We start from the raw sequence: 115,343 nt of genomic DNA on the forward strand, positions 1-115,343 counted from the left end.
ATATAATATTATCAAATCTATCCCTGGTATCGGAGAAAAAATCGCTGCAACGATCATTTCAGAAATTGGAGAGATAGATCGATTTACTGATCCTAAAAAGCTGGTAGCTTTCGCTGGAGTTGATCCTAGTGTATTCGAATCTGGAAAGTTTTCTGCCACTAAGAATCGAATTACAAAAAGAGGGTCCAGTAGGCTTCGTCACGCCTTATATATGGCTGTTCGTTGTGCCATTCGTGATTGCCGTAAAAAGAAAACAACGGATGAAATCATCCCTCGCAATAAGAAAATGCGAGAGTTTTACGACAAGAAACGTGGCGAAGGAAAACCCTTTAAAGTAGCTGTAATTGCATGTGTAAATAAACTCTTACATTGGATATTTGCCCTTTTAAAGAACAGAACCACTTTCCAAGATATAGCTTAGAACCAAAAATAAACTAAATAACACAAAACCTTCCAAAACCAGAATAACGGAAGGTTATTTGGCATGCACATTTTTAGTATAGCATGAGTTATTTTAAGTTTTTATTGAAAAATATTGACAAACTATTAGCTGGTTTAGTGGAACAAGCAGAAAAAAGATGCCGAATCAGATACCACTCCTTAACTCTTGCTCCTCTTTAGTTTAATAAGAATTTCTTTAATTGTTCATAATAAGAGCAACATTAAATGGAGGATTCTTATGAAAAAAAGCCTTTTAATATTGATTGCCTGCTTAACTCTTTTCTCTTATTCACCCGTTCAAGCCGAAACCGTAACTAAAAATGATGTACAGTTGCGTGATGATGTGATCCTCAATTTGCTTTTTTCATCCATCGACAAAGCACTCGAAAAACATTTCGGCAAATCGAAGCAGTGGTATTGCCAGCGGATTATCCAAATCAAAAAGGTGGAACCATACGAAACCTACAGCTACTTTAATGTCACCGTGCAGGTAACAACATTTGAAGGTGCTCACGATGTCCCATATGATTTAGTGACTATCACTTTAAGTAATAAAAATTCTATGGAGTGGCGGGCTATTGATGTCAAAAGCAGAGGGTTAAAGCCAAACGAAATAACTAAATGCAGGTATCCTTTGTAAGAAGGGTGCTTTTTCTTCGGGAATATTATTCAACTAAACCTGCCCGTTAGTTTAAGTACACCATTTTCACAATCTTTCTTTGCAAAAAAGAAAAAAGGCGACCTCCATCTTGAAGTATCGCACCCGTTAGCTCAATAACATTTACTTTTTTCTGCTAATCAAATAAAGAGTAAATCCAATGAGTATTGATGCAATTGCACCAATTAATACTTTTATATCTGAAACTCTGGCAACGAAGGTATCCTCACTTGTTTGCTCAATATAAAGGACTGTCAACCACTCTTCTCCAGTAGAAACATAAATTCCCCAAAGAAGCCAAGCTAAAAAGAGAAACAAAGAAAATAAAGAGATAGCAATTTTTCTATTCAATATTGATCACCCCTTAAAATTATATATTCGATTTTAGTAAGGGTAATCCCTGTATCTTATTAAGTTAACCTGCCCGTTAGCACAAAAAGAATAGCCGCCTTTATGGCAGCTAAATCTTCAATATAAGCACCCGTTACTTTAAGTACAATCCTTCACAAAATAATATACTAACTAACCTGTTTTCGGAATTCCTACACTCCACTGATTAAAACAAAATGACCTATTCATATGTTAAATAGGTCATCATTTTATAGCAGAATACTTTTTGCGGAATCCGCGTACAAACGGTCTTTTGGATTCAAATGTTTAGAAAAGTGGATGGGTAAATTAATGGTATATTGGATGGTCCATTCTAATTAATTTCTTTTATGATATATAGAGTAGTAAGAGTATTCATGATGAGCTCCTACTATAAAAATACTGGGAGAGAAAATTATGAAACAACAAAAGATAAAGTTAAATTTAATAACCGCCTTTACCCTCTTAATGCTTTTAATGTTATCAGCGTGTAGCTCGGAACAAACAAAAAATGCGGAAAAAAGGCAGCAAATAGAATCCTCCAACAATAAAGGAATGGGCTGGACACATGAAAATCCTGTAACACCAAAAGCAGGTGAGTGGAAGGGGCTTGAATTTAAGGATGGAAGTTCCTACAAGGTGGCAGCGCCTCCTGCAAACGATTCTGCGGAAACCAAAAAAGAACTGGAAGACTTGAAAAAGTTGACTGAAAATCGTACTGAAGAACAAATCGAATTTATTAAGCACTGGCAAAATACACCTAGCCCTGATACACTATGGCTCAATAAAACAGAGGAATTAATTAATAAATATGGATTAATGGGTCCCGAATCTGCTAGGGTCCATGCAGTTCTTTCAGGAGCAATTTATACCTCCTTGACAGCAACATTTCAAGCAAAATATGAATATTTACGACCAAGACCAACTGATCTAGACCCATCTATTAAATTACCAGAGGGAATGACGGTTCCGCCGCATCCTTCTTATCCTTCAGGACACACAGCAACAGCCTGGACGGCTGCTTATATACTGTCTTATTTCTTCCCGAATGAAAAAGACCAGTTAGAAGAAACAGCAGAAAAAGTAGCTCTTTCGAGAGAACAGATGGGGATTCATTATAAGAGCGATAATGTTGCTGCTAAAAAGTTAGCAAAGGCTGTTACAAATGATATAATTGAATCTCTAAAAGATGATAATGCTCCAACTGAGTATACAGAAGTTAAAAACACAGGTACAGGACATGGAGCTGGACATTGAAAATAAACATTAAGAAGCCGACCATTGATGGTTGGCTTTATCTATTTTTCATTATTTTTCTTTGATCGTTTTTGTTTATAGTAATGATTGGCTCACTTTTATTTAGAAATCATAAATGATCCTTATTGGAGTAACCTACTTCGTTAGTGCAATAAAAAAAGGGATAGCCGCTGCCATCCCATTCTTCAACTCGTGCACCCGTTTGTTTAAGTACAGCTCTTCACAATCTGTCAGATAGTTGAACAGGGAAAAGGAGATGCCTTATTTAAGCATAGAACCCTGTTAGTTGAAAAGCAGTATATAAAAAAATCGAAAACTAAATTAAAGAAGCCGACATTTTTGTTGGCTTCTTTAAAAACTTAATATGGTTTAGTTTGATAAAAATAGTTGGGCTTTTTAATTTCATTATTATATGGTTTATGAAAAATATGTGTTGTAGCTGGTGATAAAGGTGGAATGAGCCAAGTCCAATCACCTGTTACTGACCTTTCACTCTCCGATTCTTTTTCTTCAAACTTTTGAAATTGTTGAGCAGCCGTATGATGGTCTACTATACTAACCCCATCTTCCTTAAAAGAGTGTAATACTGCTGTATTCAACTCTAAAAGTGCACGATCCTTCCATAAAGATATATTACTTTTAATATCCAACCCCATTAAATTTCCTATTTGAGGAAGCATATTATAACGCGATTCATCTGCTAAGTTTCGTGCTCCTATCTCCGTGCCCATATACCAGCCATTAAATGGAGCCGCAGTATAAGTAATACCACCAATTTCCAGAATCATATCCGCAATCATCGGTACTGCATACCATTTCAGGTTTAAATCTTTAAACCAATTGTAATGATGATGGCGAATTGGAACTTCGAGAAGAAGTCTTTCTGGAATCTCGACTAATTTTGGATGATTCTCATTAATTTGAATAACTAAGGGTAAAACATCAAATTTTCCAAACTTCGGTTCCCACCCCAGATTTATACAAGTCTCAGTAAAGGATAAAGAGTGCGGGTCCCCTAGAACACCTTGTTCAGTTTTATAACCTGCATAGCGAATTAATTGGTGATTCCATATACGTACCGTTTTATTAGGAGTTTTCTGTGAAAAAATTGTTATTGTAGGGCGTATACGACCCTTATTAGTAGCATATTCTATGTGCTCAAATAAAGCTTCAATAATTTCCTCTTCGGTGTTTAAGTTCCTTTTATCGATAACGTTTAAATGATCCCAAAATAATCTTCCTATACAACGATTACTATTACGCCAGCCCACTTTTGCCCCATATTCTAGTTCCTCGGCTGTGTGTTTATAATACCCTTGGTTTAATATCTGTTTACTAATTTCATTTAACCTATTATCCAGTTCCTGTTCAGTCTTATTTAATTCTCTATAACAAGAATGAATATATTCCTTTGCTTCCTTAAATAAATCGTTAATCAAAAAAAATCCTCCTATGATATACTATGTTCAAATAATATCATAGTGGATTTAAATAAAAAAAAACAATTGTTACAAAATCAGCACATAATCCCAAATAAGCACACTGAGTTTTATTCAATTAAACTGCTTCGTTACTTTAAGTACATTCTTTCACAAACTTACTTATGGAGTAAACATTTTGGAGATTTTGTTCACTCCATAAAAAAAGACCGTCTTTGTGACGATCGACTCTTCAACTAAAGCACCCGTTAGCTTAACAAGTACCTTCTGGAAACATTCGTCAAAGTTGCACACTAATTTTCTATAACAAAGTGAACTAAACAAACTACAAATACATATAAATGCCTATAGAGTTTTTAATGACTATGTACTTGTTCGATGCGGCTGTCGTGTCAATGCTGAATTTTTTTAAAAAACAACTTCTCTATCTTTCCTGAACAGGTAACAAACATTTCCGCAAGCTTATGCTGCGAGGGAGGTAAGTAATTTGCCGTTTAAACCACATCCCAATAATACTGCTATTGTAATCACAGACCCACAAAATGACTTTATGAGTCCTGGGGGAAGAGGCTATCATCTGACTAAAGGAACTATTGAACGAAACAATACCATACAAAAACTTGAACTATTAATGAGAACTGCCATCAATAAGGGATACCAACTTTTCATATCGCCCCATTATTTATACCCTCATGATTATGGCTGGCAATTTACAGGAAATGAACAAAAGATGCTATTAGGTCTTAGAATGTATCAAGTGGCAAATGCGTACACACCACCGTCATTTGGAGCTGATTTTGTTCATTCTTTCAAACCTTATATTTTTGATAGAAGAACCGTCATTGCAACTCCTCACAAGGTTGCCAGCCCACAAACAAATGACTTGGAATATCAGTTACGACAACATAGAAAAGAGAAGATAATTATTGCAGGGGTGCTTTCCAACGTTTGTGTAGAGTCCCATATGAGGCATCTAATCGAAACTGGTTTTGAAACAGCTGTTGTATACGATGCCACCGCAACAATTAGTGAAGAGGATTTTCAAGCTGCCGTTACCAATTATAAAGCATTTGCCAGTGCTACTTGGACGACACAGGAGGCTATTTCAAACTTATAAATCATTCCCCAATGGTAATTTCCTATACAACTTGTCTGAACTGTCCCCAAGTGGTTACTTGGTCAGAATAAGAGCTTGGAATAACGGATGAATTTAGATAGCACAACCCCCTCCAATCTGTTCGGAGGGGGCTATTCTTGCTTGGCACAAACATAAAAGAGCCATTTCCATTCTTCAACTAAACTGCCGTTTAGTTCAATAAGAAATCTGCCTCGATGACAGCTCGGTTCTTCAACTCTTGGACCCGTTACTTTAGGAAGATTGAAGCAATAATAACTCCAATTATGAGTACCAGAATAAGTATCCCCGTACCTTTCCAGCCTAAGCTGCCTACTAAATCCACAAGACCTCCACTTTGTGCTCTATTAAAAGCATCATTCAGACTACCTGTCGGATTTCTTTTTAATTCTTCTTGTCGTAACCTCTCTCTTTTTCGTTCAGGAGTTTCTTTGTTTTTTTGCACTCAAACACCCCCTATAAATTAAACCATTCTTTATATATTTTACCACAAATAACCATTATCCTTGTTAAACTATCCTGCCAGTTAGTTGAACAAGAAAAATAAGGTTAGAGTTGCGAACTAATGTACGCTATGTTACAACTAAGGTACGTCCCCTGTGGATTGTAAAGTCTTTAAAGGAGTGATTATAAAATGAATAAAACAGATTTCATTAATCAAGTAGCAAAAACCGCAGAACTTTCACAGAAAGAAGCATCTAAAGCAGTAGATGCAGTTTTTGATACTATTTTGGAAGCATTAAAAAATGGTGATAAAGTTCAATTGATTGGCTTCGGTAATTTTGAGGTTCGTGAACGTGCTGCACGTACAGGTCGAAATCCACAAACTGGGGAAGAAATTCAGATAGCAGCTGGAAAAGTTCCCGCTTTTAAGGCTGGTAAAGCTCTTAAAGATGCAGTAGCTGAAAAGTAATAAATAATGATCTTTAGTGTTGCATACAAAAAATGAATGACCATTTCAGTCACTCTTAACTAAATCAGTTCAGAAATCTATATGACCTATGATAATTCGTGTTTATGTGATACACTTTATTTACCATTTGAATTACTGTTTACATGTTCCCCACTCATTCGTGAGTGGGGTTCCTTGTTTTTAAGGTAAATAAAAAACAGACTCTAAGATAGAGCCTGTCTATATCCAACATTATTATTTATTATTAAGCTTTACGAACGTTAGTAGCTTGGGGTCCACGTTGACCTTGCTCTACGTCAAAAGTAACTGCTTGACCTTCGTCTAAAGATTTGAAACCTTCGCTTTGGATTGCTGAGAAGTGAACGAATACATCGTCTCCTACTTCGCGTTCGATAAATCCAAAACCTTTTTCTGCGTTAAACCATTTTACTTTACCTTGTTCCAAGTGTGTTTCCTCCTGCTGTGTGCTTTTGCACACATATATTACTATCCTTGCTCCCAGTGATCATTTAGATGAAAAGTTCAACTAATACTATCCTTTACACCGAACAAAAATAATTCTTCCTTAGAATACCATTTTTTGAAAGTGTTTGCAAGATTACAATCCATTATGTGAATTTATGTCACTTTCTAGCAAAAAAGGCGAAAGTAAACAAGTAATAAATAAAAACTCACATATTCTCGGCTTATTAAATAACTCGTTATTGAGTTAAATCACCCTTTACTTTAGGTACATTTCTTCACAATCTCAGTTTGCTTTATTTAGTGGATAAGTAGTGGATAGTTTTATTGCTTTTCATAAAATTACCTATTGGGGGGAAATTATTCTTGATGGATAGGAGGTTGCATATGAAAAGGTTAAAAGTTGCGAGGGCATTATTGCCAACGTTGATGATTTTATCCTGGCTGACGATTCCTTTGCTTGGGAAAAAAGCACTGAAACGATTCTTGCCTGCAAGTATGTTGATGGCAATTATTGTTTGGTTGGAGGGTATATTGGCTAAGAAAAGAAAATGGTGGTGGTATTATGTTAAAATCCACCCTAAAATACCTGGTAGATTTCCTTTAACTTGGGGACCATTTTTGATCGGTTCTATTTGGATTTTACGATTAACTTATGGGAAATTCAAGTGGTATCTGCTGCTGAACCTTGTCATTGATACCATTTTTACTTATAAATTTGTGGATACGCTGAAAGACCTTGGGATAGCCTCGTTAGTTCGTTTGAAGAAATATCAATTATCTATACTCTTTTTTGTAAAATCGCTTCTTTTATACGGAATTCAGATGATCCGTGAAATAATTGGGAATGTTGAACGATGAACAGTTTTGCCTGAAGTTAAATGAGGAGCTAGAACAATGCAAAACACGAGCGTTCATATGTTATTTGAGACCCTAAAAAGTATAGAAACTAAAAACTGTCCAACATTAATATTAATATTTATTGGACGTTTTTACCATTACATTCGCTACTTAGAAGGAATATACTTATTAGTGGTTGGGGGATTGATGCTCTCGACTTTTCCCTTTAAATAAAAGTTTTTTTCATCACCTTTTGGTTCAATACGTAATATGGGATCCATATCATCCATTACATAAACTTTGTATTATTTTGTAAATAACGTACAAAATAACACCATGCCAAGTTCCTCTTGTCGCTTGGTAAATATTTGATGTGCTGTCCATCCTTACATGTAGGGTGGACGTTTTTATTTTTCTTCATCTGGTCAGAAGATCTACAAATCTTATCGTTAGGTGAAGAAGAGGTTATAATACTCCTCTTTATTTCACTTTTTGATTCAAATAAGACGTAAAAGACAGGTGGATTTTTGTCCCTCTTGTTTCACTAACCTGCACCTTTAGTTTAATAAAAAATAGCTGCCATATTGGCAACTTGATCTTAAACCCTTGCACCCGGTAGTTGAACAAGAAAAAATAAAAAGCGACCTGCAAAAGCAGAATCGCTGTATTAGTCACTGATTGTTTAAAGACTTCTGTTCCTTAATGCTTCCCTATCTACATTTTGCGGAGGTTGTTCCAACCACCTGTTTTCAATCATCAATTGAGTTCCATCATGAGCATATTGAAGTATTTCAGCCACTAACCTTGTATAATGCCCACCTATATCCTTTCTAAGGCTTGCACCAATTGCAGCCCCGTAGCCAGCAACACTAATTTCATTCAGGCTAAGAGTATGTAACATCATTAGCTTATCTGAAAATGGTGAATCAACGGATTGAGATATGTTTGAATCCCAGGTACTTGGTAACGGCACTTCATCTTCAACCAATATTTGTCTAAAAACAGTTTCATGCTTTGCGGCTATTTCTGCACCTCTTTCCATATATTTTCTAACTTCAGGTGATTTAGCCGTTTGGGAAAAACCAGATATAAATGTTCTACCAATTGAGTTTGTTTCTGTATTTTTACAAATATGTGCTAGTTCAATGGCAGTTAAAGGTCGATGTTTACCTATTAATCCTGATAGAAATGATTCGCTTTGAATGTATTCAGCTTTTTCCATTGGAGCAATGGTAGGCGAACGGACGAAAGCACCTTTCTTAAGAAGTAAGTCACAAGTATCATTGTAAAGTTTCATAAACATTTCAGAAGTTTTCGTAAAAAATCCCCTTACATCTTTTCGTGCCTGCACTTCAAGCAAAGCAGCTGCGGCTACTGTACCAGTCGCAGCCATGTATTTAATATATCGCAAGGTAAAAAGGTCTGAATATAATCGACCCGCATTTAAGTTTACATCTTCTTGTGTGAATCCAATAGGTATCGCATGGTTTTCTTTTTCAAAGATTTGTTTAACTTCATTTACAACAAAATTACAATTTTTCATAGCAGATTGAATAATGTCTGTACTATCTTCATCTTCATTTACCTTGGCAAAATGCTGGACAATACAATAAGCCATTGAATTCTGCATAAAGGCACTCCATAATGCTGCAACTTCTGAAGAAATAAGTTCTGGGTTATGCTCCATTATTTGTTAACACTCCAATGTTTTTTTTCTTATTGTTTACAAAATGTTTTCAAAGTATTAATTCATTATGGAGAAGTAAACATGTTTTATTTTCGAAATTAAATCAAAACTTTCCTCAACTAACCTGCCTCAATAGTTTAAGTACATTCCTTCACAATCTTATATATATAACAAATAAAAAGAAGGAACCATTGTGATCCCAAACTAAACAATGCTTTAAGGATTTTTCTTCCATTCCACAAATGAAGGTATCCGGAGGAACCCAGCTTTAGTTATGTTCCTATATTTGACCCGGCATTTAACCGGCTCAAAAAAGATAAATTTATCATCTTCTGAAACGACTTGATGCTGCCGGTAAAGGTTCTTTTTTTCTCCGGGTGGCATAAATCACATTACTCTAGCTGGTTTTCCAAAGCTCAGCAGCGTCCAGGATTCAACCCTGGTATATTTAACGCAAATACTTACCTTCCCACCTTGGAATACCCTCAACGTCATCTTCTAGCGAGTCAAACGTATTGAGCGTTAATGATATTATGAAAATGAACAGCGTTCCCATTCTACTATACGCCAACGCTAAGGAAAAAGTTTAAGTTAATACCTGAGAAGCCTAGGAATTTCAAAAAAACAGAGCTTGTACGTATCCAAGCTCTTTGTAACATTCTATCATAACTGATTAATGCTTTCTCCGTATTAATTCATCCCTATCTGCTGCCAGTGGAGGTTGTTCTAACCATCCATTATTAATCATGATATTAGCTCCATCCTCAGTGTATAATTGAATTTCTAATGAAAGCCTGTTATACATTGAACTAATATCACCTCTTAGACCTTGTGCAACCCCCTGACCATAATAACCGATACTCAAAGCATTCAACCCAGATGTAAAGAACATCATGAGTTTATCAGAAAATGTATTAGTTGTACTACTCGTTATTTCTGAATCCCAACCCATTGGTGACGGGAGTTTACTTTCCTCTAATTTTCCTCTAAATAATGTTACATGTTTATTCGCAATTTCTATACCTTTTATAAAGAACTGTTTTACATCCTTTTTCTTTGCAACCTGACTAAATCCGGTAAGGGTAGCTGCACCCAGAGCATTTCTTTGAAGATTATTATATAAATTATCTACTTCCATTGCTGCTAATGGTCTTTTCTCTCCAACTACATCTAAGATAAACCATTGCTTTTTTACATATTCAACCTCCTCTAAATTGGGCAAGTTGGGAGACCTTATGTACAACCCTTTTATCAATAATAAGTCCTTTGCTTTTTCATATAATTCCATTGTTTCAGAAAGGCAGTTCTTATAATATGCTGTAATGTCTTGTCTCACTGATGTTGCTACGCTGCCTGCATATACTGTTAATCCAACCTTAGCCATTTGGTGTATAAAATTTAATACAAAGCTGTCTGAAAAAAGTCGAGGAGCAGCTAGATCAACATCCTCCGTAATACTAAAACCTTGTGGAACTACATTCTTTTCTTCTGTTAATATAGCTGTAATTTTTTGGACATGTGAATTAGATAGCTGCAATGCAAATTCAATTAAAGGCTTAATCTCATCATCCTCAGCTTTTTCTAAAAAATATGTAAGCACACATATGCTTGAGCTATCATTTAAATATTGCGACCAAAGTTGAGCAATCTCTCCTGCCGTTAGCCTAATCTGCTTTCCCTTTTCCTCCATACAGCGACCTCCAAATAGAAATACTACATGTTACTCTCTCCACAAATTACCTTTAATATGTATCAGTATATGGACTGTATAATACAAAAAATGAGCCTCGTTAAAACGCACGGCTCATAAACAATTTATATGATTTAACTTTTTAATACCATTCTACAAATGACGGTATCCGGAGGAACCCAGCTTTAGTTATGTTCCTAAACTTGACCCGGCATTTAACCGGCTCAAAAAAGATAAATTTATCATCCTCTGAAACAACTTTCTGCTGCCGGTATAGTTTCTTTTTTCTCCGGGTGGCATAAACTCCATAATCCCAGTGGTTTACCATTTAGAAAGCTCAGTAGTAGCCCAAATTCGCCTCTTCTAAGCTCTATTAACCATGAATCATCAGCATGTTGGGTAATTAATCAGGTTGAGCCAATCTTGGCTACATTTATTGAGGTAACTTCGCTAAGTCATTTGCTTGTTGCGTTAAATTAAAAAGAGATTTACGATCTATTAGTCTAACTTGGAGTTTTCTTGCATCATCTATAGCTTGTTCCGTAAAAAATGAATTTGTTATAACACATGCTTCATCACATTTATATATATGCTGTCCCGAGAAAACCTGTTGAATTGCAGTATTAGTCAATTTTGCGTCATATCGTTTACATTGAATAGCGATCTTTTTACTATTTTTGTAAGCGATAATATCGACACCTTTATCTCCCGTTACCTGCGTTAATTCTACACCTGTATATCCCATATTTTTTAGGAGTTGCTGGACGAAGACTTCAAATTGAATTCCTCATGTTATCAACTTCGGATAAGGTGTAATCAACCTTTTCCCTCTTTAATTTTGCTTGTTCTATCCTCCATTTTTTCACCTTTTCTTTTTGAGAGGAAACTTCAGTCCTTGGATCAAAAATAATTGGTAAATTGGGATAAGGGTATGCAGCAGCTTCCTTTTTATCTAACTTCTCACTTAATCTAAATATGTAAAAACTCATAACGCCAAGAATAAATGCAACAGTTTATGAAGTAAATGTTCCCCTTACGAATAAAAAATACATCCCTAAAAATAAAGCAAAAAAGAACATAGTCCCACTAACAATAGATAAAATTTTGGCATTTCTCCCATATTTCCTGTATCTTTCTTTCTCTACTTCTTTATTTCTTCATCATTCTTACTTTTTTGTCTATTATATTCCTCCTTTAGGCACAGAAAACACTTTAATTCTACTTTCTTATGTTCATAGTTAAATGATTCATAAATAACTATGTTTATCTCGTCAGAAAAACCAATTAAATCCCCATGTACCGAACATTTCATGCTTAACTTTCTGCTTAAATGTCTATTGTTTTTTGTTGTTTTGTTGTAACTAGCCCCCATATACTCCTCATCCACTTTCCTTTTACTTCCATAATACAAAATTCTGAGTTAATATCACATACTTTTTTAAAGCCGTTTCTAGCAGTAAAAGATTTTACTTACAACCTGTTAGTGAAAATAGGAAAATAATAACCGAATATTACCACAATATTCGTAGTATAGACGTCATCCCATACAGTAAGCTTTACCGAATGGTTACATTCTCCGGCATAAAGTATGCCCCTTGCCACTTTATTTTCCCTCGAACTCTTAGTACCAATTTCATCACCCCCTAACCATCATACACGAACATTAGTTCTTGTTTGCAAAAAAGGAAAAGAACACCATAAAAAGTGGTCTTTGATTAAATTATTCAACTTTTCAAACCACCTACTTACATCGGAAAGAAGGTCTTAAATTTACCTTAAAAGTAATATAATCAATTAAGTTTTTATTGAAATTTAATAAGGGGTGAAATTTATGTCAAAAGTTAAAAAGCCGTTTTACAGAGGAGAAATTTATAAATCTCTGAACGAAGTTGGAAGGACATTATCCTTTGTCGTTAATATTTATCAAAATAAGAAGGATAAAGAGAAAATATGGATTGTATCCAATGATATCTTAGCACCTACGGAAGCTAATAATCATCCAAACTGAGTTAATTATCATCCTAAATTATTCCGACGTTTAAAAGAGGTTTTGATTAAGGAAGGAAGATGGACGGATTAGCATATATATATGAATGGCTCCAATACCGAAATTCGCCCTACCTCATTAAGAGACGGGGCTTTTCATTCATCATTTAGTGTGTTCGTCTTGTTGAAGGTAAATAATCAATCCTTTTCCTCACTTCGGATTTTCACTTGGATATAATAGTCATTTAAGAATTTTGCTGCGTCATCAAGACCGATTGTTCCCTAAGACTTCTCATCTTAAAGTTTATTGGATTTTTAGTAGGTCTATTAAGTATCGCAAAACGAGCTTCTCTCTGGTATTCAAAGAAGCGATCTGTGGAGTCCCTGTATCCATTACTTGAACTTGAATTTGTGACTGCCCTTTTAAATCAGAAATTTTTCTTGTCAGCATTATATGATAAGACATGAAATCACCTCACATATATTATATACAAACATTCGTTCCTATTGTTTGATTCAAAATAAAAAACCTTCCAAAAAGGAAGGCTGAAGCACACGGAACATCTCAATTATATTTTTGTGGGTCTTTTAATATTAGTAGTGAACAACACTCCACATGTGTGGTATTAGGGACAAAATGATGTGACCAAAAGGTGACCAGAAATGACTGTTACAGTTTTTTTAAATAGTAAATACCTGTTCAATTAAAGTTAAACCCTTATACGTCAAGGATTTTCGCGCTCTATTGGAATCAAATCTACCTTAAGGATATGAGTATCAAGCAGTTTTGAAATTAGAGGAATAGAGGATTTTTATGTACTTTTACTAAATTCTGATAGTGAAGTTATCCTGTTAAAGTTATATATAATTGAACGAAAGAATTTAGGAGAAATTTGGAAATCAAATAAATTTATTAAAACGACCAAAAGAAGGTGAATAAATTCGTGGCCAAGAAAAAAACACATGAGGAGTTTGTTCAACAAGTATTTACTGAAATTGGTGAAGAATATATTGTACTAGGAAAATATCAAGGCTCTATGAAAAAGGTTAAAATGAAACATGTTAAGTGTGGCAACGTGTATGAAACTACAACTGGAAGCTTTTTAAATAAAAAGAGTAGATGCAAACGATGTACTTATGAAAGAGTAACAAAAAGCAGGACAAAAACTCAGAGGCAATTTGAGCACGAGGTATTCGAGTTAGTGAAGGATGAGTATGAAGTTTTAGGGCAATATATTACCACTCATACAGACATTAAGATTAAGCATAATGTCTGTGGTAATGAATATATGGTGCGACCTCATAATTTTTTACAAGGAGCAAGATGTTCGGAATGTAGACGAAAAGAACTCTCCAACAGAACTAGAAAGTCCCATCGATCATTTCTGCAGGAAGTATTCAAACGTGTAGGTGAAGAATATGTTATTTTAGGGACTTATAAAGGTGCCAACTCAAGTTCCTCTTATAACTTCACAAATGTTCCTCAAAACCCTTATATATCAAGGTTGGCGGGACTGCGTGGGAATCGAACCCACCAGACCTGGCACGCAGGTCTCAAGCAGTTTTGAAGACTGTGGAGGACACCAGTACCCCATTCAGCCCCAGAATTATTATTGTAGAAAAGATAACTACTATTTGTAATCATAATACAATGGAATATAGTAATAATCAATAGTATTGGGGATTTTGTCATTTTTTCGACAACTTTTGCAACCCTCTTAAAAGCCCTCTTTCTCCTTTAAAATAAAGGTGATAACTTGTCTTTTCACCATATTACAGACTATAATAGATAGATGAAAATAGTAATCTGTAGGTGAATACAATGGGGCAATTAACAGGTTGGTTTCTTTGGTTTATATTAATATGGATCTTTGCCTTTGCCGGGGCCATGGCGATTGGCGGATTTTTTATGTTTCGAAAGTTCCTTAAGAAAATGCCTAAAGAAGATGGCAAATCGGTGATGGACTGGGAAGAATATTATGTGAATGAATCCCGGCATCTTTGGGGCGAAGAAGAGAAAGCCCTTCTCGAAGACTTGGTGAGCCCGGTTCCTGAATTATTCCGTGATGTCGCTCGGCACAAGATAGCTGGTAAAATTGGCGAACTGGCTCTAAATGAAAAAGTCCCAAAAATTACAGAAGAGATCGTGATCCGCGGCTACATTCAAGCCACACCAAAAAGAGATCATAAATTTTTACGTAAAAAGCTATTTGAAAATAGAATTGATGTAGCTCCATATGAGCATTTATTCTAAACCGTCCAATTTTTGGCGGTTTTTTTTCATGAATTTGGATATTTTATTAAAGAGTCAAATAGTAGGTTGAGGTGAAACAATGGCGAAACGTAAGGCGACTAAGAGGCATAAGATATTTAATCTATTGTTAATAGTGATACCGTGGCTGTCATTATTATTTATAGGAAAGCGCGATTTTAAACGCTATTCTTTTTCAGGTATATTTATTGTGATTTTTGAAATCATGAATCATTTGTATGGACACAAGCGGAATTGGTGGAAGTTTTACGATAAGAAGAAATCTTTTATTAGAGATGAACTTCCTTTTAGTGTGGGTCCATATGCGCCTTTTTCGATGTGGCTCCTTAAAATCTCGGAAGGAAACTTTAAGAAATTTGTGCTACTAAATTTAATAGCTGATGGTGCCTTTGCTTTCTTTATCATTGATGTTCTTAAAAAACTTAAAATTATCAGTCTGGGTCGATTAAATCATATTCAGTTTTTTGTCTACTTACACTATAAGGCCTATCTTTTATATGGGGTACAGTATTTGTTTGATAAAATTAGAAGATATCGTTATTAAAGAAACGCTCAGAGCTATTGTGCCCTGAGCGTTTTTTATAGCAATGTCATTGTTGACCATGAAGCTGTCGATATAGCTGTTTGTAATCCAAGTACATCGCAATCCGCCATGGAACAATCATACTAAATGCAAGCAGGAAGAACATACCGCTTAGTTCTCCATAATCAATTGTGGCACTTAAGATCGTTTTCAAGCCAATCCTTACTACTAGTAATCCTACTAAAATGTAAATAAATGCCTTCGATCTTTTCAGGAATATTTCATTCTCCCGAATTTCAAATTTAGAAGTTTTAATCAACAGGATCGAAAAAAGCATGCCCAGAATAACTACCTCTAAAATTTCCATACCTGTTAATCGAAATTCTGGTACAACATACATTAATGCCCCGCTCGACATAAACACAGGAGGCATGATAATTTTCAAAGCATTTGTAGGCTTCTTTGCGGCTTTCATACGGACAAATAAAGCAAATATCCCCATAAATACCGCTCCTATTGAAGAAACAACAACGAAGTTCATAGGTTCCATCCCCTATTTTCTTATAATAAAACCATATCATATTTTACTATATGATTTATGTTTTAGAAACCTGTAAAGCCACCAAACATCCCTGAAAAAATAATAATAATTTTTGTCATCCAGTCAAAGAAGAGCACAATCCCCATGACAATCATAATATAACCGCCGATTTTCACAATCTTACCGCTATTCTTACGAATCCACTTCATTCTGCCGACAAAGAAGGATAGAATTAAAAATGGAATAGCAAATCCGAGTGAGTACGCGACCATGTATAAAACACCAGAACCAGGATTTGAAGCCGCTAGCAGGATAACTGAAGTCAGAATCGGTCCAGTACAAGGAGTCCAGCCGGCAGCGAAAGCCATACCGATTAACACGGAACCAATAAATCCTGAAGGTCTGTTTTTAAATTCTAACCGTCGATCCTTCATTAAGAATTCTGGTTTAAAGATACCGACTATGATTAATCCAAATAGTACAATAAAGATACCGCCAAGCTGACGAATTAAATCCTTATATTCAAGGAAAAAGCGGCCAACAAAGGAAGTTCCAAATCCAATAGCGATGAAAATTGCCGAAAACCCAATAAGGAAAAAGATTGTATGTAGAAGACTCCGCTTTTGAAGCATCGCATTTTCAGTTTTTAACTCCCCTACAGACATTCCTGTGATATACGATAGAAATGCAGGGTATAGCGGTAAACAGCATGGTGAAATAAAACTCAAAAAACCTGCACCTAAGGCCAAAAATATATTTACGTCAGTCATATTAACACTCCCACTATAGTCGATACTCCTTCATTTTAACAAAACTTCTCCTTAAATGATAATGGTTAACATGAATATTTTGTGTCGCTGGCAATATATTAGAATCCCCTTCAAAAAGATGACAATAAATCTATTAAATACCTATATTAGTTGGATAATTTTTTACAAATATCTTTGTATTTATTCCCATCTTAGGTTATACTAGTAAAACATTGGTAGAGAATTCCCTGCCAATGTTTTGTTATCTATTATTGGAGTTTCTCCGGAAAGGACCACGGCTATGATTAAACAAGAACTTATTGAACTAATAGAAAATAAGCGTGCTGAATTAATACAAGTCGCGGTTACAAACGGCTTGACTTCCTCCATTGCTATTCGTTACAGCCAGGAATTAGACCACCTTTTAAATGAATATAATCGAAAATATATAAAGAAAACCCGCCGAGTGGCGAGTCTCTCATGAAAAATCCTGGCACATAGCCAGGATTTTTTCTCATTTAATGTATAACATCCTCTAAACGTTCGACAGCTCCATTTTGTAAGAGGAACATTTTATGGTATAGTCCGCCAAGCGCTAACAACTCTTGATGTGTTCCTCTTTCCACAATTTCTCCTTGGTGCAAGACGAGAATTAAGTTAGCGTCCTGAATCGTCGATAACCGGTGGGCAATGGCAATCGTCGTCCGCCCTTCCCTCATTTTTGCAAGAGCAGTTTGAATCGCTTCTTCTGTTTCAGTGTCAATATTAGCGGTTGCTTCGTCAAGGACAAGTATCTTTGGATTCGCCGCAATCGTCCTCGCAAAGGCAATTAATTGCCGTTGTCCACTCGATAAGGTAGATCCTCTTTCTACTACTTTATGATTATAGGTATCTTCCAGCTTTTCTATAAACGTATGTGCCTGAACAAATTTAGCCGCTTCCTCTACTTGCCGATCTGTTAAATGATGATTATGAAGCGTAATATTATCTCTGACGGTTCCGTAAAATAAAAATGGATCCTGGAGTACAAGCCCCATTTTATCTCGTAACTCTTCCTTAGAAAAATCTCGTATTGATTTACCATCAATTAAGATGTCACCATTCTCATATTCATAAAATCTCATTAATAGATTAATAATAGAACTTTTTCCACTTCCTGTATGCCCGACAAGTGCAACGGTTTCTCCTGGGTTAGCCGTAAAGGATATATTTTTCAACACATTACGCTGCCCATCGTAAGAAAAGGTTAAATTCTTAAATTCAATTCTTCCTTCTTCAATCGATAGAGCACTTTTTTCACTTTGTGCCGGTGCCAATTCCTGTTTATCTAAGATTCTAAAAACACGTGCCCCAGCCACAATCGCTTGCTGATACAACGATAATCTCATCATCATGTTATTGACTGGTTCAAAGAAACGCTCAAGGTAATTGACAAACGCGTATAGCACGCCGATTTCGACTGGACTTTCTAATGACGTGATACCAAAATAATTTAAGACAATGATGAGTCCTAAAATAAAAATTAAATCGACTGCCGGTCGCAGCAATAATCCGTCAATTTTAATATTTTTCATACCCGAGTTATAGTGCTTTTCGTTGATGTCTTCGAACTCTTTACGAAGTCTTTTTTCCTGACGGAATACCTGAATTATACTCATTCCCTGCAAGGATTCACTTAGCTTCGCATTTAATTGGCTGAGTCTCTCACGCATATCTAAATAAAAACGGGAACTAAATTTACGGTATAAACTCATGACCAGTAGAATTAATGGTATAAAAATCAGACAGAACAGCGCCAATTTCACATCCAAAATAAACATGGTAATGAAAATCCCCGTCAATAAAAATCCGCTTTGGATAAAGGTTGAAAGTACGGTAACAAACATATCTTTAATCGCTTCGGTATCGTTCGTTATCCTAGAAACGATACTTCCTGCCGGTGTTTGGTCAAAATATTTTAGTCCAAGTGACTGTACTTTTGAAAAAATATCAACCCGCAGCTGTTGAATAATCTTTAATGCAATCTCCTGAAACTTCACTAATTGAAAAAATAACAGGACTGATTTTACAATTTGAATTCCAAGATAGCTTACCCCAAGAATCAACAAAGGCTGAAAAATTAAATTTCCTGGTGTTAAGTAATCATCAATAAAGATCTTTACCAGAATCGGAGAGGCTAACTCTCCTAATGTCGTTAACACGAGAAGACTGAATGCTAGAATTAATTCCTTCTTATGTGGTTTCGTATAGGATAGTAAGCGATATAAAACACGTTTTTGTTCTTGTTCAGTCAGCTGTGCTGTTTCATCTATTTTAATGTCCTCCATGCTCTACCAACTCCTCTAGCTGCTGACGTAAATACATTTCCTTATACCAGCCACCGCTTGCCATAAGCTCTTCATGCGTTCCTCTTTCAATGACTTTCCCATTATCTAGAACGATGATCAGATTAGCGTGTTGGATGGCACTTAAACGATGGGAAGTAATGATCGTTGTTTTTCCCTCACGATTTTTCCTTAGTGCGGAAAGAATCGCCTCTTCCGTTTTTGCATCGACCGCTGATAGTGAATCATCCAGCACTAATACTTCTGGGTTCATTAGCAGTGCACGTGCGATCGAGATTCTTTGTTTTTGACCGCCTGATAGTGAAACTCCCCTTTCCCCCACAACAGTTTGATAGCCTTCCGTAAATTGAAGAATATCATCATGAATATTGGCCAGCTTTGCAGCGCTGAATATTTCTTCTTTTGGAACACGAGGGTTCGTAAAAGCAATATTCTCAGCTACACTTGCAGAGAATAAAAAATGGTCCTGAGGAACATAACCAATCGCTTCACGCAGTTTTTCCAGCTTATATTCTTGAAGGGTATGACCTCCGAAGATAATTTCCCCTTCATAGTCTTCAAATTCACGAATGACAAGCTTTAACAAAGTGGTTTTACCCGCACCTGTTTTTCCGACAATCCCGAGTGTTTCTCCTCGATTAAGAGTAAAGGATATATTCTTCAACATTGGTTCCTTTTCACCAGGGAAGGTGAACTTCTCAATGTTATATTGAATACCGCCGCTAGGCACTACCTCTAAAGCGTCTTTTTTATCTGTAATGTCGGATTTTTCACGAAGCAATGCGGCTACACGATCATAAGAAGCACGACCGCGTTCAACGATGTTAAACAACCAGCCGAATGCAAGCATCGGCCAGATTAATAGTCCTAAATAGGTCGTAAAGGCTATTAACTCACCAATGGATAATTCTCCTGCCAACACATATTTAGAACCAAAGGTAATCGCTAAGAAAAACGATATCCCCACAATGATGGAAATCGTAGGATCATATAGAGAATCTATTTTTGCGACTACGATGTTTTTTTGCACTACGTCTTCTGACTGCTTTCGGAAATCCTCAATATCTGCTTTTTCCTGGCCAAATGTTTTAATAACCTTAATCCCTGAGATACTTTCCTGCGTTTTATCATTTAAGTCAGAGAAGGCTTCTTGTGCCTTGTGAAAAGTGCGGTGTAGCATAGTGCCAAACCAACTTGTAAGCACTGCCATAAATGGCATCGGGATTAGACAAATCAACGTTAATTTCCAGCTAATCGTAAATGCCATGGCCAGGATAACAAATCCACCTGTTGATAGAGAATCCACTAACGTTAGAACTCCCGCACCGGCAGTTTGTTGAATAGCCTGTAAGTCGTTCGTCGCATGTGCCATTAAATCGCCAATCCTTCGTTTCTGATAAAACGATGGTGACATACTGGTGAAGTGCTGATATAAACGATTTCGTAACTGTTTACTCAATTTAACCGCTGAACCAAAAATCATGATTCTCCAAAAATACCTTAGGACATACATCCCCAATCCTGCAGCTACTAATATGAGCATCCACTCAAGAAGCAGGCCTTTGGTCAACGTACCATCATTAATATGGTCTGCAATTATACCTATAACCTTTGGCGGCACGAGTTGAAGAAGCGCGACAAACAGTAAAATAAATGTTCCTGATATATATGCTTTTTTCTCTTGCTTAAAAAACCAGCCTAGATCTAAAAATACTCTCATAATTGTCCCCCGAAAAATAATTGACCTTATCCTTTTATTATTTTAAAAAATCATTTCACCCCACCCGAAGCTATATTTTATCAAATATTAGTAAAATAATAAAGATTTAGACACTTATTTCCATGTATGAAAAAAGCACCCATTTTAATGAGTGCTTGTCCATGATTATTTTGTTAATTGTTTATCCGCTTCTGCTACTTTCTCTTCTGCAGATGTTTTTAATCCTTCGACTTCAGCTTTGATTTCATCAGGTACAAACTTCACTCTGTTTATATAATTAACAATTACCTGATAATCTGTTTTCATTGCAGTCAAATCCGCTGGATCATACGTTTTTGTTTGATTTTCATTATTCTTAATAAATGCTGATGCAATGTAATAGAAGTCCTTCTGTGATTCAGTCTTTAAAGAAACTGTCTGTTTGACTACTTCTTCATAGTTTTTTTCTACTATCAATTTGCTGAACTGCTCATCTTCAGCTGTTAACTCTCTTTTATTTGTCTTTTCTTCTTTAGCGGCATTTGTTCCCTCTTCAGTTTTCTTTTCTTGTGGAGTAGCGGTCTCTTCCTTTTCTTGCGTTCCGCACGCTGTTAACGCTAGAAGTAAAATCAAAATAAGTGATAAAACTTTATTCATATAAATGCTCCTTTATCTATGTAGTTGTTCTTAGCGTAACTATTATGTACCTATTTATCCCACATTTCAATATATTTTTTTAAAATAATAATATTCTAAATAAAAGAAAAAAACCATTTTATCTATTGATAAAATGGTTTGGTTTCGTGTATTATTTTCCTTGCTGTTTATTCATAGCAGACATCATTTGGTTAATCTTCTTCTGAGAAGGCTTCATACCCATTTGCATCATCATCATTTTTAGCATTTGCTCATTAATTGGCGGATTTTTCTTTAAATAGTCCATCATATATTTACGAGCAATGAAAAATCCTAGAGCTACACCAGCTACTAAGGCTAGAATAACAACTAGAATCCATAGACCTGTACCCATTAAACTTCCTCCTTCATGTTGTCTACCATACAGTGTACTAAATAAAACGGGAATATACAATATTCTCTTTCAAAAGATTAAACATATTTTCTCTCTTTAATAGGCCTTAACCATCCAAATCTTTGATGATCCAGGTCTAATGCCATAAAGGAAGATTCACATTTTCTCAGCACTTCAAAGAATATGGTCTCTGCTTCATAGCTTCCTGTAGCCTCAATCGTGATTAAATCCTGGTACACCCTTAATTTCGCTGCACTTAGTTTTCCACTTAATTCAATTGAGTATGTACCATGTTCAGCACGAAACCCTTTCTTTTTTCCAAGTTGTTTCTGAATTAAATTGTGGATTTTCAAAACTTCTATCGATTTTGTTATATACGTTATTTGTTTATTGGTTATAAACTTCAGTTCACCTTCTGCTTTGTGATGTTCCTGAAAAAGCTGATAAAACATACGCTCTCTTCCGAAGTAATGGGCGGCAAATTCATCTTCTATTAAATAAAGCTGATAATGTCTCACCACGATCTCTCCTTCGTTGATAACCTTTCTATCAATTATAAATAAGCGCTGTCAAAACATTTGTCTTTTACCGGCAAAAAATATCACTATTATTGTCGAATGCATAAGTTTCTTCCAAATAATATTATATCCTGCTAATAATTTGAATTTCACGCAGAAATCCAAAGTTCAAAATCTATTCCTAAACCAAAAAAAGAGAACAGCTAATAGCCGTTCCCTTTAGATCTAATCATTTTATTTTTGCAGAAGTGCTTTCACGCGTGCAACTACGTTACTTACGCTAAAACCGTATTCTTCCATAATTTTTTCTCCTGGTGCGGAAGCCCCGAATGTATCGATTGCTAGAACGTCACCTTCATCACCTGTGTATTTGTGCCAGCCGAATGATGAACCAACCTCAATTCCAAGACGCTTCTTCACGTTTTTAGGAAGAACTGAGTTTTTATATTCTTGTGATTGCTGTTCAAAGCGATCCCATGATGGCATGCTTACAACAGATACATGAATTCCTTCACCAGCTAAAGCTGCTTGTGCTTCAACTGCTAAACTTACTTCAGAACCAGTTGCTAGTAGTAATGCGTCTGGCGTCTCTCTTTCAGAAGGAGAAACAACATAAGCACCTTTAGATACGCCTTCGTAAGCGTTTTGATCTGTTCCTTTAAGAGTTGGCAGATCTTGACGTGTTAATACTAAAGCAGTAGGTTTGTTTGTAGATTCAACTGCTAGCTTCCATGCTGCTGCTGTCTCGTTACCATCTGCTGGACGGATAATAGAAAGACCCGGCATTGCGCGTAGTGCTGCAAGTTGTTCAACAGGCTCATGTGTAGGTCCATCTTCACCAACAGCAATACTATCATGAGTGAATACATACGTTACTGGTAAGCCCATTATCGCAGCCAAACGGATTGCTGGACGCAGGTAATCAGAGAATACAAAGAATGTTCCTCCAAAAATTTTCACTCCGCCATGTAAAGCGATACCGTTCATTGCTGCACCCATTGCAAATTCACGAACACCAAACCAGATATTTCTGCCTTCGTAGTTGCCTGGTGCAAAATCTCCTGTACCTTTGATCATCGTTTTATTAGAACCAGCAAGGTCAGCAGATCCGCCGATAAAGATTGGTAAGTTTTTCGCGATACCGTTTAGAGCTTCACCAGATGATGCACGGCTAGCTAGAGCTTTACCTTCTGAGTAAACTGGAATATCTTTATCCCAGCCTTCAGGTAATTCGTTTTTCAATACTGTTTCTAATTGATTGGCTAGTTCAGGATATTCCTTTTTGTATTGTGCAAAAAGGTCATTCCATTCTTTTTCTTTCTTAGTACCGTTTTCAACGATAAGGTTTTTGAAGTTATCATATACTTCCTGCGGAACATGGAAATCTTCCTCAAAAGTCCATTTATAAGCTTCTTTTGTAAGCTTTAATTCGTTTGCTCCAAGCGGAGATCCATGGACACCAGAAGTTCCTGCGCGGTTTGGTGATCCGTATCCGATTACCGTTCTAACTTCAATCATTGTAGGACGGTCAAGGTCGTTTCGAGCTTCTTCAAGCGCTTTAGCGATTTCTTCTAGATTATTTCCATCTTCTACTCGAAGATATTGCCAGCCATATGATAAGAAACGTTCTTTTACACTTTCTGAGAACGACTTATTCAAATCGCCATCAAGTGAGATATCGTTTGAATCGTATAAAACTACCAAACGGCCTAATTTTAAGTGTCCCGCTAGTGACGCAGCTTCAGCAGATACACCTTCCATTAAATCTCCATCACCACAAATACTATATGTATAATGGTTCACAATTTCATAATTGTCTTTATTGTAGACACTAGCTGTATGGCGCTCTGCCATTGCCATACCAACAGCCATCGCGATACCTTGTCCAAGTGGACCAGTAGTTGCTTCTACTCCTTCAGTATGACGGTACTCTGGATGTCCAGGAGTTTTACTTCCCCACTGACGGAATTGCTTTAAGTCATCCATTGATAGATTATAACCAGATAAATGAAGCATGCTGTACAATAAAGCAGATCCATGTCCTGCTGATAATACAAAACGATCACGGTTAAACCACTCTGGGTTTTTTGGGTTGTGGTTCATGAAACGAGTCCATAAAGTGTAGGTCATTGGTGCAGCACCCATCGGCATACCAGGATGGCCTGAATTTGCCTTTTCAATCATATCGATTGAAAGCGTACGAATAGAGGTTACGGATAAAGCATCAATTGTATCAAACATTATTTACATCACTCCTGTTTTCTCTAGGATAAAAAAATAATAACAACTTTAATATTATAGCTCTAATCACATTAATTCAACAATTAATTTGACTACTAAACAAATTATTTCACTTCATTATATTTTGACACAGGTTGTTGTGCAATATGTAAAAAAGGAAAACTAAAAGTTTTCCTTATGGATTAATGAAGATTATACTTTTTTCTTTGTTTTATTTTTTCTGGCGTTACATCATTTCCATCAGGATCAATGATTTTTGTATTTGTTAATGTATCCAGCATAGAACTGCGGAAAGTGGTCAAATACTCGCTTCTTAATTTTGTTTGTTCCTTCGCTTCTGCTTCTGTTAATCCCGTTGATTTAGCTTTTCTCGCAAGTTCATTAATTCTTGCCATTTTTTCTTTTGAGAGCATTTTGGACCCTCCTTTCAAATACTTAGGCTGCGGTAAACAAGGCCGTTGATTTCCGCTCCAGGCACTTCGCTTTCCGCAGGCGTTGCGGTGAGCCTCCTCGTCGCTTGCGCCTGTCGGGTCTCACCTGCTCCGTACTCCTGCAGGAGTCTTCGTGCCTTCCGCTCCAATCAACTGGGTTCTAATCACCAATTAGCACACCACAGCTGCACTTAAAGACTGATTTTACTAAAAAATAGACCATCTGACAAGGCAAATGGTCTACTCTTCTTCTGGTTCAATAGATTCTTGAAATTCCTGATAGCGTCTGTGGACGGTTGCTTTCGAAATATTATATCCAAATCCTCTTAAAGTAGCAGCAATTTCTGAAAAGGTTAATTTATTTTGTCTAAGTCTCACTATTTCTTCTACTGGTACTTCTATTTTCTCCCGCCCCGAACTGGATTCGAGATTTTTTAGATTTTTCTCAGGCTTATATCCGTGAGCTACGGCTCGTTTCATTCCACGTTTGATTTTTATATTATGTAATTTACGCTGATATTCTTCGACCATACCAACGATTTTCAATACCATTGAATCACTTTCAGATAATTGCAGTTCGCCATTGTGAGAAATGCTATAAAGCTTCACATCTTCTTTTAATATACAATGCAGAAGCGCGATCTTTGCATTTCCTCTTCCGAGTCTTGTTTCATCTTGTATTAACACAGCTTGTATATCTTTATCTTTCAATAAATCTAACAACTCCAGAATCCCGTCTCTTTCCAGTTCATAACCACTTGCCTGTTCCCTAATAATGGAAACCACATGAAAATCATATTGATTAGCAAGCTGTGTAAGTTCTTCCTCCTGACGCTTTAACGAAGTTTCCTGGGCTTCTTTGTTTGTACTTACCCGGCAATAAATGATTGCATTCACCATTTTTCTTTACTCCTCAACGGCGCTTGCATACTCAGTTAAAGACCCCACTTCATAGTTTATAGGAATAATGATTTCTTCCCCAGGATAAATTCGATCTCCATCAATTTCATTATGCTTCTGAACCCAGCTAACAAATTCATCATTAGAATATGAATGCTGATTTGAATATTGGTTAGAGATTTCCCAAAGTGAATCCCCTTCCGAAACTGTAATCGTTAAAAACTTTTCTTCAACATCTGCATTAAAACGTAATGATAAAATAAAAGCTACTGCGCAACTCAAGATAATTAATAAAATTGCATAAGAGTATCTGTCCCAAATTTTTTTCATACTAAGACCCCTATTCAGAATGTATGTTCGTTTTTATATTTTTTATTATAATCCGAACATTTGTTTGTTGTCAATAATAATTCGAACTTATGTTTGTATAAAATATACGAACATGCTATAATAAAGGTAAATATTACATAGGGCGAGGTGTATCTATAATGACAAAAATATCTAAGCGCCAGCAGGATATCCTTGAATTTATTAAAGGGGAAGTAAAGAAAAAGGGGTATCCGCCATCCGTTCGGGAAATTGGTGAAGCTGTAGGACTTGCATCAAGTTCTACCGTTCATGGTCATTTAGCACGATTGGAAAGCAAAGGACTCATTAGACGAGATCCTACTAAACCGAGAGCGATTGAAATACTAGAAGTGGATGAAACCGTTAATATCCCAAGAAACAATGTTGTCAATGTACCGATTGTGGGTAAAGTAACTGCCGGTCTTCCTATTACCGCCATCGAAAACGTTGAAGAGTTTTTTCCACTCCCCGAGAGTCTAGCACCTGCAGACGAGCAAGTATTTATGCTAGAAATCATGGGTGAGAGTATGATAGAAGCAGGTATTCTCGATGGAGATTACGTAATCGTTAGACAGCAGCCAACTGCAAACAACGGAGATATTGTCGTTGCGATGACAGAGGAAGATGAAGCGACCTGTAAAAGATTTTTTAAAGAAAAAGATTACATTCGCCTGCAGCCTGAAAACTCAACCATGGATCCTATTATCTTAAGAAACGTTTCTATCCTTGGAAAAGTTATTGGGGTTTATCGACATATACATTAGACCAAAAGAGCAGATTTAGTAGATCTGCTCTTTTTTATCTTAAGATTATACGAAAATGTGTATATTTACTCATTCTAACTAGTTTCCACTATTTGTATAATAGTATTACACCATGATTTAACCTTAGGTCAAAAAACCAGGCTTAAGGAGAGTGGAATAAGTGTTAAATGACATTATTTTCTCGATGGTTATTGGTGGGGTAGTTGGTATTGTAGGGCACGTTAGAAAGCACGGAAAGATTATTATGCCCCGGAAAACAAAAAGGTTTATCTATTTAGGTTTTTTAGAAGAAATGCTTTTTGGTGCTGTAGCAGCTCTCCTCTTCCTGATTTACACCGCTCCAAATTCAATGGTAGAAACCATTTTTTTATCGGCCCTTGCCGGGATTAGTGGTGATATCATGCTTACTAGATTTAAGGCACTTAATGAAAATAAAGAAAAAGAATCCTGAACGCAAATAACCCAGTATGGACCATATCCATACTGGGTCTTTCAATTTTGCAGCAAACTTCTCTTTTTTAATTATCCCTTTTTCTTTCTAAACCCCGAGTACGGTCATCATGAAACGTACCCTAACTACTCTTGAGATAATAAGGCACCACATCCTATTAAAAAGAAAATAACCCAGTAAAGACTTCAGTCAATACTGGGTTACTTAATTTTAGTACATGCTCATATATTGTTCGCGTTCCCAAGGGTGAACGACGGTACGGAACATATCCCATTCGATTTCTTTTGCTTCGATAAAGTGTTCGAAGATATGCTCTCCTAAACCAGCTACGATTACTTCATCAGACTTTAATTGATCTAATGCTTGAGCTAGAGTTGCTGGAAGATCGATGATTCCTTCTTCGATTCTTTCTTCTTTGCTCATAACGTAAATGTTACGGTCAACTGGAGCTGGAGGAGTTAATTTGTTCTTGATTCCATCTAAACCAGCTTTTAATAGAACAGCCATCGCTAGGTATGGGTTTGCAGCTGGGTCAACGCTTCTTACTTCTACACGAGTACTTAAGCCGCGAGAAGCTGGAATACGAATTAATGGTGAACGGTTTCTAGCAGACCAAGCAACATAGCAAGGTGCTTCGTAACCTGGTACTAGACGCTTATAAGAGTTTACAGTTGGGTTTGTTACCGCTGTAAAGCTTGGTGCGTGCTTTAAGATACCAGCGATGAATTGACGAGCAGTATCACTCATTTCTAAATCACCAGTTGGCTCGTAGAATGAATTGACACCATCTTTAAATAATGAAAGATTCATGTGCATTCCGGAACCGTTCACTCCGTATAAAGGTTTTGGCATGAACGTTGCATGTAAACCGTGTTTACGAGCAATTGTTTTTACTACTAATTTAAATGTTTGGATTTGGTCACAAGCAGTCAACGCATCCGCATATTTAAAGTCGATTTCATGTTGTCCTGGTGCTACTTCGTGGTGAGAAGCTTCAATTTCAAAGCCCATTTCTTCTAGTTCTAGTACGATATCACGACGGCAGTTTTCTCCTAAATCTGTTGGTGCGAAATCGAAGTAGCCTCCTTGGTCGTTCAATTCTAGTGTTGGCTCACCTTTTTCGTCTAATTTAAATAAGAAGAATTCTGGTTCAGGTCCTAAGTTAAAGTTAGTGAAACCTAACTCTTCCATTTCCTTTAATACTCTTCTTAAGTTGTTACGAGGATCTCCATCAAATGGGTTTCCTTCTGCAGTATAGATATCACAGATTAATCGAGCTACTTTTCCTTTTTCAGCTGTCCATGGGAACACTACCCATGTATTTAAATCTGGATAAAGATACATATCAGATTCTTCGATTCGTACGAAACCTTCGATAGAAGAACCGTCAAACATCATTTTATTATCAAGAGCTTTTTCTAATTGACTTACAGGAATCTCAACGTTTTTAATCGTTCCTAGAATGTCAGTAAATTGTAAACGAATAAATTTAACATTTTCCTCTGCTGCCAACCGCTTAATATCTTCTCTAGTAAACTTTGCCATCTTTATTACCTCCAAAATTTAATTAATGGAAAAATCGTGACATATCCCCTTGCCTTAAAGACGAACGATTAAATCTTCCAGCTTGCTGTAATTCTTGACGTAGTAGGTTTCTTAACTGATCGTCGGTTAATTCCTGTTTGGCTTTTTCAGCCTGCTGCTGAATAACATTTGCCTGTTGCTCTTTGACCAATAACAGCTGTTTGATCCCAGCCATATTAATTCCTTGATCAATGAGATCCTTAATTTCTAATAGTCTATCAATATCAACTAAACTAAAGAGTCTTCTATTCCCATCTGTTCTAGCTGGAGAAATCAATTCGTGCTCTTCATAGTAACGGATTTGCCTAGCTGTTAATTCTGTTAGCTGCATAACCGTTCCAATTGGGAATAGTGGCATTGAGCGGCGTATTTCTTTTCCACTCACGTAAATTTCTCCTCTCCTTATGCTGATTTATAATGCTATTATATTTCGTGTTAGAAAAGATGTCAATCATGTGTTAGATTTTCTAACATGGTTTTTCATAAAATACAAAGGACAACTTCTTTCGTTATCCTTTGTATTTCTTCTTAGTTTAATTCAATCAGATTTTTTTCAATTAGCGAATCAACAGCAATACAAACAGCCATTTTAACATGAGAATAAGTTAAGCCACCTTGAACATAGGCCACATATGGCGGTCTGATTGGTCCATCGGCAGTTAATTCAATACTCGCCCCTTGAATAAACGTTCCAGCTGCCATAATCACATCATCCTCGTAACCCGGCATATATGCGGGGTAAGCCGTAACATGAGAATTGATTGGGGAAGCAAATTGTATCGCCTGGCAGAAGGCAATCATTTTCTCTTTATCATCAAATTGGACTGATTGAATTAAATCCGTTCGATTGGCGTCCCATTTAGGTGATGAATTCATACCTAATTTCTCTAATAGTGCTGCTGTAAATACAGCTCCTTTTAATGCTTGGCCGACTACATGCGGTGCTAAAAAGAAACCTTGATACATTTCTTGCAGGCTATAGAGCGAAGCTCCAGCTTCAGCACCGATACCAGGAGAAGTCATTCGATACGAACAGGCTTCAACATATTGTTTTTTGCCGACAATGTAACCGCCTGTTTTGGCAATTCCTCCACCCGGATTTTTAATCAGTGACCCCGCCATTAAATCAGCGCCAACATGACAGGGCTCTAGTTCTTCAACGAATTCTCCATAACAATTATCTACAAAAACAACTACATCTTTTTTAATTTCTTTTACAAACGAAATCATTTCTTTGATTTCGTCGACTGTAAAAGATGGGCGCGTTGCATATCCCTTTGAACGTTGAATTCCAATCATTTTCGTATTACCTTTGATTTTTGTTGCAACCAAATCCCAGTCGATGGTTCCCTCTTCTGTTAGGGAAACACTATCATAAGAAATCCCAAACTCCTTTAAGGAACCGACACCATTTCCTCGAATCCCGACAATTTCTTCAAGGGTATCGTACGGTTTACCGGTAATATAAAGAAGTTCATCTCCAGGACGCAAGATCCCAAATAGTGAAATTGAAATGGCATGCGTTCCTGAGATAATCTGCGGACGCACAAGACCCGCCTCAGCACCAAATACATCTGCATAAATGAGTTCCAATGTATCTCTTCCGATATCATCATAACCGTACCCTGTAGAAGGGATAAAATGAGAATCACTTACTCTGTGCTTTTGGTAACTCTTCAAGACTCGAAATTGGTTCGATTCAATTCTTTCGTCGATTGCTTTATGTACGGAAGCAATTTGTTGTTCTACACTACTTACGATTTTTTGAAGCTTTTCCCCATTGTTTAACTGTTGAAACATGCTGTTACTCCATTCTACTTTTATATTTCTCTAATTGACCGGAAATTTGATGATCTGGGAGTGCAAATCCTCGGCATTGATAAAGCTCTTTTTCTTCATCAAAGACAAGCTCTCTTACAATCGTCTCATTCTTTAATTGCGCCAGCAGTTTCCCTTCGTTTGAAGGTATGCTGACTTGATATTGATCCATCATTTCAATAATGACTTTTTCAATTTTTCTTTTCAGTTCATTTCTGTCCTCTTTATCATAGGCGCTAATGAAAATTAGAGGTGTATTAGTTGTTGGTACAAAGTCTGGATGTTTAATATCCCTTTTATTATAGACAGTAATTTGTGGAATGTCTTTCACTTCTAAGTCTGCAAGCAGCTTATTGACTGTTTTTTCATGCTGGAAATAATCCGCATTGGACATATCGACAACATGCAAAAGAAGGTCCGCTTCCTTCACTTCTTCTAACGTCGAACGAAAAGCAGCAATCAGCGCTGTGGGTAGGTCTTGAATAAAACCAACGGTATCAGTAATTAAGGTCTGATATCCACTTGGTAAAACCAGCTTCCGTGTCATTGGATCCAAGGTCGCAAATAATTGATTTTCTTCATAGGAATCGGCTTCAGAAAGTCTGTTAAAAAGTGTAGACTTGCCTGCATTCGTATAGCCGACAATTGCGATTTGGAACGTTTTGTTTTTCTTTCTTCTTTCGCGGTAACGATCCCGGTGCTGAACAATAACGGAGAGCTGACTCTTAATATCATCAATTCTTCTGCGAATATGACGGCGGTCTGATTCTAGCTTTGTTTCCCCTGGTCCTCTTGTTCCAATACCAGCACCTAGTCTAGATAATGCTGTCCCCTGCCCAGCAAGACGCGGCAATAGATATTGAAGCTGCGCCAACTCCACCTGCAGCTTACCTTCTTTTGAGCGTGCTCTTTGTGCAAATATATCTAATATGAGCTGAGTCCGGTCAATAATTCGGGCATTTAATTCAGAAGCAAGATTTCGCTTTTGACTTGGTGATAATTCATCATTAAAAATGACCAAGTCAGCCTCCACTTCATCGACAAGCGCTTTTAGTTCTTCTACCTTCCCTTTACCTATATATAAAGCAGGGTGAATACGCTCTCGTTTTTGAGTAACAGTCATCAGAACTTCGCCTTTAGCGGTTTCCGTTAAGGAAGCAAGCTCCTCCATGGAATACTCGAAACGACTATCGTCCAAGCTTTGCGTTTGGCAGCCAACTAAGATTGCTTTTTCCAAGCTACCTTCTTGTTCCATACCAACACCTCATTTTCGTAATTTTCTTTTCCTATCATACCAAAATTAAGGGCAATCCCCTAATTTCCCAGCGAATTTTTTAATAATTTATGTTGATTATTTTTACCTTCGTGGTAAAATCATATTGTTTATTGAAAATTTCAAAGAATATAAGAATTATACATCGAGGGGAAACAGAACAAAATGACATGGGATGTGTTAAGTATCATTGGAACCATTGCTTTTGCTGTAAGTGGAGCAATTATAGCGATGGAAGAAGAGTATGATATTTTAGGGGTATATATTTTAGGAATTGTGACTGCTTTCGGTGGCGGAGCCATTCGAAATCTATTAATTGGTGTCCCCGTTTCTGCATTATGGGAACAAGGGTTATTTTTTCAAATTGCTTTATTATCGATTACGGCTGTATTTCTGTTTCCAAATAATCTTTTGCGTCATTGGCAAAAATGGGGTAACTTTTTCGATGCCATTGGATTATCAGCTTTCGCCATTCAAGGTGCTATATACGCCGCCAATATGGATCATCCGATAAGTGCGGTTATCGTTGCCGCAGTCTTAACTGGAATTGGCGGAGGGATTATTCGCGACTTACTTGCTGGAAGGAAGCCAATTGTATTAAGAGCGGAAATATATGCAGTATGGGCAATTCTTGCAGGTCTCATTATAGGACTAAAAATCGCCTCAAGTCCATGGGAGTTATATACCTTATTTGTATTAATAACAGCTCTACGGGTCCTTTCCTATACATTTGATTGGAAACTGCCATCTAAAAGACTTGGTGCACATTAAAAAATCGACGGACCGTTTCCGCCGATTTTTTTGTGCCTATGAATCTTCCTCAAAGATTAAATCATTACTTCTAAGTGTCATCAATTCATGCTTATCAAAGCTGTTTTGCAGTAAAAGCCGCATTGCTTGAGCGCGAATGGACTTTTCAATAATGTTTCGAACATAACGTCCGTTTGAAAAACTATTTGGACTGAGTACCGCCTTGACCCAAATTAAATGGTCTTTTAGCTTCTTTTCCGCCTCATGACTTAACGAATATTCTCGCTCATCGAGCATGCGGCTGGCAATTTCCATCAATTGCTCAATTGTGTAATTCGGAAAGTCAATGACCAGCGGGAAACGGGAATGGAGCCCAGGGTTTAGTGTTAAGAAATAATCCATCTCCCTAGAATATCCAGCTAAAATAAGAATAAATTCGTGCTGTTTATCTTCCATGTGCTTCACAAGTGTATCAATGGCCTCTTTACCGAAATCCTTCTCTCCGCCGCGCCCTAATGAATAGGCCTCATCAATGAACAGGATTCCGCCCTGCGCTTTTTTTACTAAATCTCTTGTTTTCTGTGCGGTATGTCCAATATATTCCCCCACGAGATCGGCACGTTCCGCCTCAATTAAATGCCCTTTAGACAGAACATTCATTTTTAAAAAGAGCTTGCCAATTAACCGTGCAACTGTTGTTTTGCCTGTTCCTGGATTTCCTTTAAACATCATATGAAGAGCCTGTTTTCTAGCCTTCAGTCCCAATTCTTCTCGTTTCTTATTTACAAAAATCCAGGCGTAAATTTCTTTTATCATTCGTTTCATTTCTTCCATACCCACTAATGCCCCGAGCTCTTCTTCAATTTCCTTTAATGCCGAGTGCTCCGGGGGAATAACCTTTGGAACAACTTGAGGAACAGGCAGCTCTTTCGTCAGGGACTTCCTCTTTTGCGAGTTAAGGGATACTGTTATTTGTCCGTTGCTTTTCATGCGAATCGGTTGATCCAAAGCCTTCACCTCTCATTCTGCAAACAGTATACGTTAGGCAGCTTTTATCGTTTACTTGAAAAAATATATGCTCATTTTGACAAATAACGAGAGGAAATTGCTAATAAAGTTCACTCTAATGTTTCTATGTGCTTCCCAAGCAATACTCCTTCATTTATGTGTATTCATCTTATTCACAATTCATTATTAAAAATAAGGCTCTCTTATTATTTATTGTTGATTTTCGTGGAGGGTTGAGAATTCATAGGCGGAGAATTTCCGGCTATTGTATTTTGAGGAACCTTAAGAAGCAGATATAAGCGGAGATATTCCGGATAACAGCTTTAAATAAGACAAAATCCAAGGATTTGGATACAATAAGCGGAAAAACTCCGCTTATATTTAAGGAAATATGGGTATTTCCCCATTTAAACGGAAATTCTCCGCTTATTATCCAGCACATAAAAATCAACATTCAGTTTTAACACAGTCAAAATAAAAAAAGCCCATGGATTCATGGACTCGGGATCATAAATAAAGATTATTGTGCATCCAGGTCAAGCTGAACATTTCTTTGCGGCGCAAAGGTTGAAATGGCATGCTTGTAAACCAGTTGCTGCTTTCCTTCCGATTCAAAAAGAACAGTAAAATTATCAAAGCCTTTAATTTGGCCTCGTAATTGGAATCCGTTTAATAAGAATACCGTTACGTGGGTATTATCCTTACGGCACTGGTTTAAAAATTGGTCCTGAATGTTAATGGTGGTTTTCATTTGTATATCCTCCTCTTTTATCTCTACTAATATGTATTCGATTTTACTTGTAGCTTTCCTTCAACGTATTGTGAAATTTCGGTTATTTTTTTTGACAAATTTGAGACATCTGTCATGTCGAACCATTGTACTTCCATTTTGTTCCGAAACCAGGTTAGCTGTCTTTTTGCATATCGTCTAGAATTTTGTTTTAGATTTTCAACGGCAAGATCTAGACCAACCTTCCCATCCAAATAATCATAAATTTCCTTATAACCAATAGCCTGAATGGATTGACAATCTCTAAGTCCCTGCCTGTGTAACCTGCTGACTTCATCAAGCAGACCTTCCGAAATCATCATGTCTACACGCATATTAATCCGTTCATATAGCTTATCCCGCTCCATCGTTAAACCGATCAGTGCAGTTTCATAAAGAAGGTCAGGCTGCTGATTATTTTGATAGTCACTCATAATCTTACCAGTACAATGAAAAATTTCAAGTGCCCTTATCACCCTTCTAACATTATTCGGGTGAATTTGGCTCGCACTCTCAGGATCTACCTTCGTTAACTCCTGATGAAGAGCTTCATTGCCAATTTCCTTCGCCCTCTCTTCAAGCTGTAAACGAAATTCTTCATCCGCTGGGGCCTCAGAAAACTGATAATCATATATGACCGCTTGAATGTAAAGACCTGTCCCGCCAACGATGATAGGAAGCTTACCTTTTGAGGTGATGTCTGATATTTTCGCCCGTACAAGCTGCTGGAATTCCGCAACCGAAAAACTCTCATCCGGCTCTTTAATATCAATCAAATGGTGAGCTATTCCTTCCATTTCCTCATGTTTTATTTTTGCAGTCCCAATATCCATACCACGATAAATCTGCATGGAATCGCCGCTGATAATTTCGCCATTATACCGTTTAGCCAGCTCAATGCTTAATTTTGTTTTTCCAACTGCCGTTGGACCAATAATGACTAATAATTTCTGTTTTGAATCCAAAATTTTCACACTGCCCTTTTCATAATTTCCATGATGTCACACACACATACTAACACAAACTTCAAAAGCAGTTGAACATCAAATAAGTATAATCAAAAATAATCCTTTCTATGCATGTTTTTTATAAAGGATTTTATTATTCCATTTTCGTCTCAATAAATATATTTCCTTTACATCTTTACATTCCTATAACGATTCATTTACAAACAGCGTTTTACCCCCAAGTTCATGGTAGGCTTAATCGTAGCATATTGTGTAGAAAAATGACTGGTCAAAACGGCTGGTTGTCGAAAAATAGGAAATTAGGTGAAATGAAATGTTATCAAACTTTGAAATTGGAATTGATTTAGGAACTGCTAATATATTGGTTTATAGTAAAAATAAAGGAATCGCTGTAAATGAACCTTCGGTCGTTGCGATTGATACAGAAACGAAAAAGGTTGTTGCTTTTGGTACAGAAGCAAAAGAAATGATTGGAAAAACACCAGAGAAAATTATTGCCATCCGCCCATTAAAAGAAGGCGTCATTGCCGATTATGACCTTACCACAGAGCTTCTGAAGCATATCATGCGCAAAGCTTCCAAATCAGTCGGCTTTGCCGTTCGTAAGCCAAATGTTGTGATTTGTACACCTTCTGGTTCAACAAGTGTTGAAAGACGAGCGATTCATGACGCAGTGAGAAATGCCGGCGCAAAAAAAATTCAGTTGATTGAAGAACCAGTAGCGGCTGCTATTGGTGCCGGAATGCCTGTGGATGAGCCGGTAGCCAATGTGGTTGTAGATATTGGCGGGGGTAATACAGAGGTAGCGATCATATCATTCGGCGGTGTGGTCTCCTGCCATTCTATTAAAATTGGCGGAGACCGTCTTGATGAAGAAATCATTCAACATGTCCGAAAAGAATATAACGTGTTGATTGGTGAGCGTACAGCAGAGAATGTCAAAATGGAAATCGGCTATGCATTGGTTGATCACGAAGAGCTTTCTATGGAAGTACGTGGTCGTGACCTTGTAACAGGTTTGCCAAAAACCGTGACACTATCATCATATGAAATCAGAGATGCTTTAAAAGAATCATTGTCTCATATATTAGAAGCGATTCGTGCAACACTCGAGGACTGCCCTGCCGAACTAAGCGGAGACATTGTGGACCGCGGTGTGATCCTAACGGGTGGCTGTGCCTTAATGAAGGGAATGGAAGAATGGCTAAGCAAGGAAATAGTAGTGCCTGTACAATTAGCAGAAAATCCTCTTGAATCCGTCGCAATCGGAACCGGACAAGCCCTTAAATACATGCATAAGATTCCAGCTTTAGTGAAGTAAGAAATAACTAGCAATTACAAGGTAACGAGTTACTATGTATAAATAAACTGGCTCAGTTCACTTCAGAGCCAGTTTTTTAATTAACTTATTAAATGATTTTTTTGTTTTAATATATCTAAAAAATCTTCAGGTATATTATAATAATTGGTTATTAACTGTTAACTTTACATCACCTATCGTTTCGATATGAACTTTTTCTTCCTTGAGAGTTTCAATAATCTGTTTTATTTCTTCATATTGGTTCTTATATATTTCTACATCCTCAAGGAGAGTTGGATGTAGAGTAACCTCAATACGATCTTCTCTTAAAGGAATACGAATCGTTTCAATATTTTTATCCGTTTCTCCCTCTGAATTTAATATTTTTTTCTCAATAATTAACTCCTCACGGCGAACGGGTACCAAAATTTGCTTCTCTTCAGTATAACTTTTCTTATACACGGTAACGTTAGCTGTCTCTATCCACTTTTTACTTACCTGCAACTCTTCTTTATGTAAATTAAGTGATACTTTATCATAGTGGTCATTTGCTGTTTTTGGCTGCTCAGACACTTTAATCCTCCTCCAAGGAAAAGAGTGAAAACACCTTTTCATTATGGAGAATGAAAAGGTGTTTTTGCTTTTAGCTGTTATTTATATCTTCAAAGCCTGATGTATCGGAAACAAAATCAACACTACCAGTAGTATTAACATTAGCTGTTTCACTTTTAAGAGTTTCCTGAACTTGCTGCGTTTCCTCAACTTGGCGTTTAGAAGCAGAGACTTCCTCAGTGGTTACAGTGTATTTGTTTACCTGAACTTGCTCCTGGCTTACAGGAATATGGATAGTCTCCTCTGCACTTATTGATGCATTACTACGTTCGTTCACTGGCGTTCTCTTTATTACAACTTCCTCGTGCATAACAGGAACTTCTACCGTTTTTTGTTCTTCTACAACCTCTTTTGAAAGGACAACTTCACCAGCATCGACTTTATTTTTCGTAATGTCTAGCTCTTCCTTATGAAGCTCTAGGGAGCCGTTAGTTTGAGTATCTTGGGTGCTTGAGCTAGCGTTGTTTCCTTGCATACTTGAGCTAGTGTTGTCTCCTTGGGTACTTGAGCTAGTGCTGTTTCCTTGGGTTCCTGCATTCTTTTGGCTGTCTTGATTATTTGTATTTTGTGAATTGTCATCACTAAACAAATCAAAAATGTTACCCATAAGAATTCCTCCTCACGAATTGATTAATGTAATGCCTTTATATAATCTACCCAAAGGATATTTTTATTCTCTATGAAAAAACTTACTTTGTGGGAATAATTTAAAAATAACATCAAAAAAAGGCTCACTGCTGTAGCTCTTTTTTATTATGAATGGATATTCCAGATCATTACAGGTAAAAATACTAATTAGATAATAAAACATTAGTATTGTATAGCAGATGGCCCATATCAGGGTGTTTTACAATGAAAGAAAAATGGAAAATGTATTTATTGCTAATAATTCCTTGGTTTTCTGTAATAAAACTTGGTAAATACTCTTTCCTTCAGTACCTGCCTATTATCATTTTTAGTGACTTGATCATTGCCTTAATAAGTGAGTTATCTCGAGCGTTCAAATGGTGGAAGGTAAAGAACCCCATTTTTCCAAAATTAGCAACAGATGTATCATTTGTTTTTGGTCCTTTTACTATCCTAAACTTTTGGATCTTTAAATTAACAACCAAAAAATTCTGGGTATATCTTTTGACTAATATTTTTGCTGACTACTAATTTGCTTACCTTAACAACCTTAGCAGAAAAACTAGGCGTATATAAAATGGGAAGAATGAGTCGAAAGCAGCTTTTTAATTCTAAGTGTTGCAGTAGCAATTTTTAATTACTTGTATCAATTTTTAATTGTTGAACCACAAAGAAGAGATAAATCATATTGATTTTATAATATCAATAAAAAATGACTATCAAACAAACCATGTGATAGTCATTTTTCCTATACTTTTTTTATTTGAGATTGATTATGAAACTTTTATACTTAAAAACTAGATGTCACTCTGCCGTTTTCTCATATAATTGAAATATAAGAAAATCGGCAGCGGAATGATGATAAAGCCTAAGCTTTTAATAAGTTGGTTTTTTGCATTTTCTCTAGCTCGGTTCTTTTCATCTTTTACCATTTGATCATATCTTTCTCTAATTTCATCATCCGATAACTTTTGACTTTCCCCTGTTGGAACTTTCCCGTGATGGTAAACCTGCTTGAAATCTTCAAAGTTTTGATAATAACCTGGCGGGCTTACTAAATCGGCTGCGGCCATAAAAATTGAAATTCCTCCGCCAATCACCATCATAAGCGTTGCAAACAAGACTAAATACGTATAAAGATGACGTATCACTACCTCTCCCCCCATTTCTTTGTTTTTCACAGCGTAAACGATTACAAAAATAATGATAACAATAGGTAAAAAAGTACTTAAGATACCAAAAACAAACATTCGGCGACCCCCTTTCATCTCCCTTATGGTGTAATTTTACACTATTTCACCAACAAATATAAGACCATTCTGATAATTTTATAAAAAGCTTTGTTAAATTACTTAGTTGCTTCATAGTACAACGGTATAAAAGGTCGATGAAAGACAAATATGGAGAACTCCCAATGAAATTAGTCCTTCATATGGCGTGATGAAAGACATATCAGGAGAGTTCCCAGTGAGTTTAGTCCTTCATAAGCATGATGAAAGACTAATCAGAAGAGGTCCTAGTGAGATTAGTCCTTCATAACATGATGAAAGACTAATCCGAGATACCTCATTGAGTTTAGTCTTTCATAAGGATTGCCGTGAGAAAAATCAATATTTTTCATTAACAAAGCCTTATAAAAAAGAGTGCTTTCTTATTAAAAAGAAAACACTCCTAGTATGTTTACATTACCCGTTTAAACATTTTCTCCATCTCGTACGATGAATAATGCACAATTATTGGTCTTCCATGCGGACAGGTGAACGGATCCGAAGCTTTCCTCAAGTCGTCAAGTAACGCCTGGATCTCATCATTGCGCAAATGACGATTCGCTTTAATGGAAGCCTTGCAGCTCATCATAATCGCAGCTTCCTCACGAAGCTTTTTGATATCGACCTTTTTCATCGAAAGAAGCTGTTCAATCATATCTTCAATGATTTGCTTTTCTTCTCCCTTTGGAAACCATTGTGGATGGGAGCGAACGATGTAGCTATTCAATCCGAATTCCTCAAGAAACACTCCGACATTTTCTAATTCCACCCGATTTTCATTTATTTTCAGGTATTCATCCGTGGAATAATCAAGTGTGATTGGAACAAGTAATTCCTGGAGCTCAGCATGGACCTGCCCCACCTTTTCACGGAAGTACTCATATTTGAGCCGTTCCTGGGCAGCATGCTGGTCGATAATATATAACCCATTTTCATTTTGAGCAAAGATATAGGTACCGTGCATTTGTCCAATTGGATATAACCGCGGTATTCTGCTTTCTATTTTTTCATCCTCGTGCGAAACCGCCGTATCCTGCTCTGTCTCAATTGGTTCTTGTTCTGGTTCTGGATCAAATCCTTCAAATTCCCAATTTTGATGATCGTCTTCCACTTCCACTTTTTGGGGGACCGGTTCATAATTGACCTTGATTGTTTCCGTTCTTTCTTGAATTGTCGGTCCAGAAAAGACTGGGCGTTCCCATGTCATCTCTCTTCTAACCGGTATGTCAATGGTTCGTTCATCAAGAACCAGGGTAGTCTGTTCTGACTTTGGTATCTCTTTTTTCTCTTGCGTATATGCAGACGGAATCAATATCTTCGATTTAAACGCATTTTTGATGATACCTGTGACCAATTCATTTAGCTCTGCTTCTTTACTGATACGAACCTCCATTTTAGAAGGATGCACATTGACATCGACTAACAATGGATCCATATCAATATTGAGGAGAACAATCGGAAATCTTCCGATAGGAAGTAGCGTATGATACCCTTCCTGAATCGCTTTGGCTAAGGCATAATTTTTTATAAAACGGCCATTTATCATGGTAGAAATATAGTTCCTTGATGCTCTCGTTACCTCAGGCATCGAGGCATAACCGCTAATCTTGTAATCCAGTGATTCCCCGGAGATCGGTACAAGCTGTTTGGCGATCGCCATTCCATAAATGGACGCGAGCACTTGGCGGACATCACCTTTACCGTTCGTTTGCAGTAACTTACGTTCGTTATGAATTAAGCGGAAGGCGACTTCTGGGTGGGAAAGTGCAAGTCGGTTCACCACATCGGTAATATTCCCAAGCTCCGTATGAATGGTCTTCATATACTTCAAGCGTGCTGGTGTGTTAAAAAATAAATCAGTAATCGTAATATCCGTTCCGCGTCTGCTCGAAGCTTTCTCGTAGACTTCCACCTTACCGCCTTCAATGAGCACGCGATTTCCTGCACCATCACCGGTTGAAGTTTTCATCTCAAGACGTGAAACGGAAGCGATACTTGGCAGAGCTTCCCCGCGAAACCCAAGGGTGCGAATACGGAATAGGTCATTTTCATTCTTGATTTTACTCGTCGCATGACGTTGAAAGGCGAGTAAAACATCTTCTTCTTCAATGCCATTCCCATTATCGGTTATGCGAATTTTTGCCAGCCCCGCCTCTTCTACCTCAATTTCAATGACCGTACTGCCAGCGTCAATTGCATTCTCAACTAATTCTTTTACAACAGAAGCCGGACGCTCAACAACTTCTCCTGCTGCAATCTTATTAGATAGTGCGTCGTCTAGCTGGATAATCTTACCCATACGTGTCACCCCCTAGCTTTTAAGCTTTTTCTGAAGCTCGTACAACAAATTAATCGCTTGAAGCGGTGTAATATCTAGTAAATCAATTTCTTTCATTTTATCTAAAACTTTCTTTTCTTTTGAAGAAAGCTCTTGTTTTTTCGGCTCTTTCGGTTCATCAAAGAATGACAGCTGTGCTGGCTGCTCCTCGATTTCCTTTACTTTGTTTTTTACAGTGATAGGTTGTACATCAGTTTTTTCGAGTGCTGATAAAAGTTCATTGGCACGATTGATTAATTCCTTCGGAAGCTCAGCTAGCTGTGCTACATGAATTCCATAACTCTTATCTGTGGGTCCTTCTTTTATTTTATGAAGGAAAACGAGCTTTCCATTATGTTCAATCGCACTAACATGAATGTTCTTTAATTTCTCTAACTCGCTATCCAGAACGGTTAGTTCATGGTAATGAGTTGAGAATAGCGTTTTCGCGCCAATATGTTTATGGATGTATTCAATGATAGCCTGTGCAAGTGCCATCCCATCGTAGGTAGACGTTCCACGGCCAATTTCATCAAATAAAATTAAGCTGTTTTGCGTAGCATTGGCCAAAGCATTTCTGGCCTCAAGCATTTCGACCATGAACGTACTTTGTCCAGAGATCAAATCATCTGCTGCTCCAATTCTCGTAAATACTTGGTCAAAAATTGGCAGGACCGCTTCATCAGCCGGTACATAACAGCCAATTTGCGCTAAAATGGCCGTCAATGCAACTTGACGCATATACGTACTTTTACCACTCATGTTAGGACCCGTGATGAGAAGGATCTCGCGATCAGTGTCCATATAACAGTCGTTAGCAACATACTCCTGTGCATTCAACACTTTTTCGACCACAGGATGTCTGCCTTCCTTTAGAACCACTTTACCCCCTGTTGAAAACTTCGGTTTTACATAGCGGCGCTCCTCACTAACTTGGGCAAAGCATTGGAGCACATCTAGTTCACTTACTGCTTTTGCAGCAGCCTGCAGACGTGGAATATGTTCTTTTACAATCTCTCGGATTTCCGTAAATAGTTCATATTCCAGCTCACCGCATTTTTCTTCCGCTTCTAATATTAATGCTTCCTTTTCTTTCAGGTCTGGGGTGATAAAGCGTTCTGCATTCGTTAAGGTTTGTTTGCGTTCATACTGTCCTTCTGTTAATAGATGAAGGTTTGCACGCGTAACCTCAATATAATAACCAAAAACCCTGTTAAAGCCTACTTTAAGAGATTTTATCCCCGTCTTTTCTCGCTCTTCACGTTCTAGCTGGGCGATCCAGGTTTTCCCGTTTCTACTGGCATAACGGTATTGATCCAATTGGTCATTGTATCCGTCGCGAATGATATTTCCTTCTTTAAGTGAAAGAGGAGGATTATCAACAATCGCCTGCTCTAATAAATCTGTCACTTCTTCACAAGGGTCAAGTGAATCGGCAATTTGTTTTACCACTTCATGGTCCATGCCGTGAAGAATCTGTTTTAGGTAAGGAATCTGCATTAATGAGCGCTTTAATTGAACGAGATCGCGGGCATTCACATTCCCAAAAGCGACACGTCCTGCAAGTCGCTCCAAATCGTAAACTTCCGTTAACTTTTCACGTAGCTCTTGACGTTCAAAGTACTTGTTCATTAATACTTCTACAATCGTTTGACGGTGCTCGATTTCCTCTTGAGACAGTAAGGGACGATCAATCCACGTTTTCAGCATTCTTCCGCCCATCGCTGTCATCGTTTCATCTAACAGCCACAGTAAGGAGCCTTTCTTTCCCTTGGAGCGAATCGTCTCGGTCAACTCAAGATTTCGTTTTGAATAATAATCAATTTTCATAAATTGATGGATTTGATAAGTAGTCACAGCCTGCAAGTGGTCAAGGCTCCGCTTTTGAGAGCGGTACAAATAGTGAAACAGTCTTGCTGCCGTTTGTTTTAGTTTATCTTGATTAAGATTATCCAACAGATTGGAAAACTGCATTTCTATTGAACTATTATCTTCAAAGGAAATGGCAAGGACATCGCGTTCCCTCATTTTCCTTTGCAATTCAGCGTCAAAGCTGCTTGCTACAACGACTTCTTTTGTGCTCAAAACAGCTAGCTCATTTAATACCTCATCAAAACTATCTGATAGCTGTGTTACTTTGCTTTCACCGGTAGAAAGATCGGTATAGGCAAATCCATAAGTTTGATCATCAAAGTAAGAAATAGACGCAATGTAGTTATTTTCTTTATCCGTTAAGGACTTGCCCTCCATTACGGTTCCTGGTGTGATGAGCTGGACAACTTCCCGTCTTACCATGCCTTTTGTTTGTTTGGCGTCTTCCATTTGCTCGCAAATCGCCACTTTATAGCCTTTTGAAATTAGCTGTTCAATATAATTAGGAGCAGAATGATACGGTACTCCGCACATTGGGATTCGGTCCTCACTGCCGCCTTCACGGCTCGTTAAGGTAATTTCTAATTCTTGTGATGCTTTAATCGCATCGTCAAAAAACATTTCGTAAAAATCGCCTAAGCGAAAAAATAAAAAGGCATCTTGATAATCTGCCTTCACGGTTAAGTATTGCTGTATCATCGGCGTATAACCAGCCATAATGACCTCCACTTGTTTAATCATTTCGAGTATCTTCGACAAACTATTATAACATATATCAGGTAAACTTAGATTAGGTAGAAATTTCTTTTAACCATTATTGGTCGGGGATATAAAATACCTGCATATATTCATTATACAAAACCGAAAAGGGTGATCCAGGATGGGATGGTTTGGAGGCAATTATAAGGAATTTGATTTTGAAATGTTTTCGGTCAGCCATTTTGTGATCATAGCCCTTCTTTTTCTTGGTTCAGTTTTGATTTATATTAATAGGAATACACTAAAGGCTGAAAAGTGGAGAAAAGCAGAGGTAGTTGTAGGAATATCTTTATTAGTCATCGAGCTTACTTATCATTTTTGGATGGCTGTGAATGACATGTGGGATGTCAGTCATGCTATTCCATTAGAATTGTGCAGTATCAGCCTGGTATTATCGGTACTGTTATTGTTAACGAGAAATAAGATCATTTATGAAATATTGTTATTTACAGCCTTATTGGGAGCATCTCAGGCTATCTTTACACCATTATTAAATTTCGACTTCCCGCATTTTCGCTTTTTTCATTTTTTCTATACCCATTTAATGGACATTTGGGTTGTCTTTTATTTCACATGGGTTGTTGGCTATCGTCCAACCATTTGGTCGGTTGTAAAATTGTTCGTCTTTTTGAATGTATTAATGCCAATCATTATGCTGATCAATAAAGCAGTTGAAGGAAATTATATGTTTTTAAGCCATAAACCAAAAAGTCCGAGCCTTTTGGATCTTTTAGGTCCATATCCTTGGTACATTTTATCAATGGAGTTTTTATTAATTACCCTTAGCCTGATCGTTTGGTTAATTTTCCGTAAAAAAAGAATTGGTTAGTTCTGGGTATTTACTTATTGACCTTTTTAGATTAACTATTTATAATAAGTAACGTTCCCAATAAAAGTGTCCCGATAGCTCAGCAGGATAGAGCAACAGTTTCCTAAACTGTAGGTCGGAGGTTCGAATCCTCTTCGGGACGTCAAAAAGCCTTGATTTTTTTGTACTGCACCCCAAAAGTTAGAGTGAAATCTAACTTTTGGGGTGTATTTTTATGGCCAAATATAGTGAAGAATTTAAGTTAAAGTTAGTCAAGGAATATCAAGATGGGAAATTAGGATATATTCTTTTAGCTAAAAAGTGTGACATGAAAGACAGTACTCCGATTAGGAGATGGGTAAAGGTATACGAGAAATTTGGTGTGGAAGGTTTAAAGAGGAAGAAACATAGAGAAACATATTCTGTTCAATTCAAGCTAGATGTATTAAGCTTTATGAAGAGAACAGGTTCTTCAGAAACTGATACAGCCCTTAGCCCTGGATAGACCGAAAGGACGGCCATCCATGTCTGATAAAACTAAAAAAAAACAAAAAGAATAAACACATTGAAGATAAGCAATTAACGTACGAACAAAAGTTAGAAAGAGAAAACGAATTCTTCGTTTAGAGGTAGAATATTTAAAAAAGTTGCGATCTTTTCAGATGGATCCGAAGGGCTATCTTTAACTCAAATAGCCAAATGGTTCCCTGTCCTACCAATAAACTTAGCCATGTTGAAATAGGACCAATGACAATGAATGTTGCAGGGACAATCAATAATAATGTAAAAGTTGGCATTAAAAAGGCTCTCGCAACGCTAGGTATTACATTTGCAAAGAACTTCTCTACTTTTGCCGCGAAAAATGCTGAAATGAAAATTGGAATAACAGATGTTGAATACGTCAATAAAATAACCGGAATACCTGCAAATGTAATAAAGACAGGTGATTCAAATATAGTTCCTGTAAATAATGAATATAGTGGCTCCCCTTGAGTAAAGGTACCCAATGTTGGATACACAAGTGCAGCGGCAATGGTCATACCAATAAATGGTGTTCCACCAAATTTTTTCATCGCTGTGTATCCTAAGAAAATTGGTAAAAAGTAAAATAAAGCATCTCCTGTCGCATTGATTATCTGGTATGTTCCTGATTGAGCACTAACCCAGCCTAATGCTGTAAAAAGGGCTAAAAAACCTTTAATTATACCTGCAGCAACTAACCACTTAGAATTGGTGTGAAAATTCCTGTAATTATATCAATTAAACGGCTAAGTGCATTTCCCTCTGATTCTTCTTCCTCCGTTTTTTTCTCTGCTGAAATACCACCGATTGCAACTACTTCTTTATACACTTCTGGTACGTGGTTACCAATAACTACTTGATATTGTCCACCGCTTTGCATAACTGTTACAATACCTTCTACATTTTTAAGAACTTCTGTTCTTCTAAGGTGCCTATATACAATATGTCAAAAATATAATGGGTCGTAATTACGTTAAATATTTTAATTAAATGAGGGATTTCTTCATTTTAATCAATTCGAAGGAAAATTCGCTAGTCAATATAATTGTCCAAGCATTCCCTTAATATTTCATCCACGCTTTGATTAATGAACTCCTGCGACCAAGATTCTATATGAAAAAAGTGCTGATTATAAACTAATTAAAACTATAATATAGTTATCGACTTCGAAGGACAACCCAAATGGCATCATAGGGATTATCATCTGCTTGCCAAAATGAATAGAAGCGTAACTACCAACCACTCTACAATATACAATTGCAACTTTATTTTATTGTTTCCTATCCTTATAATTCTTTCTACATTCACTACAAAGCTTATATATTATATGGAGTGCAATAATTATCCTTACTATTTCTTCAATTTTATATTATTCTAAAAGTAAATCTTCATTTAGGAGAGTGTTCGAATGAATACCATTTTTATTGCTGGGCATGCGAAATTACCTACAGGAATGGCAGCTAGAAGTATCTATGAAACACTGACAATTACGGCAGAAATTGATAAATATTATGGGGTAATTGTGGATGCCTCTTGTACACTGGCAACTGAACATGGGAGAGACTATATAGCAAGACTGCTAAAAGGCCATAGTTTGAAAAATGGGATTGACATGCCTCTTGAAGAGTTAAAAGAGGGTTATTTAGGAAAAGCCAATCACGCGCTAATTGCAGCGTTAAAGGATTTGTATAAACAATATGAATCTCTTAATCAATAATTCGGTGACTTTAATGGACCCGTTCGACCAAAGCCAGTAATAGACTTCCCCCGTTAACAATGGAAGTCTATTACATTCATTCTATGCTTTCATTGTGAATTCCTTTACCTGCTCTCTACCGTTTCTTTTTCATACGGCCACGCAGGCAGCATATTATTTAACGTCTTATCTACACGATAACCAAGGACGTATTCAGCCTGCATAATCGTATGAACTTCTCTCGTTCCTTCGTAAATAACAGGTGCTTTTGAGTTTCTTAAGAATCTTTCAACAGGGTATTCGCTTGAAAATCCATAAGCCCCATGAATTTGAACAGCGTCATCAGCTGCTTTGTTGGCAAAATCACATGCCTGCCATTTGGCGAGTGATGTTTCTCTTGTGTTACGAACTCCCTTATTTTTAAGCTCACCGGCACGGTATACGAGTAAGCTGCTCATTTGCAATCCAGCTTCCATATTTGCAATCATTTGCTGTACAAGCTGGTGACGGCCGATTTCTTTACCGAATGTTTTACGCTCATGACAATACTTTACGCTTTCCTCCAAGCTCGCCATAATCAGGCCTACAGCTCCTGCTGCAACGGTAAAGCGACCGTTATCAAGTGCGGCCATAGCGATTTTAAACCCTTCGCCCTCTAAACCTAATAGGTTTTCCTTTGGAACCCTTACATGATCAAAGAATAACTCTCCCGTATTTCCGGAACGGATCCCCATTTTGCCTTTAATTGCTTTTGATGAGAAACCAGGCATGGTGCGCTCCACAATAAATGCAGAAATACCGTGGTGTTTTTTCGATTTATCCGTATAGGCGAACACAATGAAATGATCCGCTACATCGCAAAGGGAAATCCACGTTTTCGAACCATTTAAAATATAGTCATCCCCGTCTTTTACTGCAGTTGTCTGAAGGGCTGCCACGTCTGAACCTGCCCCCGGTTCCGTTAACCCAAAGGCGCCGATTTTTTCACCTTTTGCCTGCGGAACGAGATATTTTTGTTTTTGTTCCTCATTCCCCCATTGCAGTAGTGTTAAGCTGTTTAAGCCGATGTGAACAGATACAGCAGTACGGAAAGTAGTATCGCCTCTTTCCATTTCTTCACAAACAATGGCGAGTGAATTGTAATCCATGCCGCTTCCGCCATATTCTTCTGGAATACAAACACCCATAAGATCCAGCTCGCTTAATCGTTTCCAAATAATCGGATCGAATTTCCCTTGCTCGTCCCATTCTTTCATATTTGGGATAATTTCTTTATCTACGAAACTTCTAACCATTTTTCTTAACATTACCTGTTCTTCCGAAAATTCAAAATTCATAGCGTATAGGCCTCCTGGTAAATTTGGATAATATTATTCTTTTTTAATTGTTCAATTTCCACGTGTGAATATCCCGCCTGCTGCAAGATTTCAACGGTATGTTCCCCCGCAATCGGGGGATGACGTTCTATTTTGGTCTCAGTTCTTGACAGTTTAATGGGCGAGCCGACTAGCTTGACTGAACCTGCTTCCGGGTGATCCACTTCAACGACCATCTCCCGGGCCAATACTTGTGGATGATTAAATACCTGATCCATCGTCGCAATAGGACCGCACGGAATATTATGCTGCGAAAACAGCTCCATCCACTCATTGGCTGGTTTGATCTGCAGCCGATTTTCTAAAATGCCCGTGAGTTCAAGTTTATGATTAACCCTTGCTTCATTGGTATGGAACCGTTCATCTGCTGCAATTTCACTTATTCCCATTACTTCACAAAGGGTGGCAAACTGCCGGTTGTTACCAACTGCAATGATCAATTCTCCATCCATTGCCCTGAATGTTGAGTAAGGTACAATATTTGGATGGTCGTTACCAAGTCTTCTTGGGATTGCTCCAGATATTAGATAATTACTTGCTACATTGGCGAGTGAGCTTACCGCCGTATCCATAAGCGACATATCTATTTTTTGCCCTTGTCCGGATCTCTCTCTTTCCAGTAATGCTGCTTCAATTGAAATGGCAGAATATAAACCTGTTAAAATATCAACCATTGCTACACCAATTTTCATTGGCCCACTTTCATCATTCCCGGTAATGCTCATCAGTCCACTCATTCCCTGAATAATGTAATCATAGCCCGGCAAATGCCGATATGGTCCCGTTTCGCCAAAGCCTGTGATGGAGCAATATACCAGCCTCGGGTTGATCGCTTTCAAAGAGTCATAGTCCAAGTCCCAATTTTCCATCGACCCGGTTTTGAAGTTATTAATCACAACGTCCGCATCTTTGGCTAAAGTGCGTATGATTTCCCTTCCCTCTTCGGTTTTCAGATTTACGGTGATGCTGCGCTTATTGCGGTTAGCACATAAATAATAGGCACTTACACCATTTTGGAACGGCGGCCCCCAGCCCCGCGTTTCATCACTGCCTCCCGGAGCCTCCACTTTCATGACATCTGCTCCAAGGTCCCCAAGAATCATCGTACAGTATGGACCTGCCAGTACCCTCGATAAATCCAATACTGTTATACCTTCCAAAGCTCCTTTCAAAAACTCCCACCTCCTACTTATCCCATACATTCAAGCCCTTATTTGAAAAAACTTTGAAAGATACACTTTTATTTCGTTAGAAGCCCTTTAATAGTTGAAATAAAAGGATTCCCATTGTCATGGACTCCTAATCGCAAACTTATAGACATCCCCTCAAAAGTTGCCTCTTCTATTGTTCTCGGCGCCAGGCAATCACCGATTTGCCATACTTCAGGTACTAATTTCTTCATTTGTTCGTATAGTTCATTATTTGGTACACGACCGTGCGAAAGAATAATAGAATCCCAATTTTCCATTGTCTCTTTTTCATATGAAAATAGATTTCTAATGACAACAGTATCGCCTTTAATTTCTCCTAAATCATAGTGAGGCATAATTTTTACGTTTAGTTGATAAAGCTTTTTTAAATATTCATTTCGTAAGTATTGAGGCACGCCTTCGCCCGCATGCAGCCTTGCAGTAATAAGAGAGACGATATGCCCCTTTTCTGCCAAATCGATCGCCGCTTCCAAGGCTGGCCAATCACCGGCAAAATCAAATACCAAAACATTTTTCCCAATAGGGTTATTCGGATAATGGAACACCTCTTCCACCGTCATTACACGGTGATCATGAATCCCTGGAATATCGGGGATATACGGTCTTGATCCTGTGGCACAGATAATGGCATCCGGCGAAATTTTGTTAATATCTTCTGGTTGTACAGCCACTCCAAGTGTAACCTTCACGTTACTAGTAGATATTTTTCGCATAAAATTATCAAGCATCGATTCTGCAAGCTCATGTCTCATTGGCATCTTTTTTAATGTATGCAATAATCCGCCGATTTTGTCCGCTTTATCTGCCAGAATAACGTTATGGCCAAGTTCATCTAATGTAGCCGCTGCTTGCATGCCTGCTGGTCCAGCACCGATCACAAGAACTTTCTTCTTGTCTCTAAAGCTTTCCTTAAGAGTTTGCACTTCATTTTCTCTGCCTGCTGAGGGATTTTGAACACAACCGATGGTTAAGCCATTGTGATAATGACCGATACAAGCCTGTAAGCAGCCTAAACAGGCATCAATTTGTTGAAGATTGCCTGTCTTTGCCTTGTTTGGCATGTAAGGATCTACAATTAATGCACGGGTCATGCCGACAACATCTGCTTTTCCTGTTGCCACAATCTTCTCCCCTTCTTGCGGATCTACAATACGTGAGCCGACGAAAACCGGTACAGCACCAGCCATTCTAATTTTAAAAGAATAGGGTGTGTTATATCCATGCTTCATGGGAGATGGCGGCACAATATGGGTGGATCCGGCAAATGTACTGGAATCTCCGGAGGTGACATCAATAAAATCCACTCTTACTCTTTCGACCAAATATTCGACAATTTGTACGGCATCTTTTACGGTTGTTCCATCCATGGTCATTTCATCTGCACTCATACGGAGTCCAACCGTAAAGTCCTCCCCAACTTCCTGCCAGACTCGCTCCATCACTTCGACAATAAACCGCATTCTGTTTTCAAACGATCCCCCATATTCATCGGTACGAAGATTGGTGTGCTCCGACCAAAACTGTGCAGGCAAGTATCCGTGCGAGCAACAGATTTCTACACCATCCAGCCCGCCTCCCTTCGCCCATTTAGCTGACAGGGCAAATCCTTCAATGACATCTTTAATCTCCTCAATACTGATCGGTTTGGGCATGGTACTGAACCTGAGGCTTGGAACCGCTGACGGTGCCCAGGCCGCATTCCGGTACTCACTTGAAACGACTTCCCTGCCGCCATGGAATAATTGTGAAAATACTTTCGTTCCATATTTATGAACTTCATTGGAAAGCTCCTGGTAAGCAGGGACAATCTTTTTGTCATATCCAGCAATTGTTTTGGTTGTCAGCATCCCCGATGGATGTGCAGCGGCGGCTTCTAGTATAAGTAATCCGGCACCGCCTTTGGCACGTTCTACATGATAGGCAGTCATATCCAATGTAGGGATTCCATTCTTAACATGATTGGTTTGATGGGCCGTACTTAGAATCCTATTTTTCAATTCTGTATGGCCAATTTCAACTGGACTAAATAAATGTTTAAACTGTGTCATTCATAATCACTCCCAGAAAAAGATAATTGGCCTTTTGACATAATTCCGGTGGTGCTTGTCACTTGGAACGATTACTGATGAAAACGTCCTCGCTGACGTAGTAATTCGCGGTTCAGGTTGGGATTTACCTCAAAGGCTGCACGCCCATGTAACCAGAATATATTGTTAACAACTACTAAATCTCCGACTGGAAGTTTGAGTTCTGTAACACTTTCATCGGTTTCCATTGAATGTGAAAGGTCACGAAGGTATTTAGCTTCTTCAATGGTTTCAGGATAGACAAATTGGTCGATGAAGCATGCACCAGGCTTATTATTGTAGTTGAAGAAGGTTAAGCGCTGAATTTCCTGATCTACATTTTTACTAGATGGTGCTTTGTACGTAAACTTATGGCTTGCCAATGGATGATTTGAAAACTTATCAAGGTCTTTCCAATCATCAAGGTGTAATAATCGAGATTCACCGCCGCATGCATTTTCTTCTACTATTTTCATCATTAACAGCCAATCTGTCGGCTCATCTACAAATGTCCCATCCGTATGAAGGGTAAATAAGCGATAGGCTTGACGGAGATAGGAGTCACTTGTATCAGTATGCTTGACAGAAAAGCGTGCATAATATTTTCCAGACATTGAATCAAAGTTTGATGAACCTAACAAATAAGAAATAGCAGTAGAGAAAATAACGTATTCATCTGTATCCTCGGTAACACCAACTAAACCAATCGTAAATCCGCCAGATTCACGGTCATGAACAATGTTTCGAAGTAACTCGCTGAATTCTTCTCCAACATGATCTAATAGAATAGAAGAGACAATAAGACGAGAATAGGGTGTATATTCTAAATGCTGGACAGAATAATTCTCTTCTTTTACGGTATCCAAAAACCCTTGAATGGCCTTTTTCGAAAGTTGAATGTGGTATAAACGGTCTGTTTGCGGGTGAACTTTCACTTCATACATGTCTGTTTTTGTTTCGAATTTCCCTCTTTGTTTTTCTGCGATTACCATTTTTTAGTCCTCCATTTTTGTGTAAGATAGTTAAAATATTGAAGTTAGGAAATATAAAAAGCCAGCTGGACAAAGTACCCAAAAATAGCGGGACTCAATGTACAACTGGCTTATATTCACTTCACAGCTCTATGGTTAATAGAGTCACAATGAATTAGCAGTTAATTGTTATTTTATATTTCCTGTTTCCAAATATTTATAATCTATCCACGGATCTGAAAGGGTGTTATTCAGCGAGTGGAAGTATTAATAATATTTTGACTACTGTTAGTATACTTTGAATATGATAGATTGTCAATTGATTATTTCAAATATTTTGAAAACGCTTATAATACCTTCTGCTTTTCTTCAGTTTTTATTTGATGGAAATGAAGGTCTAGATCCTTTAATGCCGCAACAAGAGCATTTGTCGCCTTGCCTCGGTAATAGGTTTCAATTTCTTCAATTAAACCTTCCACTCCATCTTTTAGACTAACGCCCTTTAATATACGGCCAATAAAGTCGCTCCCATGTTCGGTTGCTAGAGTACAAGACGCCTCTACTACTACACCATATTTACGATCGACTTCAGCTGTGATTGTTAACGTATCGAAGACACTTTTTGCTGCCATTCCTTGCGGCAGACGAGCGTGACCTGCAATAAAAATAGTCTTTCCATTCAGCATAATGGGCTACCTCTCAAAGGAATTATTTAAGCTAGTATTGCTTCTTTTAAGTTTGTTTGTTCTGGTATTCTATTCACAACTTCTTTTCCGATTTCTATTGAAGCCGTTGCAGCAGGAGATGGCGCATTACATACATGGATTGTTCGTTTCCCTTGAATGATATGGAAGTCATCCACCATATTCCCATCGCTCTTTAATGCTTGAGCACGGACTCCAGCAGGTGCAGGGATTAAATCATCTTCTTGGATTTCCGGAATCAGTTCCTGAAGGCTCTTTGTAAATTGTTTCTTACTGAAGGAGCGAATATATTCATCAAGCCCCTCCTTCGCAAATTTCCCTGCCATTTTCCATAATCCAGGAAAGCTTAATGATTCTATTAAATCCTTTGCATTAAAATCTGTCTTTCTGTATCCTTCACGTTTAAAGCTAAGCACAGCATTTGGTCCCGCATCGACTTCACCGCTGATCATTCGGGTAAAATGCACCCCCAGAAATGGGAACTTTGGATTTGGAACAGGATAAATTAAATTTTTTACTAGATAACGCTTTTCAGGTTTTAATTTGTAATACTCGCCTCTAAAAGGCAAAATCTTCATATCTGTTTTATATCCTGCTGCTAGTGCTACACGATCACTGTGAAGCCCAGCACAGTTAATGACCATTCCAGCTTTTAATGTGCCGCGATTCGTCTCAATGATTACTTGATCCGATTCTTCTTGCATTTTCTCCACTTTTGTATTTAGACGAATCTCTCCGCCACTCTCTTGGATAATTTCGGCGAACTTTTCACTAACTTGTCTATAATTTACGATGCCGGCCATCGGAACACGTATTGCTCCTAAACCATTAACATGTGGTTCTATTTCCTTTAATTCATCCGAACCGATTCTATGAATAGCTAATTCATTTTCCAGCCCTCGATTATATAAATTTTCAAGAAGTGGTAATTCCTCTTGTTTCGTTGCAACAATTACTTTTCCGCAAATATCATGGTCTATACCATGTGTTTGGCAGAACGCAGTCATCGATTTACTTCCTTGGCGGGCAAAACGAGCTTTGAAACTACCAGGCTTATAATAAATACCAGAATGAATCACACCGCTGTTATGCCCTGTTTGATGTTCCGCAACAACGGATTCTTTCTCAATGACAACTACCTTCGCGTTGGGAAAACGCTCATAAATGGCCATCCCTGTTGATAAGCCAACAATTCCTCCTCCAACTATTGCAAAATCATACATATTCATTAGGACCCCTCTCCATTTTGATTATCTTTGTTGAGTAGTAAGAACTACATTGGATCCATATAAACAGTCTTCACTTCTGTATAAAACTCAATAGCAGCTTTTCCTTGTTCACGACTGCCGGAACTAGAATTTTTACATCCGCCAAAAGGCATTTGTGGTTCTGCTCCCGAAGTTTCCGAGTTCACATGTACAAGCCCTACTTCCACATCTTCAATGAAGCGGCGGGCTAATGTTAAGTTGTTTGTACAAATGGCTGCGCTAAGACCAAACTCAGTATCATTTGCCATTTCCACTGCTTCCTCGTAATCTTTGGCTTTAAACAATGCAAGAACGGGACCGAAAATTTCCTCACGGGCAATCCGAGCATCTTTAGGCACGTTTTCAAAGATTGTTGGTTTTACATAAAAACCATTTTTCAATTCTTCATCTTCCGGGATCTCTCCACCGCAAAGCAGTGTTGCTTCTGATTTCCCCGTTTCGATCATTTCGAGCACCCCCTCAAGCTGTGCTTTTGATACGGCCGGCCCGATAACGGTTACCTCGTGAAGCGGGTTACCAATTGTTAATTCCTTCGTACGCTTTACAAGCCTATCACGGAATGACTCGTAAATCCCTTCTTCGACAATCACACGACTCGTTGCTGTACATTTTTGACCGATAGATTTAAATGCTCCGCCTACAGCTATTTCAACCGCTCTTTCAAGATTTGCATCCTTTAGAACAACTAGCGGATTCTTTCCTCCCATTTCCATCTGTACCTTTTTTCCGTGTTCTACAGCCTGTTTTTGAATCTGCCGTCCTACTTGGTTCGAACCGGTGAAAGAAATGGCTTTTATATCTGGGTGGTTCACCAATTCATTCCCAATAACAGATCCTCTGCCAAATACACAATTAAGGACACCTGCTGGCAGACCAGCTTCATCAAAAGCTTTCATAACGTGATAGACAGATTTCGGTGTTAAATCAGCAGGCTTAATCACCACTGTATTTCCGTATATAAGTGCTGGTGCCATCTTCCATACTGGAATGGCAATGGGAAAATTCCATGGTGTAATTAAGCCAATAGGACCTAGGGGTGTACGGGTCGTATACAAAAATGTTTTCTCACTCGCGGACGGAATGACATCTCCAAGTGGCTGCCGTGCTTCAGCTGCAAAATAATCGAGGATGCTTACCGCGCGATTAGCTTCCCCCATCCCTTCCGAGAACGCTTTTCCCTCTTCCTTAATTAGATCCCGTCCTATTTCCTCTATGTTTTCTTTCAAAATAGCCGCAGCCTTTTGTAAATAAGCTGCCCTTTGTTGAATGGAGAGTTTTTTCCAAGCTGGAAAAGCATTTTTTGCTGCAGCTACCGCTTCGTGAACATCAGCTGCTGCACTGGATGGGAATTCCCCCAAGTCTTCTCCATTATGTGGACTAAAGTTCTTTTTATATTCATTTGTAGTTGGTTCTTGCCATTGGCCGTTAATGTAATTCAAATGGCGCATCGATAAATCCTCCTATACTCTTCCTTCTATCAATCTTTTCTACTCTTTTTTTCATACTAGATTACTAATAGTAGTGTCATCATCCACCCTAGCCGCCGATTTCTTCGTTACAACACTTACTCCCAACGTTACAGCAATATTGATAATTAATACGGCTAATCCTAAATCTAAATCCTTAATGACATTTGGAAATGACGGGAATAGCGTTGCAAGTGACATTTCTGTAATGGTTGAATAAATGACGATGATACTGCCAACAATCATTCCAGCGAAAGCCCCTTGAACGGTAACCGGGTTCCTTTTCCAAAGGCTAAAAAACAAAGCAGGAAATAACTGAACCATAAAGCTATAGGACATAAGATATAGCGTAAGAATCGATTCCCCTCCATTAAATGTAAAGAAAAGTGTTACCAACGCTATAACCGGTACAAACCTTTTGGCTAGCTTTGCCAGCTCTTGATCTGTTGTGTTCGGTTTCCATGCTTTGTATATATTTTTAGAAAGAATCGTTGAAACCGCCGTTAATACCAAAGAACTTGGGATAAGGGCGGCCATGGCTCCAGCTGCCCCAATGACCCCGACAAACCACGGGTCGAAAGACAATTTCGCCATTTTAAATAAGGCTAAATCTGTATCTGGCCCATTTAAATCTGGCACTTGTAAAACACCAGAAAAACCGATAATCAAAGAAAAAACGATAATTACCTGATAGATGGGCATTATCCCTGCATTTATACGCAGTGATTTCCCACTTTTAGCTGAGAATATCCCCGCCATCATATGTGGAAACATGTAGAATGCCAGTGCTGTCATGATCGTAGCCGAAACAAACCACGAAATACTTAATCCTTGTTCTGGGAATAGTAAAAAACCAGTTTTGGCGGTATCAATTGCTTCAAACATCGGCCCTATGCCGCCGTAATAATGAAAAGGGAAATAAAACCCCATAAAGACCATAACAGCTAAGATCAAGATATCTTTAATAATGGCTGTCCATGCGGCTCCGTGCATCCCAGATACCGTTACATAAATGGTAACAGCAATGACGGCTACGACGATTGCCATGTGAGGAGAAATAGAACCATAGGACGCTTCAGATACAATAATTCCTAATCCTTTTAACTGCATCACTAAGTAAGGAATAACGGCAACAACGCTTATGATCGCTACGAGAATACCAAGTGCCTGACTGTTATACTTTTTCTCGTAAAAATCTGATTGGGATAGAACTTTATTTTCCTTAGCATACTTCCAAACAGGCGGAAGCAGCCAGTAAGCGATTACAAAGTAGAAGCAATTGAAAGCGTATAGGGCGGGAGGCATACCGGATCGATAAGCACCACCACTTGCTCCTAGGAATGTATAGGTAGTAAACATCTCACCCGCTAATAAAAAGAACATCAAAAGACTTCCAAAACCCCGTCCCCCGACAGACCACTGCTCCATATTCATTTCTTTTCCTTTTCGGGCTTGAAGCCCTAACCAAATACACAATCCCAGGAAAAAAAGGATGACTAAAAGGGCTGCGTTCATAATTCTTCTTCCTCCTTATTCGCAGGGTCCAGTTTATTGGCAATGATCAAGAACATGGATGTCAGGCCAACCCAGCATATAGCCCAAAAAAGGACAAATGGTAATCCAAGTACATAGGGTTCCACTCGATTAATGACAAAAAGTGAACCCAAGGCTGGTATTAAAGTTAATAGAAAAACAACCTTCTTCATATTTCACCATCCCAGTTTAGAATACATAAATGTAATACAGTAAACGATATGTTTTATTTGGATACCCAATATTTGAACCTTCTGATATTTAAAACTCCATGAAACCCTTTTCCCCTTTGAAAAGGAAAGGTATCTGATCTTTGGTTGCCTATTTTTTATCCATACACCACATAGACTTTTTTAAATCTATTGCACTATCTTATCAGGCTCCCCATTTGTTAAGACGGATGTAGCCACTTTCTTTCTTGTAAATTTAAAGTAGTAAAAAACATAACAGGCGACAACAAAGCCGAATCCTATATACAGTGATGTACGCTGTGCCGGATCGAAAGCAGTAAACACGACGATTCCTACGCACATGATCAGGCAGAGAATTGGAACCAGCGGGAAGAAAGGAACTTTAAATTTCAAATCCGCAAGCTTTCCGCCATCCGCAATATACTGTTTGCGGAATTTATACTGTGCAAACGCAATGGCCATCCAGGTAACAACCCCTCCAACACCACTGATTGCAAGCAGGACAACAAATAATGTTTCTTCTGCTATAACACTGGTAAGCAAGGAAAGCAATGCAAATGCGAGTGTCACAAGCAAGGCGTTCATAGGAACACCGCGTTTGTTTACCTTACCGAATGCTCGCGGAGCCTGACCACTTTGGGAAAGTGAAAAAAGGATTCTCGTACAAGCAAACAAACCTGTATTTCCTACTGAAAGGATCGCTGTTAATATAACAAAGTTCATAATATCAGCCGCATAAGGAATTCCTGTCATATCAAATACCGTTACAAATGGGCTTTCGAGTACACCCGCCTTTTTCCACGGAACAATGGCTGATAAGACAAAAGTGGCCAGTACATAGAAAAGTAAAATACGGACGATGATACTCCGGATAGCTTTTGGGATACTCTTTTCGGGATCCTCTGTCTCACCCGCTGCAACTCCCATAATTTCTGAACCCATAAAGGAATAAACGACTGTCATCACTGATATAAAGACACCGATAAAACCTGTTGGAAAGAATCCGTCACCGAAAAAGTTTGATAGGTGAGGGGCCGATTGTCCTTTGATAGGGACCAAACCGAAGATCGCTGCCCCGCCAACGACAATAAAAAAGAGAACAGCTAATACTTTAATGGCAGAGAACCAGTACTCCATCTCAGCAAAGCTTCTTGTAGTCAAGGCATTGATACCGAATAAAAGTAAGGAGAAAACGGTACACCATACCCATACCGGTACATCCGGGAACCACCTGGCCATCAGCAAACCGGCTGCAATAAATTCTAGTCCTACATAAATGGCCCAGCTTAGCCAGTAAGTCCAGCCAATCATAAACCCAGAGGCAGGGCCTATGAATCGCTCTGCATGAGCCTGAAATGAACCAGAAACCGGCATGACGACGGATAGCTCCCCTAGACAAACCATAACCAAGTACATAAGCAAGCCTCCGAATAAATAGGCGGTAATCGCTCCGAAAGGCCCCGCCTCGCCAATCGCATACCCCGATCCTAGGAAAAGACCCGTTCCAATGACTCCCCCTATGGAAAGCATAAATAAATGCCTGCTTTTCATCGAACGTTTTAATTCTTTTGGTTGACTACTTTGTTCTGGTTTCATCCAATTCCCCCTGTATTTTTTCTATCCCTATAAGGGATAGGCCCAATCATGCCCCCTTGTATTGCCTGCTTATCTGACGGCTTCCTTTTCAGACATGCTTGTACACTCTAATAAATCACTGACTTCAGGTTTAAAAATTTCATATGCAACATCCCGCTGATATCTGTTTTGTTTCTTCGCTTCTGAAAATAGTTGATTGGTATTTTTTCGGCATAGCTTTTCAATATCATCCATCACTGCCTGTGGGTCTGGTTTGACCAGTCCAAAAATAACAGCGTCATAAAATCTTATTGCCCCTAGGTTCGCAACAAAATCATTCACGATGTCAATTCCTCTTTGTTTGATGATTTCATCTCCTTCGGAAGATACTGGTATATTAGCCGCTTCAACAATCAAACTCGCTTTAACAGTTTCAGCATTAGACTTGTTGATCACGTCCTCTAATGCACATGGGATAAGAATATCGCAATCCACATCGAGCCACTCAGAGTTCGGCCTTACCGTATAATTTGGTTCAAAATAATCTTGGTCCATTTCTCCATATACATTCTTATGGTCAATAAGATTTTGAATATCCAATCCTTCTTCACATGTGACTAACAAGTTCGCATCTGAAATTCCGACGATGTTGTAACCTAATTGAGAAAGTTTTAATGCACAGCTTGCCCCTACACAACCAAAGCCTTGGATGACAACCTTCGCGCCGTCCTTGCCATTTTTAAACTTCCAAGCTTCATCAGCTGAAAACGCAACACCATATCCTGTGACAGCATCATTTAAAAGCAATCCATCAATTCTTGTTTTCATCAGCCCATCAAAATCCTTGATCCCTTGAAGAATCGCAGAATTTTGTTTCATTGAATTTGTTAGAGGGATGTCGATGCCGAATTCGTTAAAGATTTGTAGTACATCTTCGTACTTGGTACCTAGGTCACTTCCTAAAGATACCCCACTATCAATATAAGGCATCATAGCAATTAAAAATCTTCTTAATACGGCATTAGCATCTGGAGCTTTATAATCATATTTAATTCCTGCTTTACATCCTCCTGTCGTTCCGCTGTCACTAGCTACGTACTTATAAGCCATCGCTTCGGCCAATCTTTCAACCTCTTCTTTTGTTACTGTCGGATGCATTCTCGTGCCGCCGCCTGTATATCCTTTCACGAAATTATGAACAACAAGCCACCCCTGCGCGTCCGTTTCTGTATCATTCCACTCAACAATTAAATATGGTTTAGACATTTCAATACCTCCCTAGAATTTCTTCTTTCTACCATCATGCAGCCACTATTAAAAATACTATTAACACTATGAATTTGTTGTTATTACTCTAAAAAAATAAGTTACTATTCAAACCAGCGAATAGGCGCAGGATCCAGATTAATGTTAATCTGTTTTGTTTCCTGGTATTCATCCAATCCATACGTACTTAGGCTTCTGCCGATGCCGCTTTGTTTATATCCGCCCCATGGCGCTTGAATATTTGTTAGATGGTAAGCGTTTACCCAGGTGATGCCGGCACGAACCTTTTTGATGACACGTAAGGCTTTGTTTTGGTCTGTAGAGAAAACAGCACCAGCAAGTCCATATTCTGTGTCATTGGCAAACTTAATTGCCTCATCTTCATCTTTGAATTTCTGGATCGTAACAACTGGTCCAAAGATTTCTTCCCTGACAATCCGCATATCGGCCGTTACATCGGTAAAGACCGTAGGTTCAATGAAAAATCCATCCTCTAAACCGTTACCCTCGATTCTATTTCCGCCAAGAGCAAGATTCGCACCTTTTTCTTTACCAATCTGGATGTAATTTAAAATACTCTTAAAGTGCTTTTCACTAACAATAGCCCCCATTTGGGAGTGCTCATCATGTCCAGGACCTACTTTAATCTTTTTTGCTTTTTGTATATATTTCTGAACAAATTCATCGTAGAGTCCTTCTTGGACAAGAATCCGGCTCCCAGAAGAACAAACTTGACCAGATCCCATGAATATGCCAAATAAAGAGTAATCAAGTGCTGTTTCTAAATCGGCATCATCAAAGATGATATTCGGAGATTTTCCTCCCAGCTCAAGGGACACTTTTTTCATATTACCGACTGCTGCTTGCATGATATGACGGCCGACTCCTGTGCTTCCAGTAAAGGAAACAATATCTACATCATCACTTTCAGCAATCGTCTGGCCAACAACCGGTCCATCTCCCATAATGAGGTTAGCTGCTCCCTTTGGTAAATCGGACTGATCAATCAGTTCAAACAATTTTACTGCTGTCATCGGAGTAATTTCCGCAGGTTTTAAAAGGATACTATTACCAGCCGCAAGTGCCGGTGCAATCTTCCATACACTCATCAATAAGGGGAAATTCCAAGGGACAATTAATCCCGCAACTCCAATCGGTTCCTTAATGATTAATGTCTGCATATTTCCGGAGGTTTCATAAACCTGGCCGTTAGGCACATTAAGCAGACCTGCATAATAACGAAATGTATTTACGGCCTCCTCAACATCCGACTCTGCTTCTCTTTTCGTTTTTCCATTATTCTGTACTTCTAAATCTCTTAATTCATCCATGTTCTCCTGTAATAGATCTGCAATCTGAAGTAAAACAGCCGCCCTCTCCTGCTGGGATTGATCAGACCATATACCACTTTCAAACGTTCTTCTTGCAATTTTGATTGCCTCTTCTGTTTCTTCCTTAGTAGCGCTCGGTGCCCTGGCAATGACTTTCTGTGTAGCGGGATTAATAATATCAAGTTTGTTCGGGTTACTTGAGTCTACCCATTGCCCATTTATATAGTGTTTTAACTCTTTTGTCATAGCTTTGTACCTCCCAGTATGGCTTACAATCCCCCTCCACTTTAGAAGTGGGGGAGGAACGTTAAATACGGCGGAAATCTATCCCTGTTTTGGACGGAAAGAGGCAATGTATTCGTCCGAATCTTTGTATTCCAATACTCCAACTGCCTCTACATCTACTACAACCATATAAGGCCTTTTGCTTGCGATTGCATTTGCTAATCCTGCTTTGAACTCTTCAACCGAGCGAACTTTCTCTGATTCGAATCCCATTGATTTTGCCAGCATGACGAAATCAGGGTTTTTCAAGTCTACAGATATACGTCGGCCATATGCCGCTTCTTGATAGTATCTTAAGATTCCATATCCACCATCATCGAATAATAGAATGATAATCGGCGCATCTTCCTGAATCGCTGAGATCATCTCACTTGAATTCACCATGAATCCACCATCACCAGCAATAAGAACGACATTCTTTTCTGGCTGACCAATTTTGGCGCCAATCGCCATTGGCAAACCTTGTCCGATTCCGCCGCCTGTCATGTAGAGGTAGTCTCTTGGTTCATAAATATCGAACAATTTATTACCCCAAGTGTATCCAGGAATCGTTACGTCCGTCACCAAAACTGTATTCTCAGGCAGCTGTTCACGCATAATATCCGCCACTTCACCATAAGGCCCAATTTGGCTTCGAAGGTCATCACGTACAGCCTGACGGACTGACTTCACTTCATCAACATAATCTGCATCAGGATGGATCTCCTTATTGGCCAAAAGACTATTAATCTCTTGTAAAACTGCCTTGGCATCTCCGTTCAGTGTATACAATGTATCAAAGTTACGATTAAAGGCATTAGGGTTCAAATCAATATTGATGTGATTTTCTGGTACCGGAAGTGTCCATCCATTCGTTTCACTACCACGGAAACGGACCCCAACACTAATAAGTAAATCCGACTTTTTTAATAGTTCCTCTACTTGAGGGAAAAACGCAAAGTTACCTATGCAGAGCGGGTGGTTTTCAGGGATAGACCCTTTTCCGGATTCACTTGTAACGACTCCAGGCTTAATTTTATCCACCAGCTTACGCAGTTCCTCTGATGCACCTGACGCTATTACCCCATTGCCTGCCCAAATGATGGGTCTTTTTGCTAAGGCAATCCTTTCAACAACATCAGCAGGAATGTTGAGCTTTACCTCCTGATTTTGAAGCGCTTCCATTTCAATCAAATGATTGTTAGGAATAATCTGTGCCTGGAAATTCGTTGGAATGGAAACAGTTACCGGACCTGTTGGTACAGTCAGCGCTTCTTTGATCGCTTTACGCATAAACGGAATGATTTGCTTTGGACGCTTCAACAAATAGGCTGCTTTGTTCACTCCCTCCATCATTTTTAACTGGTCTTTAGCTTCATGAATATAACGTTGGTCTGTTCCAATATAATTGGAATCCACTTCTCCAGTAATGTGCAGAACAGGAGTCCCAGAGTTCCATGTTTCTGACAAAGAACCTGCACCATTACCTGCCCCACTACCAGTACTTGTGATGACCACACCCAATTTTCCTGTAGCACGGGCATAGGCATCAGCCATGTTGACCGCTCCGCTTTCACCACGGGCAGTAACGGTACGGATTTTTCCATCCCTTAGGATTGCATCATAAATTGGCATATTATGAATACTAACGATTCCAAATACTGCTTCCACTCCTGCTTGCAAGAGCTCATTTACAATGGCGTCCGCAACTGTGAATTCTGTGTGGTAACCTTTAACATTTGGTTCTGCAACGGCTGTGAATTCTGTTTGATTATTCATTTTAATCCTCCAAATATGTCTAGTAATATATTTCTATATAAATCTATTTTCATATAAACGAAGGGTTTCGTTAAAGCATTCCTTCTTTCACGTTCATAGCTTCTCCATAAAGGTTGTGAAAAAATTTGAGTGCATACTCAGTCGGTGAATACACTCCATGCTTGAAGGCATTTGTATGGAAACCTTTTTGCAATAACTCTACAAGGTCGAAATCCTCTAATCTTACCTGATCGACAAAACGAATCAGTTCCTCTTGCTCTTTGCTAATTTCATCCGAATTAAAGTAGTAGCTATAGATAGCAAGTGATTTATCCGGGGCCAGCGGCAAAATTTGACTTATCGTCATATTGCCTTCTTTTCCAGGATAAATGCTCACCATCAAGTTGGGCCATACCCAATAGAAATTGGCGTGATCTTCTTGTTGTTCATTCGATTTATTGGTTAACTCTGAATATTGGCATGAGAAATTGCCATGTAAATCGATGTGGTAATTTTTCATATCAAATGTTTTTGAAAACTCAGGATGGGCAATCTTACAATGATCGCACTCCAGGTAATTATCAATAACCGCTTTCCAGTTAGCATCAATGATCCTTTGGTTTACCCGAACCTTTTTCAAAGACTCCAAGAAAGTGTATCTTTCCAGATTGGCCATAAATTCTCCGTACGTTTCTTCCATTGGTCTTGCTTCTGGGTTCAAATTTATGAAGATCATGGACTGGAATACTTCAAGCTTTACTTGTGGCATACAGCTATGGTTTCCTAATTCATTTGTAGCGAAGTTTGGCGCCCTATTTAATTTCCCGTTCATGTGGAATGTCCAGCCGTGATAGGTGCAAGTGAAAACCTTTTTATTTCCACACTCGTTTTTTTCCACTTTGGTTCCTCTATGCGGGCAAATGTTGTAAAAGGCATTCAATTCATTGTTTTTATCCCTGCTAATGATTAATGGCTGATCTGCTATATCAAAAGTAAAAAAATCCCCCGGTTTTTCCACCTGGCTTGTGTGTCCAGCTAAAATCCAGCTGTCTTGAAAGATCTTTTTCTTTTCCTCTTCAAATATTTGCGGATTCACATAATTCTCGTACGGGAGAGTGTTCTCCAGGGTATTCCCTGTTAACGGTTTCATTTGTCGTTCCTCCTTTTGTCATTCAAATCCTTTAAAGTACTTTTCATAATTTATTAGTTGCAATTTTCGTGCCAACTATCTTTTTATCTAAAAAGCCTAGATTAATAGGTTTTAAAAAGGGGAAAGTGAGTTCATTTGTGTTCACCGACTGACTTTCCCACGGATATTTTCCTATTTCCGCCACTTTTCCTGCTATTTACAATTCAAAATATTTCGACTACTATTAGAGTGGATGTGATTATAATCACACTTTTGCCTATTGTAACACTTTTCTGAATACAACCAAACTCAATCTGAGTTCCATTGAACTCAGACTATGATTTTCGGGGAGGTCACTTCATGACATTATCCAATTTTCTAACCGATTTGGATTTAAATATGGAAGCGCTTTTAAAAATTTTAGATTATTCTTCTGACGAAATCTTTGTTTTAAATAAAGATAAGAAAATTATCTATGTAAATGATGCCTGTAAGAAGCATTATGGGTTAAATAAGGAAGACGTTATCGGAAAAGCGAGCATGGAATTAGCTGATAAAGGCTATTGGTATCCCTCTATTTTCCCTGATGTTTTGGAAAGAAAAGAGCCAATTACGATTAAACAAACCACAATCCTTGGTGCAGAACTGCTCACCTCTGTCGTCCCTATTTTAAATGATCAAAAAGAAGTAGAATTAATCGTAACGACAGCAAGGGAATTACAAAGCTACAAAATGCTGAAAGTAAATGAAAACGATTCAAAAAATAGTAAAGAAGCTGAAGATCCATTTGGCAGCAGCATTATTACAAATAATGAAAAGGTGAAAAATGTGTTGAAGTTTGCCAAGAAGGTGGCAGCTGCAAACTCTACTATATTAATTCTAGGTGAGTCCGGAACAGGTAAAAGCCTCTTAGCCCAATATATTCACGAAAACGGAAATAGAAGGACCGGCCCATTTTTAACCATCAATTGTGCTGCAATCCCTGCAGAATTAATGGAGTCCGAGCTTTTTGGCTATACACCTGGTTCTTTCACGAATGCAAACCGTTCCGGTAAAAAGGGAATACTGGAATGCGCGAATGGGGGTACGGTGTTTCTTGATGAAATAGGGGACATGCCTTTGCCTCTTCAGGCTAAAATACTACAAGTTATTCAGGAGAAAAAATTCATTCCCATTGGCGGCAATAAAGAAAAGTCAGTCGATATTCGAATTATTGCCGCGACCAATAAGGATTTAAACAAAATGGTAAAGAGTAAAATGTTTAGAGAAGATTTATATTATCGACTAAACGTAGTGGATATAAATATGCCTCCGCTTCGGGAAAGGCAAGAAGATATAGTCCCGCTCATCTATAATTTTTTATACAAATTTAATCGGAACCATGAGATGAACAAATTAATTTCTAAAGATTGCCTCGAATGTCTGACCCATTATTTATGGCCTGGGAACATAAGGCAACTTGAAAACCTAATTGAAAAGCTTGTCATTGTAAGCAATGATGTGATCAGTATCGATGACCTGCCCGAAGGAATTTATTACCAAGGACTTGCGCAAATTGAAAATACTACCCCCGCTACCCTTAATGAGGCGGTCGAATTGGCAAAAAAAGAGATGATACGTAAATCCTATAAAGTGAATAAAAGCTCTAGGCGCGTGGCCAAGGATCTGCAAATCAGCCAAACATATGCGGCCAGATTGATTAGAGAATATTGTCAGGACTGGTCGGAGGATTAAGCTTCCAATTAAACAATGCTGCAAAAAGCCTACAAAGGTACTCCGAATTTTAATCTTTTTCTCAAAAAAGGTTCTCATCATGTTATGAGAGCCTAACCTGCTATCTAAAAATGGGGTCTTAAAAATGGGGCTGCCACGAATACCCTAGCGTTATGCTAAATATTACCACTGCCTTTATGGCTCGGGACTTTCACCTAGCGAAATGGCGTAATAATAGGCATAGGATAGGTCTAAATATTGCTCTTACAAGTAAATTTCCAACGTAAAGGCACCCGAATGAGCTTTACCGGGTGCCTTTTGTCTACAATCTGAGTACTTCCACTTGTGGGAGTGCTCAGACTCGTTACTAATAATGGTAAATTTTCGGGCATATCTTACCTGTAACCGAACAACTTTCTAAAGGAATCAAGTCCCACTAATAAAGGTTCCATAGCAAATCCATGCATTCCGCGACGAAAATAATGCTACCAAAATGATCAAGGTTTTTTTGTTAACGTACGACTCATAGAGTTTATTAGTATAACCTTATATCGCCAGCAACAAGTACCTTCTAGATATTCCCATTCTTAGATTTGTGATACCTAAATTGCCGAAAATTTGCCGAAAAACTCAGTAAAACCAAATTATTTTTAATTGTACTGGGTTGATTTAAAATTAACTATAAAGCTTAATAAATAAGCATTTTGACCGAAATAATGTTATCAAATTATCCATTTTCATGCTTTTCCTAAACTGTAGGTCGGAGGTTCGAATCCTCTTCGGGAACGTCGAATGGCCTTGATTTTCAAGGCTTTTTTTTCGTTAAAAATATGTAAATGCAATTGCCGAAAATTTGCTAAATAAGAATTGAAGACTCTAATGGTAAGTCTTTTTTTGTTACAGTATATTTTATATTTATTAATTTTTTCAGTGTACGTCTCTCTGTATTTCTGCCATTAGTTTTTTATTCTCTTTGTGCCACGGGTCCATTCCAATGGGTGGTTTTGAAGGGATGACGATATCTTATGCAAGTTGTCCTCAAAATCTTACACAATAGAATAATAGTTATAATGCTGCTAGGTTCGTTAAAAAACGCATATATTTACGGACATAAGAAAAGAGACCTCGAATCAAACAGGTCCCTCCCCTTGAACTATTATTCCACAATCAACTTCGTAACCCTAATCTATATTACGATTTTTATTGCCACTTCTTAATCAAAGAATCAGTATTAGTTTTAAGGTTGTTATACGCAACCTCGGATATCAACCCATCTTTTTTATGATTTTCAAGCAACTGTTTAAAGCTTTGCATGTGCTTGACAACCCTTTCGGCTGCTTCCTTTTTTTCCAAACGGACCACTGTATCTAAATGGGCCTGTAAGGAGCGGGCAACACCATGATTGGCAAATTCCCCATCTTCTTCGAATTGCTCAACAAGTGTCTTTATATAGGTGGCATTTGTAAGCGTGAAATGACGGAAGACTTCCTGCCCCACAAACATAGTCAACAAGACCTTCGCTTCACCAATTGTCGTTATTGGAATCTCAAAGAGATTTTTGTCCAAAACGACCAAGTCCGCTTTTTTACCTACCTCTATAGAGCCTCTTTCATCTTCTTGGAAAATCAAATTAGCTCCGTTGAATGTATAGCTAGTGATCATCTCTTCGAGAGTAGCTTTTTCCTTAGGCCATACTACTTTATCTAGATCAGTTTCAGCGGTTGCATCCGGATCCAACCTTGTTATCCCTACTTCTATTCCTGTTAGTGGATACATGTCTCTTTTAAAAGTATCTGTTGATGGGAAATCACTTGATGAAGCAACCGGTATTCCTGCTTCAAAGTAGCTATTCAATCGATTGAGATTCTTCAACTGCTCGCCACTCACATCACTATACCAGTCTTTCCCAAACCAGGCAGGCTGTGGAGCAGGTATGACTCCCAAATCCTTAAACCGGGCAACATCTTCTTCCTTGACCCAGTCTATATGGGTAATCACATGCCGGGAATCTCTTTTACCATTTACTTCAGCCGCATATTCAAAAGCATCTAAAGCGTTATGAGATGGATAAAATCCCTGATCGCCAATCGCATGGATATAGACGCGGAAACCTTCTTTATCCAAAGCAGCCACTGTCTTCTCTAAAACATCTTGATCCCAAACCAGTTTATGTTCACCGACACCGTCAGCAAATATTTTAATCGTATCTACCTTGTACGACTTTCCTTGATAGTTGTCTCGTAATTCTTTTAATCTCCCAATCTGCTCTATACCCTTGTTTTCATCCGCCCATAAACCTAAATCGTATCTTGCAGTCAATTTACCTGTATTGTCCAGCTCTTCAAATGCTTTAAGCAGATTTTCGGTTGGGTAGTGAACGGGCACGAATGTCGAAGTAATTCCATCTTCAGCAGCTATTTCCTGCCAAGTTATAATCGTCTCTTTGTATTGCTCAACCGTAAAGTCTGGTTGTGGAAGAGCGTTAATCACAAGGTTTTGGGCTGAAAATTCGTGTAAAATCCCTGTCGGCTCCCCTGTTGCAGGATCGCGTTCAATAGTTCCTCCTTGTGGATCAGGGGTGTTTTTGTCTATCCCTGCAACCTCGAGTGCCTTTGAGTTGACCAATATACTATGATGACTGTTTGCGATAAAGACAGCAGGTATATCTGAGACTACCTGATCGAGTAATTCTCTAGGAGCAAGCCCTCTGTCTTTACCATCACGGATTACTTCATCCCAACCTACGCCGCGCAATTGCTTGATACCGGGATTCTCCTTCAAATAATCCTTGATGGCCTGTTGTCGTTCTTCCACAGTGGAATAAGGATTAAGGCTCAGCCAGAAAAGACTTTCCGCCATAAGGTACGCATGGTTATGGCTGTCGACAAATCCAGGCATAAGCATTTTTCCCTTCAGATCAACCACTCTGGTGGCGGTCCCTTTGAAAGCCGCAACTCCCTTGTCATTACCAACGTAGAGAATCTTGCCATCCTTAACCGCAACGGCTTCCGCCCAAGTTTGATCTTTATCAACTGTGTAAACGTCTCCATTTTTAAAGATAAAATCAGCCGCTTGATTTGAATTTTTCTTAGCCAATGTACTCCCCGTGAATACCGAATTAAAAAGGAAAACTATTAATAAAGGGAATAAATATTTTTTTATAGTCATCAAACCCTTTCAATTGAATTATTTTCAACTTGAACTATTTGGTGACTAGAGTTTTTGAAGACAAGGAAGTCTCTACAGGAAAATTCTCGTGAGTTTTGCCTAAGAATAAAACCGAAATAAACGATGCTATACAAAGAATACAGATAAAAATGGCAAGCGGAGTCCAGGAACCATTGTAGTTCTTTAACAAAACTGTTGCGATCATCGGAGCCGTTCCGCCAAATAATGCTGAACCTGTTTGGTAGCCAAGGGTAATTCCTGTGTAGCCAACATTGGTACTGAACATCTCAGTGAACATGGTTCCAATAATACTTGCGATGGAGGGCCAGAGAATTCCTAAAGCAATAATAGAAATCGCATAGACCCAGAAAGTAGACTTTAGTGAAAGTAAATAGAAGTATGGAAAAGCAAATAGTGCTAATCCAGCTGCACCAAGAAGGAAAACACGTTTCCGGCCAATTTTATCCGATAACATGCCCATTAATGGAATACAGAGTGTGGTAACAAGAGTCGAAATAGTAATAACATTTAATGCCGTTGTTCTAGAAAAGCCAATGGTACCTGTGGAATAAGCAATAAAGAAGGTTGTGAAGATATAGAACGGTCCGACTTCTACGCATTTCGCGCCTAGCGAGATTAAAACGGCTTTCCAATGATAGCGAAGTGTCTCAAGGAGTGGAACTTTGACCACATTTCCTTTTTCCTTTTCCTCTTGGAAGGCAGATGTTTCTTCAATACCCCGGCGAATCCAAATGCCGATTCCTACCAACAGAGCACTTAATAAAAACGGAACGCGCCAGCCCCAAGTCAGGAATTGTCCATTGGGAAGCAAACTCATCAACGATACGGAGGCGGTACCCAATAACATTCCAAGCGGAATTCCCATTGCTGGGAAGCTTCCATAGAAACCGCGTTTTTGTTTCGGTGCAGATTCGACTGCCAGCAAAACGGCTCCTCCCCATTCGCCGCCAAGGGCAATCCCTTGAAGGAGGCGCAGAAGAACAAGTAAAATCGGTGCCAAGACTCCAACTGAATTATAGGTCGGCAATAATCCAATCAGCACCGTTGAAATCCCCATAAGCAGAAGAGAAATTACAAGCGTATTTTTTCTTCCAAATTTGTCACCCATGTGGCTAAATACGAGGCCGCCAAGAGGACGAATGAAAAACGTCACACCGAAAGTTGCATAGGCAAGCAATAAGCTTACAAAGGGGTCATCATTTGGGAAAAACAACTTGTTAAACACGAGTGAAGCTACAGTCCCATATAGAAAGAAATCGTAAAACTCAATAGTGCTGCCAATTAAACTAGCAAATAGAATTTTTTTGGAGCTTGTCGTTTTATTATTTTGTTTCCCTTTCATATTGTTCCCCCTAATAAAAAATCATTTTTTATACTGTCGCTGTCCTTCTCAAACCTGATTGATCTAAGAATTTAACCGTAATTTCCCCTGACGAGACCCAACTACAGCCGCTTAGCTGGCAGCTCTCTACTCCACATCTGAGAAGTCCCATGGTCCTATTCGTCTCTGAAAGGATCTCCACTTGATAAAGGCCGGGTTTCGGCATGATATATTTACGATCCTGAAGCGCTTTCATTAAAGTTCCTTCTAAATGTCCACGAATTTCATAGGGCTTTCCTAAATAATTCGGGATTAGATGAACATCGCCGTCACGAATCAATTTTCGAATCAGTGTGGAACTGACCTTTTGATGATTTCTTGTTTTTTTAGAAATAACGGTTACTTCAAATAAACCACCATTACTATATTGACGTAAGTAATCGACATCCCCCTTGGCTTTATAGCCAAAGGAGAAGTCGAAGCCTACGACAACGTGTTTCGCATGAAGTCCAACAATATAGTTCTTGATAAAATCATCAGCTGGAAGAGAAGCAAATGGAAGATTGAAATTCATGACAAAAACTTTGTCTGCACCTAAGGCAGAGATTCTCTCAAGCTTCGATTCCAGTGGAGTAATATATCTCCGATCGGTCTCACGTTTAATGATCTCATCTGGATGCGGATCAAAGGTCATCACGGTAAACTTCAATCCCATCTCTTTTGCAATTAACCTCGCCTGCTGTAGTAAGGATTGATGACCGAGATGAACACCATCAAAAAAGCCTAATGCCATGACATGTGGTTCATTCATTTTAAACGCAGCATCCAGTGAGTGAGTCATGTATTCAATATCCAAGTTGCTTCACCTTCCCCATTTCGTTAAGTTTCCAGCTTTCAACTTCTTTGAATACTGTACTGTGTATTGTGTATACACAAAAAAGATAAAAAAAATCCCTTAAAAGCTATACCCTATTTCTAGCTTGATAAAGATATAGCTCCTTTTCACCCTTATTGGCCTTTGGCATAATAGCGCACTTCAAATATCTTACAACCATTTGGCGAGATCCATGGACCATGTTTCATCCCTGGAGGACGACAAGCGACAGCACCAGCTTTAAACTCTTCATCCAATTCCAGATCAATAATCGATCCTTCAATAATATACAACTCTTCCCAAAAATCATGAAGTTGCACACCATTTGGAGAAGTATCTGTACCAGGCTCAAACTGAAGAATACGAGTCGCTACCGGACTACCTGGAATTTGTGCAATCACCCTTTGCGATAGACCCTTTACCGGAAAATGTTCCACTTCAAAATTGGTATAATCTGTGAATTCTAACTCTCTTTTACCCATCTTAAACCACCTCAGAATCGATTAAAATTTTTGTTTGATACGATAATTCTAGTTTCCTATCATTGCGAGTGTCGTATAATTCTGCTCGAAATTCCTCTCCGAATAGAAATTCATTTGATAGAATCGGAAGAGTACCGCAAAATAAGGCTGTTTCAGAAGCGCTGTAACCGCGGGCTTCCACAATTTCTAGAAGCTCCTTCGGCGATAAAAAAGCTGACAGCTTTCCAGATTGATATAAATGTTCTTCCCCATTAACGGAATACCAGCTGTTCAATTCAACCTCATCCCAATGATTTTCAATACTGCTTAATGGCCATAACTCTTTTGAAATCGGCTTGGCACAGACTTGTTTTGATTTTTGTACCGATGTTGCTTCCAACACGCGATCCGTATGGTCACTTCCAATCCCCACATACCATTCCCCTTCGATATGAAGTAAAACCACCTCTGCTTCACCGCTGCCATCGTTCCGAACGGTAGAGACAACTTTTTCTGTACTGAGCAATTCCGGGGATAGTTGATAGATCATGGGTACAGCCTTAGGAGCAGCCACTCCTATTTTTTCTAACTCTTCAATATGCGCTTTTAGTGCAGCCTGATCTTTTGCCGTGTAACCCGCAATAAGAAAGTTCTGCGGTTCCCAGCTGATTTCTTTTCCATTCACATTAAAATTCATTGGTCCTAACACTCCTTATAACACCCGATGTTTTAATTGCGGGAAGTCTTCACGAATGACGCTGATCTCCTGCAAATCAATTTCGGCCGTCAAGATGGTCTCTTTTTCACCAGCCTGTGCAATCACAGTGCCCCATGGATCGACAACCTGGCTATGCCCTCCTAATAAAACGCCCTGAGTTTTTCCAACACAGTTACTGGATACGAGAAAACATTGATTTTCAAGTGCTCTAGCTACATTAAACAGCTTCCAGTGTTCAAGTCGCTGATGGGGCCAAGCGGAAGTGACTAATAAAATCTCGGCACCAAGGTCCACTTGCTTACGATAAAGCTCCGGGAATCGCAGGTCATAGCACGTCGATAATCCTACTTTTCCAAAAGGTGTCTCAACCACCGTAATCTCTGATCCACGGGTAAGCAATTTCCCTTCCTGGGAACCATATCGGAACAGATGAATCTTCCGATAACTTCCGATGACCTCTCCTTCTGGACTAATAAAGATACTAGTATTAAAGTAGTCCTCTCCCGCCTTTTCCACAAAGCTTCCGGCAAAAAGGTGAACTTGTAAAGATTTGGCCATTTGCGAAAATTCCTGAACAAATGGACCATCAATTTCTTCTGCTTCCTCCACGTAACGGTCAAAAGCAAAATATCCCGTTGCCCAAATTTCTGGCAATATGATTAAGTCATAACCTTTCATCTCGATTAACATGTTTTTTACTTTTTGAATACGTTCTTGTTTAGATTCTTGGTCTTTAATTTCTAGTTGAATCGAACCAACTTTCACTTCATTACCCCTCCTTTTAAAAGAAATTTAAACTAATTCTTTTGGAATGCTATAACTATTTAAGCACTTCTCAGCCAAAGCTTCTGCTTCTTGATAACCATAGTTTCGATAGCAATAACCTTTTGCAACAAATGGGGCACCGGCATAAAACATTTCATATTGCTGGTGACGGCCGCCAAACTCACTACCGATCACATCCCAGGCAAGCTTGAATAATTGAACCTTTTCTTCATAATTTACAGTCGCAGAACGAATATACCTTTCCATATCAGGCTTAGTCTCTGGGTTTAACAGGTCTTCGAACGATGATGGTACCTGCAGAACCCCGCCGCCAACTAGTTCTCTAAAAATCGCAATCACTTTCGGATACAGCTCACCTTGCATTGCCATTATCCCATATAAGAAACGCGAATTTGGAACCGCGGTACCATTTTTGTCAATCGTACACTCATACTCGGAAGCAAGGAGCATTCCTTCCGCTGTCGCAGCAAGCGAGGCAAGTTCAGCTAATTTTTCCTGAACGGCTGGTATTTTATCGATTCCATTGGCAGCCGCGATTTTCTTCGCCAACCCTATCACAAATTTTAACTTGCTGGTAAATCTGGTTTGTGCCTGGCTATTTCCTAATTTATGGGCTGGAGTTTCGTGGAATTGTGCCCGTACAAGATCAATATCTTTATAGATAAACACATGCTCCCACGGAATAAAAACATCCTCAAAGACCACTAGCGCATCACTCTCATCAAATCGAGTAGAGAGCGGATAATCAAATGTGCTCGGCTTATCAACCGCATAGCTATGGCGCGGATACAACTTTAATCCTGGGGCACCCATTGGCACCACAAAAGACACAGCATACGTTTCATCTCCCGGGCGAAGCGGTGTGATACAGCTTACAAACAAATAATTGGACACTGCGGCACCTGTTCCGAGCATTTGCGAGCCTCTGATGACAATTCCATCTTCTCTTTCTTCATAAACTCCAGTAGCCAGGAATTTTTCCTCTTGTTCATGGGATGCTTTGCTGCGATCAATTTGTGGAGGGATAATAACATAAGATAGATATAAATCATTATCTCTAGCAAATCTATAAAAATTCACTGCATTATCTTTCAATTCTGGAAGTCCCCGTTCAAATGTCTCAGGAGAGCTTGCGAACCCTGCAAAAAAGGAGGCAACATGGTCCGGAGACCGTCCCACAAATCCATATGTAGAATCAGACCACGTTTTAATCGCCTCACGGCGGTCCCTTAAATCATCCCTGCTTTTTGGAATCATGTAAATCTTATTTGCTAGCGTTCCGTCTTCTGTTTTATAGATCATTTTATTCTTTTCATCTGAAGCAATATCATAAAGGTTAGCAATGGTTTGGGTGATACCCTTGAAAGCCGGATGTGTCGTTACATCGTCTACTCTTTTTCCTCCAATATAGATACTTCTATTATCCCTAATCGACTCTAAATATTCTTTACCTGTTCTAACCACTATGAATCTTCCTCTCTATTAATAGATTTATAGATTAAAAACAGCTTCTTTTACTTCGTTATCTAGCTTTTTGATCAGTGATTCTTTGTAGGTCTTGATAAACTTTGGCTGCTGGCTAATCTGTGCTCCATAAAAAGTAATATCTCGGAAGTCCTCTACCTCGATTTCAATAATTGCCATCTTTAAGGTCATATCGTTTGTTTTCTCCACTCTGACTTTTGAAGGACCCGACAAGGAGTAAACGCTTTCACCACCGACAAAACATAATGTAATCTCACTTTGATCTTGGACGGCTTCCACAATTTTTGATTTCCAGTCTACTGCAAAGCGAACGGTCTTACTATCGATGGCAAACACCCAGGACAACGCCGTGGAAATAACTTTGCCTAAGCTTTTGCTGTATGTATGGCAAAAGACCAAGGTTTGCCCTTGAAGCAATTCTTCCATTTCTTGGCTCAAGGCAGATTCTACCGTTTTCATGTTTTTCGCCCTTTCTTTGTTTTATTAAAAACCCTATTTCTAGGGAAAGCCCTAGAAATTAGGAGTTCTCTAAATAAGTTAAAGTTTCTTTTGTATTATTTAAATGATTTAAAACTTCGGCTGAAGCAAGCTCTGCATTTCCCATTTCTATAGCCTGGATAATCTCGCTGTGTTCTTTAATTACGTTTTTCATTCTTCCTTTTTTGCTGACCGCTTTAAGTCCCATGAGCTGAGTTAGATTATGGAGATTTTGTAATACTTCTTCTATGATGCCAAAGTTTGCCAATCTTGTTAGAGAAAGATGAAATTCATGGTCCAGTTCAATAAACCTGATAGCATCATCATTGTGTAATGCTTCCTCCTGCTGCTCAACAATTAGTCTTAAGACCTTTAGCTGATCAGGAGAGGTAATTACCTCTGTTAGTTTTTTCACCACTTGTGTTTCAATCGAACTACGAAGTAAAAAAATTTCATTTTGTTCTTCAGGTGTAATTTCTCTTACTGTTACTCCTTTTCGTGGAATTAAAACGAGTAACCCTTCTTTTACTAAATCTTGCAGAGCAGCTCTTACTGGCGTTCTTGAAGTATTTAACGTTTCTGCCAATTGAACCTCTGTAAATATTTGGTCTGAGGACATACCGCCAAAAAGAATCGCCTTTTTAATTTGCTTATAAACCTTATCTTGTGTTGTTATCTCTTTCTTAATTGGTTTTAAACTTACTCCTTTCATAACTTCTCCACCTTCTTTCATGATACTTATGAAAATTCTGAATTTTGTATTATGCATACATAATACATGACACACAATTCAAAGGTCAACTAGTTTTTAAAAAAACCCGACAGGAATTTGTCGGGTTAATTTAATATCATATTTTTTAAGCAACAGGTAAGCTTAACTCAGGGATTTCTAAAAATTTCTTTATAGCTAGTGCACAGGCACCCATGACGCATGCATTTGTTCCAAGTTTGGATAATAATATCTCTTTATAACTACTAATCGAGGAGGTTAAATTCAATTTAATTTTACTTTCTGCTTCAGGAAAAAGTTTCAATAGTTCGCTATTTAATACCAACGTCTCAGGGTTTAGCAAATTAATGATATTATTTAAACCGACTACGATATACTTAATAAACTCATCGATTTCATGCATGACTACTGGGTCTTTAGCTTTAATAAAATTTTTGACATCCCTATAGTCCAATTTTGATTGATCAAGTTTTTCCGTTAATTGTTTAAAGAAGCTGCCTTCAGAAGCATAAAGCTCCCAACAACCAGAATTCCCACAATTACAAGGTTTGCCATCAGGATTGATAATCATGTGACCAATCTCTCCTGTGTATCCAAGATACCCTTTTACCAATTCACCATTCATCAAGACGCCTAGACCTATTCCAGAATACATATTAATACTGATTAAATTCTCACTAGTATGGCAACTGAATACTTTTTCTGCAAATGCACATAAGTTTGCATTATTTTCTATAGATACTGCCAAATCTAAATGTTGCTCAAGGTCTCCCTTTAGGTCCATATTATGCCATTTATGCTGTGGAACAAAACCTATGGTTTCATCATTCTTTACAGTTCCATGGATTCCAATAACCACACCGACAATTCCATAACGACTTTGAGAATATGTTTCCTTATATTTATTAATTTGGCTTATTAAGATTTGAAGAACTTCATCATAGTTCGAGTATCCTAACTCTACTTTATCGGAATGAACTGGTTTTCCTATTAAATCAGATACAGTAAATGTAATATCCCGATAGTCCAAATCAATTCCTATTGCATAACCAGCATGGTAATTGAGAGAAAGCATGATTGGCTTTCTCCCAACATTGTAATACTCCTGATGGGTCTCAATGAGTAAACCTTCCTCAATTAAATGTGATACTTGTGTTGATATAGTGGCCTTCGTTAACTTGGTGATATTAGCTAAATCTACCCTCGAAATCATTCCATGTTTTATAATATTAGCTAAGATTACGCTTTTATTGATTTTCTTCATATGAGCAGGAACAGCAATTTCCATAAAAATTACCTCCTATTCTAATGGATATCTATCTCAAACCATAGTAAATAAATTTAAACAGTTAAGAAAAGGAAATATATTAAATTGAAAAGTTTTCTTCTTTTAGCTCAACAACTATATCGTTTACTTTCTTGACTCGATTTAAAGATTTGTTGACCTCAACAACCATTGACTTCGGAATAGATCCACCTGCTTGCTTAATCAGAGCTTCAACAGTCATGGCATTCATAGCTTTTGCCATGGATTTTGATTGTTTTACTTTTTTTGCGACGTCTCCACGCTTGGACTTTGCATAAAATATCATATCATCTAAAATTTTGGCTGCTTCAGGGGATTTCCGTATATCTGCCATGACATCCTTAATAGAATAATAGCCTTCTGGACAATTCATGTCTGGCTCATCAAACCAATTAATAACTTCTCTTCCCTCTAACTGATAAGCCTTATTTGGTTCTTGCACTTTACATATGGTGATCTCATCTGAACAATTACCTGCTTTTACTTCAATTCTATGGTTACCCTGTAGTTTCAGTTTGAATTTAAATACTTTTTCACCACTTTGCTTTTCTACAAGCTCTCCGTTATTATAAAGTTCAACAGTATCATAATTTGAATAGACCTTAACTTCAGTTTCTTCTTCATGACGCTCTATATAATTTCTTCCACATAAATGTACAAAGGGTTCTTTACTCCAATTTGCCTTATAGAGATAGAATGCATCTTTCTTATATTTTCTATCAAAAGTAACAAGTCCCTTTTGATTTATTCCGTTCTTGCCGCCCTCATCACGACCGTCTGCTGCAAAGTCAAACATATTCCATACATGAGTCGACCAAAGATAAGGACGTTCTGCACTCATTTTTATCAAATGCTCATGATATACACACTGGTATTGTTCCGTATAATCTCCTTTCTCAGGCATTGCAGATTGTAATCTAGGATTAGCATCTGCGCCGTACTCAGCTAAACCAATAATTTTATCTGGATATTTTTTATGGAAGTCATCAAAAAATACATCATTATCAGTCACGTCCCCTAAGTACCATCCATAATAAAGATTGTAGGACATAACATCAGGTAAAAATACCAAAGGTTCATCAATTTCAAGCATAAAAGCATGAGCCATAGTGGTTGGTCTAGTATGGTCCAATTTATGTGCCAAATCATTTAATATCTTATGATTCTCCATTAGATCATCTGTTACACCTGTAACGGAAATCTCATTCGATAATCCCCAGCAAATAATAGACGGATGATTAAAATTCTGTGCGATTAATTCTTTCATTTGACTAATTGTATTCTCTCTGCCATTTGGCATGTGTTCAGTAATGTAAGGTATTTCAGCCCAAACGATCATTCCATATTCGTCGCATAAGTCATAAAAGTACTGGTCATGTTGATAATGTGCGAGACGTATAGTATTTGCACCTATTTCCTTTATCAGTTCCATATCCTCTTGCATCATTTCTTTCGTAATAGCGTTTCCAACACCGATTCTATCTTGGTGACGAGATACACCTCTAAGAGGAAATGACCTGCCATTTAAGAAAAATCCTTTATCCTTGTCAAACGAAAAAGTTCTGCAGCCAAAACGGCTATCAACCTGATCAATTACGTGACCATTTTTGATAAGTTCTGCTTTTGCTAGATATAAATACGGATCCTCTACTCCATCCCATAAGTGAACTTCTGAAACTATCATACTACCAGAAGCAACTCCATCTTTAACAGGTACTTCTATACTTCCTACACCTTCGATTGTATAACGAACAACTTCAGCTTCACCTGAAACAAATGATTTTAAAGCTACAACTGCAGTTTTCTCATTTACCTCGGAAGTTATTTGAAGTCCATTCCCTCCAAAATAATCCATATCAAAATGGCTGTTAGGCACGATTACCATGTATACATCCCGATATATCCCACCATAAAACGTGAAATCCGCCATCTGCGGGTATACCCTATCATTAGGCCCATTATCAACAGAAACTACCAGCTCGTTTTCTTCTTTCAAGGCGTCTGTTATGTTTATTCTAAAAGTAGAATAACCTCCATCATGTGTACATAATTTATGATTATTCACCCAAACTTCTGCTGTAGAGTTTGCACCTCTAAATTCCAGATATACCTGATCACCATTATTTAATTCTGGTTTAGAAAAAGTCTTCCCATACCAGCAGGTTCCCCTGTAATAATCATTCCCTCCATCTTGTCCATCAATGGCATTCCATGTGTGAGGAATATTAACTTTTTCACCTGGTGCTGTAAATACTTCCGCGGCTCCAACATTTTCCTTTACAAATTTCCAATTTTCATTAATAAGTATTGTTTTTCTCATCCTAACTCCTCCTAAATCTTTCATCACTTTTCGATTATCATAGTTATTAATTCTGTTAAGGCTGTCACATATTACAGTTTCGCTAATTGTCCTCCATCCAAGATATATTCTGACCCCGTTGAGAAACTGGAGTCTGAAGAGGCTAAGAACATAACAAGCTTTGTTACTTCTTCCGGTTGTGCTGCACGTTGCATTGGAATTTCTTTGGAAAGATGTTCTATAATCTCTTCTGCACCTTTCTGTACAGTCATAGGGGTTAAAATAAGACCCGGATGAACCGTATTTACTCTGATACCTTCCCTGGCCATTTCTAGAGCTACTGCTTTTGTCATACCACGAAGGGCAAACTTAGAAGCTGAATAAGCTACGGAGCCGTGACTTGAGCCTCGGAAACCAGCTAAGGATGAAATATTGATAATGGAACCGTCTTTTGTTTTTAGCATTGAAGGTAACACACTTTTCATTCCTAGAAATACGGAAACCTGATTTATATCAATGACTTTACGATATTCTTCCTCCAACATATCTAGTATAGATTTCATTAAAACAATACCTGCATTGTTAACTAATACATGGATTGGGCCAAATGTATTCTCAATATCATCAACGACTGCTTCCCATTCTGCCTGATTGGTTACATCATGTTGATAAAACTTCACTTGTTCACCAAGTTCCGCAGCTAATTTTTCTCCTTCTTCTACTAAAATATCGGAAATTGCAACTTTTGCACCTTCTTTAACAAATGCTTGAGCGTGAGCCGCCCCCATGCCTCTTGCACCACCAGTAATTAAAACTACCTTGCCATCAAACTTCCCCATGGAACCCCTCCAATTAACTTAACCTACCTATTATGTTAATCCTTAAACACCATCAAATATTGTAGTTTAGTACTTTTTTTATTGACATTGTAATAATATCTATGAATCTACCATTTGAATTTTAATCTTTTAAGACATGGAGACCGATTAAGGAGCACTGTTTATATATTGTCCTTAATCGATTTTTAGTCCAGCTGGGGTTTAATTCAGTTTTTCATATATTTCTATATTTCCTTTTTTTGAACTTGCTTTTATTTTAGAGATCCCCTTTTGAATTTCTTCCATTTTCTCTGCATTCAGTTTATAAAACTTCATTGTAGTAATGGATACCAATAAACAAAGAGCAGGTAAACCGAATGCTAGTAATAATGTTACAACGTACAAAGGTGTAGTTAACACTTCGCCAACTTCAGGGAATTTTTCTTTGTAGCCTATGATACCAACGATGACACCAACGATTGTTGGAGCTAACGATGAAACAAGCTGATCAATAAACGAGAAAATTGTGCCCATCATACCTGGTACATAACGTCCGGATTTATGTGTTTCATAGTCAGAAACATCTGCAATCATTGGAATAACAAGCGTTGTTGGTATCCTTGAAAAACCACTGGCTAATGCCATTAAAACTAGGAATAAGATTGTTGATGCCCCGACGTTCTTGAGTGAAATAGATGTAGGATCATCGATTAACAAGAATAAAGCCATTAATCCCAGGTAAGATAGCACCCCTATCCATGCTGACATAATATATGATTTCCTTAAACCGGTCTTTCTAGCAATTCCGACTGCTGCAAAGGTAATTAATATTCCAGGTACTAACGTTATAAGGCCTATTTTACCGCTTAAAGAATAATCTCCTAATAAAATACCGTACAACATAACACCGACGACAGAATAGCTAAAAATAGTTAATCCCAGTTTGTCAAAAGCCGCGGAAATCGAAAGCATTTGCAACGGTCTATTTCCTTTAACAACACCCCAATATTCACGTAAAGTGGTTTTTGTCCCCTCTTCTCCCAAACCATAATACTCTTTTTTATCTTTTGACCAGATACCTACAATTGCCAATATTGCTAATACTGCTGAAAGAATAAGTCCATAAAAACTTAATTCTGTAAATACAGAAAGAGTAAACCCACCATGTTTTTTAACGAGATAAGCTGAAACGTAAAGATGACCACCAGTAAAAAATACTGCATTAAAGACTCCATCAAAAATCGAATACAACGGCCGCTGTTTTGGGCTATTGGTTAAAACCGTTTGGGCAGCTTTCGTAACGCTAGTTTGTAGGGAATAGCCAATTTTATTGATAATTAACATAGCGGTAAAGAACAGAAACTGCATTGATTCTGGCAATTGGTGAGTGACACTGTAAATCACAAGAATGCTGCCTGCAGAAATAATGTTTCCTATTACAATCAAAGGTGTATACTTTCCAAATTTCCCCTCTGTTTTATCAATAATATAGCCAATCGCGGGATCGATGATGCCGTCGAATAACCGCGCTGCCATTAATAGCGAACTTACCACCATAACAGCAAGTCCAGCAATTCCTGTTGCGTAATAAGTAACAAAGGTTAGAATAAGCATGTGAAGATTCGTAGAGCTGTTATTTAAAGTAAATAAGGCAATTTGCCATAGCTTTGCTGTATTGTATGTTTGACCACTATTCATTTCAACATTTGACATATTTCTATCCCCCTAATTAACAAAACGATTTTAGTTTTCAAAATATTACGAAAAATAAAACTAGCATTCTCTTCTTAATAACTGGTCCTCCCCTCTGACCCTATATTTAATCACAGTCTATTGCTCAAATTTTTATGATAGTTTTACACCCCTCCCTGCCTTGTTTGGGATCTATTAAATATATTGATAACCCAAACCATTAAATTAGTTTAGTGTACTAAGTAATTAAGACTCTTGAAGTTGGAAGCACTTTCAAATATAGAATAAACCAATTTCAATAACCTTTATTGCATTCTGGTACTTTTTTTTTTAATATAAGTATAAAGTTTTAGAAATTTATTAAAATTCAAATTTAATAACTTTGTCTTAAGAGTTGATAGAACGGAATTATGTCTTTTATTGAGGATGATACATTTGAACGCTAACACCGAAAATATTAAAAATAAATGCAAACTACTTGTAGATATTTTAAATTTATCGATTTTCTTCATTGACCCAAAAGGAAATGTAATATATGAAGATTTAAATCATCAAGTTTTGAATCCTTTATTAGCTAACGAAAAAGACCACTTCTTTAAACATTTGAATTATCAATTCGGAAAGGATTTCCACTTTCCTGTTATCAGGAAATCATTGTATTTTGACAAATACATCTTAATTAGTGTGGTGAATAATGAGGTTTTCGAAGGAACAGTAATAATCGGACCCATTCTTTCCTTTCCATTATCTGAAGAAAAGATTGATGTCATAATCAATGATACAAATGCGTTTTTTCAACGCGAAAAAGTAATTCATTATTACAAGTCTTTGCCTCTTATAGAATCTGAGAAACAAAAAAGTATCTGTATATTTGTCCATCACCTTTTCAATAACGAACTCATTTCTCCAAATTCTGTAATGAATGAGAGTTCCGCATCAACTAATCCAAACAATATAATTGAAAAAGTGCACGTTAACGTTTCTGAAAATCTGAAATCCAATGTCATTCATCGTGACAGTTTATTTGAGAAGAAAATCTTACAAATGGTAAGAGAGGGAAGGCCGGAAGAATTAAAAAAAGTTTCTTTGCTAAGGATGGATGAAGAGGCTGTAAGTGTATTATCAAAATCAAGCTATATTCGTTCATTAAAAAATCATATTATTTCCCTCATTACTTTAGTATCACGGGCAGCTATCGAAGGAGGATTAAATGAAGATTTAGCTTATTCCTTACATGATAGTTTTATTCAAAACTTAGAGGAAATGTATCGATTAGAGGAAGTTAAGGGAGTAGCAAGAGAAGTTCTTTCTACATTTACCAAGAATGTAAAACAAATAAAAGATGAAAACTATTCCAAAACTATCATTTTTTGTAAAGACTATATTTATAAGCATATTTATCAACAGATTAACCATGATGATATAGCCCAAAAGGTTGACCTGAGCCCAAAGTACTTGTCTATATTATTTAAACGTGAGACGGGCATTTCTGTCAGTGATTATATTCAGCAAACTAGAATTGACGAAGCAAAAAAAATGCTCATTTACAGTAAAAATTCAATATCAGAAATAGCTGCATTATTACAATTTAACGATCAAAGTTATTTTACAAGAGTTTTTAAAAAAATATGTGGAATTACTCCTATGCAATTCAGAGAAAGACACCATCTAATAGATAAATAACGATCCAGTGTAAATTCATATTAAAGTCGATACTACTAAGACAAAAAATGCAGGTTAATAATACATAGAATATAATGTGTTATTAACCTGCTAATCTTTTAAAAATTCATGGTTATTCTCCTATTCATGTGCCATTATTACTCCTTTTTCTACCAATCATTTAAGTTTCCACAAGCTTAATCAATGATCAAATGATCAATTCCAACTACGTCCTTACTATTACGAAACGTCCCGGCGGATACACCAACCGTTTTGCGGAATACTTTGTTGAAATAGTTGGCATTTGCATACCCTACCTGGGCGGCAATGTCTGTAACAGAGTCGCTCGTTGAACGCAGAAGCTCTGCCGCTTTTTGAATCCTGATTTTGGTAAGGTATTGCACAGGTGTCATATTTAGTTGGTGTTGAAACTGCTTAATAAAATAATATCTCGAGAAACCGGATACGGCTGCTATTTCGTCGAGTGTAATCGGTTCATGATAATGCGTTTGGATAAAGGATAAAGCTTTAGTAATCTGAAGAGAGAAACCGTTCGTTGCTTTTTCAATATTCCTGATGAAACGGTAACACTCCATAATAAACTCATAAGCTTTAGCAGAAGCGTAATATGTATCGGTAATTTTTTGATCATAGGTGTCTTGATAGATTTTCAGCATAAGCTGGACCAGCTTTGAATCCGGAGGCACTTTCAGGACAGGTCCGTTCTGTTCTTCCATAAACCTCCAGCAATCAGCGGCTTCTCGACCCACTAATGTAATAAACATAAACTCCCATCCATCACTATCCTTTGGAAAGTAATAGCGATGATCGCTAGGAATCTCGACAATGAATGCTTCCCCTGCCCTTACTGTATAACTTTTATCCGCTATATCAAGCCTTCCCGATCCTGACAGAGTATATTGAAACACATGTGTGCCGACATCTTTTCGCTTTAACCCATCCCAATCATAATCTGCACCGGGCATTTTCTCTTCTCGGCCAAGCGAGAAAATGTTTGCCACATCGTTAGGGAGCATATCTTGAAAACGAAAACCATACGTTCCATAATCCTTTACCTGTTTCCCCCTATAAGTCAAAGACAATATTTTACCCTCCAATCACACTAACTTACCATTGAGGTTCTTATATAAACAACTTACTATTATTATAACAACAAAAAAACAAAGATGAATATGGGACGTAAGATTGTTACCAAAACAATTTTTTATCCTTGGCAGTCCCACTTTCACTTTACAGGAGGTAAATTCATGTCAAAAATCGCATTTATTGGTGCAGGAAGTACAGTTTTTGCAAAAAATGTTCTTGGTGACTGCCTACATGTTCCGGCATTAGCTGGTTTCGAGTTCGCATTATTTGATATCGATGTGCAACGCTTAAAAGACTCGGAAAATATGTTAAACAATTTAAAACAAAGCCTAAAAGCAAACATAGTTGTGAAAGCGTATTCGGATCGTAAAGATGCATTGCGAGGAGCAAAATACGTTATTAATGCGATTCAAGTAGGCGGCTACAAACCTAGCACCGTTATAGATTTTGAAATTCCTAAGAAATATGGCCTTCGTCAAACAATCGCTGATACCATCGGAATTGGCGGTATTTTCCGTTCGCTTCGCACCATTCCGGTTATGTGGGATTTCGCCAAGGATATCGAAGAGGTTTGTCCGGATGCCCTGTTTTTAAATTACACAAATCCAATGGCAACATTAGTAGGGGCAATGCTTCGCTATACAAATGTAAAAACCGTCGGATTATGCCATAGCGTACAAGTTTGCACAGAGCACCTTTTTAGATCCTTAGGCATGGATCATGAAGGAGTGGAAGAAAAAATCGCAGGTATCAACCATATGGCATGGCTTCTTGAGATCAAACGCGACGGCAAAGATTTATATCCGGAAATTAAACGCCGTGCGAGAGAAAAACAACAAACAAAACATGATGATATGGTCCGCTTCGAGTTAATGGATAAATTCGGATACTATGTAACGGAATCATCTGAGCATAATGCCGAGTACCATCCGTACTTCATTAAACGCAATTATCCGCATTTGATAGAGAAATACAATATCCCTCTTGATGAGTATCCGCGTCGTTGTGTAGAGCAAATTGAACGCTGGGACAAAATGCGCGACGAAATCGTCAACAATGCACAGCTTACCCATACCCGTTCTCACGAATATGGTTCCCGTATTATTGAAGCAATTGAGACGAATGTTCCATTTAAATTTGGCGGCAACATTTTAAATACAGGTCGCTTAATTAGCAATTTACCGGAAAGAGCTGTTGTTGAAGTATCGTGCGTTGCTGACCGCAGCGGAATCACTCCTTGCTATGTGGGAGATCTTCCAGAACAGTTAGCTGCCCTTAACCGTACAAATATTAATACACAGCTTTTAACCATTGAAGCAGCGGTAACGAAAAAGAGAGAACACATCTATCAGGCAGCAATGCTGGACCCCCATACAGCCGCTGAATTATCAATGGACGACATCATTGCGATGTGCGATGATTTAATCGAAGCACACGGTGACAGGATTCCAAAATTTGATAGTAAAACCATTTCGTTCGCGTAACAAAAAGAGTAATAGACATGTAAAATCTTAAAATTTTATTTGGAAGTGTGTAAAAAGATCTGCCGTCATTTTAGGCATATCTTTTTTTCTTTCTAGCTTTAATTAAAAATATTATGTCTTCCGTAATTTTCTTAAAAAGGAAAAGCTGACTTTAGAAAAGAATAAAGTCAGCTTGATTTTGGTAGATTTATTTGTATACAACTGTTTTTTAGACTGCTAAATTTCTTTTAAATGCCAAGTATGGCTTTGGAAATCACCATGTAATTCTAAAGGAATACTTAATCCAGCGTAGACGAGTTCATCCCCGCCGTATACGTTATTGGTGCCTATCACTTGATATTGTTTATTTACATCGATACCATTTAGCTTCAAAAAGGCAAATGGTGCAGCCGGCTCTGCCAACACTCGGAAGTAATAAACCATTACTTCGGTCTTATCCTTATTTGTAAATAACCATGCTGTTTCATTGCCTTCAAATGGACTTTTTAGTCGATAGAAATCACCAAACTGAATTAACCTTCTGATTTCCTTATAGTTTGCTACCTGTTGTTTGACAATTTCTTTTTCCTCATTAGACAACTTGGTTAAATCGAGTTCATACCCTAGATTTCCGGACATCGCCACATCACCGCGCATCTCCATGGAAGTACTGCGGTGAACCTGATGGTTAGGTACCGCGGAAACATGGGCTCCCATTGAAACGATTGGATACACTAAACTCGTACCGTATTGAATTTTCAAACGAGATACGGCATCCGTATTGTCACTTGTCCATGTTTGCGGCATATAGTAGAGAATACCCGGATCAAATCTTCCTCCACCGCCAGAGCAACTTTCAAATAAAACATCTGGGAAGCTCGATGTGATGTTCTCCATCACTTTGTATAATCCCAGCATATAACGGTGAGCCGTTTCCCTTTGACGGTCTGCCGGAAGTAAAGATGAGCCAATCTCCGTCAAATGGCGATTCATATCCCATTTTACGTAGGAAATAGGAGCACTTGCTAAAATATCGCAAACCCGCTTCGTTATTTCTACGCAAACATCTTCTCTAGAGAAATCTAATACTAGCTGATTTCGGCTCTCAGAACGGCTTCTGCCAGGTACGTGAAGGCACCAATCTGGGTGCTCACGATACAGATCACTATCGACTGAAATCATTTCCGGTTCAAACCAAAGGCCAAATTCCAATTCCATCTCTTTGACATTGGATGCAAGTGACCCTAATCCATTAGGTAGTTTTTTATGATCTACAAACCAGTCTCCAAGCGATGATCGGTCATCATCACGTTTTCCAAACCAGCCGTCGTCCAAAACAAATAATTCAATTCCTAATTCACTGCCTGCTTTAGCAATTTCAAGGATTTTCTCTTCATTAAAATTAAAATAAGTAGCTTCCCAATTATTTACCAAAATAGGACGTTCCCTATCCCGGTAAGCTCCTCTCACTAAGCGGGTACGGTACAATTCATGATATGTGCGTGACATATCTCCAAGACCTTCAGAAGAATAAACCATTACTACCTCTGGTGCTTGAAAACTCTCGCCCACATCTAATTTCCAACTAAAATCAAAGGGATTGATTCCCATCGTCACTCTAGTGTTACTAAATTGGTCCACTTCCGCCTGAGCAAGGAAGTTTCCACTGTAAACAAAGTTGAATCCATACACCTCACCACTTTCCTCTGCCGTACCTTTTCTAGGAAGTGCAATAAATGGATTATGCTGATGGCTGCTTCCCCCTCTAGTACTTTCAACAGACTGAATGCCATGTCGCAGTGGTTTTCGTTCAATATGTCTCTCTTTTACATGGGCACCATGAAGATGCAAGAAATCGAAGTCAGCGTCCCGGAAATCTACACTCAAACTTAATGCGCTTAATAGTTTAACAGAATGTAATCCTTCATTTACAAATCTCACAGAGCGAGTAATCGCATTAAACTGTTCAAAGATAGTGTAGCTTAAAATAACTTTTAACCCGATTAAAGAGTCCTCCATCGTAATCTCAAGCGTTTCTGCCTCTTCTACCTCTTCTACATAGGTAGCCGGCAGACCTTCAAGTGGCGTTTTCCCTTGAAAAATCGCATGTGACACATATCGTAAGTCTGATACTGTCGACCCATTTTCTAATTGAACCTGATAAGCAGGCTTCCTAAAATCTGAATTCCCGTATTGCGGGTACTCCTGCGGCAACGTATCCAGTGAAAACGTCCGGTCATCCCTTTGCTGATACGGATTTCCAGAGAAACCGCGGTCAACAAACTGTAGGAAATTAGAGTGGCGATATTCGCCAATTCCTTTACCCCAGTAGTAATGAACAAGGTAGCCCTCCCGTAAAATACCGAGTACATAGCTAGTATCTTTTGCTTTTAAATGAAACGTTTTAGTTTCAGAATTATATTGAATTCCCATATAAAAAAACAACTCCTAAATCTGATTTTTTAATTGCCCATTTACAACTCCGCCAATAATCTACTTTTCAGTTCACGTTAAACAGGATTGAAAGCTCTTTCAAATTTATTATAAATGGAAAGGAATCAAGTAACTATATCACTTTTTTCAGATAAGTATCGTAAACCAACACATTTGTTTAAGCACAAAAAAAGAGAGCTGCTGGCTCTCTTCGTTTGTTAATTCAACTTCCTTATTATAGGAACACTCACCTTTACTTGAGTCCCGATCCCTTTTCTGCTAAATATGGTACACTCTGATTCGTTTCCATAATATGTTTTCAATCTAGTGATTACATTCTTAATTCCATAACTGGTCGATTCAACGATATTGCTTTGGATGTTCTCCAATGTTTCTTGATCCATTCCAAGTCCATCATCAATTATTTCGAATACCGCCTGTTTTTCCTTTTGATATACTTTAATAATAATATTAATTCCATTTTCATCATCCCAGATTGCATGATTTATACAATTTTCGATAAAAGGCTGTAAAACTAATTTTATCGTATCATACTGATATAAACCTTCATCAATATCAAAATGAGTATGCAATAAACCATCAAAACGAATTTGCTGAATGGCTAAATAATTTTTCGAGAGCTCAATTTCCTCACGTATACTAATTATTTTCCTTCCTTTATTTAGGGAAATTCGATAGAATTTGGAGAGAAGGTTGACCATTTGGTATACTTTATGTGCTTTTTCCTTCATGGCCAGTGCTGAAATAGAGCCAAGAGTGTTATACAAAAAATGTGGGTTGATTTGTGATTGCAACGTATTCATTTCAGCTTCTTTTTTTAGTATTTCTGTATAATAAACCTCATCTATTAACTTTTTTATTTTTTGGGTCATGTTAATAAAAGTAGATGATAACTCTCCAATTTCATCATACCCTAATCTTGACATATTTACCTCAAAATCCCCTTCCTCAACCCTTTTCATATTCATAACCAATGTTTCAATCCGCTTAGTTAGAAGGTTTGAAGTAAAATATATTAATAGGATGGCAACAATGATCGCAACAGCTGTCACTATAAATATCTTAACAAAAGCATCCTTTATTCTAGTTAGAAAACCCTCATATGGATTAAGCGAGATTGTTTTCCAACCGTTTGACATAGTACTATATACAACTAGCATATCTTTTCCATTTAATTGAAAGTTAAAGCTCCCACTTTCCTTTAATTTATTTGTGTCTATTTCTAAAAAGTCCGCTATTTGTTTAGTATTAAGACTTTTATTTTTATTTGTTAACACGTATCCATCTTCATCAATGACATAGATTTCCCTGTCAGTATCCTCATTGTCAATAAGCGAATAAAGTTCCTTCTCTTTTATCTCCAACTTTAATACTTGAAAGTTTAGACTACTAGGATGATCGAGAAAGCGTGTCAGTGTAAATGTTTGCACTTCGGATTTATCCTTTTTCATTTTACTAAAAGTTGTTTTACCATTCGCTTTCACGACAGCATTGTACCAATCTTCCATTTTCACATTTTCATCAATATGTTTGATAAAATAATGGTCTGAGATTAAGGAACGATTATTCGTATATACGGTAATGGAATCTATTCCACTATTCATGTTAAGAATATCTTTAAATCTTTGATTAATGTAATCATAAGCGTCTATATAGTATAGAGACAAATCATCCTTATATTCCACCGATAGATACTCTCTTAAAGAACGATCCATGTAAATTTGTGAAGATACTTGTGTATAATCATCCAGTTTATTTTCGATATTCTTATTTATCTGCATTATTGTATTCATCGTATTTTCATAGCTTTGCACTGTCAATTCCTTTTGCGTTGTATACAAAGAAAAAAATACTAAAAAAGAAATGGGGACAAATACAATCAAGGCATAAACTACAAATAATTTATGCCTTAATTGTATATTCGTGAACTTTTTTTCTATCCATTTAATAATAGAAATTGTATCTTTATTAAGAAATCTTTTTTCTGAATTCATTTGGTGTCATACCTTTATATTTTCTAAAGAGTGAGCAAAAATAGGAAACACTTTCGAAACCAACTGAAATACAAATATCTTTAATTTTCAAAGACTTATTTTGAAGCAGTTCTGTTGCTTTTTCAATTCTAGCTTTCGTAATATAAGATAAAATCGTTTCTCCTGTTTTTTCTTTAAAAATACTGCGAATATAGTTTGGAGATAGATACACATTACTTGCAATGTCCTCTACAATTAGCGACTTGTCCAAATTATTCTTTATATACAAGATGATTTGATTGACAATTAGTTGGTAATTATCACCCTCTTTTTCACGGAGGTACTGAAAAAGGGATTTTATATTCTCCTGAATAAAATGTTTTAGGGCTGTCATCGTATCAAATTGAAAAATATTTTTTAGTGCATCTTTTTCGGATGGTTGTGTATAGCCACCATTAAACAGATTGGTTAATAAATAAGTAAGGAGTCTGTATAATTCATTACATATTACATCCCGCTCCACTTCATGCTCGATAAAATAGTTAAATAGTGAGTTTAATAATTCCTCAGATTTCTGCCAATCACCAACAAGCATTGAAGAGGCCAAATCTTGATGAATGGTGGGAATTAGAATGTCCTTCGTTTTATTTATCATTTCAGGTTTAAGTAGTTTTCCTGGACCATAATAAAATCTCAATTGTAATGTATTTTTACTTATAGTATACACATTACTAATTTCCTCCAAAACGATTGGGTTAGGCGGCAAAACCATTGTTATTGAAATCTGAAAAACACGAAAAAATTCTTCCATCAAGTCACAAAGAGCTCGATTCAAATCTAAATGTTTATCAACACCCAGATTTAGGATAATACCGTATTCTCCATCCCGTGTTTCAATAACGATTCCAGATTTCGCTCGTTTTAAAATATATTCATTGATAAAATGATAGTAATGATGAGACATCTTCAAGGCATTTGGAAGTAAGGAGAAGTTATCAATGCTTACAATTACAAGAAAATACTGATCATTATCAACCAGTCTTTGACAAGTGATATCCGCTTCCATTCGTATTAAAGAAGGATTAAATAGTAGGTCTTTCATAAATTGTTCTAGTAAGACCTTTTGGGATTCCTCTTCCTTTTTTCTTTTCTCAAGTCTCTCTTTTGCCCTAGATATCACAGAAGGTAATTCGTCAAAATCTAAAGGTTTTAGAAGATAGTCAGTCACTTCTAATTGTAATGCGGTTTTAATATACGAAAATTCATCATATCCACTTAAAAAAATGATTTCAACTTGGGTGTTTCTTTTTCTCAATTCTTTGGAAAACTGTAAACCGTCCATAATTGGCATTTTCACATCTGTAATAATAATATCTGGAAGGCATTTTTCTGCAACAGATAATGCTTCCATCCCGTTCTTTGCCGCACCGACAACCTCTATATCATATTGTTTCCAATCTACATAATCCCTGATCATTTCAAGTTCTAATTTTTCATCATCAACTAGCATTATCTTATACATGTCTGTATCTGCCCCCTTGATGAATAGCCAATATTCTTAATTATATCTTTTCAAACTAATATCTTAAAGGATTTCAAAATCTTTCCAAACAAGTAAATCATAAAGGTTGTCTAATAACGGCCGTTAACAAACCCGCTTCCAATCTATTGTAATCGGAATTTAGCAAAAGTTTTTTTAAAGATTTACTTTTACTATTTTGGATTCAGCAGGTTTTAGAGAAAAATGAATTGAATCTTTAGCTATAAAAGTTTCCTTACTCCAAAGATCACAAACCATATATTCACTGCCTTCATCTAAACCTAATCTAGTAAATTTAATATTTTTTTCATTTGTATTTGTTTCATCAAAATTAAATACAGCTACAAAAAATTCCCCTGTGAAAATATCATTTAAAAAGAAAGTATCAACCGCTTGATCCTCCGAATTACCTTCTACTGGTATAAATGATAAGCCTTTTTTGGCAATATTATTTACTTCATTGTTGGTAAATATTTTTTCTGCACGATTTCTAGCTTCTTCAATCGTAAAGTTATCCCCCCCAAGCAATACTGTTCCTGCAATAACTGATGCGTTAAACCTGCTTAAGGCTTCGGTCTCTGATATGGGTTCTTCATTATAACTCTTATAAATAACAGTATGATCTGGATCATTAAAAGGATAGATTGTGCCGCTCATCCACCATCCATAAGATAAAGAATTCAACATATATTCCGTATTTTTTAACTTACCAAAAGCATCACATGAAATTCTTCTGCTATGTGCATACCGAGACGGAAACATCGGAGCAATCGAAAGGTTAATAAAAAACGGTCTTCCAATTTTCGCGGGATCAAGCACCCTTACTATTTCTTTCATTCCAAAATTATATGCTTGTATACCCGTTGAAACTTCTTGATTGTAGTGAACCCCTTCCAATGCACCGTGGGTCATAAAATCTAGTTTTACATAATCAAATCCCCAATCCACAAATCGCTGCAGCTGCCATTTTAACCTTTGAATTGTACCTGGGTGGGATGGGTCAATGGGAAACCCGCCATCCAATTCAGGCAAAACATTCCCTTTATTGTCTTTCAACATAATGTCTTGGTATGTGTAGAGGTTATTTGTACCTTCCACGACTCTATCAAAATTACTGCTCCAATAGGCAAACGGGGTAAAATAAATCCCTGCCTTTTGTCCATTATTATGAACATATGAAACTGATTGAATTAATTGTTCTTCCGTTAAATTGTCCCAGAATGAATCAAAATTTATATAAACAGTTCCCTTATTTTCAAAGTTATGATTTTGTAAAGAGTTATTATAAAAATCCGAAGTTTGGATGAATAAATCATAGTTTAACTCCGACCCAACAGCAGACCAACTATTCCAACCAAACGGTACCCCTTCCTCCCATTTTAATGGATGTTCTAATACTGCATTTACCTTTCCGTATTCTTCTAGTCCATCCCGGTAATCATCAAAAAATCCGATGAAAATCTTTGGCGAAGTAATTTTTTTCCCTTTAACATACCCATGTGGAAGGGTATCTCTTGTATATTCGTTAGTAGCTCCCCCGTAAATGAGTAAACGAAGTTCATCTACTTTATTTTGTTGTGGTTCTATCTTAATCCCTGTTTTCCAGCAATCATGGGAAACAGAACCAATAACCATCCCCTTTCGTGAATAGTTATCAAATACTGCCGTTACTTCAAAACTTTCCACTTTTGATTCAACAGAATGAGAATGATAGCGTACCCACTTATCATTATCAAATGGAACAAATAAAGTCCTTAAGTCAGATTCTTTACTAGTGTTAATACATGTTGTGTCCAGGGTAGAAGTGACTAGGGGAGCCATATAATTTGATGCAACATCCTTAGTAGATTCAACTGTTAGTTGTGTTAGGATAAATGGTTGCTTTTCATAGACATAATAAGATTGCAGTAGATTTGGCAGCCCATCTTCTTTATTGAGTACCGTTAATTTAATACCTTTTCCATAATCGTCCTCTATTTCAACTAGTTCAAGACATTTATGTAAAGAATATTCATTACTATTTAAAGTATCTCCATCCTCTAACTTTGCAATAGAATAACCATTTGAAATGACAATTTCATTGTTCCATAAGATGTTTATTGTTCCTTTATTCAAATCATAGACTGTCTCAATGTTACCATTTGTAATTTCAATAGTTTGATTACAATGATTGATATCTAGATAACTTTTCTTAACCACATTTTTTTCCATTCCAACTTGCCCCCAATCATTCAAAATTAAAGGGACCAAAAATCGGCCCCTTTCTTTTATTGCCATAAATCTTGTCTTTCCTTAAAGTTTTCGTTGATCACTTTCTCTACTTTCACAAGTCCAACTTTTTCTAATTCTTTTAGCATTTTTTCATATAGAGCTTTTGCATCTGCTTCTGTAGAAGAGTTAATAATTTTAGGGATCGTACTATCGATAATATCAGAAACTTTTTGAGACATTAGTGATTCTGGTGTACCAGCAGCCGGTCCTAAATTATCGTAAATGGAAGTATCCCAAACTGTATCCTCTAAATTTTTATATGCTACGGTTGCAATTGCATCTTTTTCATATTTTCCAGTCAAGTCATACGGTGTGCCGTCAGTTCCTGCGCCATTTTTGATAAACCAAGTCCATTTGCGAATTCCTGTGGATTTTGCAAATTTTTCATCCTCTTTGTACTTTTGTAATACATCTTCTTTTGGTTGGTGTTTGCCGTCTGCGATTTCCCAATGTTTTCCTTCAATTCCCCACATTAGTAAATATTGACCTTCTTCGCTTGCTAAAAAGTCAATTACTTTCATCGTTTTTTCAGGGTTCTTATTAGCTGATGTAATTCCAATTGCATCCCACCCTAATGAACTGCGAGGACCAAATGTTGTTTGTGAAGCGTCTACTCCTGGTGCAGCAACTTTATAAGCATAAAACTGCTTTTCAACATTTTCTGCACCATCGGATTTTTTCAAGACATTATTTGCCTCATTAGCATCCCAATAAGCACCGACTGTAGCAAAGGTATAGCCATTTGATAACTTTTGATTCCATAACTGTGTTTTATTTACTGCCCATTCCTTATCGATTAAACCTTCTCGATAAAGTTTATTGATAAATAGCAGCATTTCTTGATACCTAGTATCTTTTACATCATATTGAAGTTTTCCATCATTCTCATAGAATGATTTCATTCCCCACATCCCTTTAAACGTTGTTAACGCTGATCCAATATTCTCCGCATTTATTGTTAAAGGAATCGTTTCATGTCCATTAAGCGTTGGATATTTTTCTTTAAATGTTTTTAGGAGAGTATAGTATTCCTCGGCAGTAAATGGTTCACCATTATTAACCTTTTCTCCTACCCCGAGTTCTTTCAGCAAATCCATTCTCATAAGCATGCCAAGTACGGGTTCTTTTTCTAGACCATACCAATTTGCTAGGTAATAATTTTTTCCATCGCTGTATCTGGTTTTATTAAGGGTATCACCATACATTTCTTTTACATTTTGACCATACTTATCAATCAAGTCATTAAGAGGTATTAAAGAACCTGCCTGAATATATTTATTTACGAGGTCACTTCCTCGATCCATGAGGATAATATCAGCTAAATCTCCACTTGCCAGCATTAAATTTAATTTCTCCATTGGATTTCCCGTTGGCTGCTGAATTTCAAATTTAACCCCTGTACGTTTTGTTATTTCCTTTGCAACTTCATTGTCAAAAGTATCGCCAGTATTTTTATCAAAAAATGTCAAAGTTATAGGTTCATCATTATCCTTCTTGTCACTTGAAGCACTTTCAGAATTATCATCTTTCGAGCAACCTGCTAGAAGTGTAACAGTAGTTAAAATAAGTATTAAAAATAAGGTCAATAATTTCTTAAATCCTTTTATCCCCAATTTAAACATCCTCCATTTTTTGTATTATTGACTAATAATATCAAGTTATGACGAAATGCGATCACTCCTTTCAAATTATTATTTTTTAATCGTGTTACTCTCCTTCAAGAATTGTTATTCTTTTATAGAACCAACCATGATCCCCTGAGCAAAATGCTTTTGGACAAACGGGTAAACGATCATAATTGGTATCGTAGCAACCATTGTTGCTGCCATTCGAAGGCTATCAGGAGAAACAGCCATTCTTTTGGCTGAATCAGCTAATTGTTGTTGGTCTGACATCATCCCTGAGGTTTGATACTGATTAAGAATTTTCACTAAAACAGCTTGTAGCGTTTTCAAGTCTGGCTTGTACGTAAACACATAAGAATCAAACCATGAATTCCAATGGCCAATCGCAATAAAGAGTCCTACTGTTGCTAGGATTGGCTTTGATAGAGGCAGGATAATCTTGAAGAAAATCTGTAGATCATTTGCACCCTCCATCTTTGCGCATTCCTCTAATTCTTTTGGTAACTGTTCAATAAACGTTCTGACCAATATCATATAAAACACACTCATCAAATTGGGGATAATATAAACCCAAAACGTATCAATCAAATGAACGGATTTAAGGACCATATAATAGGGAATAAGTCCTCCGCCAAAAAACATGGTAAAGATAAACATGAATGTTATTGGTTTTCTGCCGACAAGCGTTCTTTTACTTAATGCATAAGCTAACATACTAATCATTAATAATGATAAGGGAGTACCAATCACCGTTCGTAAAACTGTTACCTTTGCCCCATTTAATATTTCTCTATCCATTAAAATCGTCTTATAGCTTTCGAAACTTAAATCCCGGGGCCAGAAATAGAGACCTCCACGGATCGTATCTTGAGCATTATTAATAGAAATAACAAATATGTTCCAAAAGGGTAATAATGTAACTAGAATAATAGTAGTTAAGAATATAAAAAGGATAATTTGAAAAACAGTTTCAACCTTGATGACACTTTTTCTCATGTCCACATTCAACTCCTTAGAATAGAGAATTATCTCCGATTTTTTTTGCAACTCTGTTTGCCGTGACGACTAAAATAAAGGCAACAATAGATTTAAAGAATCCAACTGCGGCCCCATAGGAGAACATCCCATTTTGGAGACCGTATCGATAGGTGTAGGTGTCTATAACATCGGAATACTCTAGAACCATGTCATTTTGCATAAGATATTGTTGGTCAAATCCTGCATTTAAAATTCCACCTAAAGCAAGAATTAATAAAATCACAATGGTTGGCTTTAAAGCTGGTAACGTCACATAAAGTATTTGTTGGAATCGATTCGCACCATCCACCTTTGCCGCTTCATACATATTTGGATTAATGCCCGCTATTGCAGCAAGGTAAATAATAGAGTTAAAGCCCATGTCCTTCCAAGTATTTGCAGAAGCAATGATTCCCCAAAAATTCTTACCTTCCTGGAAAAACAGAATAGGTTCATCTATCAAATGTAAACCTTGTAAAATATTGTTAACCAATCCCTCAGCAGAAAGTAATGTTAAAAATATGTTTGCAACAATTACCCAAGAGATAAAATGGGGTAAATAAGAAACCGTTTGCACAGTCTTTTTAAAATAACGATTGTTCACCTCATTAATGGCAATAGCTAAAATAAGCGGTGCAGGAAAAGAGATAATTAAACTTAGGAAACTAGTAGCTAACGTGTTCCGCATAATTCTGAAGAAATCTCCACTCTCAAAAAAATACGAGAACCATTTAAAGCCTACAAACTCACTTGTAAAAAATGAACTAAAAAATGGTCCACCAGGTTTATAGTCAACAAAACCCATATAAAGCCCGTACATTGGAGCGTAACTAAAAATAAACACCCAAATAATTGCAGGTAATGCCATTAATAAAAGATATTTTTGTTCAATTACCCTTTTAATAAGGGGCAATTTTTTTGATTTTTTCTCAATACGAGTTGCATTTTGAAACTTTGGTAGTATTTGAGTTTTCAATGTAATCCCTCTTTCTTTCCAATTTCCCTTTAGGTTGAAATCGCTTTCTATACTTAAAATATTAGTATCAAAGTGATCTATTATCTATATCTCATTCCTCTAATACATATTGCATTTTAACTATCTTGCTACCTACCACTTATTTAAAGGCAGTATATATATATAATAGAGTCAGGCATCTATTAGAAATACTAACGGAACGTATTAGGAGATGAAGGCAGTGTATGAACACTATTTTTAGCAAGATTAATCCTATCTTTGAATGGACTACAAAACTAGCTGGTACGAATTTATTATGGGTTTTATTTAATTTACCGGTTTTCTATTTGACCTTATTGCTATACTTTGCCAAGGATGAGACACAATTCATTATGTTGGCTATTACCATTGCCGTACTTGCCCCTTTTATTTTTTTTCCTGCGACAACTGCCTTATTTGGAGTTATAAGAAAATTAATGTTGAAGGAAGAGATAGACATCATACGTTTTTATTGGAAGTATTATATAGAAAATTACAAGCGGAGTATTACAGGAGGACTTGTCCTTACATTATTTTGGTCCATATTGGTTGTGGACTTTTATTACTTTCAAACGCCGAGTTTGCTCAAATATTTATTTTTGTTCCTTCTAGCTTGGCTTTTCCTATTTACACAATTCTTCTTTGCCTCTACAGTCCATACAGAGACAAAACTTTTACAAAGCATAAAGAATTCGCTTATTTTATCCATTGTTAACCCGTTTTATTCGTTTGGGATCGTTACTATTAATATCGTAATTCTATACATCAGTATCAATCAATCAACATTTTTGCTGCCATTTTTCAGCGGGTCCCTTATAGCCTTTTTATCCTTTTCTGGTTACCTTAAAATATTGGGTAATGTGATGGAATTACAAAAGAAAAGTTCTTAGAAATTGATATTGAAAATGGGGGCTACCCAATAGTCATGTCACTGACCTTTGGTAGCCCCTTTTATCTTATATTTTTTTGCTTGTGTAAATTGGCTGTTGATTTGTGTTCCAGACGCTTCACTTTTGCTCCAATCAACATAGTAATGTTTTTTACAACGAAAAACTAAAACCATATTATATTTCTTTGAACTGGATTGTTTTCTATTAAAAACTTGATAAAGGAGCATTTCAGAAAGAATAAGTTTAACTATTTCCCTCTTTTATATTTTTAAACTAAAGGTCTTGGTGTATTTTTCGACTTTATTTGTAGCGGCTAAAATATCTTCTAAAAACACTCTAGGTCCCCACCGCAAACTTCACACTCCTTAAAGTACTAGGTTTCAACGCTGGCTTAATATCATCGATTATTACTAAATCTACTGGTTTTCGAAATCGGTCTTCGTGATTGAATTTTAATTCAATATAGTTATCAAAAGACAATTTAGAAGGATCAAATTCCAATGATTTTCTTTTTAATCCTATCTTTCATTTTAAGTAGTTAAATCAAAAAAACACTGCCGACTAAGTCGACAGCCTGATATCATTATTCTAGGCAAAATTTCAATAATACCCTTGAGCCCTCCTAAGATAATTCTTCTAATTACATAATTTTATTTAATTTCTTTCAATGCTTGTTGTATAAATTTGTTTTCTATTACCTTCGAAGTATTCAGTTTCTTATCAATTCCACCGACAGAATATAAGAAGTCCGCTTGTTCCTGATGGGCTTTGCCAAATTCAGTTGTTGTCGGGGACAACAGTGGATCACTATTTTTCAGTACAGTTTCAATAATTTTAACGTCAACCTTTTGTGATTCCGCTAATTCCTTTGATACTTCTTCCACATTTTCAACGTATTCCTGGCGAACTTCTTCATAAGTCTTTAAAAATAAGACCGTCAAATCAGGATGCTCTTCGGTAAATTTTGTTCTGGCAATCATAAAGCTTGGCGCATTTATATTTAAGTCTTGGCCTGAAACTAACACTTTTGCTCCTGTTTGAAAAACGGCAGTTGTAATATAAGGCTCCCAAACGGACCAAGCATCAATGGATCCGTTATCCAATGCAGGGCGTGCTTCATCGGGCTGGAGCTGAATAATTTCGATATCTTTATCCGTTAAGCCCGCCCGGTCAAGTGCCATATATAAAAAATTATAAGCACTGCTACCTTTTGCAACACCAATCTTCTTGTTCTTTAACTCTTTTATATCTTTTATGGAACTTCCTTTCGGTATGACAATGGCATTTCCCTTTTTGCCATCACTAAGCACGGCAATTGCTTTAAAATCAACATTTCCGGACTGCCCAGCAATAACAGGTGTCCCTCCCACAGATCCAAAATCTATTCGGCCTGAAGCCAATGCCTCAAAATGTGGCGGTCCGCTGGCAAACTCATTCCACTTCACTTTCACTCCCTCTTTTTCAAAAGCTTTTTCAAAGTATTCATGTTCTCTTGCATATGATAAAATGCCAATTTTCCCTTGAACACCAATGTTCACAACAATATCCTTATTTTCTGCTTTGGTCGTGCGTTCTGAATTTGAAGCAGCTGCACAGCCGCTTAGTAATAGTAAAAGTATTACGGCTAGTAAACTATAAAATTGTATGATTTTCTTTGACATTGATTTTTCCCTCCAAAGACTATTTTTCACATATGATTAGTCGGAATTAATACCAGAAATATACCCTTATCCCTTAAAATTATCCTGCCATTTTAGTAGTCTTCTTTCGAATACTTTGACCAGTGAATCTGATACCTTACCAAATACAGCAAAAATAATAATTCCTACAAACACAATCGCAGTTTGGGAGAATTGCCTTGCATCCATGATGAGGTAACCCACCCCTTCGCTTGATCCCATTAATTCAGCAGCAACTAATGCAAGCCAAGCAACACCTAAGGATAATCGCAAACCTAAAAGGATATTTGGAAGAGCGGAAGGTAAAATTAAATGAGTGATTTGCTTCCACCGATTAAACTCTAATACCTTTCCTACTTCAAACAATTTGGAATCTACACTTCTGATTCCTAAAAAAGTGTTTACATATAGAGGAAAAAAAGCTCCCTTTGCGATTAATAATATTTTCGAAACCTCTCCAAACCCAAACCATAAAATAAACAATGGTATCACGGCCAAAGTAGGAATGGTTCTGAACATTTGGATGGTTGGATCAACCGTTTGCTCAACATTCTTTTTTAAACCTACCGCGACTCCGACCAATAGTCCAAGGGTACCACCTAATAAAAATCCGCCTAAAGCCCTTAGTAAGCTAATTTGAAAATGTTGAAGTAAATTACCTGTTAGGATTAAATCAATAAAGGTTGTAAAAATTACGCTTGGTCTTGGCAGCAGTGTCGCCGATATAAGGCCCAATGCTCCTGTTAACTCCCAAATAGTTAACATGAATATTGGCAAGATAAATCCTTTTAAAATAACTTTTAACTTACCTAGGTCTCTATTACTTTTTACTAGCTTTTTCTTCGTGGACTTTACTTTTTCCAAAGAAATGGCTGTTTGGTTACTCATTTATATCCCTCCTTTAAATTCCGGCACTATCTATTAATTCTAACTCTTCCACTTTTTCAAATTCTTTTAACACAAGTTGTCGGTATTCCTGAAAGGACTTTGTTGATTTTTTTCTTGGAAAAGGTAAGTCAATGGAAATGATTTTTTGTATCGTTCCAGGCCTCGCACTCATGATAATGACTTTATTTCCTAAATAAATAGCTTCATCAATATCATGGGTAACAAATACCATCGACGTTCTTTCTTCCTTCCATATATCTAATAATGCTTGCTGCATATGAGAACGAGTAAATGCATCTAATGCGCCAAAGGGTTCATCTAAAAGAAGGATCTTTGGCTTTCTTAGCAATGCTCTTGCTATGGATACCCGCTGCGCCATCCCTCCTGAAAGTTCTTTTGGGTAGGCTCTTTCAAATCCATCCAGCCTAACAAGCTTTATTAGCTTTTCAACATTCTCTTTCACTTCGATATCTGTTAATGGCAGGTTTGCTGCTATATTTCTTTCAACCGTCAGCCAGGGGAACAATCTTGGTTCCTGAAAAATCACTCCTTGCTTGATGCTTGCACCTGTCACCCTTTCACCATCTAACTTGATCTCACCTGAGTATTCTGTATCCAATCCCCCTATTGCTTTTAGCAGAGTACTTTTACCGCATCCACTAGGACCAATAACCGTAATGAACTCCCCTCTTTTAACTTGTAATTCAATCTCTTTTAAAACATGAATCTGTTCTTTTCCTTTTTGAAAGAACTTATTTAATTGTTTGATTTCTAGTAGTGTCATAGGAGACTCCTTTCTTTTATTTAGGCTTTTATTTTTTCAAATAAATTAGCTGGTCTCGAAAGGCCAAGGTGATCCCGTAAAGTTTGACCGGTATATTCTTCTCTAAACAGTCCGCGTTTTTGTAGTTCTGGTATGACCAAATCTACGAAATCCTCTAATCCTCCTGGTAAGTATGGTGGCATGATATTGAATCCATCCGCAGCACCGTTTTCAAACCACTCCTGCATCTGGTCGGCAATCTGAATCGGAGTTCCTTTAATTTCTCGATGACCCCTGGCACCCGCCACTCGCTGGTATAACTGACGGATGGTTAAATTTTCTCGATCTCCTAAATCCTTGACCAGCTGGAACCTTGTTTTTGCTCCGTTGATGTCATTGATATTTGGTAACTCCGGGAGTGGCTCATCTACCGGATACCCCGATAAATCGTAGCTAATAAGCGCTGACAGCAGCCCAACTCCTACTTGCTCCGGTATTAATTCTATCAATTGCTGCTTCTTTTCTTCTGCTTCTTTCTCTGTCCGTCCGATTACAGGGAACACACCAGGCATAATTTTCAATGATTCTTCCGTTCGGCCATATTTCTTTAATCGTCCTTTTACGTCCTGATAAAAGGCTTGAGCCTCACCGATAGTTTGCCAAGCGGTAAAAATCACTTCAGCCGTCTTCGCTGCCAGTTCTTTCCCGGATTCTGAAGATCCTGCTTGAATGATCACTGAGTGGCCTTGGACTGGCCTTGAAATATTCAATGGTCCTTTGACTGAAAACCAATTCCCTTTATGATTTACGCGATGAACCAGATTTGGATTGGCAAATTTCGCTGATTCTTTATTGATCACCAAGGCATTGTCTTCCCAGCTATCCCAAAGCTTTTTTACAACCTCAACAAATTCTTCCGCTCGTTCGTACCTTAAACTATGCTCTAAATGATGTTCCCTACTGAAATTAAGTGCCTCATCCTCACTTGAGGATGTCACTACATTCCATGCTGATCGTCCACGGCTAAGATGATCAATCGTGGCAAACTTTCTTGCCAGATGAAAAGGTTCATTATAAGTCGTGGATGCTGTTGCTGCTAATCCAATGTGTTTGGTAACAACAGCTAATGCGGAAAGTAGGGTTAACGGGTCAGGTCTTACGTTGACGCTTTGTTCAATTCCAATTCCATTCCTGTCGTGTACGGCATATCCATCTGCAAAAAAGATCATGTCAAATTTGCCACGCTCTGCTGTTTCTGCGAGTTTCCTATACAAATCAAAAGATAAAATCTCATCTGTTTGACTCTCAGGATGCCTCCAAGAAGCTACATGATGACCTGGAATCATAAAGAATGCTCCTAAATTCATTTGACGCTTTTCGTTTCTCATTACATCGTCTCCCCATCTATTTTTTTGTATATATATAAAAGGCCCACCTTTTTATTTAATAAAGGCAGGCCTTCGTTTGTACGATCGGCTTTTGTTTTATTTATACCTGAGGCATTAGGTAACACTTTTTTGCCTTCAAGACTTCCCAGGCAGCAAATCAAAGAAGCTAAAAAATAGAAAAATATAAAGGCCCCTAACCTAAAAAGTTAAGGACCTTCAGCTGTCTGATTGGTCAAATTTATCATTCCATTTGATTGCACTCAAATCATTATGTAAATGGCATGTTTCCACCACTTTCCTAAGAATGTTCCCTATTAAAATCACCCCTTGAATAGAGTTAATGAAGACAAAACGGCCCTGCAACGTTTCATCATGAGATTTCAACATTGCAAGGCCTTCAGTCGTCTGATCGAACCGTTATTATTCCGATTGGTTAACTATGAATTTTAATTTATCAGGAATATCCACCATTGTCAACTATATATTTAAAATTTTCAAACTAAATAGATTTGTCAGAAATTAATATCACCTTTTAACTAACTGCTGCAGGTTAGCTTAAAAAAGAGATTGCTACTGCAATTGCTTATTTTTAATGATTATAAGGAAAAACTTATTTAAATCTATTCCTGATTGGAGTCAATTCATATAGCGATATTCTCTCAGACTATTTAAAATAGAGATTTCCTGTAATAATTTCTCTCCAACATTCGTTTCCCTAACCTTTTTTCTCTTTAACTCTTCATCTACCACTCTTTTAATGGATAAAACGTCTGTCCCGTTAAGTAAAACATCTTCTTTTGAATTAAAATGCTTATGGGCGACCAGCTGCATACCGAAGGAATTATATAGTAACGTATATCCTGCTATTCCTGTTGTTGATTGATAAGCTTTGGAGAAACCTCCATCAATCACGATCATCTTACCATTTGCTTTAATTGGATCTTCTCCCTCAATTTCTTTAACTGGTGTATGCCCATTGATAATATGACCCTGGTCAGGATTCAAATCAAAATCTGTTAGGATTTTGCGGCAAATTTCTTCATTTTCACGTAAATAGTAGTATGGGTTCTTTCTTTCTTTGTGAGTTGCCTTGTCCTTTATAAAGTACCTCTCAAAAGTGGTCATTTCTCTTTTTCCAAAGAGTGATGAATATTCTCCTGTCCATAAATACCAGACCATATCCATCGCAAGATCATCTGTCACTTCAGGGTGTGCAAAAGCATGCCGTAAATACCGTTCAAACACATCAAGTAATTCACGACCTGAATAGGTGTTATTTTCAATAACCATTTTTTCCATATTCCCGTCTTCATCTAAAGGAATACAGCCATGTATTAATAGGTTCCCATTATATTTTAAATAAAGACTCCCTTTCTTCATAAGAAAATTCATATGTCTGGCCAGCTTTTCTGAATGTTGGACCGAAAATAATAATCTTTCCATCACCTGCTTTTCTTCTTCTAGTAATTGATCAGGCTGCTCTGGATTTACCGTTGCGAAGCAAGTATTTTCTAGAGGGTAGGTTTTCCCATAGATTGTTATTTCGTTCTTGTCATAATCAATTTTCTCAAGCAAAAGCCTTTCTGACATATTAAAATACGGGCGTCGTTTTATTATAGGTATTTCGAGTTTGAATTGAATCATTGCAATGGCTTGATGAATTTTCGTAATTTGCAATTTTTCATGATCAGATTGATTCTTATCTGAATGTACCTTAGGTCTGAAAGTAGGATTATCCTGATAGTATTTCTCTGCAAGATTCAAGAGAGGTCTTAGATTGATTCCATATACATCTTCAATAATATCCAGATTGTCATATCTTGCACAGATACGAATGATATTAGCAAGACAAACCATTGAACCAGCAAAAGCACCTATCCAAAGTACATCATGGTTTCCCCATTGAATATCCACGGAATGATAATTAATTAGCGTATCCATGATTTTATCAGGTTCTGGTCCACGATCATAAATATCCCCCACTACATGGAGATGATCGACAACCAGTCTCTGAGTGCTATACGCAAGCCCTATTATGAGTTTATCGGCCTGACCTAAGGAGATAATCTGCTCGACAATTTCTTTATAATACTGCTCCTTATTTTCAGATTGATTGGTTTTGTATAATAGCTCTTCTATAACAAACACAAACTGACTCGGCAATGCTTTTCGTAATTTCGAACGTGTATATTTGGAGGAAGCATGAGAAATAAGCCTTATCATCCGCTCAATGATTACGATATACCATTGGTGTAATTCTTGTTCGTTGCTAAAATGATTTTTCATTAATTTTAATTTTTCTTCAGGATAATACACCAATGTCGCAAAATCATTGATTTCTTTTTCAAATAAAACATCTTGAAACAAGTCTCTGATTCTCTTTTTTACGTTCCCTGAACCATTTCTTAGTACATGTTGAAATGCTTGATACTCGCCATGCAAATCACTGACAAAATGTTCTGTCCCCTTTGGCAGATTAAGAATGGCTTCAAGATTAATAATTTCAGTTACCACTTTTTCTTCACAATCATATTTTTGGACAAGTAAATCCAGGTATTTTGAATTCAAATTATGTATCCCCTTTCAAAAATTCAACATTAACTACTATTTTAATAGATTGGGATTAATTTATATATTATATTATCAAATAAAACTGAAAACTGAAAACATAGTCTATGTTATAATGAAGGTGCTTACATAGGGAGTTTGTCTAATTATCTATCTTTCTATCTATAATATTCAACATAATCGGTCTGGAGTTGGAAAAATGTATACTATATTTGGACGTTTAAATCCCGTTTTAGAGTGGACTTCTAAGCTCGCAGGTATAAATCTATTATGGGTTTTGTTTAACTTCCCCATTGCTTATCTAACATTATCTTTATTTACTGTTAAAGAGATGTGGCAGATAGGCTTTCTGATTTTGACCATTGCAGTGCTGGTACCATTTATTTTTTTTCCGGCAACTACGGCTATGTTTGGCATTGTTAGAAAATGGGTTATGAAGGAAGAAGTGCCAATTTTTCGATTCTTTTGGAAATACTATAAGGAAAATTATAAGAGGAGTCTTGTGGGTGGATTGATTTTTTCAGTTCTTTGGGCCATTGTTGGTGTTGATTATTACTATTTCCAAACCCGCATTCACCTAGTTAGTTATCTATTTTTATTCCTCATGGTTTGGTTGTTACTTATTACCCTTTTCTTTTTTGCCCATACAGTACATACAGATACGAAGCTCGGACAAGGATTAAAAAATGTATTCATTTTATCGATTGCTAACCCAATTTACTCGATTGGGCTTGCAATATCTAGTATTGTCATCTTATATGTTAGTTTCACGAAATTAACATTTTTGCTGCCATTCTTCACCGGTGGTGCTATATCTTTCCTTGCATTCTTTGCTTACAATAAGGTATTTACTAATATAGTACAGATTCAACAAAAAACTTCAGAGGAAAAATCCTCTTGATAGAGGATACGTCAACTTAAGACTAGTAGTCTCTAGATTGTTGAAAACGAGCAGCTTATATAAAAAGTCCTCTCAACTGAGAGGACTTTTGTGTTCCATTTATTTATTTACATATGTAGATCCACTCTAGGTTTAACAATCTTAAAGCTATCCTCTGTTTCCTCTACTTCATAAATCTTTGCTCGAGATTCAGGTGTACTGAATGGCTGATGAAGAATAAGCATCCATTGACCTTCAAATGTTTTAAAAAGCATGCCGTGTCCACTATCTCCAGCAACTAATGGTTCCAGTTGTTCCCACGGCCCTGCTAGCTTACCAGACTTAGATCTAGCAATCGTTTGGACATAGCTTCCATTGCTATAGCTTGACCAGAGCATTACAAGGTGACCGCCTTTTGTTCGATACAATTGACACCCATCAGATACATAATTTAAAGGCTTCACGCTAGGCATTATTTCAGCATTAAGCCACGGTGCATCGGACGCCTTAAAAAGGTGTAGTGGCTTACCAACTGCTGCTGATAAATCGCTTTTCAATGGAATCGCTTCAAACGTACCATCGATAACCTGAATCCACTCATGACAATAGACCATCCATGGCTTTCCATCCTCATCCTCATACAAGGTTCCATCTAAAGTCATGAAGTCTCGAGGTGGCACTGGCCCATCTTTTTTTATTAATTCAAAAGGACCTTCTGGCGAGTCTGATACCGCGATACTTGTACCACGAAGATGAGTGGTCTTCCAAACCTCCGGCGGTTCTGCTATGATGCGATCTCGATTATGTAACGTAACGAACAGATAATATTTACCCTGATAATGGTGAACCTCTGGAGCCCACGTCCCATGCTGTGGATGTGCCCATGTTCCATCAGGAATTTCGAAAATGACATAAGGACCTTCCCAATCATTTAAATCTTTACTCTTATACACTAGAACTCCATTTCTCTCTAAATCTGTTAATTGTGGAATTCCAGTTGTATACATATAATACGTATTCGTTTCTTTATGCACCAAGACATAAGGGTCATGTGCAGGAATATCTTTAAGTCTATGCCCCTTTTGGGGATTTAAAGTATCAGAAGCGCTATTGTACGGCATACATACATCTCCCGCCTTATCATTTTTTTCAAAATAAGTCCTCCGGGTATCAACTCAAATCGTCAGTACCCGGAGTCCCTACGGCTTTTATTTTACATCGATAACTACAGCACAACCTTCCAAATCCTCAGAAGAAGTTTTTACTATAATCTTCCCTACTTGATCAGTGGCTTTCACATAGATTAATAATTTTCCATGGAAGGCCTTTCGGTAGTTTGCTTTATAATCTTGATGGCTTACAGGGTTACTACATTCAATCCCTATAATTTCACCAGGTCCTTCGATGGTACAATGGATTTCATTTTCTGCACTATATACAAGATTATTGGCTTGATCAAGGATATTCACTTCTATATGTGCTACATCCTCTTTGTCTGCTTTAAGCGTAATTGTATCCGCGTGCAGCTGTAACTTCGCAGGTTTATCAGCTGTCTTTAATTCATGTGTACAAGAAATGTTTCCGTTTCTTATCCCTACCGCCTTTAACGTGCCCTTAGAATATGGAATGTCCCAATATATGGTTCCAGCTGGGAAGTCTTCACGTTTTTTGACCCCAACAGATTCACCATTTAGAATTAAATCCGCTTCAGGACAATTTGTACAGCAAACAACCCTTACTGTTTCTCCTGCATCCCCATCCCAGTGGCAAACAACCTGATGGTCCCAGTAAACTTGATCAGGATTCTCTTCTTTAATAGAAGTCAAGCCGATATGGACCATATCTTGATCGGACCATTCACTTTGCTTGAAATAGAACAAAGGTTTTTTGAATCCAGCAAGATCAAGCAATCCAGGAGTGGCGTGACGAATTGGCCATCCACGAGCTTCTCCCAAATGGTCAATCCCTGTCCAAATAAATTGTCCTGATATAAAGTCATTATTTGCTACAGCCAGCCATGCATCGTGATGCCTTCCGTTTTCACTTCCATAAATCACTCTATTCGGATATTTTTTATGGTCTTCAGAATATAGGGACTCTTGATAGTTATAGCCGACCACGTCAAGGGCATCTGGAAATTCAGTTTCATTTGACATAATGACACTTGCCAAAGCTGCTGTAACAGGTCGGGTCGGATCATATTGCTTTACAACCTTTGCCAGCCTTTTCGAAATAGCACCCATTCCCTTTGCATCAGGTTTGTCAGCTTTGTAACGGTCTCCTAGTACTGGATGTGAATAGGGATCATTTGGATAATCAATTTCATTCCCAATACTCCAGAAAACAATTGACGGATGGTTCCGGTCCCTTAATACCATATCCCTCAAATCTATCTCTGCCCATTCAGTAAAGTCGGAAGCATATCCATCTAGTGAAGGCTCGCCTTTATTCCAACCCTCTACCCATTTGTTCTTAGGATGTTCCCATTCATCGAATGCTTCATCTTGGACTAAAAACCCGTAAGAATCACACATATCTAGTAACTCTGGTGCAGGAGGATTATGGCTCATTCTAATCGCATTGACACCAGCTTCTTTTAATAGCTTCAAACGTCTGTGCCAGACCTTTTCAGGAACAGCCGCTCCAAGACAACCTGCGTCGTGGTGGATACAGACACCCTTCATCTTAATATTTTTTTCATTAAGATAAAATCCAGAGTCCACATCGAAACGAAAAGATCGAACACCTAGTGTGGTAGTCTCACAATCTATTACTTCCCCATTTCTTATCACCTTCGTTTCAACACTGTATAAATATGGATTTTCCGGTGACCAGAGATTTGGCTGATCTAGAAAAAGAGAATGAGAAAAATCATGTTCACCATTTGCTGGAATGATCTCCACAGATGAGCAGTCTATTATTTTCTTGCCTGAAGCATCTCTAATTTGATGTTCAATTTGGAATGTAGCTTCGTTATTATATTCATTTTTCAAACTTGATTGAATGTGGATTTCTGCTTCTGATGGTGTAATCGTTGGAGTTGTTACAAAAATACCATACGGCTTGATGTACAAGTGATCTGTCAAATTGATGAAAACATTTCGATAAATGCCAGACCCTGTATACCAGCGAGAATCAGCAAAATCGGTATGATCTATTTTGACAGCAATCACATTTTCTTGTGTTTCAAAGTTTAAATATGGGGTTAAGTCATACTGAAATGAGCTGTATCCATAAGGTCTTTTACCAAGAAAATGTTCATTAACCCACACTTCACTATTTTTATAAATGCCATCGAATTGAATAAACACTTTCTTTCCCTTTATGCTATCAGGAACAATAAATTCCTTTCGATACCAACCAATTCCTCCTGGCAAATATCCTGTTGAACTTGCATATTCCTTCTTAAATGGACCTTCAATACTAAAATCATGTGGCAGGTCTACGATACGCCAATCTGAATCTTCAAACTTAATTTTAAATGCATCGGAATTGTCACCTTTTAAGAATTTCCAATCAAAGTTAAACTTTCTGCTCTTAACGGACAATTCCCATTCTTGTGCTATTACATTTACCATAGTCAACTTACACCCCTTATCATTAGTGATAAACTAGTATCCTTAAATCGTAGAAATGGCAGACTGATAGATAAAGGGCTATCAAGAATAAATGATAGCCCTTTTATTTTGTAATTCATCTCTACCTAGTTGCCTTCTACAAGCTTTTTATATTCATTCATTTGTTTTTGTATCTCTTTTTGAACCTTTTCATAACCTGCTGCTTCCAATCTCTTACGGAAATCTTTGACAGCTTTTTCTGGATCTCCAGCTTTACCGAACGCAATCGCTGGCACCAATTGTGCAGTCACTTGTGATAGAGCAGAAAGTTCAGCTTCTACCGGAGTACTATCAAATACAAATTGGCCATATGGGTACGGCTTTTTAATGGTATCGTACTGCGCATAAATCTCAGACATTCCTTCCCATTTGTCAGCACTAGGGATTTCGAATTTGTCTACACGACCACCCCAGAAGTTAGCAGAGAATGCATCTTTTGTTTCATCGTAACCTTCAGGACGAGTACGTTTGCCGTCTACAATCTCGTATTGTACTCCCTCAATACCATAGTTAAATAGTTTGTAAATTTCCTCATCGTTTCGAATTAGATCATATACCATAAGCGCACGTTCAGGGTTTTTGCTGTGAGCACCAACCGCTGTAGCACCGTGAGTAATCGACATTGAAACTAAGTTGTCACGTGTATCAGACCAAGCAAACATATCGATTTCTGAACCTGGTTGTTTTAGGTCCATCTGTGGACGTAAGCCTGAGAATGTTTCTGTGTGGTGCTGATCAGCACCTGTTTTTCCAGCTTGGAATAAAGCGCGGGTGTCCCCTTTATAGTTCAAAACGTCAGAACGCCAGTAGCCTTTATCTGCCCAATCCTTCATCATCTTTGCATAGTCTACAAACACATCTTCGAACACAGGACTCATAACTTTATACTTATCTTCATAGGATTCTGCCCAATAAATTGGGAATACACCTGTTGTAATTGGAAGTTCAATCGCATCGGAATAAGAAGTTGTATAACCCCATGCCGTTGTAACATTTGTTCCTGGTGTATCCCAAGGAATTACACCCTTTTTATTATCTTTAATGCCCTGGAAGTATTTACCGAGTGTTTCAAAATCTTTAATAGGTTCAGTGATTCCAAATTCTTTCGCCCAATCTGTACGATAGAAAAAGCCGTGGTTAACCCATTGAGTATAAGAGTCCTCGGGAATCATAACAATTTTGCCATCATATTTTGTTTCTTCCCAACTTTCTTTGGAAACCTCTTCAAATGTCTTAGGTGCATATTTAGGCAGCAGGTCGGTAATATCCATGAATGCACCTTTTTGTGCATTTCCCCAAGCATCCAACCAGTCAGTAGCAGTGATAATTAAATCAACAGGTTCTCCAGAAGCTAGTGTTAGATTATACTTTGTCATATAATCGGCCCATTCAATCCATTTCAGCTGAAGTTTAGCGTTTACTTTTTCTTTTAATTTTGTATTTACTTGTTCCATTACTTTTTCTAATTGTCCGTTGGTCGGTTTATCTCCCAATACCATCATGGTAATGGTTACCTCTTTAGAAGTATCAACTTCACCATTTGCGTTTGTCTTTGTACCAGATTCAGAGTTTTTTGAACCCGTTTGACTTGAGCCGCTACAGGCCACAAGGCTAAAAGTCAACAACATAACCAAAAATAATACCAAGATTCTTTTTATCTTCACCATTTTATTGCCTCCCTTTTAAATTTACTAATTGTTACTCTCTATGAAACAAGGAAAATTCCTTACTCATATTCCATTACCCTTTTACTGCACCAACTGTAATACCTTGAATAAAGTACTTCTGTACAAACGGATAAAATAGAATAACAGGTCCAGTAGCGACAATGGCTGTTGCCATTTTCATACTTTCCAATGGTATGTCTTGCGGCGTTACATTGGCGGATGCAGCCGAATTTCTAATGAAATCAGCACTTGTGATTACGTTATAAAGAAACAACTGTAACGGTCTATATTCCATATTTGGTGAAAGGAAAAGCATGGAATTATACCATTCATTCCAATACCCGAGGGCAATGAAAAGTCCGATTGTCGCCAAGGCAGGGGTAGTCATCGGAAGAATAATTCTTAAGAAAATCGTGAAATCACCTGCACCATCCATCTTCGCAGATTCCGTGATCTCATGTGGAATCGACTTTACAAAAGCCTTCATCATAATGATGAGAAAAGGACTTAGCAATCCAGGCAAGAGTACTGCCAAGTAATTATCTTTAAGATGCAGATACTGCGTTATTAAGAGATAAAACGGGACAAGTCCACCTGAAAAAAGAGTGGTAAAGTAGATATAAAATGATATTTTATTACGGTACAAGAAATCTTGGCGCTGCAAGGCATAACCTGTCATTGCTACAATAAATAGACCTATTGCAGTTCCGACAACAGTAATAATCATCGTCACCATATAGGATCCAATCACAAGTCTTGGATTCTTGAAAACAATTTCATAAGCAAAGGTAGAAAACTCTTTCGGCCATAAAGAGAAACCGCTTTCCATAATAGCACTCTCAGATGTTAAGGAAGATGACAAGATTAAGACGAATGGTAAAAGACAACATAGAGCAAATAAACCAATAAAACCATATCCAATCATACGAACCATTATCGTAGAAAAATCTATATTACGTCTGGCTGAGTTTTCCATACATACGTTCCTCCTTTAAAACAAAGAGTTTTCTGGTGAAACTTTTTTCACAATCCAGTTGGCTGTAAGGACAATAAAGAGACCCAAAATAGATTGATATAAACTTACCGCACTTCCCAATGAGAAGTTAAAATTCGTCATCAACGTTCGGAAAACGTAGGTTTCAATAATATCTGTTGTTGGATAGAGCATGGTATTATTCGCACCAACAAGGTTATAAAACAAACCGAAATTTCCTTTTAATACTCCACCTAAAGAGAACAATAGCAGAATGATAAAGGTTGGCTTAAGGTAAGGAATAAT

The 115,343-nt window shown here is 37.6% G+C and carries 101 protein-coding genes, 2 tRNA genes and 1 pseudogene (1 of these 104 running past the window's edge); 24 read left to right on the forward strand and 80 right to left on the reverse strand.

Annotated features, from left to right (window positions below; translation table 11 throughout):
- Together F4694_RS22420 and F4694_RS22425 are read left to right on the forward strand one after the other, a co-directional pair.
- Positions 1-421, forward strand: a 421-nt coding sequence (locus tag F4694_RS22420) for a transposase (RefSeq protein WP_179602063.1), incomplete at its 5' end; no start/stop codon positions are given.
- Between the two features lie 258 nt (positions 422-679).
- The gene (locus F4694_RS22425) at positions 680-1,081 is read left to right on the forward strand and encodes a DUF3888 domain-containing protein (RefSeq protein WP_179602065.1); all 402 of its coding nucleotides are present in this window, start codon (positions 680-682) and stop codon (positions 1,079-1,081) included.
- A gap of 141 nt (positions 1,082-1,222) precedes the next feature.
- On the opposite strand, the gene F4694_RS22430 is transcribed toward F4694_RS22425, so the two are convergent.
- Positions 1,223-1,450, reverse strand: a complete 228-nt coding sequence (locus F4694_RS22430) for a hypothetical protein (protein ID WP_179602067.1) — start codon at positions 1,448-1,450, stop codon at positions 1,223-1,225.
- Positions 1,451-1,885: 435 nt separating this feature from the next.
- Between F4694_RS22430 and F4694_RS22435 the strand changes: the two genes are divergently transcribed.
- Positions 1,886-2,725, forward strand: a complete 840-nt coding sequence (locus F4694_RS22435) for a phosphatase PAP2 family protein (RefSeq protein ID WP_179602069.1) — start codon at positions 1,886-1,888, stop codon at positions 2,723-2,725.
- A 359-nt stretch (positions 2,726-3,084) separates the two neighbouring features.
- Here F4694_RS22435 and F4694_RS22440 read toward each other — a convergent pair whose 3' ends face one another.
- Complete coding sequence (locus F4694_RS22440; RefSeq protein WP_179602071.1) at positions 3,085-4,164, reverse strand: nitric oxide synthase oxygenase; 1,080 nt, start codon at positions 4,162-4,164, stop codon at positions 3,085-3,087.
- 487 nt (positions 4,165-4,651) lie between these two features.
- Here F4694_RS22440 and F4694_RS22445 point away from each other — a divergent pair, with 487 nt between their 5' ends.
- Complete coding sequence (locus F4694_RS22445) at positions 4,652-5,281, forward strand: cysteine hydrolase family protein (RefSeq protein ID WP_179602073.1); 630 nt, start codon at positions 4,652-4,654, stop codon at positions 5,279-5,281.
- A 247-nt stretch (positions 5,282-5,528) separates the two neighbouring features.
- Here the strand turns inward: F4694_RS22445 and F4694_RS22450 are convergent, their stop codons facing one another.
- On the reverse strand, positions 5,529-5,744 hold the full coding sequence (locus F4694_RS22450; protein WP_179602075.1) for a DUF6366 family protein: 216 nt from the start codon (positions 5,742-5,744) through the stop codon (positions 5,529-5,531).
- A gap of 189 nt (positions 5,745-5,933) precedes the next feature.
- Between F4694_RS22450 and F4694_RS22455 the strand changes: the two genes are divergently transcribed.
- Positions 5,934-6,212: an HU family DNA-binding protein gene (locus tag F4694_RS22455; RefSeq protein ID WP_179602077.1), complete on the forward strand. Its 279-nt coding sequence runs from the start codon at positions 5,934-5,936 to the stop codon at positions 6,210-6,212.
- 244 nt (positions 6,213-6,456) lie between these two features.
- Here the strand turns inward: F4694_RS22455 and F4694_RS22460 are convergent, their stop codons facing one another.
- Positions 6,457-6,657, reverse strand: a complete 201-nt coding sequence (locus tag F4694_RS22460) for a cold-shock protein (protein ID WP_179602079.1) — start codon at positions 6,655-6,657, stop codon at positions 6,457-6,459.
- A 404-nt stretch (positions 6,658-7,061) separates the two neighbouring features.
- On the opposite strand from F4694_RS22460, the gene F4694_RS22465 reads away from it, so the two are divergent.
- Positions 7,062-7,535, forward strand: a complete 474-nt coding sequence (locus F4694_RS22465; protein ID WP_179602081.1) for a hypothetical protein — start codon at positions 7,062-7,064, stop codon at positions 7,533-7,535.
- 661 nt (positions 7,536-8,196) lie between these two features.
- Here F4694_RS22465 and F4694_RS22470 read toward each other — a convergent pair.
- From F4694_RS22470 to F4694_RS31865, 4 genes are all read right to left on the reverse strand, one after another.
- Complete coding sequence (locus F4694_RS22470) at positions 8,197-9,201, reverse strand: DUF3231 family protein (protein ID WP_179602083.1); 1,005 nt, start codon at positions 9,199-9,201, stop codon at positions 8,197-8,199.
- Between the two features lie 673 nt (positions 9,202-9,874).
- A complete protein-coding gene (locus F4694_RS22475) occupies positions 9,875-10,891 on the reverse strand; it encodes a DUF3231 family protein (protein ID WP_179602085.1) in 1,017 nt (338 codons plus the stop codon).
- Positions 10,892-11,324: 433 nt separating this feature from the next.
- Entirely contained in the window at positions 11,325-11,636 is a 312-nt protein-coding gene (locus F4694_RS22480; protein ID WP_179602087.1) for a restriction endonuclease, read from the reverse strand.
- 28 nt (positions 11,637-11,664) lie between these two features.
- Positions 11,665-11,880, reverse strand: coding sequence for a hypothetical protein (locus F4694_RS31865; protein ID WP_218895797.1), 216 nt, complete (start codon positions 11,878-11,880; stop codon positions 11,665-11,667).
- An 842-nt stretch (positions 11,881-12,722) separates the two neighbouring features.
- Between F4694_RS31865 and F4694_RS22485 the strand changes: the two genes are divergently transcribed.
- Positions 12,723-12,899: a hypothetical protein gene (locus tag F4694_RS22485; protein WP_179602089.1), complete on the forward strand. Its 177-nt coding sequence runs from the start codon at positions 12,723-12,725 to the stop codon at positions 12,897-12,899.
- Positions 12,900-13,181: 282 nt separating this feature from the next.
- Here F4694_RS22485 and F4694_RS22490 read toward each other — a convergent pair whose 3' ends face one another.
- Both F4694_RS22490 and F4694_RS22495 read right to left on the reverse strand, forming a co-directional pair.
- Positions 13,182-13,328 (reverse strand): hypothetical protein, encoded by a 147-nt coding sequence (locus tag F4694_RS22490; protein WP_218895798.1) that lies wholly within the window; start codon positions 13,326-13,328, stop codon positions 13,182-13,184.
- Positions 13,329-14,383: 1,055 nt separating this feature from the next.
- Positions 14,384-14,480 (reverse strand) — tRNA-Sec (locus tag F4694_RS22495).
- A gap of 219 nt (positions 14,481-14,699) precedes the next feature.
- Between F4694_RS22495 and F4694_RS22500 the strand changes: the two genes are divergently transcribed.
- Entirely contained in the window at positions 14,700-15,131 is a 432-nt protein-coding gene (locus tag F4694_RS22500; protein WP_179602092.1) for a DUF2621 domain-containing protein, read from the forward strand.
- A 79-nt stretch (positions 15,132-15,210) separates the two neighbouring features.
- Positions 15,211-15,693 carry a hypothetical protein gene (locus tag F4694_RS22505; protein WP_179602094.1) on the forward strand — a complete coding sequence of 161 codons (483 nt, stop codon included), beginning with the start codon at positions 15,211-15,213 and terminating at the stop codon, positions 15,691-15,693.
- A 46-nt stretch (positions 15,694-15,739) separates the two neighbouring features.
- On the opposite strand, the gene F4694_RS22510 is transcribed toward F4694_RS22505, so the two are convergent.
- Positions 15,740-16,213 carry a CcdC family protein gene (locus F4694_RS22510; protein WP_179602096.1) on the reverse strand — a complete coding sequence of 158 codons (474 nt, stop codon included), beginning with the start codon at positions 16,211-16,213 and terminating at the stop codon, positions 15,740-15,742.
- A 62-nt stretch (positions 16,214-16,275) separates the two neighbouring features.
- Complete coding sequence (locus tag F4694_RS22515; protein ID WP_179602098.1) at positions 16,276-16,983, reverse strand: cytochrome c biogenesis CcdA family protein; 708 nt, start codon at positions 16,981-16,983, stop codon at positions 16,276-16,278.
- A gap of 280 nt (positions 16,984-17,263) precedes the next feature.
- Between F4694_RS22515 and F4694_RS22520 the strand changes: the two genes are divergently transcribed.
- Entirely contained in the window at positions 17,264-17,446 is a 183-nt protein-coding gene (locus tag F4694_RS22520; RefSeq protein WP_179602100.1) for an aspartyl-phosphate phosphatase Spo0E family protein, read from the forward strand.
- Positions 17,447-17,480: 34 nt separating this feature from the next.
- Here the strand turns inward: F4694_RS22520 and F4694_RS22525 are convergent, their stop codons facing one another.
- From F4694_RS22525 to yneA, 9 genes are all read right to left on the reverse strand, one after another.
- Positions 17,481-19,289 carry an ABC transporter ATP-binding protein gene (locus F4694_RS22525; RefSeq protein ID WP_218895799.1) on the reverse strand — a complete coding sequence of 603 codons (1,809 nt, stop codon included), beginning with the start codon at positions 19,287-19,289 and terminating at the stop codon, positions 17,481-17,483.
- Positions 19,276-21,027, reverse strand: a complete 1,752-nt coding sequence (locus tag F4694_RS22530; RefSeq protein WP_179602102.1) for an ABC transporter ATP-binding protein — start codon at positions 21,025-21,027, stop codon at positions 19,276-19,278. Before F4694_RS22530 ends, F4694_RS22525 begins: the two co-directional genes overlap by 14 nt.
- A gap of 165 nt (positions 21,028-21,192) precedes the next feature.
- Positions 21,193-21,663: a hypothetical protein gene (locus F4694_RS22535; RefSeq protein WP_179602104.1), complete on the reverse strand. Its 471-nt coding sequence runs from the start codon at positions 21,661-21,663 to the stop codon at positions 21,193-21,195.
- Between the two features lie 151 nt (positions 21,664-21,814).
- Positions 21,815-22,036: a YneF family protein gene (locus tag F4694_RS22540; protein WP_179602106.1), complete on the reverse strand. Its 222-nt coding sequence runs from the start codon at positions 22,034-22,036 to the stop codon at positions 21,815-21,817.
- 77 nt (positions 22,037-22,113) lie between these two features.
- Complete coding sequence (sirA, locus tag F4694_RS22545) at positions 22,114-22,554, reverse strand: sporulation inhibitor of replication protein SirA (protein WP_179602108.1); 441 nt, start codon at positions 22,552-22,554, stop codon at positions 22,114-22,116.
- A gap of 234 nt (positions 22,555-22,788) precedes the next feature.
- On the reverse strand, positions 22,789-24,795 hold the full coding sequence (tkt, locus tag F4694_RS22550) for a transketolase (RefSeq protein WP_179602109.1): 2,007 nt from the start codon (positions 24,793-24,795) through the stop codon (positions 22,789-22,791).
- 182 nt (positions 24,796-24,977) lie between these two features.
- Positions 24,978-25,208, reverse strand: a complete 231-nt coding sequence (locus tag F4694_RS22555) for a DUF896 domain-containing protein (RefSeq protein WP_179602111.1) — start codon at positions 25,206-25,208, stop codon at positions 24,978-24,980.
- Positions 25,209-25,466: 258 nt separating this feature from the next.
- Positions 25,467-26,123: a YneB family resolvase-like protein gene (locus F4694_RS22560; protein ID WP_179602335.1), complete on the reverse strand. Its 657-nt coding sequence runs from the start codon at positions 26,121-26,123 to the stop codon at positions 25,467-25,469.
- A 9-nt stretch (positions 26,124-26,132) separates the two neighbouring features.
- Complete coding sequence (gene yneA, locus F4694_RS22565) at positions 26,133-26,456, reverse strand: cell division suppressor protein YneA (RefSeq protein ID WP_179602113.1); 324 nt, start codon at positions 26,454-26,456, stop codon at positions 26,133-26,135.
- 158 nt (positions 26,457-26,614) lie between these two features.
- Here yneA and lexA point away from each other — a divergent pair, with 158 nt between their 5' ends.
- Positions 26,615-27,238: a transcriptional repressor LexA gene (lexA, locus tag F4694_RS22570; protein ID WP_179602115.1), complete on the forward strand. Its 624-nt coding sequence runs from the start codon at positions 26,615-26,617 to the stop codon at positions 27,236-27,238.
- 160 nt (positions 27,239-27,398) lie between these two features.
- Entirely contained in the window at positions 27,399-27,689 is a 291-nt protein-coding gene (locus F4694_RS22575) for a DUF4257 domain-containing protein (protein WP_179602117.1), read from the forward strand.
- Positions 27,690-27,899: 210 nt separating this feature from the next.
- On the opposite strand, the gene glnA is transcribed toward F4694_RS22575, so the two are convergent.
- From glnA to hflX, 4 genes are all read right to left on the reverse strand, one after another.
- A complete protein-coding gene (gene glnA, locus F4694_RS22580) occupies positions 27,900-29,234 on the reverse strand; it encodes a type I glutamate--ammonia ligase (RefSeq protein WP_179602119.1) in 1,335 nt (444 codons plus the stop codon).
- A 22-nt stretch (positions 29,235-29,256) separates the two neighbouring features.
- Entirely contained in the window at positions 29,257-29,658 is a 402-nt protein-coding gene (locus tag F4694_RS22585; RefSeq protein WP_308806559.1) for a MerR family transcriptional regulator, read from the reverse strand.
- Between the two features lie 143 nt (positions 29,659-29,801).
- A complete protein-coding gene (locus tag F4694_RS22590; protein WP_179602121.1) occupies positions 29,802-31,073 on the reverse strand; it encodes a methionine gamma-lyase family protein in 1,272 nt (423 codons plus the stop codon).
- A 4-nt stretch (positions 31,074-31,077) separates the two neighbouring features.
- Entirely contained in the window at positions 31,078-32,346 is a 1,269-nt protein-coding gene (gene hflX, locus F4694_RS22595) for a GTPase HflX (RefSeq protein ID WP_179602123.1), read from the reverse strand.
- A 183-nt stretch (positions 32,347-32,529) separates the two neighbouring features.
- On the opposite strand from hflX, the gene F4694_RS22600 reads away from it, so the two are divergent.
- A complete protein-coding gene (locus F4694_RS22600; protein ID WP_179602125.1) occupies positions 32,530-33,135 on the forward strand; it encodes a trimeric intracellular cation channel family protein in 606 nt (201 codons plus the stop codon).
- 36 nt (positions 33,136-33,171) lie between these two features.
- On the opposite strand, the gene spoVK is transcribed toward F4694_RS22600, so the two are convergent.
- The 3 genes from spoVK to miaA form a co-directional block, all read right to left on the reverse strand.
- Entirely contained in the window at positions 33,172-34,122 is a 951-nt protein-coding gene (gene spoVK / locus F4694_RS22605; RefSeq protein ID WP_179602127.1) for a stage V sporulation protein K, read from the reverse strand.
- Positions 34,123-34,642: 520 nt separating this feature from the next.
- Complete coding sequence (gene hfq / locus F4694_RS22610) at positions 34,643-34,873, reverse strand: RNA chaperone Hfq (RefSeq protein ID WP_034672853.1); 231 nt, start codon at positions 34,871-34,873, stop codon at positions 34,643-34,645.
- A 26-nt stretch (positions 34,874-34,899) separates the two neighbouring features.
- The gene (miaA, locus tag F4694_RS22615) at positions 34,900-35,856 is read right to left on the reverse strand and encodes a tRNA (adenosine(37)-N6)-dimethylallyltransferase MiaA (protein WP_179602129.1); all 957 of its coding nucleotides are present in this window, start codon (positions 35,854-35,856) and stop codon (positions 34,900-34,902) included.
- Between the two features lie 316 nt (positions 35,857-36,172).
- On the opposite strand from miaA, the gene mreBH reads away from it, so the two are divergent.
- Positions 36,173-37,180: a rod-share determining protein MreBH gene (gene mreBH / locus F4694_RS22620; RefSeq protein ID WP_179602131.1), complete on the forward strand. Its 1,008-nt coding sequence runs from the start codon at positions 36,173-36,175 to the stop codon at positions 37,178-37,180.
- 135 nt (positions 37,181-37,315) lie between these two features.
- On the opposite strand, the gene F4694_RS22625 is transcribed toward mreBH, so the two are convergent.
- Entirely contained in the window at positions 37,316-37,732 is a 417-nt protein-coding gene (locus tag F4694_RS22625; RefSeq protein WP_308806562.1) for a YsnF/AvaK domain-containing protein, read from the reverse strand.
- Between the two features lie 70 nt (positions 37,733-37,802).
- Positions 37,803-38,378, reverse strand: coding sequence for a YsnF/AvaK domain-containing protein (locus F4694_RS22630; RefSeq protein ID WP_257029350.1), 576 nt, complete (start codon positions 38,376-38,378; stop codon positions 37,803-37,805).
- Positions 38,379-38,623: 245 nt separating this feature from the next.
- On the opposite strand from F4694_RS22630, the gene F4694_RS22635 reads away from it, so the two are divergent.
- The gene (locus F4694_RS22635) at positions 38,624-38,929 is read left to right on the forward strand and encodes a hypothetical protein (protein WP_257029351.1); all 306 of its coding nucleotides are present in this window, start codon (positions 38,624-38,626) and stop codon (positions 38,927-38,929) included.
- 266 nt (positions 38,930-39,195) lie between these two features.
- On the opposite strand, the gene F4694_RS22640 is transcribed toward F4694_RS22635, so the two are convergent.
- From F4694_RS22640 to mutS, 3 genes are all read right to left on the reverse strand, one after another.
- A complete protein-coding gene (locus tag F4694_RS22640; protein ID WP_179602135.1) occupies positions 39,196-39,648 on the reverse strand; it encodes a hypothetical protein in 453 nt (150 codons plus the stop codon).
- 430 nt (positions 39,649-40,078) lie between these two features.
- Positions 40,079-41,965: a DNA mismatch repair endonuclease MutL gene (gene mutL / locus F4694_RS22645; RefSeq protein ID WP_179602137.1), complete on the reverse strand. Its 1,887-nt coding sequence runs from the start codon at positions 41,963-41,965 to the stop codon at positions 40,079-40,081.
- A 12-nt stretch (positions 41,966-41,977) separates the two neighbouring features.
- Entirely contained in the window at positions 41,978-44,572 is a 2,595-nt protein-coding gene (gene mutS, locus F4694_RS22650; protein WP_179602139.1) for a DNA mismatch repair protein MutS, read from the reverse strand.
- Between the two features lie 163 nt (positions 44,573-44,735).
- Between mutS and F4694_RS22655 the strand changes: the two genes are divergently transcribed.
- The 3 genes from F4694_RS22655 to F4694_RS22665 all read left to right on the forward strand — a co-directional run bounded on the left by F4694_RS22655 (position 44,736) and on the right by F4694_RS22665 (position 45,927).
- Positions 44,736-45,443, forward strand: a complete 708-nt coding sequence (locus F4694_RS22655; protein ID WP_179602141.1) for a YwaF family protein — start codon at positions 44,736-44,738, stop codon at positions 45,441-45,443.
- A 68-nt stretch (positions 45,444-45,511) separates the two neighbouring features.
- Positions 45,512-45,585, forward strand: a tRNA-Arg gene (locus tag F4694_RS22660).
- Positions 45,586-45,657: 72 nt separating this feature from the next.
- Positions 45,658-45,927 carry a helix-turn-helix domain-containing protein gene (locus tag F4694_RS22665; RefSeq protein WP_179602143.1) on the forward strand — a complete coding sequence of 90 codons (270 nt, stop codon included), beginning with the start codon at positions 45,658-45,660 and terminating at the stop codon, positions 45,925-45,927.
- Between the two features lie 178 nt (positions 45,928-46,105).
- Here the strand turns inward: F4694_RS22665 and F4694_RS22670 are convergent.
- Positions 46,106-46,863, reverse strand: a pseudogene (locus F4694_RS22670) (PTS transporter subunit EIIC); the annotation flags it as partial.
- 489 nt (positions 46,864-47,352) lie between these two features.
- Here F4694_RS22670 and F4694_RS22675 point away from each other — a divergent pair.
- Positions 47,353-47,661, forward strand: a complete 309-nt coding sequence (locus F4694_RS22675; protein WP_179602145.1) for a DUF3870 domain-containing protein — start codon at positions 47,353-47,355, stop codon at positions 47,659-47,661.
- A gap of 104 nt (positions 47,662-47,765) precedes the next feature.
- On the opposite strand, the gene F4694_RS22680 is transcribed toward F4694_RS22675, so the two are convergent.
- The 14 genes from F4694_RS22680 to F4694_RS22745 all read right to left on the reverse strand — a co-directional run bounded on the left by F4694_RS22680 (position 47,766) and on the right by F4694_RS22745 (position 65,770).
- Entirely contained in the window at positions 47,766-48,977 is a 1,212-nt protein-coding gene (locus F4694_RS22680) for an acyl-CoA dehydrogenase family protein (RefSeq protein ID WP_179602147.1), read from the reverse strand.
- Positions 48,974-50,188 (reverse strand): CaiB/BaiF CoA transferase family protein, encoded by a 1,215-nt coding sequence (locus F4694_RS22685; protein ID WP_179602149.1) that lies wholly within the window; start codon positions 50,186-50,188, stop codon positions 48,974-48,976. The genes F4694_RS22680 and F4694_RS22685 overlap by 4 nt, the downstream gene beginning before the upstream one ends.
- 68 nt (positions 50,189-50,256) lie before the next feature.
- A complete protein-coding gene (locus F4694_RS22690; protein ID WP_179602151.1) occupies positions 50,257-52,275 on the reverse strand; it encodes an oxidoreductase in 2,019 nt (672 codons plus the stop codon).
- A gap of 71 nt (positions 52,276-52,346) precedes the next feature.
- On the reverse strand, positions 52,347-53,285 hold the full coding sequence (gene glaH / locus F4694_RS22695) for a glutarate dioxygenase GlaH (RefSeq protein WP_179602153.1): 939 nt from the start codon (positions 53,283-53,285) through the stop codon (positions 52,347-52,349).
- Between the two features lie 326 nt (positions 53,286-53,611).
- On the reverse strand, positions 53,612-53,950 hold the full coding sequence (locus F4694_RS22700; protein ID WP_179602155.1) for a DUF3870 domain-containing protein: 339 nt from the start codon (positions 53,948-53,950) through the stop codon (positions 53,612-53,614).
- A gap of 26 nt (positions 53,951-53,976) precedes the next feature.
- Positions 53,977-55,191, reverse strand: coding sequence for an L-2-hydroxyglutarate oxidase (lhgO, locus tag F4694_RS22705; protein WP_179602338.1), 1,215 nt, complete (start codon positions 55,189-55,191; stop codon positions 53,977-53,979).
- 50 nt (positions 55,192-55,241) lie between these two features.
- Positions 55,242-56,684 carry an aldehyde dehydrogenase family protein gene (locus F4694_RS22710; RefSeq protein WP_179602157.1) on the reverse strand — a complete coding sequence of 481 codons (1,443 nt, stop codon included), beginning with the start codon at positions 56,682-56,684 and terminating at the stop codon, positions 55,242-55,244.
- 51 nt (positions 56,685-56,735) lie between these two features.
- Entirely contained in the window at positions 56,736-58,217 is a 1,482-nt protein-coding gene (locus F4694_RS22715; protein WP_179602159.1) for a sodium:solute symporter family protein, read from the reverse strand.
- The gene (locus F4694_RS22720) at positions 58,214-58,408 is read right to left on the reverse strand and encodes a DUF3311 domain-containing protein (protein ID WP_179602161.1); all 195 of its coding nucleotides are present in this window, start codon (positions 58,406-58,408) and stop codon (positions 58,214-58,216) included. Before F4694_RS22720 ends, F4694_RS22715 begins: the two co-directional genes overlap by 4 nt.
- A gap of 186 nt (positions 58,409-58,594) precedes the next feature.
- Positions 58,595-60,022: an amino acid permease gene (locus tag F4694_RS22725; RefSeq protein ID WP_179602163.1), complete on the reverse strand. Its 1,428-nt coding sequence runs from the start codon at positions 60,020-60,022 to the stop codon at positions 58,595-58,597.
- 69 nt (positions 60,023-60,091) lie between these two features.
- Positions 60,092-61,267 (reverse strand): Glu/Leu/Phe/Val family dehydrogenase, encoded by a 1,176-nt coding sequence (locus F4694_RS22730; RefSeq protein ID WP_179602165.1) that lies wholly within the window; start codon positions 61,265-61,267, stop codon positions 60,092-60,094.
- Positions 61,268-61,371: 104 nt separating this feature from the next.
- Positions 61,372-62,844: an aldehyde dehydrogenase family protein gene (locus tag F4694_RS22735; RefSeq protein WP_179602167.1), complete on the reverse strand. Its 1,473-nt coding sequence runs from the start codon at positions 62,842-62,844 to the stop codon at positions 61,372-61,374.
- 78 nt (positions 62,845-62,922) lie between these two features.
- Positions 62,923-64,641 carry a thiamine pyrophosphate-binding protein gene (locus F4694_RS22740; protein WP_179602169.1) on the reverse strand — a complete coding sequence of 573 codons (1,719 nt, stop codon included), beginning with the start codon at positions 64,639-64,641 and terminating at the stop codon, positions 62,923-62,925.
- A 70-nt stretch (positions 64,642-64,711) separates the two neighbouring features.
- Positions 64,712-65,770, reverse strand: a complete 1,059-nt coding sequence (locus F4694_RS22745) for an aromatic ring-hydroxylating oxygenase subunit alpha (RefSeq protein ID WP_179602171.1) — start codon at positions 65,768-65,770, stop codon at positions 64,712-64,714.
- 339 nt (positions 65,771-66,109) lie between these two features.
- Between F4694_RS22745 and F4694_RS22750 the strand changes: the two genes are divergently transcribed.
- A complete protein-coding gene (locus tag F4694_RS22750) occupies positions 66,110-67,483 on the forward strand; it encodes a sigma-54 interaction domain-containing protein (RefSeq protein WP_179602173.1) in 1,374 nt (457 codons plus the stop codon).
- A gap of 1,179 nt (positions 67,484-68,662) precedes the next feature.
- On the opposite strand, the gene F4694_RS22755 is transcribed toward F4694_RS22750, so the two are convergent.
- From F4694_RS22755 to F4694_RS22815, 13 genes are all read right to left on the reverse strand, one after another.
- Positions 68,663-70,630: an amidohydrolase gene (locus F4694_RS22755; protein ID WP_218895801.1), complete on the reverse strand. Its 1,968-nt coding sequence runs from the start codon at positions 70,628-70,630 to the stop codon at positions 68,663-68,665.
- Between the two features lie 34 nt (positions 70,631-70,664).
- Complete coding sequence (locus tag F4694_RS22760) at positions 70,665-71,993, reverse strand: MFS transporter (protein WP_179602177.1); 1,329 nt, start codon at positions 71,991-71,993, stop codon at positions 70,665-70,667.
- Positions 71,994-72,021: 28 nt separating this feature from the next.
- Positions 72,022-72,828 (reverse strand): FAD synthetase family protein, encoded by an 807-nt coding sequence (locus tag F4694_RS22765; RefSeq protein ID WP_179602179.1) that lies wholly within the window; start codon positions 72,826-72,828, stop codon positions 72,022-72,024.
- 152 nt (positions 72,829-72,980) lie between these two features.
- On the reverse strand, positions 72,981-73,328 hold the full coding sequence (locus F4694_RS22770) for a cupin domain-containing protein (protein WP_179602181.1): 348 nt from the start codon (positions 73,326-73,328) through the stop codon (positions 72,981-72,983).
- A 1-nt stretch (position 73,329) separates the two neighbouring features.
- Positions 73,330-74,004 (reverse strand): DUF2848 family protein, encoded by a 675-nt coding sequence (locus F4694_RS22775; RefSeq protein ID WP_179602183.1) that lies wholly within the window; start codon positions 74,002-74,004, stop codon positions 73,330-73,332.
- A gap of 15 nt (positions 74,005-74,019) precedes the next feature.
- On the reverse strand, positions 74,020-74,790 hold the full coding sequence (locus tag F4694_RS22780) for a carbon-nitrogen family hydrolase (protein WP_179602185.1): 771 nt from the start codon (positions 74,788-74,790) through the stop codon (positions 74,020-74,022).
- A 27-nt stretch (positions 74,791-74,817) separates the two neighbouring features.
- Positions 74,818-76,275: a 4-hydroxyphenylacetate 3-hydroxylase family protein gene (locus tag F4694_RS22785; protein WP_179602187.1), complete on the reverse strand. Its 1,458-nt coding sequence runs from the start codon at positions 76,273-76,275 to the stop codon at positions 74,818-74,820.
- A 27-nt stretch (positions 76,276-76,302) separates the two neighbouring features.
- A complete protein-coding gene (locus F4694_RS22790) occupies positions 76,303-76,755 on the reverse strand; it encodes a PNPOx family protein (RefSeq protein WP_179602189.1) in 453 nt (150 codons plus the stop codon).
- Between the two features lie 58 nt (positions 76,756-76,813).
- A complete protein-coding gene (locus tag F4694_RS22795) occupies positions 76,814-77,506 on the reverse strand; it encodes a GntR family transcriptional regulator (RefSeq protein WP_218895802.1) in 693 nt (230 codons plus the stop codon).
- Between the two features lie 124 nt (positions 77,507-77,630).
- Positions 77,631-78,791, reverse strand: a complete 1,161-nt coding sequence (locus F4694_RS22800) for an ROK family transcriptional regulator (RefSeq protein ID WP_179602194.1) — start codon at positions 78,789-78,791, stop codon at positions 77,631-77,633.
- A 79-nt stretch (positions 78,792-78,870) separates the two neighbouring features.
- Entirely contained in the window at positions 78,871-81,129 is a 2,259-nt protein-coding gene (locus F4694_RS22805) for a glycoside hydrolase family 2 protein (protein WP_179602196.1), read from the reverse strand.
- 71 nt (positions 81,130-81,200) lie between these two features.
- Positions 81,201-81,947: an SDR family NAD(P)-dependent oxidoreductase gene (locus F4694_RS22810; RefSeq protein ID WP_179602198.1), complete on the reverse strand. Its 747-nt coding sequence runs from the start codon at positions 81,945-81,947 to the stop codon at positions 81,201-81,203.
- 201 nt (positions 81,948-82,148) lie between these two features.
- Complete coding sequence (locus F4694_RS22815) at positions 82,149-83,639, reverse strand: MFS transporter (protein ID WP_179602200.1); 1,491 nt, start codon at positions 83,637-83,639, stop codon at positions 82,149-82,151.
- 414 nt (positions 83,640-84,053) lie between these two features.
- On the opposite strand from F4694_RS22815, the gene F4694_RS22820 reads away from it, so the two are divergent.
- Positions 84,054-85,301, forward strand: a complete 1,248-nt coding sequence (locus F4694_RS22820; RefSeq protein ID WP_179602202.1) for a helix-turn-helix domain-containing protein — start codon at positions 84,054-84,056, stop codon at positions 85,299-85,301.
- Between the two features lie 176 nt (positions 85,302-85,477).
- Here F4694_RS22820 and F4694_RS22825 read toward each other — a convergent pair whose 3' ends face one another.
- Positions 85,478-86,383: an AraC family transcriptional regulator gene (locus tag F4694_RS22825; RefSeq protein ID WP_257029352.1), complete on the reverse strand. Its 906-nt coding sequence runs from the start codon at positions 86,381-86,383 to the stop codon at positions 85,478-85,480.
- 165 nt (positions 86,384-86,548) lie between these two features.
- On the opposite strand from F4694_RS22825, the gene melA reads away from it, so the two are divergent.
- Positions 86,549-87,871, forward strand: a complete 1,323-nt coding sequence (melA, locus tag F4694_RS22830; RefSeq protein ID WP_179602204.1) for an alpha-glucosidase/alpha-galactosidase — start codon at positions 86,549-86,551, stop codon at positions 87,869-87,871.
- A gap of 216 nt (positions 87,872-88,087) precedes the next feature.
- On the opposite strand, the gene F4694_RS22835 is transcribed toward melA, so the two are convergent.
- The 7 genes from F4694_RS22835 to F4694_RS22865 all read right to left on the reverse strand — a co-directional run bounded on the left by F4694_RS22835 (position 88,088) and on the right by F4694_RS22865 (position 99,598).
- Complete coding sequence (locus F4694_RS22835) at positions 88,088-90,283, reverse strand: alpha-galactosidase (protein WP_179602206.1); 2,196 nt, start codon at positions 90,281-90,283, stop codon at positions 88,088-88,090.
- A 218-nt stretch (positions 90,284-90,501) separates the two neighbouring features.
- Positions 90,502-92,097 carry a cache domain-containing sensor histidine kinase gene (locus F4694_RS22840; RefSeq protein ID WP_218895803.1) on the reverse strand — a complete coding sequence of 532 codons (1,596 nt, stop codon included), beginning with the start codon at positions 92,095-92,097 and terminating at the stop codon, positions 90,502-90,504.
- 175 nt (positions 92,098-92,272) lie between these two features.
- Positions 92,273-93,799 carry a response regulator transcription factor gene (locus tag F4694_RS22845; protein ID WP_179602210.1) on the reverse strand — a complete coding sequence of 509 codons (1,527 nt, stop codon included), beginning with the start codon at positions 93,797-93,799 and terminating at the stop codon, positions 92,273-92,275.
- A 174-nt stretch (positions 93,800-93,973) separates the two neighbouring features.
- Positions 93,974-96,028 carry an alpha-galactosidase gene (locus tag F4694_RS22850; protein WP_179602212.1) on the reverse strand — a complete coding sequence of 685 codons (2,055 nt, stop codon included), beginning with the start codon at positions 96,026-96,028 and terminating at the stop codon, positions 93,974-93,976.
- Positions 96,029-96,084: 56 nt separating this feature from the next.
- A complete protein-coding gene (locus tag F4694_RS22855) occupies positions 96,085-97,701 on the reverse strand; it encodes a type 2 periplasmic-binding domain-containing protein (protein ID WP_257029354.1) in 1,617 nt (538 codons plus the stop codon).
- Positions 97,702-97,815: 114 nt separating this feature from the next.
- Positions 97,816-98,709, reverse strand: a complete 894-nt coding sequence (locus F4694_RS22860; protein WP_179602340.1) for a carbohydrate ABC transporter permease — start codon at positions 98,707-98,709, stop codon at positions 97,816-97,818.
- A gap of 16 nt (positions 98,710-98,725) precedes the next feature.
- Complete coding sequence (locus tag F4694_RS22865) at positions 98,726-99,598, reverse strand: ABC transporter permease (protein ID WP_179602341.1); 873 nt, start codon at positions 99,596-99,598, stop codon at positions 98,726-98,728.
- A gap of 332 nt (positions 99,599-99,930) precedes the next feature.
- Here F4694_RS22865 and F4694_RS22870 point away from each other — a divergent pair, with 332 nt between their 5' ends.
- Positions 99,931-100,614: a YesL family protein gene (locus F4694_RS22870; RefSeq protein WP_179602216.1), complete on the forward strand. Its 684-nt coding sequence runs from the start codon at positions 99,931-99,933 to the stop codon at positions 100,612-100,614.
- A gap of 650 nt (positions 100,615-101,264) precedes the next feature.
- Here the strand turns inward: F4694_RS22870 and F4694_RS22875 are convergent.
- From F4694_RS22875 to fbp, 6 genes are all read right to left on the reverse strand, one after another.
- A complete protein-coding gene (locus F4694_RS22875; RefSeq protein ID WP_179602218.1) occupies positions 101,265-102,275 on the reverse strand; it encodes an aliphatic sulfonate ABC transporter substrate-binding protein in 1,011 nt (336 codons plus the stop codon).
- Positions 102,276-102,341: 66 nt separating this feature from the next.
- Positions 102,342-103,181 (reverse strand): ABC transporter permease, encoded by an 840-nt coding sequence (locus tag F4694_RS22880; RefSeq protein ID WP_179602220.1) that lies wholly within the window; start codon positions 103,179-103,181, stop codon positions 102,342-102,344.
- 13 nt (positions 103,182-103,194) lie between these two features.
- Positions 103,195-103,965 carry an ABC transporter ATP-binding protein gene (locus F4694_RS22885; RefSeq protein WP_179602222.1) on the reverse strand — a complete coding sequence of 257 codons (771 nt, stop codon included), beginning with the start codon at positions 103,963-103,965 and terminating at the stop codon, positions 103,195-103,197.
- Positions 103,966-103,985: 20 nt separating this feature from the next.
- Positions 103,986-105,332: an LLM class flavin-dependent oxidoreductase gene (locus F4694_RS22890; RefSeq protein WP_179602223.1), complete on the reverse strand. Its 1,347-nt coding sequence runs from the start codon at positions 105,330-105,332 to the stop codon at positions 103,986-103,988.
- Between the two features lie 216 nt (positions 105,333-105,548).
- The gene (locus F4694_RS22895) at positions 105,549-105,719 is read right to left on the reverse strand and encodes a hypothetical protein (RefSeq protein ID WP_179602224.1); all 171 of its coding nucleotides are present in this window, start codon (positions 105,717-105,719) and stop codon (positions 105,549-105,551) included.
- A gap of 249 nt (positions 105,720-105,968) precedes the next feature.
- Positions 105,969-107,900, reverse strand: a complete 1,932-nt coding sequence (gene fbp, locus F4694_RS22900) for a fructose-1,6-bisphosphatase (RefSeq protein WP_179602225.1) — start codon at positions 107,898-107,900, stop codon at positions 105,969-105,971.
- A gap of 199 nt (positions 107,901-108,099) precedes the next feature.
- Between fbp and F4694_RS22905 the strand changes: the two genes are divergently transcribed.
- Positions 108,100-108,801, forward strand: a complete 702-nt coding sequence (locus tag F4694_RS22905; RefSeq protein WP_179602226.1) for a YesL family protein — start codon at positions 108,100-108,102, stop codon at positions 108,799-108,801.
- Positions 108,802-108,908: 107 nt separating this feature from the next.
- Here F4694_RS22905 and F4694_RS22910 read toward each other — a convergent pair whose 3' ends face one another.
- The 5 genes from F4694_RS22910 to F4694_RS22930 all read right to left on the reverse strand — a co-directional run.
- Positions 108,909-109,901, reverse strand: a complete 993-nt coding sequence (locus F4694_RS22910) for a glycoside hydrolase family 43 protein (RefSeq protein WP_179602227.1) — start codon at positions 109,899-109,901, stop codon at positions 108,909-108,911.
- A gap of 87 nt (positions 109,902-109,988) precedes the next feature.
- A complete protein-coding gene (locus tag F4694_RS22915) occupies positions 109,989-112,358 on the reverse strand; it encodes a glycoside hydrolase family 2 TIM barrel-domain containing protein (protein WP_179602228.1) in 2,370 nt (789 codons plus the stop codon).
- A gap of 125 nt (positions 112,359-112,483) precedes the next feature.
- Positions 112,484-114,064 (reverse strand): extracellular solute-binding protein, encoded by a 1,581-nt coding sequence (locus F4694_RS22920; RefSeq protein ID WP_179602229.1) that lies wholly within the window; start codon positions 114,062-114,064, stop codon positions 112,484-112,486.
- A 73-nt stretch (positions 114,065-114,137) separates the two neighbouring features.
- Positions 114,138-115,040: a carbohydrate ABC transporter permease gene (locus F4694_RS22925; protein WP_179602230.1), complete on the reverse strand. Its 903-nt coding sequence runs from the start codon at positions 115,038-115,040 to the stop codon at positions 114,138-114,140.
- A gap of 15 nt (positions 115,041-115,055) precedes the next feature.
- Positions 115,056-115,343, reverse strand: the end of a protein-coding gene (locus tag F4694_RS22930; RefSeq protein ID WP_257029361.1) for an ABC transporter permease. It continues 582 nt past the right edge of the window; 288 of the gene's 870 nt are visible here — the last part of the coding sequence; its start codon lies off the right edge, out of view; its stop codon occupies positions 115,056-115,058.

It is taken from the genome of Neobacillus driksii (assembly GCF_013409995.1).
Classification (GTDB): domain Bacteria; phylum Bacillota; class Bacilli; order Bacillales; family Cytobacillaceae; genus Neobacillus; species Neobacillus driksii.

Excerpts from the sequence above, each read along its gene's own strand:
- F4694_RS22600 (WP_179602125.1), top strand. The coding sequence starts at position 32,530 with ATGACATGGGATGTGTTAAGTATCATTGGAACCATTGCTTTTGCTGTA.
- F4694_RS22730 (WP_179602165.1), bottom strand. The coding sequence starts at position 61,267 with ATGTCTAAACCATATTTAATTGTTGAGTGGAATGATACAGAAACGGAC.
- F4694_RS22675 (WP_179602145.1), top strand. The coding sequence starts at position 47,353 with ATGAATACCATTTTTATTGCTGGGCATGCGAAATTACCTACAGGAATG.
- F4694_RS22665 (WP_179602143.1), top strand. The coding sequence starts at position 45,658 with ATGGCCAAATATAGTGAAGAATTTAAGTTAAAGTTAGTCAAGGAATAT.
- tkt (WP_179602109.1), bottom strand. The coding sequence starts at position 24,795 with ATGTTTGATACAATTGATGCTTTATCCGTAACCTCTATTCGTACGCTT.
- F4694_RS22790 (WP_179602189.1), bottom strand. The coding sequence starts at position 76,755 with ATGAAAACGGTAGAATCTGCCTTGAGCCAAGAAATGGAAGAATTGCTT.
- F4694_RS22510 (WP_179602096.1), bottom strand. The coding sequence starts at position 16,213 with ATGAACTTCGTTGTTGTTTCTTCAATAGGAGCGGTATTTATGGGGATA.
- glaH (WP_179602153.1), bottom strand. The coding sequence starts at position 53,285 with ATGGTAATCGCAGAAAAACAAAGAGGGAAATTCGAAACAAAAACAGAC.
- yneA (WP_179602113.1), bottom strand. The coding sequence starts at position 26,456 with ATGAAAAAAATTTGGGACAGATACTCTTATGCAATTTTATTAATTATC.
- F4694_RS22455 (WP_179602077.1), top strand. The coding sequence starts at position 5,934 with ATGAATAAAACAGATTTCATTAATCAAGTAGCAAAAACCGCAGAACTT.
- F4694_RS22875 (WP_179602218.1), bottom strand. The coding sequence starts at position 102,275 with ATGTCAAAGAAAATCATACAATTTTATAGTTTACTAGCCGTAATACTT.
- F4694_RS22520 (WP_179602100.1), top strand. The coding sequence starts at position 17,264 with ATGATTAAACAAGAACTTATTGAACTAATAGAAAATAAGCGTGCTGAA.
- F4694_RS22525 (WP_218895799.1), bottom strand. The coding sequence starts at position 19,289 with ATGGAGGACATTAAAATAGATGAAACAGCACAGCTGACTGAACAAGAA.
- F4694_RS22590 (WP_179602121.1), bottom strand. The coding sequence starts at position 31,073 with ATGTTTCAACAGTTAAACAATGGGGAAAAGCTTCAAAAAATCGTAAGT.
- F4694_RS22485 (WP_179602089.1), top strand. The coding sequence starts at position 12,723 with ATGTCAAAAGTTAAAAAGCCGTTTTACAGAGGAGAAATTTATAAATCT.
- F4694_RS22470 (WP_179602083.1), bottom strand. The coding sequence starts at position 9,201 with ATGGAGCATAACCCAGAACTTATTTCTTCAGAAGTTGCAGCATTATGG.
- F4694_RS22805 (WP_179602196.1), bottom strand. The coding sequence starts at position 81,129 with ATGAGAAAAACAATACTTATTAATGAAAATTGGAAATTTGTAAAGGAA.
- mutL (WP_179602137.1), bottom strand. The coding sequence starts at position 41,965 with ATGGGTAAGATTATCCAGCTAGACGACGCACTATCTAATAAGATTGCA.
- F4694_RS22500 (WP_179602092.1), top strand. The coding sequence starts at position 14,700 with ATGGGGCAATTAACAGGTTGGTTTCTTTGGTTTATATTAATATGGATC.
- hflX (WP_179602123.1), bottom strand. The coding sequence starts at position 32,346 with ATGGAACAAGAAGGTAGCTTGGAAAAAGCAATCTTAGTTGGCTGCCAA.
- F4694_RS22890 (WP_179602223.1), bottom strand. The coding sequence starts at position 105,332 with ATGAGAAACGAAAAGCGTCAAATGAATTTAGGAGCATTCTTTATGATT.
- F4694_RS22475 (WP_179602085.1), bottom strand. The coding sequence starts at position 10,891 with ATGGAGGAAAAGGGAAAGCAGATTAGGCTAACGGCAGGAGAGATTGCT.
- F4694_RS22775 (WP_179602183.1), bottom strand. The coding sequence starts at position 74,004 with ATGAATTTTAATGTGAATGGAAAAGAAATCAGCTGGGAACCGCAGAAC.
- F4694_RS22555 (WP_179602111.1), bottom strand. The coding sequence starts at position 25,208 with ATGCTCTCAAAAGAAAAAATGGCAAGAATTAATGAACTTGCGAGAAAA.
- glnA (WP_179602119.1), bottom strand. The coding sequence starts at position 29,234 with ATGGCAAAGTTTACTAGAGAAGATATTAAGCGGTTGGCAGCAGAGGAA.
- melA (WP_179602204.1), top strand. The coding sequence starts at position 86,549 with ATGTCAAAAATCGCATTTATTGGTGCAGGAAGTACAGTTTTTGCAAAA.
- F4694_RS22715 (WP_179602159.1), bottom strand. The coding sequence starts at position 58,217 with ATGAACGCAGCCCTTTTAGTCATCCTTTTTTTCCTGGGATTGTGTATT.
- lhgO (WP_179602338.1), bottom strand. The coding sequence starts at position 55,191 with ATGTATGATTTTGCAATAGTTGGAGGAGGAATTGTTGGCTTATCAACA.
- F4694_RS22640 (WP_179602135.1), bottom strand. The coding sequence starts at position 39,648 with ATGTTTGTTTTTGGTATCTTAAGTACTTTTTTACCTATTGTTATCATT.
- F4694_RS22465 (WP_179602081.1), top strand. The coding sequence starts at position 7,062 with ATGAAAAGGTTAAAAGTTGCGAGGGCATTATTGCCAACGTTGATGATT.
- F4694_RS22690 (WP_179602151.1), bottom strand. The coding sequence starts at position 52,275 with ATGACACAGTTTAAACATTTATTTAGTCCAGTTGAAATTGGCCATACA.
- F4694_RS22925 (WP_179602230.1), bottom strand. The coding sequence starts at position 115,040 with ATGGAAAACTCAGCCAGACGTAATATAGATTTTTCTACGATAATGGTT.
- F4694_RS22870 (WP_179602216.1), top strand. The coding sequence starts at position 99,931 with ATGAACACTATTTTTAGCAAGATTAATCCTATCTTTGAATGGACTACA.
- F4694_RS22800 (WP_179602194.1), bottom strand. The coding sequence starts at position 78,791 with ATGGAAATTGCTGTTCCTGCTCATATGAAGAAAATCAATAAAAGCGTA.
- F4694_RS22910 (WP_179602227.1), bottom strand. The coding sequence starts at position 109,901 with ATGCCGTACAATAGCGCTTCTGATACTTTAAATCCCCAAAAGGGGCAT.
- F4694_RS22895 (WP_179602224.1), bottom strand. The coding sequence starts at position 105,719 with ATGTTGAAATCTCATGATGAAACGTTGCAGGGCCGTTTTGTCTTCATT.
- lexA (WP_179602115.1), top strand. The coding sequence starts at position 26,615 with ATGACAAAAATATCTAAGCGCCAGCAGGATATCCTTGAATTTATTAAA.
- F4694_RS22795 (WP_218895802.1), bottom strand. The coding sequence starts at position 77,506 with ATGAAAGAAGGTGGAGAAGTTATGAAAGGAGTAAGTTTAAAACCAATT.
- F4694_RS22720 (WP_179602161.1), bottom strand. The coding sequence starts at position 58,408 with ATGAAGAAGGTTGTTTTTCTATTAACTTTAATACCAGCCTTGGGTTCA.
- F4694_RS22885 (WP_179602222.1), bottom strand. The coding sequence starts at position 103,965 with ATGACACTACTAGAAATCAAACAATTAAATAAGTTCTTTCAAAAAGGA.
- F4694_RS22435 (WP_179602069.1), top strand. The coding sequence starts at position 1,886 with ATGAAACAACAAAAGATAAAGTTAAATTTAATAACCGCCTTTACCCTC.
- F4694_RS22755 (WP_218895801.1), bottom strand. The coding sequence starts at position 70,630 with ATGACTATAAAAAAATATTTATTCCCTTTATTAATAGTTTTCCTTTTT.
- F4694_RS22740 (WP_179602169.1), bottom strand. The coding sequence starts at position 64,641 with ATGAATAATCAAACAGAATTCACAGCCGTTGCAGAACCAAATGTTAAA.
- F4694_RS22655 (WP_179602141.1), top strand. The coding sequence starts at position 44,736 with ATGGGATGGTTTGGAGGCAATTATAAGGAATTTGATTTTGAAATGTTT.
- F4694_RS22920 (WP_179602229.1), bottom strand. The coding sequence starts at position 114,064 with ATGGTGAAGATAAAAAGAATCTTGGTATTATTTTTGGTTATGTTGTTG.
- F4694_RS22530 (WP_179602102.1), bottom strand. The coding sequence starts at position 21,027 with ATGAGAGTATTTTTAGATCTAGGCTGGTTTTTTAAGCAAGAGAAAAAA.
- F4694_RS22760 (WP_179602177.1), bottom strand. The coding sequence starts at position 71,993 with ATGAAAGGGAAACAAAATAATAAAACGACAAGCTCCAAAAAAATTCTA.
- F4694_RS22835 (WP_179602206.1), bottom strand. The coding sequence starts at position 90,283 with ATGGGAATTCAATATAATTCTGAAACTAAAACGTTTCATTTAAAAGCA.
- F4694_RS22840 (WP_218895803.1), bottom strand. The coding sequence starts at position 92,097 with ATGAATACAATAATGCAGATAAATAAGAATATCGAAAATAAACTGGAT.
- F4694_RS22735 (WP_179602167.1), bottom strand. The coding sequence starts at position 62,844 with ATGACAAAAGAGTTAAAACACTATATAAATGGGCAATGGGTAGACTCA.
- F4694_RS22915 (WP_179602228.1), bottom strand. The coding sequence starts at position 112,358 with ATGGTAAATGTAATAGCACAAGAATGGGAATTGTCCGTTAAGAGCAGA.
- F4694_RS22725 (WP_179602163.1), bottom strand. The coding sequence starts at position 60,022 with ATGAAACCAGAACAAAGTAGTCAACCAAAAGAATTAAAACGTTCGATG.
- F4694_RS22535 (WP_179602104.1), bottom strand. The coding sequence starts at position 21,663 with ATGAATAAAGTTTTATCACTTATTTTGATTTTACTTCTAGCGTTAACA.
- F4694_RS22865 (WP_179602341.1), bottom strand. The coding sequence starts at position 99,598 with ATGGCATTACCTGCAATTATTTGGGTGTTTATTTTTAGTTACGCTCCA.
- F4694_RS22845 (WP_179602210.1), bottom strand. The coding sequence starts at position 93,799 with ATGTATAAGATAATGCTAGTTGATGATGAAAAATTAGAACTTGAAATG.
- F4694_RS22700 (WP_179602155.1), bottom strand. The coding sequence starts at position 53,950 with ATGCTGAATGGAAAGACTATTTTTATTGCAGGTCACGCTCGTCTGCCG.
- F4694_RS22815 (WP_179602200.1), bottom strand. The coding sequence starts at position 83,639 with ATGTCAAATGTTGAAATGAATAGTGGTCAAACATACAATACAGCAAAG.
- F4694_RS22540 (WP_179602106.1), bottom strand. The coding sequence starts at position 22,036 with ATGGGTACAGGTCTATGGATTCTAGTTGTTATTCTAGCCTTAGTAGCT.
- F4694_RS22515 (WP_179602098.1), bottom strand. The coding sequence starts at position 16,983 with ATGACTGACGTAAATATATTTTTGGCCTTAGGTGCAGGTTTTTTGAGT.
- F4694_RS22680 (WP_179602147.1), bottom strand. The coding sequence starts at position 48,977 with ATGAATTTTGAATTTTCGGAAGAACAGGTAATGTTAAGAAAAATGGTT.
- F4694_RS22880 (WP_179602220.1), bottom strand. The coding sequence starts at position 103,181 with ATGAGTAACCAAACAGCCATTTCTTTGGAAAAAGTAAAGTCCACGAAG.
- F4694_RS22480 (WP_179602087.1), bottom strand. The coding sequence starts at position 11,636 with ATGGGATATACAGGTGTAGAATTAACGCAGGTAACGGGAGATAAAGGT.
- F4694_RS31865 (WP_218895797.1), bottom strand. The coding sequence starts at position 11,880 with ATGAGTTTTTACATATTTAGATTAAGTGAGAAGTTAGATAAAAAGGAA.
- F4694_RS22630 (WP_257029350.1), bottom strand. The coding sequence starts at position 38,378 with ATGGGTAACATTTTTGATTTGTTTAGTGATGACAATTCACAAAATACA.
- F4694_RS22710 (WP_179602157.1), bottom strand. The coding sequence starts at position 56,684 with ATGCGCCATTTGAATTACATTAACGGCCAATGGCAAGAACCAACTACA.
- mreBH (WP_179602131.1), top strand. The coding sequence starts at position 36,173 with ATGTTATCAAACTTTGAAATTGGAATTGATTTAGGAACTGCTAATATA.
- F4694_RS22490 (WP_218895798.1), bottom strand. The coding sequence starts at position 13,328 with ATGCTGACAAGAAAAATTTCTGATTTAAAAGGGCAGTCACAAATTCAA.
- hfq (WP_034672853.1), bottom strand. The coding sequence starts at position 34,873 with ATGAAAACCACCATTAACATTCAGGACCAATTTTTAAACCAGTGCCGT.
- F4694_RS22810 (WP_179602198.1), bottom strand. The coding sequence starts at position 81,947 with ATGGGGAAGTTTGATGGCAAGGTAGTTTTAATTACTGGTGGTGCAAGA.
- F4694_RS22860 (WP_179602340.1), bottom strand. The coding sequence starts at position 98,709 with ATGAGAAAAAGTGTCATCAAGGTTGAAACTGTTTTTCAAATTATCCTT.
- F4694_RS22425 (WP_179602065.1), top strand. The coding sequence starts at position 680 with ATGAAAAAAAGCCTTTTAATATTGATTGCCTGCTTAACTCTTTTCTCT.
- F4694_RS22905 (WP_179602226.1), top strand. The coding sequence starts at position 108,100 with ATGTATACTATATTTGGACGTTTAAATCCCGTTTTAGAGTGGACTTCT.
- F4694_RS22505 (WP_179602094.1), top strand. The coding sequence starts at position 15,211 with ATGGCGAAACGTAAGGCGACTAAGAGGCATAAGATATTTAATCTATTG.
- F4694_RS22750 (WP_179602173.1), top strand. The coding sequence starts at position 66,110 with ATGACATTATCCAATTTTCTAACCGATTTGGATTTAAATATGGAAGCG.
- F4694_RS22850 (WP_179602212.1), bottom strand. The coding sequence starts at position 96,028 with ATGGAAAAAAATGTGGTTAAGAAAAGTTATCTAGATATCAATCATTGT.
- F4694_RS22635 (WP_257029351.1), top strand. The coding sequence starts at position 38,624 with ATGAAAGAAAAATGGAAAATGTATTTATTGCTAATAATTCCTTGGTTT.
- mutS (WP_179602139.1), bottom strand. The coding sequence starts at position 44,572 with ATGGCTGGTTATACGCCGATGATACAGCAATACTTAACCGTGAAGGCA.
- F4694_RS22745 (WP_179602171.1), bottom strand. The coding sequence starts at position 65,770 with ATGAAACCGTTAACAGGGAATACCCTGGAGAACACTCTCCCGTACGAG.
- F4694_RS22770 (WP_179602181.1), bottom strand. The coding sequence starts at position 73,328 with ATGGGTAAAAGAGAGTTAGAATTCACAGATTATACCAATTTTGAAGTG.